Origin of the sequence: Streptomyces sp. NPDC093065 (assembly GCF_044754585.1) — a bacterium.
Lineage (GTDB): Bacteria > Actinomycetota > Actinomycetes > Streptomycetales > Streptomycetaceae > Streptomyces.
In genome coordinates, this window is the sequence record NZ_JBIVPJ010000002.1 from 510,444 (window position 1) to 622,489 (window position 112,046).

A 112,046-nucleotide genomic window follows, 5' to 3' on the forward strand; every position below is an offset into this window, starting at 1 on the left:
CGGCGGGGGGGGGGGGGGGGGGGGGGCCGGGCGGGCCGGGGGCGCCGGGGGGGGGGGGCCCGGGCCCCCCGCCGGGGGGGGGGGGGCCGGGGGCCCGCCGGGGGGGTGTCCGTCCTCGGAACGGCGCGGAATCGGTCGGCCACAGATCTGACCGGCGTTGACGCGCCAACCGCTGCGGGCGGACACCCCCCCGACCCGCCCCCTTCCCGCCGTACGCGACTATCCCGCCGCGTCGCTCCGGCTGCGGTCAGCCGCCGTGCCGCCGTCGCTGCGGGCAGTCGTGCCGCTGGGGCGATGGGGGCCCCGCTCGAGCGAAGCCGAGAGTGGGGGAGGGTGGGCGCAGCGGCACCCCGCAACGCCGGGCCGCGCTCCCCACCCCCGCGCCGGGCACCGCGTGCGGCGCCGGGTCACGCGACCCACCCCCGCGGCCAGATCCGCGCCGGGTGCCAAGCCCACGCCGGACCACTGGGCCTCGGCTACAGCCGGCCCAGCACCTGCGTCAGCAGCGTCCCCATGCGCGCAGCCGAGTCGCGGCCCGCCTGGAGGACCTCCTCGTGGTTGAGGGGCTCGCCCGTCATGCCCGCGGCGAGGTTGGTGACCAGGGAGATGCCCAGCACCTCCGCCCCGGCCTCGCGGGCCGCGATCGCCTCCAGAACCGTGGACATGCCCACCAGGTCGGCGCCGATCACCCGGGCCATGCGGATCTCGGCCGGAGTCTCGTAGTGCGGGCCGGGGAACTGGGCGTAGACACCCTCCTCCAGCGTGGCGTCGACCTCCTTGCACAGCGCCCGCAGACGGGGCGAGTAGAGGTCGGTGAGGTCGACGAAGTTGGCGCCGACGACGGGGGAGGTGGCGGTGAGGTTGATGTGGTCGCTGATCAGGACCGGCTGGCCGGGGCGCATGCCCTCGCGCAGGCCGCCGCAGCCGTTGGTCAGGATGATCGTCTTGGCGCCCGCGGCGACGGCGGTGCGGACGCCGTGGGAGACGGCGGCCACGCCGTGGCCCTCGTAGTAGTGGGTGCGGCCCAGGAAGACCAGTGCGCGCTTGTCGCCGATGGAGTACGAGCGGACCTTGCCGCCGTGCCCCTCCACCGCCGGCTTGGGGAAGCCCGGCAGGTCGGTGACCTGGAGATCGGCCTCGGGGGCGCCCAGGGCGTCCACGGCCGGTGCCCAGCCGGAGCCCATGACCAGGGCGACGTCGTGGGTCTCGGCGCCGGTGAGTTCGCGCAGGCGGGCCGCGGCGGCGTCGGCGGCGGCGTAGGGGTCGCCCTGGATGTCGTCCGGAAGAAGAGATGCGTTCACGCCGAAGAGGGTAGCCGGTTTGCGGCTACGCGCGTAGATGGCGGAGGTCACGGGATGGTGGTTTTTGGGTTGGAGGTTTTGACGGGGGTGCCCTCAGCAGGGGCGCTTGCGGAGTTCCATCACGTAGTCGTGGGGCGCGCCGGCCGACTCGGCGGCGTCCGCGATCTCGCCCAGGTAGCGGGCGGAGGGCAGACCTCCCTCGTAGGCGTTCAGGACGTAGGTCCAGGCGCCCTCCTCGCCGTCGAGGGTGTGGGCGCGGACGCGGGTGCGGCGGTAGATGTCCAGACCCACGCCCTCCCAGCGGTCGAGGGAGTCCTCGTCCATCGGGGCGACGTCGTAGAGGGCGACGAAGACCTGGGAGAGCGGGTCCTCGACGAGGGTCGCGAGCGCGCCCTCCCAGCCCATGTGCTCGCCCGCGAAGGTCAGCCGCCACCCGTTCAGCCAGCCGGTGGCGCGCAGCGGCGAGTGCGGGGCGCGGCGGGTCATCAGCCGCGCGTCGAGGTTGCCGGCGTAGGCGGCGTAGAGCGACATGGGGGAAGGGTACGCGCCGCTCTTGTAACGGTGGTGGCCCCGGGCGGCCGGTCGTTGAAGGGTGCGGGACAATGGAGTACGTGACTCGGATCGTGATCATTGGCGGCGGACCCGGCGGATACGAAGCGGCGCTGGTGGCCGCTCAGCTCGGCGCGGAGGTGACCGTCGTCGACTGCGACGGCCTGGGCGGGGCGTCGGTGCTGACCGACTGCGTGCCGTCCAAGACCCTCATCGCCACGGCTGAGGTGATGACCACCTTCGACTCCTCCTACGAGGAGCTGGGGATCATCGTCGCCGACGACACCCCGCCCATGGAGCAGGCCGCCCGGGTGGTGGGGGTCGACCTGGGCAAGGTCAACCGCCGGGTGAAGCGGCTGGCGCTGGCGCAGTCGCACGACATCACCGCCTCCGTGACCCGCGCGGGTGCGCGGGTCATGCGGGGGCGCGGGCGGCTGGAGGGCATGCAGGGACTGGACGGCTCCCGCAAGGTCGTGGTGCGGGCCGCCGACGGGAGCGAGGAGACGCTGACCGCGGACGCGGTGCTCGTCGCCACCGGCGGGCATCCGCGGGAGCTGCCGGACGCGCGGCCCGACGGGGAGCGGATCCTGAACTGGACCCAGGTCTACGACCTGGAGGAGCTGCCCGAAGAGCTGATCGTGGTCGGGTCCGGTGTGACCGGTGCCGAGTTCGCCGGTGCCTATCAGGCCCTCGGGTCGCGGGTCACGCTCGTGTCGTCGCGCGACCGGGTGCTGCCCGGCGAGGACCCGGACGCCGCGGCCGTGCTGGAGGACGTCTTCCGGCGGCGCGGGATGAACGTCATGTCGCGCTCCCGGGCCCAGTCCGCCAAGCGGGTGGGCGACCGGGTGGAAGTGACGCTGTCGGACGGGCGGGTCATCACCGGGTCGCACTGCCTGATGGCCGTCGGCGCCATTCCCAACACCGAGGGGATGGGGCTGGAGGAGGCCGGGGTCCGGCTCAAGGACTCCGGGCACATCAAGACCGACCGGGTCTCGCGGACCTCGGCCCCCGGCGTGTACGCCGCCGGTGACGTCACCGGCGTCTTCGCGCTCGCCTCGGTGGCGGCGATGCAGGGGCGGATCGCCATGTACCACTTCCTCGGCGACGCCGTGACCCCGCTGAACCTGAAGACCGTGTCCGCCAACGTCTTCACCGACCCCGAGATCGCCACCGTCGGCTACTCGCAGGCCGATGTGGACGCGGGCAAGATCGACGCCCGCGTGGTGAAGCTGCCGCTGCTGCGCAACCCGCGCGCCAAGATGCAGGGCATCCGGGACGGCTTCGTCAAGATCTTCTGCCGGCCCGGTACCGAGATCGTGGTGGGGGGCGTCGTGGTGGCGCCGCGTGCCTCGGAGCTCATTCACCCGATCTCGATCGCGGTCGACAACAACCTGACGGTCGAGCAGATCGCCAACGCCTTCACCGTGTACCCCTCGCTCTCGGGGTCGATCGCGGAGGTGGCGCGGCAGTTGCACACCCGGAAGGCCGGCGGGGAGGGCTAGCCCGGCGGCCCGCGGCCGGAAATGACTCCCCGCTGGTCACGGGGAGTTGCGGCCCTTGCGTACGGCATAGGCGGCCGGGGTAGGCCCGTATACCACTTCGCGTGGTGGCATGCGAACAACTTCTGTTATTCGGCGCATACTGCTGAAAGCAGACGGTCGTTGGGGTTACTGTCAGTTTCGTGTTCGCTGCAGAACGTCGCCAATTGATCCTCGAAATGGTGCGAGCGAACGGGGCCGTGTCGCTCCGTGAGCTCGCCCGCGTCGTCCAGACCTCCGAAGTGACCGTACGGCGGGACGTGCGCGCACTGGAGGCAGAAGGACTCCTCGACCGCCGGCACGGCGGTGCGGTACTGCCGGGCGGGTTCACGCGAGAGTCCGGCTTTCCGCAGAAGTCCCATCTCGCGACCGCCGAGAAGACGGCCATCGCCGATCTCGCCGCGGGCCTCGTCGAAGAGGGCGAGGCCATCGTGGTGGGGGCGGGTACCACGACGCAGGAGCTGGCCCGCCGGCTCGCGCGGGTGCCCGGGCTGACGGTCGTCACCAACTCGCTGCTGGTGGCCCAGGCCCTCGCCCACGCCAACCGGGTCGAGGTCGTGATGACCGGCGGCACGCTCCGGGGGTCCAACTACGCCCTGGTGGGGTCCGGCGCCGAGCAGTCCCTGCAGGGGCTGCGGGTCTCCAAGGCCTTCCTGTCCGGGAGCGGGCTGACCGCCGAGCGGGGCCTGTCCACGTCCAACATGCTGTCGGCGTCCGTCGACCGGGCGCTGGTCCAGGCCGCCGCCGAGGTCGTCGTCCTCGCCGACCACTCCAAGCTGGGCACGGACACCATGTTCCAGACCGTGCCCACCGACGTCATCACCCGTCTGGTCACCGACGAGTCGCCGGCCCACGACGACCGCGCCGCCACCGAGCTCCAGGCCCTGGCCGACCAGGGCGTGCAGATCGCCGTGGCCGGGGCGTCGGGGGGTGGTGCGGCGAACGGCAGCGGGACACCGGGGGCCTCGGGGGGTGAATCCGTCGCGCGTCAGCAGCGCCGGGACGTGCCGCTTCCGGGGCCACGCCGACAGGTTCCGGGCGCGGCGACGGGGCTGCGGTCGGCCACCGCCCTGAGTGAGCAGAACGGCGGGACGGAACGGGCGCGCGTCGCCGACATGCGCCGCCGCTAGGCCGGGCTCCGAATCGTCCGGCGGTCCCCGTCCGCAGGACAGCGACGGGGGCGCCCGGCGGACCGTGTGATGCGGTCCGCCGGGCGCCCCCGGCGTGCTGCTGCGGTGCGGGTGTCCCTCAGTCCTTGATCTCGCAGATCGCGGCGCCGGCGGTGACGGAGGCGCCGACCTCCGCGCCCAGGCCCTTGACGGTGCCGGACTTGTGGGCGTTGATCGGCTGTTCCATCTTCATGGCTTCCAGGACGACGATCAGGTCGCCCTCCTGGACCTCCTGGCCCTCTTCCACGGCGAGCTTCACGATCGTGCCCTGCATCGGGGAGGCGAGGGTGTCGCCCGAGGCCGCGGGGCCGGACTTCTTCGCCGCGCGGCGCTTGGGACGGGCGCCGGCCGCCAGGCCGGTGCGGGCCAGGGACATGCCGAGCGAGGAGGGGAGGGAGACCTCCAGGCGCTTGCCGCCGACCTCGACGACGACCGTCTCGCGGCCGCTCTCCTCGTCCGCCTCGGTGTCGGCGGGCGCGGTGAAGGGCTTGATCTCGTTGACGAACTCCGTCTCGATCCAGCGGGTGTGGACCGTGAAGGGGTCGGTGGAGCCGGTGAGCTCGGGCGCGAAGGCCGGGTCGCGGACGACCGTGCGGTGGAAGGGGATGGCGGTGGCCATGCCCTCGACCTGGAACTCGTCCAGGGCGCGGGCCGCACGCTCCAGCGCCTCCTTGCGGGTGCGGCCGGTGACGATCAGCTTCGCCAGCAGGGAGTCCCAGGCCGGGCCGATCACGCTGCCGGACTCGACGCCGGCGTCCAGGCGGACGCCGGGACCGGTGGGCGCCTCGAAGCGGGTGACGGTGCCGGGGGCCGGCAGGAAGCCGCGGCCGGGGTCCTCGCCGTTGATGCGGAACTCGAAGGAGTGGCCGCGCAGCGCGGGGTCGTCGTAGCCGAGTTCCTCGCCGTCGGCGATGCGGAACATCTCGCGGACCAGGTCGATGCCGGCGACTTCCTCGGTGACCGGGTGCTCGACCTGCAGGCGGGTGTTGACCTCCAGGAAGGAGATCGTGCCGTCCATGCCGACGAGGAACTCGACCGTGCCGGCGCCGACGTAGCCGGCCTCCTTGAGGATCGCCTTGGAGGACGAGTACAGCTCCGCCAGCTGGGCGTCCGACAGGAAGGGGGCGGGGGCCTCCTCCACCAGCTTCTGGTGGCGGCGCTGCAGGGAGCAGTCGCGGGTGGAGACGACGACCACGTTGCCGTGCTGGTCGGCCAGGCACTGCGTCTCCACGTGGCGGGGCTTGTCGAGGTAGCGCTCGACGAAGCACTCGCCGCGGCCGAAGGCGGCCACGGCCTCGCGGACGGCGGAGTCGTACAGCTCGGGGACCTCGTCGAGGGTACGGGCGACCTTGAGGCCGCGTCCGCCGCCGCCGAAGGCCGCCTTGATCGCGATGGGCAGGCCGTGCTCCTCGGCGAAGGCGACGACCTCGTCCGCGCCGGAGACGGGGTCCGGGGTGCCGGCGACCAGCGGGGCACCGGCGCGCTGGGCGATGTGACGGGCGGCGACCTTGTCGCCCAGGTCGCGGATGGCCTGCGGGGGCGGGCCGATCCAGATCAGACCGGCGTCCAGGACCGCCTGCGCGAACTCCGCGTTCTCGGAAAGGAATCCGTAGCCGGGATGGATGGCGTCCGCACCCGACTCGCGCGCGGCTTTGAGGACCTTCTCGATGTCCAGATAGCTGGTCGCGGGGGTGTCACCACCCAGGGCGAACGCCTCATCAGCGGCGCGGACATGCAATGCGTCCCGGTCCGGGTCCGCGTAGACGGCCACGCTCGCGATCCCGGCGTCCCGGCAGGCCCGGGCCACGCGGACAGCGATTTCGCCACGGTTGGCGATGAGCACCTTGCGCACGATTGAGGCTCCCTCCTTGAAACAAGCCGAGTTTAGGGACTGCCGACACGGCACTACGACCCGTCCCCAATGGTGAGCTTGCCCACACGGAGCGTGATTCGAGGCTCGCTCGACCCCCGGAAGCCCATGCGGTACCGCGCTACGCAGGACTCCTGGGGGAAACCCTAGCCCTCCCGTGTGGTCAAGGTCTCTGTAAGGGCGTGCTGCGGGCCACTCCGTTTCTTTGTGGAGTCCCTACTAATGGCCCAATGATTCTTTGCTCGTGCCGGAACCCTTGTGGCGAGGTTTACCCGTTAGTAGCGTTCCCCGTGTCTCGAACGTACTTGGGGTAACAGCTGTCCTGTGCGGCAGCGGTCGGAAGTGGGTGGGGACCGGTGTCAGTGCGCAGGCCGGTGGCGTGGATCGTGGCGGTCGTGCTCTTCGTGGAGGCGGTCGGTGTCGCGGCGCTGAACTGGTTCCTGGGGATCGTCGTCGACCGCCAGGACATGTCCCTGGCCGGTCTCGACCCGGACACGATGTCCCTCTCCTCGAAGATCGGCGGGGTCGTCTTCGGGCTGTACTTCGCGCTGTGCGGCCTGGTCGCGCTGCTCGTGGCGCTGCGGGACCGCGCACCCGCGGGGCTCGGCCGGATCCTGCTGATCAGCGCCGCCGTGGTGCACGGGCTGCTCGGCGCGTTCTCCTGGGGGCTGGTGGGGCCCGGCGCCTTCGTCTTCATGATCGTCGTACTGGGCCTCATCGTGCTGCTGCTGATGACGTACGACGCCCGCGAGGAGCCCGCCGCCGGGCCGCGGCCCGAGGGCGACAACGGCGGCAAGGGCGGGGACGGCTCCCCGGTCAGCCCTCCGCCGGCGCCCACAACTCCGTGATACCGGTCCCCAACTCGGCCAGGAGGCGGCGCAGCAGGGGCAGGCTCAGGCCGATGACGTTGCCGTGGTCGCCCTCGATGCCGTCGATGAACGGCGCCGAGCGGCCGTCCAGGGTGAAGGCGCCCGCGACGTACAGGGGTTCACCGGAGGCCACGTAGGCGGCGATCTCGGCGTCGGTCGGCTCGCCGAAGCGGACGACGGTGGAAGCGGTCGCCGAGACGTGGCGGCCGGAGGCGGTGTCCCAGACGCAGTGGCCGGTCTGCAGCGTGCCCGCCCGACCGCGCATCGCCTTCCAGCGGGCGGTGGCCTCCTCGGCGTCCGCCGGCTTGCCGAGCGCCTGGCCGTCCAGGTCGAGCACCGAGTCGCAGCCGATCACCAGGGCGCCGTGCACCTCGGGCTTCGCGGCCACCACGGACGCCTTGGCCTCGGCCAGGGCGAGGGCCAGCTCGGCGGGGGTGGGGGCGGTGACGGCTTCCTCGTCGACGCCGCTCACGAGGACCTCGGGGGCGAGTCCGGCCTGGCGCAGCAGGCCGAGCCGGGCCGGGGACTGGGAGGCGAGGACGAGGCGGCGGCGGGGCTGCTGCTGGTCGGTCATGGGGCCAGGGTATCGGCGCTGCCGGGGAGCGAGACGTCTCAGCGCAGGCCGAGCACGATCATCGCCAGGACCATGGCCAGCGCCAGAAAGAGGCTCAGCCGCCGCAGCATGACCTGCATGTCGCGCAGTTCCTCGGGCGGCTCGTTCTCGGGGTCGGACCACAGCATGCCACCAGCGTGGGGCTTGGCCGGGGGGCGCGCTTGAGTATGAGTACCTATATCGGGGCGCGGGGTTGCAGTGCTGTGCGCGGTTCCCCGCGCCCCTGGAAGGTTGGCCTCGGTTCTCAGCTCGGCCAGTAGGTGCGGCCCCATGCCGTCGGGCCGGGGTGTGGCAGGCGGTGGGTCGCGATGCGGGACGGGTCGGACCAGGCGTCGCGCGGGCGGTCGGTGGTGGACGGCTCCGAGGCTGCCGTCGCCGCGCGGGCCCTGACCACCGTCAGGGCGGCGGCCAGTTCTTCCGGGGTGGGGTTGCCCCGTACGACCTTGATGGTCACAGCGGCTCCTTCCGGGGGGATCAGAGGGGGATGTTGCCGTGCTTCTTCGGGGGCAGGTTCTCCCGCTTGGTGCGCAGCTGGCGCAGACCGCGGACGATGTGGCGGCGGGTGTCGGAGGGCATGATCACCGCGTCGACGTAGCCGCGCTCGGCCGCCGTGTAGGGGTTGAGGAGGGCGTCCTCGTACTCCTGGATCAGGCGGGCGCGGACCGCTTCGACGTCCTCGCCGCTCGCCCCGGCCTCGGCGATGGTGCGGCGGTGCAGGATGTTGACCGCGCCCTGGGCGCCCATGACGGCGATCTGGGCGGTGGGCCAGGCCAGGTTGAGGTCGGCCCCCAGGTGCTTGGAGCCCATGACGTCGTAGGCGCCGCCGAAGGCCTTGCGGGTGATGACCGTGATGAGCGGCACCGTGGCCTCGGCGTAGGCGAAGATCAGCTTGGCGCCGCGGCGGATGATGCCGTCGTGCTCCTGGTCGACGCCGGGCAGGAAGCCGGGGACGTCCACGAAGGTGATCACGGGGACGTTGAAGGCGTCGCAGGTGCGCACGAACCGGGCGGCCTTCTCGGATGCGGTGATGTCCAGGCACCCGGCGAACTGCATGGGCTGGTTGGCGACGATGCCGACCGGGCGGCCCTCGACCCGGCCGAAGCCGGTGAGGATGTTCGGCGCGAACAGCGGCTGCGTCTCGAAGAACTCGGCGTCGTCCAGGACGTGCTCGATGACGGAGTGCATGTCGTAGGGCTGGTTCGCCGAGTCCGGGACGATCGTGTCCAGCTCGGCGTCCTCGTCCGTGACCGAGAGGTCGGCCTCCTCGGGGAAGGCCGGGGCCTCGGAGAGGTTGTTGGACGGCAGGTACGACAGGAGCTGCTTGACGAACTCGACGGCGTCCTTCTCGTCGCCGGCCATGTGGTGGGCCACGCCCGAGGCGGAGTTGTGGGTGCGAGCGCCGCCCAGCTCCTCGAAGCCGACGTCCTCGCCGGTGACCGTCTTGATGACGTCGGGGCCGGTGATGAACATGTGGCTGGTCTGGTCGACCATGACCGTGAAGTCGGTGATCGCGGGGGAGTAGACCGCGCCGCCCGCGCAGGGCCCGACGACCAGGCTGATCTGCGGGATGACGCCCGAGGCGTGGGTGTTGCGGCGGAAGATCTCGCCGTACGCCCCGAGCGAGGCCACGCCCTCCTGGATGCGGGCGCCGCCGGAGTCGTTGATGCCGACGACCGGGCAGCCGGTCTTCAGCGCGAAGTCCATGACCTTGACGATCTTCTGGCCGTAGACCTCGCCCAGCGCGCCGCCGAAGACGGTGAAGTCCTGGGAGAAGACCGCGACCGGGCGGCCGTCGACGGTGCCGTAGCCGGTGACGACGCCGTCGCCGTAGGGGCGGTTGGCGTCCAGGCCGAAGTTGGTGGAGCGGTGCCGGGCGAACTCGTCCAGCTCGACGAAGGAACCCTCGTCGAGGAGGAGGTCGATGCGCTCACGAGCCGTCAGCTTGCCCTTGGCGTGCTGTTTCTCGACGGCGCGTGCGGATCCGGCGTGCGTCGCTTCCTCGATACGGCGCCTGAGATCCGCGAGCTTGCCCGCGGTCGTGTGGATGTCGGGCTGCTGCTCTTCCGGCTCGGACATCGGGATGCGGCTCCCTGCCTGCTCAAAAGGGGGGGACGGTTACTCGTTCGTAGAGTAGTAGGGGGCCTTCCGATCGGCAGTGCGGTGTTTCCCACACCTAGGGTGGGTTGCATGACGCCCCGAGACTCCTCCGACTCCTCCGACTCCCCCGGTTCCGCGCACAGCCGGTGGTCCGACCTGGACCGGCCGCCCCTCAGCCGTATGTCGCTGCGCCGGGGACTGGTGCGCGAGGGAGGGCTGTGGCGGGAGGTGGACGTGGTGCAGCGCACCGGCTCCACCAACTCCGACCTCGTGGCCCGGGCCGCCGAGGGGGACCTGGCGGAGGGCGTCGTCCTCGTCGCCGAGGAGCAGAGCGCCGCGCGCGGACGGCTGGACCGGCAGTGGACGGCACCGGCCCGCTCCGGGCTGTTCTTCTCCGTCCTGCTGCGCCCCGCCGAGGTCCCGGTGACCCGCTGGGGCTGGCTGCCGCTGCTCACCGGCGTCGCCGTGGCGACCGGGCTGTCCCGCGTCGCGGGCGTCGACACCGCCCTGAAGTGGCCCAACGACCTGCTGGTGACCGTCGGCGACGAGGAACGCAAGGCCGGCGGCATCCTCGCCGAGCGGGCCGGGGACGACGGCGTCGTCATCGGCGTCGGCATCAACGTCTCGCTCCGCGCCGACGAACTGCCGGTCCCGCGGGCCGGGTCGCTCGCGCTGGCCGGTGCCGTGAACACCGACCGGGACCCGCTGCTGCGCGGGGTGCTGCGGTCGCTGGAGGACTGGTACGGGCGCTGGCGCGAGGCCGGGGGCGACCCGGCGGCCAGCGGGCTCCAGGAGACGTACGCGGCGGGCTGCGCGACGCTCGGGCGCATGGTGCGCGCGGAGCTGCCGGGGGACCGGTCGCTGGTGGGGGAGGCGGTGGCCGTGGACGGCGACGGGCGGCTGGTGCTGGCGACGGAGGAGGGGGTGCAGGAGCCGGTGGGAGCGGGTGACATCGTGCATCTGCGGTTGGCGTGAGCGCGGTCCCGGGGCACTCTCGGAGTGCGGGACGCACCGGAGTGAGCTGGGGCACACCTGACGTAAAGTTGGGGCCGGTCGAACCTGACCGCGGCAGATCGGAAAGGCAACAGGCGTGACCGTCGACGACACCGGCTCCGGCGCGGACGGGGACGGCCGGGTGGACCCCGAGCCCGCCCCGGACTCCGCCGACCCCGGCGAGGACCCGCTCGCGCTGCGCCTCGAGGGGCTCATCCTGGGCGCCGAGCGCCGCTACACCCCCTTCCAGGCCGCCCGCAGCGCGGGTGTCTCCATGGAACTGGCCTCCCGTTTCTGGCGGGCCATGGGCTTCGCCGACATCGGCCAGGCCAAGGCGCTCACCGAGGCCGACGTCCTCGCCCTGCGGCGACTGGCCGGTCTGGTGGAGGCCGGGCTGCTCAGCGAGGCGATGGCCGTCCAGGTCGCCCGGTCCACGGGACAGACCACCGCCCGGTTGGCCGAGTGGCAGATCGACTCGTTCCTGGAGGGCCTCACCGAGCCCCCCGAGCCGGGGATGACGCGCACCGAGGTGACGTATCCCATCGTCGAACTGCTCCTGCCCGAGCTGCAGGAGTTCCTCGTCTACGTCTGGCGGCGCCAGCTCGCCGCCTCGGCCGGCCGGGTCATCCAGGCCGGGGACGACGAGGAGATGGTGGACCGGCGGCTCGCGGTGGGCTTCGCGGACCTGGTCGGCTTCACGCGGCTGACCCGGCGGATGGAGGAGGAGGAGCTCGGCGAACTGGTCGAGGCCTTCGAGACCACCTCCGCCGACCTGGTGGCCGCGCGCGGTGGACGGCTGGTCAAGACCCTCGGCGACGAGGTGCTCTACGCCGCGGACGACGCCGGTACGGCCGCCGAGATCGCGCTGCTCCTCGTCGAGACGATGGCCAACGACGAGACCATGCCGGAGCTGCGCGTCGGCATCGCCTTCGGCACGGTCACCACCCGGATGGGCGACGTCTTCGGCACGACCGTCAACCTGGCCTCCCGGCTCACCTCGATAGCCCCCAAGGACGCCGTGCTCGTCGACTCCGCCTTCGCGGAGGAGCTGATCCGCACCGGGGACGCCCCCGCCTCGGAGTCGGCGGCGGCCGAGGAGGCGGCCGCCGCGGAGAAGGAGGGCGAGGAGCCGCCGGTGTACCGCTTCGCGCTCCAGCCGATGTGGCAGCGTCCGGTACGCGGTCTCGGCGTGGTCGAGCCGTGGCTGCTCACTCGGCGGGGAGAGGGCGGCCGGGAGTCGTAGGGCGCCCCCGGGGGTCGCGGAGCGCCGGGAGCCCAGTTGTTCATCCGCCGGGCAGGTCGACGCAGAGCCCGATGACGGGCACACACAGGCCCGGATCGTCGGGCTCCGGCGCCGGATCGGACGCCGGTGGCGTGCTGCGGACCGGTGGCGGGGTCGGTGTGGGACGGGGCGCGGGGCCGTCGGACCGCGACGGCCGCGGAGTGTCCGGGGCCGCGGTCCGAGCCGGGTCGCCGGCGCCGTCCTCCCGCCCCCTCTCCCCTTCCCCTTCGTGGCCGTCTCCCCCTGTTCCCGGTCTCCGCCCGTCGGAGGTGTCCGGTCCTGCCGGGTCGCCGGGCGCGGGTGCGGTGGTGGCCGTGAGGAGCGGGCCCGGGGGACCGCTCGCGGACGGGCCCGGCACGAGGCCGGGTATGAGCCCCGGTCCGGGCGAGCCGCTCAGTCCGCCCATGGCGGACGTCGCCGAAGGGCTCGCTCCGGGTGCTCCGCCCGCGTCCGCGGCGGCGGCCCCCGTCGCCCGGTCCGAGGCCGTGCCCCCGCCCTCCACGCGCGGCCCCGCCCCGGCGCCGAAGCCGCCGCCCGCGTCGGCGCCGGGCTCGGGCAGCAGCCGTACGAGGCTCAGCGCGCCGGCCGCCAGGGCGAGGCCGCCGGCCATCAGCAGCACCTTGCGGGGACGGGGCCTGCGGTGCCGGCCGCGGCGGCACCACGCGTACCGCGGCTCCGTCGCCGCGTCGGTTGTCGTGCCGGTGGTCGGTCCGCCGGTCGTCGGTGTGCCGGTCGTCGTCATGGTCCCTCCCCGGTGCGCACGCGCCCCCGCTGCGCCGTGGCGGAGCGAGGCTACGGTCTGCCGTCGGCCGGAGTGGGGCGGTCGGCCGTATGTCACTCGAACGGGTGGGCGGGGTCGGCGTGCGGAGCGGGCGCGTCCGGGCTTCCCCCGCGCGGGCCCGCCTGCGATGATCGGGCGGTCGACTTGTTAACACGCGTTAACCGGAGGGTGTCATGAGCGAGGAGCGGTTCGGAGAGTTCGTCCTGGTGCGGCGGCACGGGGACGGGCATGTCGCGGAGCTCGCGCTCGACCGGCCGAAGGCCATGAACGCCGTCTCGACCGCCATGGCCCAGTCCCTGAGCGCGGCCTGCGCGGCGCTGGGGGAGGACCGGAGCGTCCGGGTGGTGGTGCTGACCTCGACCCACGAGCGGGCGTTCTGCGTCGGGGCGGACCTGAAGGAGCGCAACTCCTTCTCCGACGCCGACCTGCTGCGCCAGCGGCCGGTGACGCGGGGGGCCTACACGGCGGTGCTCGAGCTGCCGCAGCCCACGGTCGCGGCCGTGCACGGCTTCGCGCTGGGCGGCGGGTTCGAGCTGGCGCTGGCGTGCGACGTGATCGTGGCCGACCGTACGGCCGTGGTGGGGCTGCCCGAGGTGTCGGTGGGCGTGATCCCGGGCGGCGGCGGTACGCAGCTGCTGCCGCGCCGGGTGGGGGCGGCGCGAGCGGCCGAGCTGGTGTTCACGGCACGGCGGGTGGCGGCCGAGGAGGCGCGCGAGCTCGGGCTCGTGGACCAGCTGGTGGGCGAGGGACGGGACCGGGAGGACGCGCTGGAGCTGGCCTCCCGGATGGCCGCGAACTCGCCCGTGGGCCTGCGGGCGGCCAAGCGGGCGCTGCGCCTCGGGCACGGTCTCGACCTGCGGGCGGGCCTTGAGGTCGAGGACGCCGCGTGGCGGTCGGTGGCCTTCTCGGGGGACCGGGCGGAGGGCGTGGCGGCGTTCAACGAGAAGAGGGCACCGCGCTGGCCGGGCGAGTAGGTGGACCGAGGGGACACCGCCGCCGTCCGGCGTGTGACCGGGTGAGCCCCGGCCGTACGCCCTGCGTGGCCCGCCGTGGTCGGGCGCGGCGTGGCGACCCGTCGGCGGTGGTCCGGCATGGCGGACTCCGGTGTCGGTGCCCGGTGCGGTCCGGTGCCTCGGCCGTGGTCGGCGACCCTCGTCGCCGTGCGGCGTGAGCGGTCGTTCGCAGGCCCTGTGCCTGCCCTTGACGGGACGCCGGCCGGCCGGACGGGGCCGCCGTCCGGCACGTGGCCGGGTGAGCCGTCGGCCGTCCGGTGCCGCCCGCTGTGGTCGGGGGCGGTGGGGGAGCTGTCGGTCGTTGTCCGGCGTGGTCGGCTTCGGCGGGGTTTCCGGTGCGGGGTGCCGGGTCCGGACGACACTCGCCCGGTTCGCCCTGCTTGAGTAACGTTTCTTCAGGAATCTCCCTAGCCTGGAGTGATGGGTGACGACAGGCGGCTCGCGGCCGTGGTGGCGCTTGCGCAGGGGATGGCCGCCGCGCACAGCGCGCGTGAGGCGTGGCGGGCGGCGGCCGTCGGGGGATGTCTGGCGCTGGGCGGCAGCTTCGCCGCGCTGTCGGTGTGGGAGCGGGAGCTGGGACGGCTGCGGGTGCTCGTGAACGTCGGGCGGCGGGCCGAGGACGAGGAGGAGTTCCCGGAGAACGAGTCCTACCCGGTGCACCAGTTCGCGGAGATCACCGAGTTCCTGCACGAGCGCTGGGCCGGCGGCGGCGAGCCCGACGCCTGGGTCGAGACGGCCGAGGGCCCCGCCGCCGGACGCCCCGGGTACGTCCATCAGCGCGTCGCCGCCCTGCGCCGCCGGGGTCGCGGCTGCTGCGTGGTCGCGCCGATCGTGCTGCACGGGCGCGCGTGGGGCGAGCTGTACGTGGCCCGTCCGGTGGGGGAGCGGGTCTTCGAGCGGGGCGACGCCGACTTCGCCACCGTGCTGGCCTCCGTCGTCGCCGCCGGGATCGCGCAGACCGAGCGGCTGGAAGAGGTCCGGCGTCTCGCGTACACGGACGCGCTCACCGGGCTCGCCAACCGCCGCGCCGTCGACTCCGCGCTGGACGAGGCCGTCGAGCGGCACCGCGAGGAGGGGATCGTCGTCAGCCTCGTCGTGTGCGACCTGAACGGCCTCAAGCGGGTGAACGACACGCACGGTCACGCCGTCGGGGACCGGCTCCTGGAGCGGTTCGGGTCGGTGCTGTCGCTGTGCGGGGCGATGCTGCCGGGGGCGCTCGCGGCGCGGCTCGGCGGGGACGAGTTCTGCCTGCTCGCGGTCGGGCCGCCCGCCGACGCCGTGGTCAAGGCGGCCGAGGAGCTGTGCCGCCGGGCGGCCGAGCTGGAGCTGGGGGACGGCGTGGCCTGCGGGGTCGCGTCCACCGAGGACCCCGTCGGGCCGGTGCGCTCCGCGCGGCGGCTGTTCCGGCTCGCCGACGCCGCCCAGTACCGGGCCAAGGCCGAGCGGGCGGTCGGGCCGGTCGTCGCGGGACGCGAGGGGCCCGACGACCCCGTCGTGCGGCTCGCGGACGAGCCCTCCCGGGAGGAGGACGGGGAGCGGAGGAGGTTCCGCGGGCGGCACTCGCCGTGACGCCGAGCCGGTAAGGGGTGCAGCCCGTGCGCATCCGTGACGCATCCCCTCGTGACATCATCGAATTCACTGCGTACGCTCCTGAATATGGATATGCACACTGTGGTGGTGGGGACGTCCGGGGCCACCGCCTCCGACGTTCTCGCCGTGGCGCGCGGCGGCGCCCGGATCGAGCTCTCCGACGACGCGGTCGCTGCCCTGGCCGCGGCCCGCGGCATCGTGGACGCGCTGGCCGCGAAGCCGGACCCCGTGTACGGCGTGAGCACCGGCTTCGGCGCCCTGGCGACCCGGCACATCAGCCCCGACCTGCGCGCCCAGTTGCAGCGCAACATCGTCCGCTCGCACGCCGCCGGGATGGGCCCGCGCGTCGAGCGCGAGGTGGTGCGCGCGCTGATGTTCCTGCGGCTGAAGACCGTCTGCTCCGGCCACACCGGTGTCCGCCCCGAGGTCGCCCAGACCATGGCCGACGTGCTCAACGCCGGGATCACCCCGGTCGTGCACGAGTACGGCTCCCTGGGCTGCTCCGGCGACCTGGCCCCGCTGTCGCACTGCGCGCTGACCCTCATGGGCGAGGGCGACGCCGAGGGCCCCGACGGCACCGTACGGCCGGCCGGTGAGCTGCTCGCCGCGCACGGGATCGCCCCGGTCGAGCTGCGCGAGAAGGAGGGCCTCGCCCTCCTCAACGGCACCGACGGCATGCTCGGCATGCTGGTCATGGCCCTCGCCGACCTCGACACCCTCTACAAGTCGGCCGACATCACCGCCGCGCTGACCATGGAGGCCCTGCTCGGCACCGACAAGGTGCTCGCCCCCGAGCTGCACGCCATCCGCCCGCACCCGGGACAGGCCGCGAGCGCCGCCAACATGGCCGCCGTGCTCAAGGGCTCCGGCCTGACCGGGCACCACCAGGACGACGCCCCCCGCGTCCAGGACGCCTACTCGGTGCGCTGCGCGCCGCAGGTGGCCGGCGCCGGACGCGACACCATGGCCCACGCCGGGCTCGTCGCCGAGCGCGAGCTGGCCGCGGCCGTCGACAACCCGGTCGTCCTGCCCGACGGGCGCGTGGAGTCCAACGGCAACTTCCACGGCGCCCCGGTCGCCTACGTCCTGGACTTCCTCGCCGTCGCCGTGGCCGACCTCGGTTCCATCGCCGAGCGGCGCACCGACCGGCTCCTGGACAAGAACCGCAGCCACGGACTGCCGCCGTTCCTCGCCGACGACGCGGGCGTCGACTCCGGGCTGATGATCGCCCAGTACACCCAGGCCGCCCTGGTCGGTGAGCTGAAGCGGCTCGCCGTACCGGCCTCCGCCGACTCCATCCCGTCCTCCGCCATGCAGGAGGACCACGTGTCGATGGGCTGGTCGGCGGCGCGCAAGCTGCGCACGGCGGTCGACAACCTCGCGCGCGTGATCGCCGTCGAGCTGTACGCCGCCACGCGTGCGATCCAGCTCCGCGAGGGCCTGACCCCGGCGCCCGCGTCGCAGGCCGTCATCGACGCCGTACGGGCGGCCGGGGTCGAGGGCCCCGGCCCGGACCGCTTCCTGGCGCCCGACCTCGCCGCGGCGGACGCGTTCGTGCGCGCCGGGCACCTGGTCGCGGCGGCGGAGACGGTCACGGGGCCGCTGCGCTAGCGGACGGCGACGTGTCCGAGGGGCCCCGGCTGGATGACGCCGGGGCCCCTCGTGCTGCTCCCGGACGCTCCGGACGCTCCCAACGGCCGGGGATGCCCCGGACCGTCAAGAAAGCCAAAAGAACGTCAAGTTCTCTCAAAAGCCGAGGCGTTCCCGGCGGACCGAGTAGCCCACGAACCCGGCGCCGAGGCCGAGGCAGAGGGCGCCGCCGACGACGTACGGCGTGCTGTCGAAGCTGCCGGTGTCGGCCAGCCGGGTCGTGCCCTCGCCGGACGCCGCGGTGTCCGTGGACGCGGCGGCGGCCGTGTCCGCGGATGCGGCTCTCGCCTGGGCCGTGACCTGCGCAGACGGTGTCGCGGCCGCGGACTCGAGCACCGGTGTCTCGGTGGTCGCGTTGGCCGACGGGACGAACCACAGGGCACACAGCAGGCCGCCCGCGGCGGCGGCGGTCAGCAAGGAACGGCGAGCGGATGACACGGAATATCGATCCCCTTGTGGCGCTGGCGAATTGGCCGTGTGGGCAGATGTTAGTGAAAGGCGCGGGTCACAGGAAAGTCACGGGAGGGGTCGGCCTTACGCTCCGGGCATGAGCACTCCAGAGACATCACGGTTTGTACGGATTCGCGTCGAGCTGGTTCTCGAGGTCGACGACGAGGAGGCGGTCACCGGAGCCGCGCTGCAGGCCCTCGCCGGCGACGCCGACCTCTCCGAAGCGGAACGGGCCGACTCCGAGCGCGCTGTGACGGAGGACACCGCCGAGGCCCTGGCCCACCTGGTGGACCCGTTCGACCTGGTCGGCGCCGTGCCCGGGGTCGAGCTCCGGCAGGCCTCCTGGAGCAGTGAGCAGATCGACTACGACCCCGACTCGCCCGAGTGGGACCTCGACGAGGATGATGGCGACGAGAACGACCCGGAAGACGATGAAATGACGGTCGGCTGACGCGGTGTGAGGAAATTCCTGACCCCGGACGGCAACCGCCGTCCGGGGTTTCGTCGTCTCACGGTGCGCACTGACCGACACCTCTCCGCATGGCGTCCGCCCCCTGGGGCAAACGTGGTATGCCCCACACCCGTGAGCGATGTGGAACGGGACGAACCGGTCGTAGCGTTGAAAGTTATTGACGGGGTATCTCGGGGTTTCGGGAATCGGCAACGATGGAGAAGCGTGTGATGACGGACGGTAAGCGGCGCAAGGGCCTGGCGGCCGCGTCCGCACTGCTCGGCGGTGTGCTGGTGCTCTCGGCATGTTCCAGTAGCGACGCCGACACCTCCGGGGGTGGGGACAACAAGACCTCGCAGGCCGAGGTCGACGAAGCGGCGGCCAAGAAGACGTCCGAGGCCCAGATCAAGATCACGCCCAAGGGCGGCTCGGACAACGCCTCCATCAACAACTCCGCCGGCGTCACCGTGAGCAAGGGCACGCTCACCGAGGTGAAGATGACCGCCTCGGACGGCACCGAGGTCAAGGGCGAGATATCCGCCGACAAGACCAGCTGGAAGCCCGGCGGTCAGCTGGAGCGCGCCACCAAGTACCAGATCACCGCGACCGCGCAGGACTCCGAGGGCCGCGCCGCCCACGAGAACGCCTCGTTCACCACGGTCTCCCCGCAGAACAGCTTCATCGGGACCTTCACCCCGGACGACGGCAAGACCGTCGGCGTCGGGATGCCCGTGTCGATCAGCTTCGACAAGGAGATCACCGACAAGGCCGCCGTCCAGAAGGGCATCACGGTCAACAGCAGCAGCGGCCAGGAGGTCGCCTGCCACTGGTTCTCCACCCAGCGCATGGACTGCCGCCCCAAGGACTACTGGCAGGAGGGTTCGACCGTCACCCTCAAGCTGGCGCTCGACGGGGTCGAGGGCGCCGACGGCGTCTACGGCGTCCAGCAGAAGTCGGTCACCTTCAAGATCGGCCGCAACCAGGTCTCCTACGTCGACGCGAAGACCAAGCAGATGAAGGTCACGCAGGACGGCAAGACCGTCAAGACCATCCCGATCTCCGCCGGCTCCCCCGACAACAAGACCTACGAAGGCCAGATGGTGATCTCCGAGAAGTACAAGGAGACCCGGATGGACGGCTCGACCGTCGGCTTCACCGACGACGACGGCAAGGGCGAGTACGACATCAAGGACGTGCCGCACGCCATGCGCCTGAGCACCTCCGGCACCTTCATCCACGGCAACTACTGGGGCAAGGGCATCTTCGGCAGCGTCAACACCAGCCACGGCTGCGTGGGCCTGGAGGACGCCAAGGGCGCGGGCGACCCGAACACGCCGGGCGCCTGGTTCTACAACAACTCGATCGTCGGTGACGTGGTCGTCGTCCAGAACACCGGTGACAAGACCATCGCTCCGGACAACGGCCTCAACGGCTGGAACATGGACTGGGCCCAGTGGAAGGCGGGTTCGGCGGTCTGACGCCCCCGGCCCTCACCCCCTCGGCACGCACAGCGCCTGCCGCCCCGCAGCGGGGCGGCAGGCGCTGTCCCGTGTCCGGTGCGCGGACCTCGACGGCGGGTCGGCCGGTCGTCCCGTCAGTCGGTGTAGTTCTTCCCCGGGGGCCGACCGGGCACCGGCTTGGCGACCAGGGCGACCGGCACGAACAGGCTGAAGTGGCCCAGGGCCATGGTGAGATGCCAGATCTCGTCGGTGGCGTAGTGACGGGACAGCCTGGCGAACAGGTCGTCACCCACCCGGTCCCCGAAGGGGTTCGGGGTGAGGACGGCCTCCGCGAGTTCCAGCGCGGCACGCTCCGGCTCGGTGAAGCAGGGGGCGCTCTGCCACGTTGCCACGGCCGTGATGCGCCGCTCCTCCTCACCGGCCTTGCGCAGGGCCCCGGTCGCCGCGACGCCGTGGTAGGTGCTGCCGATCAGCTGTGCGCTGCGCAGGCGCATCAGGGTGAGGGTGGTCTGCGGGACCGGGCCGTTGCGGACGGCCTTCTGCACGGCCCCGGAGAGGGCCGTCAACTCCGGGTAGAGCCCGGTGGGGTCGGGCAGGCGCGACCGTGTCCCGTCCTGCCGTGCGGTGGTGGTCGTGTCCTCGGTGGTGGTCATGGCGGAGAGGCTCCTTCGAGTCGGCCGGACGTCGTTCCACCTCTCCGACACCGTGGCGCCCCCAAGTGTGAGCCCGCGCCCGGAGCGGGCCCCGGCCCGCATGTCACACATGGCCGCGCTGTCGCGTCGTAAGGGAGTGAGGACACGTGCGCAAGCGGCCGAAGGAGCGTCGGAAGCCATGACCACCCGATCAGCGCCGGTCACCGGCGAGCGGCGGCAATTGATCAACGTGGCCTACCGGATGCTCGGATCGCTGGCCGACGCGGAGGACGCCGTCCAGGAGGCGTACGCCCGCTGGTACGCGATGCCCGCGGGTCGGCAAGAGGCCGTCGGGTCCCCGGGGGCCTGGCTGACGACGGTCGTCAGCCGGGTCTGCCTCAACCACCTGCGCTCCGCCCGGGTACGGCGGGAGCACTACGTGGGTCAGTGGCTCCCCGAGCCGCTGGCCGACCCCGCCGAGCGGAACGCCGCACGGGCACCCGGTGTCGCCTCCGACCCGGCCGATCTGATCACCCTCGACGAGTCGGTCGGCATGGCCTTTCTGGTCGTCCTGGACTCGATGTCCCCGGCCCAGCGGGTCGCCTTCGTCCTCCACGACGTCTTCCGCTATCCGTTCCCCGAGGTGGCCAGGATCGTCGGCCGTACGCCGGCCGCCTGCCGTCGGCTCGCGTCCACGGCACGCCGGGGGATCCGCACCGCGCACGAGTCCGGCGCCACGTCGACGGCGCAGGACGCGGCCGTCGTTCGCGATCTCAAGCGGGCCTGGGAGACCAACGACGTCGATGCGCTCATCCGGCTCCTCGACCCCGAGGTGACGGCGGTCGGCGACGGGGGCGGCGTGGTGCGCACCCTGGAGCACCCGCTGCGGGGCAGCGAGCGGATCGTGCGGGGCATGCTCCGCTTCGGCCCGCGGCAGTCCGGGCAGACGCTGCTCGAACGCACGGTCAACGGGCGGCCCGGCCTGGTCGGCTGCCAGGACGGCGCCGTCGTGACGGTGTACTCCTTCGGCGTCTCGGGCCACCGCGTCCGCCACCTGTGGGCGATGCGCAACCCCGAGAAGCTGCGCTCCTGGGCGACGGCCTCCGGGGTCAGGCGCGCAGGGCGGCCGTCGCCTCCGTCCCCCAGCTCGCCAGCAGACGCAGCGCCTCCGCCGACGGTGAGCCCGGCTCGGCGTGGTACGTGACGAAGGCCTGTTCGTCGTCGTCGACCAGGCGGAACGTCTCGAAGGACAGGGTGAGGTCGCCGACCAGCGGATGCCGCATCCGCTTGACGCCGTAGCTCTTCTCCTTGACGTCGTGCGTGGCCCACAGGCGGCGGAACTCCTCGCTCTTCACGGAGAGTTCGCCGACCAGCGCGGACAGCCGCGGGTCGTCCGGGTGCCGGCCCGCGTCCATGCGCAGGAAGCTGACCATGTCGTAGGCCTTCTGGTCCCAGTCGACGAACAGCTCGCGGTAGTCCGGGTTCAGGAAGACCATCCGCGCCCAGTTCCGCTCGGCGGCCGGCAGCTTGCCCCAGTCGCCGAAGAGGGCCGCGGCCATCCGGTTCCAGGCGAGGATCTCCGAGCGGCGGCCCGTCACGTACGCGGGCACCGCGTCGATCGACTCCAGGAGCTGGAGCAGCGCCACCCGCACCGGCTGCTTGCCCCGCGGGGCCCCGGCCCGCCTGCGCTGCTGCTTCGGCTTCGCCAGGTGGGTCAGGTGGGCCTGCTCGGCGTCGGTCAGGCGCAGCGCCCGTGCGATCGCGTCGAGGACCTCCGCCGACACGTTCTGGCCGTTGCCCTGTTCAAGGCGCGTGTAGTACGCCACCGACACCCCGGCCAGCTGCGCCAGCTCCTCGCGCCGCAGCCCGGGGACCCTGCGCTGCCGTCCGTACGACTCCAGACCCACGTCCTCCGGCTTCAGCCGCGCCCGCCGGGTGCGCAGGAACTCGCTCAGTTCGGCCCGCCGGTCAAGCTGTCCATCCATGCTCCCAGTATCGCCGCACGTATTCCCGGTCGTACGCACACGAGCCTGTCCCCGCCGGTGGTACGCACGCCGGGCGTACGCAAAGCCGTGGTCTGGGTGGATCCGCAGGTCGCAGGCAGGGTGGAGGCATCCCCAGTCACGCCAAGAGAAACCCGGAGAACCCGGCATGACCACTGTCGCCGCGTACGCAGCACCCGCCGCCAAGGCCCCGCTGGAGCGCACCACCATCGAGCGGCGCGAGGTGCGTGAGCACGACATCCTGATCGACATCAAGTTCGCCGGCATCTGCCACTCCGACATCCACCAGGTCCGTGAGGGCTGGGGCGAGGCCATCTTCCCGATGGTCCCCGGCCACGAGATCGCGGGCGTCGTCTCCGAGGTCGGCCCCGGCGTCACCAGGTTCGCCGTCGGCGACCGGGTGGGCGTCGGCTGCATGGTCGACTCCTGCCGCGAGTGCGACAACTGCAGGGCCGGCCGGGAGCAGTACTGCACGGGCGGCAACGTGATGACGTACAACGGCATCGGCAAGGACGGCGAGCCCACCCACGGCGGCTACTCCGAGAAGGTCGTCGTCGACGAGAACTTCGTCCTCGGCATCCCCGAGGGCGTCTCCCTGGACGAGGCCGCGCCCCTGCTGTGCGCCGGCATCACCACGTACTCCCCGCTCAGGCGCTGGAACGCGGGTCCCGGCAAGAAGGTCGCCGTCGTCGGCCTGGGCGGCCTCGGCCACATGGCCGTCAAGCTCGCGCACGCCCTGGGCGCCGAGGTGACCGTGCTGTCGCAGTCCCTGCGCAAGAAGGACGACGGCCTGAAGCTGGGCGCCGACCACTACTACGCCACCAGCGACCCGGCCACCTTCGAGGAGCTGGCCGGCACCTTCGACCTGATCGTCTCCACGGTCTCGGCCCCGCTCGACCTCGGCGCCTACCTGGGACTGCTGAAGACGGAAGGCACGCTGGCCAACGTCGGCGCCCCCGAGGAGCCGGTATCGCTCAACCTGTTCGCGCTGCTCGGCGGCGGCAAGACCCTCTCCGGGTCCATGATCGGCGGCATCGCCGAGACCCAGGAGATGCTGGACTTCTGCGCGGAGCACGGCATCGGCGCCGAGATCGAGCTGATCGCCGCCTCCGAGGTCAACGAGGCCTACGAGCGCGTCCTGGCCAGCGACGTGCGCTACCGCTTCGTGATCGATACCGCGACGATCTGACCCACTCGGGAAAGAATCCCGGGATTCTTTCCCCTTCCCTGTCACACGGCCGCCCCGCCCCGGGTCATACCGCCACGACACACCGGCGGACGCCGGGGCGGGGCGGCCGTGCACCGGCACCGGCCCCGCTCCCCGGACGCCACGGACACCGGGAGCAGCAGCCATGACACACCCCTCGACCCCCTCCACCTCGCACACGCCCCTCCTGGTCACCGGCGGCACAGGGACCCTCGGCGGCCATGCGGGCGGCCGGCCGGGACGTACGCGTCCTCAGCCGGCACCCGCACCCCGACGCGGACTGCGTCGCGTACGTCACCGGCGACCTGAGCACCGGCGAGGGCGTCGAGCCGGCCGTCGACGGCGTGCACACCGTGCTGCACCTGGCGGGCGGTCCCAAGGGCGACGACGAGGCGACCCGCACCCTGGTGCGCGCCGCCGCCCGCGCGGACGTACGGCACCTCGTGTACATCTCGGTCGTCGGCGCCGACCGCGTCCCCCTCGCCTGGCTGCGCACCAAGCTGGAGTCGGAGCGGGCGATCGCCGACTCGGGCATCGGCTGGACGGTGCTGCGCGCGGCCCAGTTCCACGAGCTGACCCTGACGACGGTCGAGAAGCTGACCCGGCTGCCGTTCCTCCCGGTGCCGGGCGGGCTGCGGCTGCAACCGGTCGCCGCCCGCGAGGTCGCCGCACGCCTGGCCGAACTGACCCTCGCCGAGCCGTCCGGCCGGGTGCCCGACATGACCGGCCCCGAGGTCCTCGATCTGGCCACGCTGGCCCGTGCCTGTCTCGACCTGCGCGGCGGACGCCGGCGCCCGAAGCTGCCGGTGCGCATTCCCGGCAAAGCGGGTCGCGCTTACCGCTCTGGCGAGAACCTCACCCTGGAAGGCGCACTGGTCGGCAAGCTGACATGGGCCGAATTCCTGGCGGAGAGGGCGGCCGTATGAGTTCTCCCTCCTCCGCAAAGGCCGCAGGAATACCGTTTCTGCTGCACTTTGCGGCGAGATGCCGAATGCGGCACACGGCATGCCCGCCGTATCCCGGCGGGCATTGCTCCGGCCCGTTCGCAATTCGCCCACCCGTGTTCGCCATCCGTTGACCCGAGGTGTCCTCGTCGAGATGTACCGGGACGCCGGACCTACGCGGTGCGCCCGTACGTCGTCCCACCGCTTCCGGGGGCGTGGGGAGGCGGGGACGGGCCGGCCGGTGCGCCGACCGCTCAGCGGGTCGCCGGGCGGCGGCGTCGCAGCGACGGGTCGAGCAGCGCGGGCGTGGTGTCGAACTTCTCGTGCGCGGCCAGGTCGGTGCCCGGCGGGACGATCGCGTCGATCGCGTCCAGGACGTCGTCCGAGAGCACGGTGTCGGCGGCGGCGAGCTGGGAGCGCAGGTGGTCCAGGGTGCGGGGCCCGATAAGCGCGCCGGTGACGCCCGGGTGCGCGGTCACGAAGCCGAGCGCGAGCTGGATCAGGGTGAGCCCGGCCTCGTCGGCGACCGCGGCCAGCTTCTCGACGGCGTCGAGCCGGGCCCGGTTGGCGGGCAGCGCGGTGTCGAAGCGCTCGGGCAGGATCGCGGACCGGTGGGTGGCGACGTCCCGTCCCGCGCGTACCGCGCCCGACAGCCAGCCCGAGGCCAGCGGACTCCACACCAGCACGCCGAGCCCGTACCGCTCGGTCACGGGCAGCACGTGGCTCTCGATCCCGCGCTGGAGGAGGGAGTAGCTGGGCTGCTCGGTGACGTACCGGCTCAGCCGGTGCTCGCGGGCGGCCCACTGGGCCTCGACGATGCGGTAGGCGGGGAAGGCCGAGGAACCGAAGTACCGGATCTTCCCGGCGCGCTGCAGATCGGTGAGGGCGGACAGCGTCTCCTCGTCGCTCGTGTTCGGGTCCCAGCGGTGGATCTGGTAGAGATCGACGTGGTCGACCCCGAGCCGGCGCAGGCTGTTGTCCAGCTCGGTGACCAGCCAGCGGCGCGAGGCGCCCTGGTGGTTGGGCTCGTCGCTCATCGGCATGTACGCCTTGGTGGCCAGCACGATGTCGTCGCGGCGGCCGGCGATCGCCTTGCCGACCATCTCCTCCGACTCGCCGCCGCTGTACCAGTCGGCGGTGTCGATGAGGTTGATCCCGCCCTCCAGGGCGGCGTCGACGACGGCGGTGGCCTCGTCCTGGGTGGTGCGCCCGATGCTGCCGAAGTTCATGGCGCCGAGCGCGAGCGAGCTGACCTGCACTCCGGTGCGGCCCAAGGTGCGGTACTGCATGACGGTTCCTCCGCTGGGGTGGGCTGGGGGTGGATCGAGACATGACTTGGTGGCGGGCTCGCGGCTCTGGCATCATGAGGAGACCAAGCGGAACGCCGTCCCGTTTACTTGCCCAACGATACGGAACGACGTCCCGTTTATCAACCGGTGAAGGGAACAGCACGGTGAAGGACGGCGAAGCGGCGACGGGACAGGCGGCCTCCCGGCCCAAACGCGCGGACGCCCGGCGCAACGAGAAGACCCTGCTCGACGCGGCCGCCGCGGTGTTCGTCAGGTCGGGCGTGGAGGCCCCCGTACGCGACATCGCGGCCGAGGCCGGTGTCGGCACGGCCACGATCTACCGCCACTTCCCGACCCGGGCCGACCTCATCATCGGCGTCTACCGGCACCAGGTGGAGGCCTGCGCCGAGGCCGGCCCCGCCCTGCTGGCCGGCGGCCCGACCCCGTACGCCGCGCTCGCGAACTGGATCGACCTGTTCGTCGACTTCCTGGTCACCAAACACGGACTCGCCGCGGTCCTCCAGTCCGACAACGCCGGCTTCGAGACCCTCCACGCGTACTTCCTCGACCGCCTCGTCCCCGTCTGCACCGACCTCCTCACCGCAGCGACCGCCTCCGGCGAGATCGACACCGACGTCCGGGCCCTCGCCCTCATGCGCGGCGTCGGCAACCTCTGCATCGGCGCGGAAACCCCCGACCCGCGCTACGACGCGAGGCAGTTGGTGCGCATCCTGATCGCCGGGCTGCGCGTGGCGGGCTGATCACCCCTCTCGGCGAGAGGCGGCGAGTGGATGTGCGCCGCGACGATTGCTGGATAGAGTCGTCCCGCTACAACTGGTTGTGGGGACAACCAGATTGCTTGGGGGGAGGGTTGACAGCCCATGAGCCGTCGCACCACAGGTCATGTCGGAGTCTGGGCCGAGATGCAGCGGCAGCAGCAGCGCCAGCGGGAGACCGAGGCGCGGCAGCGCAGGCAGGAGGCCCAGCAGGCGCGGGCCCATGAGCGGCGCGCGGCACAGAGCCGCCGCGAGTACAAGCAGGCGGAGGCGGTCCGGCTGACGGAGGAGCTGGACGCGCAGGTCGCCGTGGTCCAGGGGCTGCTGGCCGCGGGGTGCCAGGCCCCGCCCTTCCGGTCCTCCTCCCTCATGCGTGCCGAAGAGGTCCAGCCCTTCGCGCCGGGGCCGCTCGCGCATCCCGTGACCATGCCGGACCCCGGGCGCTACCAGGCGCAGGGCGGCTGGACCGCCGGCCGGCGGGCACAGGTCCAGGAAGAGGCACGGGCACGGTTCGAACGGGACTGGCAGGCGGCCCAGGCCGCGGAGACCCGCCGCCGGGAACAACTCGCTTCGTACGAACGTGAGTACCGGCAGCGCTCCGAGGCGCAGCTGGCCGGCATACGCCGCCACAACGCCGGCGTGGCCGCGGCGGCCGAAGGGGTCGCGCGCAGGAACCCCGATTCCGTGGTCGAGTACTTCTCGGCCGCTCTCTACACCTCGGCGGCGTGGCCCGAGGGCTTCCCGCGCCGGGTCGCGATGGCCTACGACCCCGCAGCACGGCAACTGGTGCTCGACTGGGAGCTGCCCGCCGACGACGTCGTCCCCCGGTCCAAGTACGTCCGGTACATGTACGCGGCCGACCAGTACAAGGAAACCCCCCGCCCCGTGGGCCAGCGCAGGACGCTCTACAAGGACGTCCTCGCGCAGTGCGTGCTGCTCGTACTGCACGAACTGTTCGCCGCCGACGAGACCGGGGCGCTGGAGTCGGTCGCCCTGAACGGGTTCGTCGACGCACACGACCCCACGACCGGCCGGCGGGACCACATCTTCCTGGCCACCGTCATGGCCGAGCGCTCCGCGTTCCGCGCACTGCACCTGGCCCAGGTGGACGCGGGAAGCTGCCTGGCCGACGCGCTGCGCGGGCAGCTGTCGGCCCGCCCGGACCAACTCGCCCCGGTCAGGCCGGGCCGACGCCCCGAGGAGGTCGGCCAGCGCGTCGCCGCCCACGGCAGTGACGAGGAACCCGACCTGTACGAGATGGACCCGATCGCCTTCGAGGGCCTGGTGGCCGAGCTGTTCGAGGCCATGGGGATGCAGGCGGTGACCACGCAGCGCTCCAACGACGGCGGTGTGGACGTCCACGCGCTGGACCCGACGCCGATCCGGGGCGGGCAGATCGTCGTCCAGGTGAAGCGGTACCGCAACACCGTGCCGCCCACCGCCGTCCGCGACCTGTACGGGACCGTGCAGGACGCCGGGGCGAACAAGGGCGTCCTCGTCACCACGTCCGGGTTCGGCCCCGGCTCCCACACCTTCGCCAACGGCAAGCCGCTGGAACTCGTCGCCGGACCCGAACTCGTCGACCTGCTGCGCCGCCACGGCCTGCGCGGCCGGCTGGGTGGAGGCGGTCGCCGGAACGCCGCCCCGCCGGTCCCCTCACCCGCACCGGAACCGTCGTTGCCCGACGACTACAACGTCCTCGGCATGTCCTGGACGGGGAGCGTCGCGCTGGACGTGTGCGCCCTCGTGTGCCGGGGGAACCGCGTCCTGAGCGACGACCACTTCGTCTTCTACAACAACCCGCGGACCCCGGACGGCTCGGTACGGGCGCTGCCCGCCACGGCACCCGACAAGGCCGCGATCTGCGCCTCCTTCGACACCCTGCCGGACGACGCCGACCGTCTGGTACTGGTGGCCGCCGTCGACCCGGAGGTCAACCCGGACGCCGATCTGTCCGGTTTCACGGACGCCCGCATCCGCCTGCTCGACCCGGCCCTGACGGAACTGGGCCAACTCGAGGTCTCCGACGGCCGCCCGGCCGAGACCGCCCTGGTCCTCGGCTCCTTCCGTCGCAGATCCAACGGCGACTGGGACTTCGTCCTGGGCGGGAAGGGCTACTCGGGCGGCCTGGAGGAGCTGGTGCGCGACTTCGGCATCGAGGTGGACTGACCCGCCCGCAGGCCGCTCAGCAGTTCTTCCGCGGCAGGGTACGGCTGCTCCCGCGGCAGCAGGCTCCGGGCCGCGTCGAGGGCGCCGTCCCGTACGAGGGCGTGGATCTCGTGCGCGAGCGGGGTCACGTCGCGGACGGTGACCGTCCACTCGTCGGCGTACCGGCGGGCGGCCTCGCCGGACAGTCCCAGTTGCAGGGAACGGTACGGCAGGGGCCGGAGACCCAGGTCGCGCTCGGGGTCCCACTGGACGCGGGTGGGCGAGCGCTTCAACTCGCGCTGCCAGGCGGCCCGGTCGGTGTGCAGTCCGCGCACGTAGCTCGACAGGCACGCGTTGCGCAGGGCCCACTCGAAGCCCTCGCGACTGATCTCGACGGCCAGGACGATCTCCTGGCCCGCCTTGGCGGCCCACCCGCAGCGGTACATCATCCAGAGGAACGACGGCTTGATCCACGTCATCCTGTCCCGCTTCCAGGCCGCGGGAAAGCGTCCCTCGCGGGCGGCGGGGAGGCCGATCTCCGGGGAGTACGCCTGGTAGACGGTGACGGTGGACGGTGTGTGGGCCGCCCGGATCTCGTGCTGGGGCCGGGGCATGGCGTCCAGCCTGGGGCAACCCCGCTTCGCCCGGCCAGTGGTTTTCGTGGCCCGGGCCGGGTGAAGCGGGTCCCGTATCGGGGGCTTCGGACCTCCTAGAGGAAGCCGTTGAGGCCCCACCACTCGCCGTGCGTCGGCGTGCCGGACGTCAGGGAACCGTTGCCGCGGCCCCGGTAGGTGACCAGCCAGCCGAGGTTGCCCGGGTAACCGTCCAGCACGTACTTCTCGTTGGTCACGGTGGCCAGGTCGGGAACCCCGTCGCCGGAGAAGTCGCCGACCGGGAGGAAGTGCGCCATCGCGTTCCAGCCGCCGTTCCCGATGAGCGTGCGGGAGCCGAGCTTGCCGGCGGGGGCGCCCGGGTAGAGCCACAGCTTGCCGGTGGAGGCCTCACGCGCGTAGAGGTCGGGGCGGCCGTCGCCGTTCACGTCGCCCATGCCGACGAGCGCGTTCATGGCGTTCCAGCCGCCGGTGCCGATCAGTTTGCGCGCGCCGAGGCCGGCGGAGGCGCCCGGGTAGAGCCACAGCTTGCCCGTGGCCTTCTCGACGGCGACCAGGTCGGAGTGGCCGTCCCCGGTCAGGTCGCCGAACGCGGTGATCCGGCTCATGCCGTTCCAGCCGCCCGTGCCGATCAGCTTGCGGGAACCCAGGGCTCCGGTGCCCGTACCGGGGTACAGCCACAGCTTTCCGGTCGAGGCCTCGCGGGCGATCACGTCCTCGCGGCCGTCGCGGCTGAAGTCGCCGTGCCTGGTGAGGGCGCTCATGGCGTTCCAGCCGCCGGTGCCGATGAGCCGGCCGGTCGTGTCGCCCGGCGAGAACCAGAGCCGTCCGGCATCGTCCCGGGTGACGACGTCGGCCCTCCGGTCGCCGTTCAGGTCCCCGAAGCCCAGGGCCTTCGGCGAGGTCTCGGAGGACCATTCGGGGTAGGCGGGCTGACTGCACTCGCGCTCGGTCCGGACGAACTTGACCGAGCTGGTGGTCGCCACCGGGTACCCGCTGTACTCGCCGGGCCCGTCCGGCTTCTGGGCCCAGTAACCGCCCCACGGCGTGAAGTTCTTGTCCTCGTAGACGCAGGCGAAGCGTGTCGTGCGGTTGACGTACGAGCGGATCTTGTTGTCCCAGCCGCCCAGATCGGCGACGTCCTTGTTCGTCTTCCACATCGAGCCGCCCGCGCTCTCGCCCGTCCAGCCGCAGAAGTAGCCCGACGGACAGTCGTACGAGCTCGCGGCCGCCGGAGCGGTGCCCACGGCTGCCAGGCCCCCGCCGGCGAGCGCGAGGCCGACGAGCGTCGCCACCCCTCGGGTGAAACCATTCCTCACTGATGTACTCCCCTCCCTGTGCGCGGTGATCATATGGCCCGCCGGGAGGATGCGGAATCGCCGGGAGTCCTCATGCGTTGACGCAGGTGGGCGTGGAAGGCCGGTGATGCGCGGGCCGAGCAAGCCCGACCGACCGAGCCGTGAGAGATGTGGAGGAGCGCGATGGCTGCGCAGACGCAGAGGGCCGTACTGGCGGGCGGATGTTTCTGGGGGATGGAGGAGCTGATCCGCCGGCTCCCGGGCGTGACCGCGACCCGGGTCGGTTACACCGGGGGTGATGTGCCGAACGCGACGTACCGCGACCACGGCACGCACGCGGAGGCCATCGAGATCCTCTTCGACCCCGAGGTGACCGACTACCGCGCGATCCTGGAGTTCTTCTTCCAGATCCACGACCCGAGCACCCACAACCGCCAGGGCAACGACATCGGCCTCAGCTACCGCTCGGCGATCTACTACGTGGACGACGAGCAGAAGCGGACCGCCGAGGACACCATCGCCGACGTGGACGCCTCCGGACTGTGGCCCGGCAAGGTCGTCACCGAGGTGGAGCCGGCCGGCCCCTTCTGGGAGGCCGAGCCCGAGCACCAGGACTACCTGCAGCGTTACCCGGAGGGGTACACCTGCCACTTCCCGCGCCCCGGCTGGCGGCTGCCCGCCCGTACCCAGGGCTGACGGACACGACGCGGTGAGCGGGACGCGGTCCGGCCGGGTGACCGGCCGGACCGTCCGCACGAGGGCGCCCGGCGCTCAGTGCGGCAGTGTCGCCGGGCTCCCGCCGTTCGCCTCGTACCCCGCCACCGCGAGCGCGCGGTAGACCGCGAACTCCGCCGCCGGGTCGGCCGACAGGGTCCAGGGCAGCGCGCCGACGTGGCCGTCTATGGCCATCAGCTGGTTCATGGCCTCGGCCCAGCGCTCGCCGCGGACCAGGAAGAAGACCAGCAGATGGCGGACGTGCGCCTGCATCGGGTCGTCCGGGCCGGCCGAGTGGACCGCGTACAGCGCGCCGTGGACGGCCTTGGTGACGACCTCGCTCCGGTAGAAGCCGCTGACCAGGTTGACCTCGGGCAGGTGCTCGAAGACCGCGAAGAGCGGCATCGCCGCGAGCAACGAGCCACGCGGGGCGCGGGCGGCGGCCGCCTCGGCGAACGAGTACGCCAGTTCCCTGGAGCCGTGCCACTTCTCGCACCAGTACTGCAGGGCGGCCAGGTGCGCTCCCATGTGATGGGGCGCGCGGTCCAGGATCTTCAGCCAGAGCTGCTCGAACTCCTCGCGCGGGTAGCCGAGGCCCCGGGCCACCGACAGCTCGACGATGTACGGCACCGGGTCGCCGGGGGCGAGCAGCGCCGCCTCGCCGCAGGCCGCCCTCGCCTCCTCCATGATGATCCGGAACTCGTCCGTGCCCGGCGTCGCCGTCCGCCACGCCTGCTGCACCAGGAACTCGGCGTGCACCGCCGCGCCGCCCGCGTCCTTGGGCGCCTCGGCCCGCCACACCCGCAGCCACTGCCCGCCCGGCGTCTCCCCGACACCGCCGGGCCGCTGCCGCAGCTCCAGCGACGCGGCGCCCGCGAAGGCCTGGATCCGCTGCCAGCGCCGCTCGCCCCGCGCCTCCGTGCCGGCCAGCAGCTGCTGCGCCCCCCGGTAGTCCTGGGTGCGCTGCACCAGGTCCAGGACGTCCAGCAGGTCCTGGTCGGGGCCCGGCATGCGGACGTCCAGCTCCTCCTCGCGGGCGAAGCCGTAGTTCGCGGGGTCGGCGGCGTCCGGGTGACCGGGCTCGACCAGGCCGACCGCGCCGCGCCGGCGCCGCGAGACTTGGAGCAGCACGAAGCCGAGCATGACCAGTGCCATCAGGACCCAGAGAATCTCCATGTCTCAAGCGAACCAGACGCCGCCGACAATTGGCCAACCCGTCCCGCGCCCTGTGGAAAACGCGCGAGGCGTTCCGCACGGCTACCCTCGGTGCCCATGAGCGACAGGCACATCAGTCAGCACTTCGAGACGCTCGCGATTCACGCGGGCAACACCGCCGATCCCCTGACGGGCGCGGTCGTCCCGCCGATCTATCAGGTGTCGACCTACAAGCAGGACGGCGTCGGCGGGCTGCGCGGCGGCTACGAGTACAGCCGCAGCGCCAACCCGACGCGCACGGCCCTGGAGGAGAACCTCGCCGCCCTGGAGGGCGGCCGTCGCGGCCTCGCGTTCGCGTCCGGACTGGCGGCCGAGGACTGCCTGTTGCGCACGCTGCTGCGGCCCGGCGACCACGTGGTGATCCCGAACGACGCGTACGGCGGCACCTTCCGCCTCTTCGCCAAGGTCGCCACCCGGTGGGGCGTGGAGTGGTCCGTGGCCGACACGAGCGACGCCGCCGCCGTGCGGGCCGCGCTCACCCCGAAGACCAAGGCGGTGTGGGTCGAGACGCCCTCCAACCCGCTGCTCGGCATCACCGACATCGCCCAGGTCGCCCAGGTGGCCCGGGACGCGGGCGCCCGGCTCGTCGTCGACAACACCTTCGCCACCCCCTACCTCCAGCAGCCGCTGGCGCTCGGCGCCGACGTCGTCGTGCACTCGCTGACCAAGTACATGGGCGGGCACTCCGACGTCGTGGGCGGCGCGCTGATCGTCGACGACCAGGAGTTGGGCGAGGAACTGGCGTTCCACCAGAACGCGATGGGCGCGGTCGCCGGTCCGTTCGACTCCTGGCTGGTGCTGCGCGGCACCAAGACCCTCGCGGTGCGCATGGACCGGCACAGCGAGAACGCGACCAAGGTCGCCGAGATGCTCTCCCGGCACGCGCGCGTGACGAGCGTGCTCTACCCGGGGCTGCCCGAGCACCCGGGGCACGAGGTCGCCGCCAAGCAGATGAAGGCGTTCGGCGGCATGGTCTCCTTCCGCGTCGAGGGCGGCGAGCAGGCCGCCGTCGAGGTGTGCGACCGCGCGAAGGTCTTCACGCTCGGCGAGTCCCTGGGCGGCGTCGAGTCGCTGATCGAGCACCCGGGCCGGATGACGCACGCCTCCACGGCGGGCTCGGCCCTGGAGGTGCCCGCCGACCTGGTGCGCCTGTCGGTCGGCATCGAGAACGCCGACGACCTGCTCGCGGACCTCCAGCAGGCGCTCGGCTAGGGCGCGGCTCACCAGCCCTCCCAGCCGGTCACGGGTGGGGTCGTCTCCGAGGGCGGCTCCACCCACGGCTGCACTGTCAGCGCCCAGACCGCGAACGCCACGGCGGCGGCGCCCAGGACCAGCCACATCAGGCGCCGGGCGGCCCTCCTGCGCCGCAGTATGCGGGCGCCCCTGCGAACGGCCTCCGCGTAGAGGTCGGGCGGCACCCGCGGCGGCGACTGCTCCATGATCTGCCGCACGGCGGCCTCGCGCCCGGGGCGGTTCACCGGCACCTCCCGCCACGCCACGCCTGCGTGGCGGTCGGAGGACCGCTGCCGGCGACGGTCGCGGTGGCGCTGCCCGCGATCTCCGCAGTACCGCTGCCGGTGACGGTCGTAGCACTGCTCGTCGCCCACTTCGCCGTACGCGCGCTCCGGCCGGTCACCTCGCCCGTCATGGCGTCGCCGCCTTCGCCTCCGCTGTTTTCGCCGCCGCCGCCGCCGCCGGCCGGATCGGGGCGGGCCGCGGGTGCAGCACGGTGGCCGTCGCCCGGTCGCAGATCGTCCGGATCCGGTCCACGGGCAGTCCCAGCAGCGCGGACGCCTGTTCCTCGGCGACACCCTCGTACAGCCTGAGCACCAGGATCAGTCGCTCGTGCGGGGCGAGCCCGGCCAAGGGACCCACGGGACGCCGGCGGGCCCGGCCGAGCACGCCGTACCGGTGCCAGATCTCGCGGGCGAACCGGGTGGCCAGGAACTGGCGAGTGCGGTCGTACGGGTCCTCCCCGTGCAACCGGTCCCAGTACGCGTACGTGTGGGCCAGGCTCAGGGCCAGCAGGCGCCGCGCGCGCGGGTTGGCGTCCGGGGGCTCGGCGGTGAGCAGGGTGGCGGCATGCAGCAGCCGCCCTGCCGCGCCCGCGACGAACGCCTCGAACTCGCGGGCCCGGCGGGCACTGTGGGACGCATGCCGGTCTCGCACCGCGCCTCCCGCCCGGACGGCGACGACCCCTGAGGTCTCATATCAGGCCAGGGGCGGGCCGCCGGTCAAGGGTTCGGCGCGAACCACGCTCCCGAAAGCCCCGGAAAGCCTCCGAAGGCTCCGGAAAGCTCCGCGAGACGCGCGGAGGGAGGCTCAGGAGCCCGGCACGGGAGGGTTCAGGAGCCCGACGACGCGTCCGTGGCCGCCACGCCGGACGGGGCCATCCGGGCGGACAGAGCGCCGTTGAAGCGCGACAGGAGCGCGCAGAACGTCTCGCGCTCCTCCGGTGCCCAGTCGCGCGTCAGCTCGGCCATGAGCTGACGCCGGGACGAGCGGACCTCCTCCAGCCGCGCCAGGCCGCGCGGGGACAGCTGGAGGACCACCGCGCGTCCGTCCTCGGGGTGAGAGGTGCGCTTGACGAGTCCGGTGTCGACGAGCGGGGCCACCTGCCGGGTGACCGTCGAGGAGTCGATCCCCATGCTCGCGGCGAGCGCCTTCACACCCATCGGGCCCTCTGTGTCGAGGCGGTTGAGCAGCAGGTAGGCGGCGCGGTCCATGGAGTTGCGCACCTGCCCGACCCCACCGAGCCGGGTCTGTTCGGCACGCCGGGCGAAGAGCGCGACCTCGTGCTGGAGCGTCTCGAGAAGACCGGTGTCACCGGCGGTCGTCATGTCCATCGACATTTCAGGTGTTGTGGGCATGGCCGGGGGCTCACTTCGTGGAGGGCTGCTAATTGGGGGACAGGGTACGCGGCCGGGCGGCAAGGCGTACCTGCGCCGGACAAAGCGGGTCTCGGAGGTTGGTCACAACGGCACCGGGCGTCCGGGAACTGCGATGCTGGAGAGTATGAGCTACAGCACAGCGGCCCTGGTCGGTCCCGTCACCCTCGACGACGTGCGCGGAGCCCAGAAGATGCTCTCGGGCGTGGCGCGGGTGACCGCGATGGAGGGCAGCCGGCACCTTTCGCAGCTGGTCGGCTCGCCGGTGCACTTCAAGTGCGAGAACCTCCAGCGGACCGGTTCCTTCAAGCTGCGCGGCGCCTACGTGCGGATCGCCGGGCTGCTGCCCGAGCAGCGGGCCGCGGGCGTGGTCGCGGCGAGCGCGGGCAACCACGCGCAGGGTGTGGCGCTGGCGTCGTCGCTGCTCGGGGTGCGGTCGACGGTGTTCATGCCGAAGGGGGCGCCGCTGCCGAAGATCAGCGCGACCCGCGAGTACGGCGCAGAGGTGCGGCTGCACGGCCAGGTGGTCGACGAGACCCTGGCCGCCGCCCAGGAGTACGCCGAGCGGACCGGCGCGGTGTTCATCCACCCCTTCGACCACCCCGACGTCATCGCGGGCCAGGGCACGGTCGGGCTGGAGATCCTGGAGCAGTGCCCCGAGGTACGGACCGTCGTGGTCGGCGTCGGCGGGGGCGGACTGGCGGCCGGCATCGCGGTCGCGGTGAAGGCGCTGCGCCCGGACGTGCGGATCGTGGGCGTGCAGGCGGAGGGCGCGGCGGCGTACCCGCCCTCACTGGCCGCGGGGCGCCCGGTGGCCGTGGAGAACCCGGCGACGATGGCCGACGGCATCAAGGTGGGGCGGCCGGGTGACGTGCCGTTCGGGATCGTCGGCGAGCTGGTGGACGAGGTCCGCACGGTCTCCGAGGACGAGTTGTCGACGGCTCTGCTGCTGTGCCTGGAGCGGGCCAAGCTGGTCGTGGAACCGGCCGGGGCGAGCCCGGTGGCGGCGCTGCTGAGCGCGCCCGGCTCCTTCGAGGGGCCGGTGGTGGCGGTCCTGTCCGGCGGCAACGTGGATCCGGTGCTGATGCAGGGCGTGCTGCGGCACGGCATGGCCGCGCAGGGCCGCTACCTGGCGGTCCGGCTGCGGCTGACGGACCGGCCCGGCGCCCTGGCCACGCTTCTCGGGGTGCTGTCCGTGGTCGACGCCAACGTCCTCGACGTGAGCCACGTCCGGACCCACCCGCGGCTCGGACTCACGGAGGCAGAGGTCGAACTGCACCTGGAGACGAAGGGCCCGGAGCACTGCGCCGAGGTCGGCCGGGCGCTGCGGGAGGCGGGCTACACCGTCATCGCCTGACCCCCGGGCAGGGGGCGGCAGCCGCTTCACCACTCGTCCGTCGCCTACTCGTCCGCCGCCTACTCGTCCGTCACTCGTTCGGGCAAATCCGTTGTCGGACGCGATACATCGCGTTATGGTGTGTCGTAAATCGCTCGCTGAGCGCGGCGAAACGTACAAATCTAGGCTTTCCGAAGAATCCCCGACGACGTGGAGACTCATATGCCAGGCGCCATCTACGCCGAAGGTCTGGTGAAGACCTTCGGTGACGTAAGGGCTCTGGACGGCGTCGACCTCGACGTGCCGGAGGGCACCGTCCTCGGCCTGCTCGGGCCGAACGGCGCGGGCAAGACCACCGCCGTCCGCTGCCTCACGACCCTGCTGCGCCCCGACAGCGGCAAGGCGGTCGTCGCGGGCATCGACGTCCTCAGGCAGCCCAACGAGGTACGCCGTTCCATCGGCCTCTCCGGCCAGTTCGCCGCGGTCGACGAATACCTGACCGGCCGGGAGAACCTGCAGATGGTCGGCCAGCTCTACCAGATGAAGGGCAGGGCCGCGAAGGCCCGGGCCGGCGAGCTGCTCGACCAGTTCCACCTCTCGGACGCCGCCGACCGCCCGACGAAGACCTACTCGGGAGGCATGCGCCGCCGGCTCGACCTGGCGGCCGCCCTGGTCGTCTCCCCGCCCGTCATGTTCATGGACGAACCCACCACCGGCCTCGACCCCCGCAACCGGCAGGAGCTGTGGGAGGTCATCAAGCAGCTGGTGGCCGGCGGTACGACCCTCCTGCTGACCACGCAGTACCTGGAGGAGGCCGACCACCTCGCGCACGACATCGCGGTCGTCGACCACGGCCGTGTGATCGCCCGCGGCACCTCCGACCAGCTCAAGGCCCGCACCGGGGGAGAGCGCGTCGAGGTCGTGGTCCACGAGCGCGACCACATGGCGACGGCCTCGGAAGTGCTCGCCGGATTCGGCAAGGGATCCACCACCGTCGAGGAGCACACCCGCAAGCTGACCGTCCCCGTCACCGGCGGCGCGAAGCTGCTCGCCGAGGTCATCCGCGAGCTCGACACCCGCGGCATCGAGATCGACGACATCGGTCTGCGCCGCCCCACCCTCGACGACGTCTTCCTCTCCCTCACCGGCCACCTGGCCGAGGCGAAGGACGAGGCCAACGGCTCGGCGGACGACGCCGGCCACGACCAGGAGAAGGAGACCGCGAAGTGAGCGCCGCCACCGACGCCGCGCCGGTCACGGCGTCCGCCAACCCCATCGGCCAGTCCGTCCGGGACTCGCTGGTCATCGCCCGCAGGAACCTGATCCGGATGACCAGGATTCCTGAGATGGTCCTTTTCGGGATCATTCAGCCGGTCATGTTCGTCATCCTGTTCACCTATGTCTTCGGCGGTTCCATCAAGGTCGGCAGCACCACCGATTCGGGTGTCTACAAAGACTTCCTGATGGCGGGCATCTTCGCGCAGACCGTCACCTTCGCCACTGCCGGATCGGCGGCCGGCATCGCCGACGACATGCAGAAGGGGCTCGTCGATCGCTTCCGGTCCCTCCCCATGGCGCGGGGCGCGGTGCTGACCGGCCGGACGGTCGCGGACCTGGTGCAGACGTCGATCACCCTGCTCGTCCTGGCGATCGTCGCCCTGATCGTGGGATGGCGTACGGGGTCGGCGGAGCCGACCAACATCGGGAGGGTGCTCGCGGGCTTCGGCCTGCTCCTGCTCCTGGGGTACGCCTTCACCTGGATCGGCGCCCTGATCGGACTGTCCGTCAGGACGCCGGAGGCCGCGACCTCCGGAGGGATCATCTGGCTGTTCCCCGTCACCTTCGTGTCCAACGCCTTCGTCGACCCCACCCAGATGACGCCATGGCTCCGGCACGTCGCCGAGTGGAACCCGTTCAGCGCGGTCGTCCAGGCGTGTCGCGAGCTGTTCGGCAATCCGGGCGTCGTGCAGTCGGACGCCTGGCCCATGCAGCACCCGGTCTGGGCGACGCTCACCTACTCGATCGTGATCGTCCTGATCTTCAGGACGCTGGCGGTGCGCAAGTACCGCTCGGCGGCCGGCTGACGGCGGGGACGACCGGACGGTGAGGCGGCGAGACGACGACGAGCCCCCGGTGTCACGGGGACACCGGGGGCTCGTCGGCGGTGGGCGGCGCGTCAGCCGTTGTACGGCTCCGCCTTGAGGATCTTCACCGAGGCCGGCTTGCCGTTGGGCAGCTCGTACTGCGCCTCGTCGCCGACCTTGTGGCCGATGACGCCCGAGCCCAGCGGGGACTGGGGAGAGTACGTCTCGATGTCCGAGCTCGCGTACTCGCGCGAGGCGAGCAGGAAGGTCAGCGTGTCGTCCTCGTCACCGTCGAAGGCGATCGTGACGACCATGCCGGGCGCCACCTCGCCGCCGGCGGCCGGGGCCTCGCCCACCTTGGCGCTCTCGAGCAGCTGGGTCAGCTGGCGCACGCGGAGCTCCTGCTTGCCCTGCTCTTCCTTCGCCGCGTGGTACCCGCCGTTCTCGCGCAGGTCCCCCTCCTCGCGGGCCGCGGCGATCTTGGCAGAGATCTCGGTGCGCGCAGGACCAGTAAGGTATTCAAGCTCCTCCTTGAGCTTGTTGTACGCCTCCTGGGTCAGCCAGGTGACGTTCTCGCTGGTCTGGGTCACGGGTGCTCCTCGTTGGTACTGGGAATACAAATCAACGCCCTACCCAGAAGGATGTTCCTTCACGGAAGGGCGAAACCACGAGCCTAACAATTCAGTGGCCAAAGGGGGAGGACATAAGCCACCAGATTCATGTCGCCGCAGGTCAGGCGACGTGTATTGGCGTCAGCGGGCCTCGCTGGATCACTCCGGATGGCAGCCGAGCAGCTCGGCCGACGTCCCCGCGGCCTTGGTCCGGAGCGTGACGACCCTGTCGATGCGGGTGTCGTCCCCGTCGAAGCGGAAGTCGGCCCGGCCCACCTCGTCGCCGTCCTCCGCCTGGGAGCGGACCGTGCAGTAGCCGGTGACACCGGCGTCCTTGCGGACCTCCAGGTGCACCTGCACCGAGTCCTCGGCGAGTTCGAACCCGATCAGCTCACCGCTGATCTTGTTCTGGCCGACGTAGTGGTAGCCGAACCAGCCGATCAGCGCGAGCAGGAGAGCGCCGAGCACGGCACCGACGACCTTGAGCGTGCGGTCGGCCTGCTCGTCCGAGGAGCGGCCGTAGCGGCCCTGAGGCGTCCGCGTACTCGCCGTACTCATGATCGTCCTCTCCGCGGGAGCCGGTCTTCCGGGCCCCGGAATTATTCCGCTCCCGATTCGGTCACTATAGAAGCCCGCGATTGCGCCGCTGCATGCCGGGGCGCCGACTGACCGAGGATTGAGTCTTGACTGACCAGCTGCGACTGATGGCCGTCCACGCCCACCCCGACGACGAGTCGAGCAAGGGCGCGGCCACCATGGCGAAGTACGTGTCCGAGGGGGTGGACGTGCTGGTGGTGACCTGCACGGGCGGGGAACGCGGCTCCATCCTCAACCCGAAGCTCCAGGGCGACGCGTACATCGAGGAGAACATCCACGAGGTGCGCAGGAAGGAGATGGACGAGGCCCGGGAGATCCTGGGCGTGGGGCAGGAGTGGCTCGGCTTCGTCGACTCCGGCCTGCCCGAGGGCGACCCGCTGCCGCCGCTGCCGGAGGGCTGCTTCGCCCTGGAGGACGTCGACAAGGCGGCCGGCGAGCTGGTGCGGAAGATCCGCTCCTTCCGGCCCCAGGTGATCACCACCTACGACGAGAACGGCGGCTACCCGCACCCCGACCACATCATGACCCACAAGATCACGATGGTGGCGTTCGAGGGCGCGGCCGACACCGAGAAGTACCCGGAGGGCGAGTACGGACCGGCGTACCAGCCGCTGAAGGTCTACTACAACCAGGGCTTCAACCGACCCCGCACCGAGGCCCTGCACAACGCGCTGCTCGAGCGCGGCCTGGAGTCGCCCTACGGGGACTGGCTCAAGCGCTGGGCGGAGTTCGAGCGCAAGGAGCGCACCCTCACCACCCACGTGCCCTGCGCGGACTTCTTCGAGACCCGGGACAAGGCCCTGATCGCGCACGCCACGCAGATCGACCCCGAGGGGGGCTGGTTCCGGGTGCCGATGGAGATCCAGAAGGAGGTCTGGCCCACCGAGGAGTACGAGCTGGCCAAGTCCCTCGTGGAAACCTCCCTCCCCGAGGACGACCTCTTCGCGGGCATCCGGGACAATGCCTGACATGAGTGCAAGCGCAAGCCTGGCAATGACGCACCTCGTCACTCTCGCCGAGCTCGACGAGGACAAGGTCACCCCCGGCGTCCTCGGCTTCATCGTGTTCGCGGTGATGGCTCTGGCGGTGTGGGGACTGATGAAGTCCATGAACCGGCACATGGGCAAGGTGGACTTCAGGGAGGCGGCCGAGCAGGACGCCTCCGGTGGCGGTGAGGCGAAGCCCCAGCAGGGCTAGGGCCTGTCTCAGGCCGTCACCGCCACGCCCATCACCTCCCTGGCCTGGCGGCCCGGGACCATGCCCAGGCGCCAGGCCTGCCAGCCCGCCTCGAGCTGCACGCCGCGCTCCAGGAGAAGCCGGTAGGCGTCCACGTAGTCGTCCAGCTTGGCGTCGCGGGCACCGTGCCGGGCGCGGGACAGCTGGGCCAGCTCCTCCTGCGCCACCGCCGTGCCGATCTCCACCCCGCCGGGGGCGGCGTAGGGCAGCAGTGTGCAGCGCAGGAAGCGGGCCCAGTCCTCGCCCCGCCGGTCGCCGTACCCCGCGAAGAGGGCGGCGGCCTCGTCGCACAGGGCCAGCGCCTGCGGCGTACGGGCGTTGCCCGCGTCCACGACCGCCAGCTCCAGGCACGTCCACGCCTCGCCGTGCCCGACGCCGATGCGCTGGAAGTCGGCGCGCGCGTCGACCAGGAGCTGCCGGGCGAAGCCGGAGTTGCGCAGCGAGCCCGTCTGGGCGGCCCGCTGGTCGCGGGTCACGCGCGCCGAGTGGTGCCGGGCGCAGGCCAGGCCGTACACGTCCCGCATCCGGGAGAACATCGTGCGGGAGCGTTCCAGCTCGCGCACCGACTGGTCCAGGTTGCCGGTCTCCTCCAGCGCCTGGCCCAGGTAGTACACCGTCCAGGCCTCGCCGCGGGCGTCCTCGTTCTCGCGGTGCCGGGCCGCCGCCCGCCGCAGCTCGTCCACCGCCTCCGAGGCGTCGCCGTCCACCAGGCGGGCCCGGGCAAGCTGCGTCAGCGCCCACGCCTCCCCGCGGACGTCCTGGGTGCGGCCGTACAGGTCGAGGGCCGCCCGCAGGTCCGACTCCGCACCCGGCACGTCGCCCATGCGCAGGTGCAGCTGGCCGAGCTGGAAGTGGGCCCACGCCTGGCCGTGCACCGACTCGCCCGCGCGGTGCAGCACCAGCGACTCGGTGAGCAGTTCCATGGCCTCGGCGAGCCGGGCCCGGTCGCGCTGCACCGCCGCCAGCGCGTGCAGCGTCCACGCCCGGTCGGTCGCCAGCTCCGGCGGGGCCTGGAGGTCCAGCGCCTCCTGGAGCTTGGCCGCCGCGTCGGTCAGGTTGCCCTGGTGGTGCAGCGTGATCCCCAGCGAGCACAGGGCGCGCGCCGCACCGGCGTCGTGGTGGGCGTCCCGGTACAGGTCGACCACGGAGGCCAGCGTCGTACGCGCCTTGTCCAGTTCGCCCAGCTGCCGGGCCGCGATGCCGGTGCGCCACTGCACCGAGCGCACCAGCAGCCCCTGGTCCACGGACTGCGCCAGCTCGCTGATCTCACCGAGCCGGTACAGGTCGCCGCGCAGCAGGCAGTAGTCGCACAGCGCGCCCAGCAGATTGAGCACCGCGCCCTGGTCGACGCCCTCCGCGTGCCTGAGCGCCGCCGTGATGAAGCTCGACTCGTCGTCCAGCCAGCGCAGCGCCTCGTCCAGGGACGTGAAGCCGTACTGCCCGAACTGGTTCGAGCGGGTCGACATGTTCCCGTCCACCAGGCGCAGCACGGAGTCGGCCAGGTCGGCGTAGTTCGCGATGAGCCGTTCCTGCGCGGCGGTCCGCTCGCCGGGCTCCTCCTCGTCGGCGAGCCGGGCGCGGGCGAAGGCGCGCACCACGTCGTGCAGGCGGTAACGGCTGCCCCGGACGTGGTCGATCAGACCCGCCCGCGACAGCGCCGCCAGCTGCCGGGTCGCCTCCGTCTCGTCCGTGGCCAGCAGCGCGGCGGCGGCAGCGGCACCCAGCGAGGTGCGCCCCGCGAGCGCCAGCCGGCGCAGCAGCCGCCGGGCGGGCTCCGACTGGTCGGTGTAGCGCAGCCACAGTGCCCGCTCGACCGGCTCCACCGGACCGTAGGCGCCCAGGTCGGACGCCAGTACGCGCGGGGAGCGCGGGCCCAGCGCCGACCCGGCGATCCTCAGCGCCAGCGGCAGCCCGCCGCACAGCTGCCGGATCAGCTCGCTCGACTCGGCGTCGTACGGCCCCGACGCGTCCTCGGCGGCGGCGCCCAGCAGCTCCTCCGCACCCGCCGCGTCCAGCGCCTCGACGGGCAGGTCGTAGACCCGCGCCGGCAGGTCGGACGGCAGCCGGAGCGCCTGGCGCGCGGTGACCAGCACCAGGCTGTCCGAGCGCTCCGGCACCAGCGCCCGCACCTGCTCGGGGTCCGAGGCGTCGTCGAGGACGACGGTGACCGGTACGCCCGTCAGATGCTGGTGGTACAGCTCGCCGAGCCGCTTGACCTGCTGGTCGGCGGAGGACCGCTCCCGGAACAGCAGTTGCTCGCGCGGCGCCCCGAGCCGGTTCAGCAGGTGCAGCAGGGCGTCCCGGGTGCTCAGCGGCGAGTCACCGCCCGTCCCCGAGCCGCCCGCCGCCGGGCCTGCGCCCGAGGTACCCGTCCCCGGACCGCCCGCCGAGGACCCGTCACCGCGCAGGTCGACCAGGCACGCCCCGCGGAAGTAGTCCCGCAGCTCGTGGACGGCCCGCACCGCCAGCGTCGTACGGCCGCTGCCCGGCGGCCCGTGCAGCACCACCACCGTCGGCTTCGTCTCCGTACTGGCGCGGGCCGCCTGCACCCACTGCCGCAGCTTTGCCATCTCCTGCCGCCGGCCCGCGAACGGGCCGTCCGCCACGGGAAGCTGCCCGAACGACTGCTCCAGCGCGCTGCGCCCCCGAGCGGCCGCGCTCTTGTCGGCGCCCCGCAGCTTCGGCCCGGTCTTGGCCGGCCCGGTGGACGCGGCGAGCATCCGCTGCTGGTCCAGGAACGGCCGGATGCCGCGCACCTCCAGCGCGGTGAGCCACTGCAGCCGCAATTGCTCGGGGCCGCCGGGCTGGCTCACCGCTCCGGCACGGTGGTGGGCGGCCGGCACATGGGCCCCGACCACCTTCACCACGGTCGCCGCCGCGCCGACGACCCCGACCGTCACACCCGCGCCCACCGCGGTACCCGTACCGGTGCCGAGCGCCACGTCGGCCACCACCGCGGCGACCGCCGCCACGGCGGCCACCAGCAGAGGCGTACCCGCTCCCTCCCGGGCGTAGCGCTGGCGGAAGGTGAGCTGTCCGGCGGCGGCCTCGTCGAGGGCGTGGATGTAGGCCGCGTACTCCTCGCCGGCCGTCCCCGCCATCGCGTCCAGCGCCGCTCGGGCCCGGGAGAGCAGTACGTTCCCGTCCGTGCGTCCGCCCGAGCGCCGTACCTCCTCCTCCACGGCCCGCCTGAGCAGCCCTTCGGCCTCCGCCCGATGACTGTCCCGCATGTCGCGCCCCCTCCGGCGGCATCGGTGTCCTGCCGGGTCGCCCCGGACGCCCCGGTGGCCCCGGGCGTCCCAGAGCCCTCCCGGCCCGTGCCCGGGTCCTTCCCCGGTTGTGCGTGGGTCAAGTGTCCTGCGCCGAGGAGACCCTGGGGAGAGGCGGCCGTCACCGGCTTCGCGTCCGCACCTCTTCGGCCGGGGAAATTCGACGAATTCCGCTCTTGACCCCGGTGGGCGATGCCACTAATTTGCCAAGGAAGCAGACCCATGACTACCGACAGGAGGCGACCGGCGGATGTACACGAACTCCGATCTGAGCCTCCTCGCCCGCCGCACCGTGTGGGTTTCGGGTCGGGTCGCGCACGGCTGCTGACGCGCCGTACCACTGTGCCCCGACGCGGCACGTCCCCTGTGTCCCCGCCCTGACGGGGAACGTCTCGGGTTTTCCCTTCACCACTTCACCACTTCACGGCATGCCCCTGTCGCGTGCCGATCTGCGCTCGCTTTTTCCACGCGGCGCGTCCGAACACAGAAAGCTGCCTGAAATTGGCGAACATGATGAATCGACGTGTCCCGAGTCGAAATGAAGGTCGGTCATGGTAGCGGCACGGATCACCGTCAACGGAAAAGAAGCGCCGATCGCACCGGCAGCGCCCCACACCACGGTCCTCGACTTCCTGCGCGAGCGCGGCCTGACCGGCACCAAGGAGGGCTGTGCCGAGGGCGAGTGCGGCGCCTGTTCGGTCCTGGTGGCCCGCCCCGGGGTGAACAAGCCCACCGACTGGGTGCCCGTCAACGCCTGTCTGGTCCCGGTCGCCGCGCTCGACGGCCAGGAGGTCGTCACCTCGGAGGGCCTGGCCACCGTCGAGGCGCCGGGCACCCCGCCCGTCCTGCACCCGGTGCAGGAGGAGATGGCGGTCCGCGGCGGCTCCCAGTGCGGCTACTGCACGCCGGGCTTCATCTGCAGCATGGCGGGCGAGTACTACCGGCCCGACCGCTGCGCCCACGCGGACCGGGTCCCGGACGCGGCCGAAGGCGCCGCCGACGGCGAAGGCGCCGACGCCGAGCACGGTCCGAACGGCTTCGACCTGCACGCGCTCAGCGGCAACCTGTGCCGCTGCACCGGCTACCGGCCGATCCGCGACGCCGCCTACGCCGTCGGCGCGCCCGCCGACGAGGACCCGCTGGCCCGGCGCCGCGAGCAGGCCCCGCCCGCCCCGGTCGCCACCGAGTACCGCCAGGACGACAGCGCCTTCGTGCGCAGGGACACCCTGGCCGAGACGCTGCGGCTGCTGCGCGAGCGGCCCGACGCCGTGGTGGTCGCCGGAAGCACCGACTGGGGCGTCGAGGTCAACATCCGCTCCCGCCGCGCCGATTGCGTCGTCGCCGTCGACCGGCTGCCCGAACTGCGGGAACTGCGCGTCGAGTCCGACCACGTCGAGATCGGAGCGGCGCTGACGCTCACCGAGATCGAACGCCGCCTCGACGGCACCGTGCCGCTGCTGGCGCAGCTGTTCCCGCAGTTCGCGTCCCGGCTCATCCGCAACGGCGCGACCCTCGGCGGCAACCTGGGTACCGGCTCGCCCATCGGCGACAGTCCGCCGGTGCTGCTCGCGCTGGAGGCCTCGCTCGTGCTCGCCGACGCCGACGGCGAGCGCGCGGTCCCGCTGGCCGAGTACTTCACCGGCTACCGGCAGAGCGTGCGCCGGCCCGGCGAGCTGATCCGCGCGGTGCGCCTCCCGCTGCCGCTGTCGCCGGTCGCGGCTTTCCACAAGATCGCGAAGCGGCGCTTCGACGACATCTCCAGCGTGGCGGTCGCCTTCGCGCTCGACGTCGAGGGCGGCACCGTCCGCAAGGCGCGCATCGGGCTCGGCGGCGTGGCCGCCACCCCGGTCCGCGCGCTCGCCACCGAGGCCGCCCTGGAGGGCCGGGCCTGGACCACCGAGACCGCCGAGGCCGCGGCCGAGGTGCTGCGGGGCGAGGGCACACCGATGAGCGACCACCGCGCCAGCGCCGGCTACCGCGCCGCGATGCTCGGCCAGAGCCTGCTGAAGCTGTACGCACAGACCACCGAGGCGGTGCCGTCATGAGTCAACTGTCCGAACGTCCCGAGAAGCCCGTCGTCGGCGTCTCGATGCCGCACGAGAGTGCCGTCCAGCACGTCACCGGCACCGCGCTGTACACCGACGACCTGGTCCAGCGCACCAAGGACGTCCTGCACGCCCACCCGGTCCAGGTCATGAAGGCCCGCGGCAGGGTCACGGCGGTGCGCACCGAGGCCGCCCTCGCGGTGCCGGGCGTCGTACGGGTGCTGACCGGCGCCGACGTGCCCGGTGTCAACGACGCCGGTATGAAGCACGACGAGCCGCTCTTCCCCGACGAGGTCATGTTCCACGGCCACGCGGTCGCCTGGGTGCTCGGCGAGACGCTGGAGGCGGCCAGGATCGGCGCGGCGGCCGTGGAGGTGGACATCGAGGAGCTGCCGTCCCTGATCACGCTGCCGGAGGCCATCGCGGCGGGCAGCTACCACGGTGCCCGGCCCGTCATGACACACGGCGACGTCGACGCGGGCTTCGCCGAGTCCGCGCACGTGTTCACCGGCGAGTTCCAGTTCTCCGGGCAGGAGCACTTCTACCTGGAGACGCACGCGGCGCTGGCCCAGGTCGACGAGAACGGGCAGGTGTTCATCCAGAGCAGCACCCAGCACCCGTCCGAGACCCAGGAGATCGTCTCGCACGTGCTCGGGGTGCCCGCCCACGAGGTGACCGTGCAGTGCCTGCGGATGGGCGGCGGCTTCGGCGGCAAGGAGATGCAGCCGCACGGGTTCGCGGCCGTCGCCGCGCTCGGCGCCAAGCTGACCGGCAGGCCCGTCCGGTTCCGGCTCAACCGGACCCAGGACCTGACCATGTCCGGCAAGCGGCACGGTTTCCACGCCACCTGGAAGATCGGCTTCGACGCCGAGGGCCGCATCCAGGCCCTGGACGCCACGCTGACCGCGGACGGCGGCTGGAGCCTGGACCTGTCCGAGCCGGTGCTCGCCCGGGCGCTGTGCCACATCGACAACACGTACTGGATCCCCAACGCGCGGGTCGCCGGCCGCATCGCCAAGACCAACACGGTCTCCAACACCGCCTTCCGCGGCTTCGGCGGACCGCAGGGCATGCTGGTGATCGAGGACATCCTCGGCCGCTGCGCACCGCGGCTCGGCCTCGACCCCCGCCGGCTGCGGGAACGCAACTTCTACCGGCCGGGCCAGGGCCAGACGACGCCGTACGGGCAGCCCGTCACGCAGCCCGAGCGGATCTCCGCCGCCTGGCAGCAGGTCCTGGACGAGGCGGGCTTCGCCGACCGCGAGCGCGAGATCGCCGCGTTCAACGCCGCGCACCCGCACACCAAGCGGGCCCTCGCGATCACCGGCGTGAAGTTCGGCATCTCGTTCAACCTCACCGCCTTCAACCAGGGCGGCGCGCTGGTGCTGATCTACAAGGACGGCTCCGTCCTGATCAACCACGGCGGCACCGAGATGGGCCAGGGCCTGCACACCAAGATGCTGCAGGTGGCGGCGACCACGCTGGGCATCCCGCTGCACAGGGTGCGCCTCGCCCCGACGCGCACCGACAAGGTGCCCAACACCTCTGCCACGGCGGCCAGTTCCGGAGCCGACCTCAACGGCGGAGCGGTCAAGAACGCCTGCGAGCAGCTTTGCGAACGGCTCCTCCGGGTGGCCGCGAGCCAGTTGGGGTCCAACGCCTCGGACGTGCGCATCGTCGAGGGCGTCGCCCGCGCCCTGGGCAGCGACAAGGAGCTGGCCTGGGACGACCTCGTGCACACCGCGTACTTCCAGCGGGTCCAGCTGTCCGCGGCCGGCTACTACCGGACCGAGGGGCTGCACTGGGACGCCAAGACGTTCCAGGGGTCGCCGTTCAAGTACTTCGCCATCGGCGCCGCCGCGACCGAGGTGGAGGTGGACGGCTTCACCGGCGCCTACCGCATCCGGCGGGTCGACATCGTGCACGACGTCGGCGACAGCCTGTCCCCGATGATCGACATCGGTCAGATCGAGGGCGGCTTCGTCCAGGGCGCGGGCTGGCTGACGCTGGAGGACCTGCGCTGGGACACCGGCGACGGCCCGAACCGCGGCCGGCTCCTCACCCAGGCCGCCAGTACCTACAAGCTGCCGAGCTTCTCGGAGATGCCCGAGGAGTTCAACGTCACCCTCCTGGAGAACGCCACGGAGGAGGGAGCCGTGTTCGGGTCCAAGGCGGTGGGCGAGCCCCCGCTGATGCTCGCGTTCTCGGTGCGCGAGGCGCTGCGGCAGGCGGCCGCCGCGTTCGGACCGAAGGGGGCCGGTGTGGAGCTGGCCTCGCCCGCGACGCCGGAGGCGGTGTACTGGGCGATCGAGTCGGCCCGGCAGGCCGGAACCGCCGGGAGCGGCCGTGCCCGCGGCGAAGCCGCCTCCGACGGCGGCCGGGTCCGCGGCGGTGCGAAAGCGCTGAGCGGTGCCTGACATGACGTGGGTCGCCGCGGTCGCGCGGTTGCGGGCACGCCGGGAGTCCGGCGTGCTGGTGACCGTCGCGACCGTGCGCGGCCACGCCCCGCGCGACGCCGGGGCGAAGCTCGTCGTGGGGCACACCGAGACGTGGGGCTCGATCGGCGGCGGCAACGTCGAGGCCGTGGCGATCGACCGGGCCCGGGAGATGATCACCGCGGCCAAGGCGGAACCGGAACTGCTCGACTTCGCCCTGAACGACAAGGTGACCAACCAGCACGGCGTGCAGTGCTGCGGCGGCACCGTGTCGGTGCTGCTCGAACCGCTGCCGGTGGTCCGGGCGGTGGCGATCTTCGGCGTCGGCCACGTCGGTCTGGAACTGGCGCGCATCCTGGCCCGCCAGGACCTCGACCTCCACCTGGTCGACAACCGCTCCGACATGCTCGGCGAGGAGCGCCTCGGCGTGCTGGCGGACGCGGTGGCACAGGTGCACACGCACCACACGCCCCTGCTGCCCGAGGAAGTGCTGGCGCGGCTGCCGCGCGGCACCCACGTGCTGATCATGACCCACGACCACGCCGAGGACGCGGCCCTGTGCGACGCGGCCCTGCGCACGGACCATCTCGGGTCCATCGGGCTGATCGGTTCGGCGGCCAAGTGGGCGCGGTTCCGCAAGCGCCTCGCCACCGAGGGCGGCCACGACGACACCGTCATCGACCGGATCAAGACGCCGATCGGGCTGGCCGACATCACCGGCAAGGAGCCCGCGACGATCGCCGTGAGCGTCTCGGCGGACCTGCTGCGCACCTTCGAGGCGGCGGGGGACTGAGCCGGTCACCGGCCCCGCCGGGGCCGCCACGGCCTTTGTAGGAGTCTACGAAGCGCCGGGCGCAGCCTGTCCGTAGTTCATGTTTTCGGCCCCTGGCCGGGTGTCGTCCGCGAGCTGTGTACTGCTCCTACGCATCCTCCCCCGCGAAACGCACAGGCCCGCACGCCGTACTCCCGCACGCCGCATGCCCAAGAAGGAGCACGCATGACGACCGACACCCTCGAAACCGGCATCCGCGAGTTCGAGCGCGCCTGGATGGACAAGGCCATCGAGCTGGCCACCACCAGCGTCCACAACGGCGGCGGCCCCTTCGGAGCCCTCATCGCCAAGGGCGGCGACATCGTCGCCCTCGGCCACAACCAGGTCACCTCCAGCCTCGACCCCACCGCGCACGCCGAGGTCAGCGCCATCCGCGCCGCCTGCAAGACGCTCGACACCTTCAGCCTGGAAGGCTGCACCCTCGTCACGTCCTGCGAGCCCTGCCCGATGTGTCTGTCCTCGGCCCTGTGGGCGCGCGTCGACCGTCTCGTCTTCTGCGCCGACCGCCACGACGCCGCCGTGGCCGGCTTCGACGACCGCAAGTTCTACGACCTGTTCGAGAAGCGGCCCCAGGAGCTGTGGCCCATGACCGTGGAACACCTCGACCTGCCCCACCGCACCCAGCCGTTCGACGCCTGGATCGCCAAGACCGACCGCGTCGACTACTGAGCAGAAGCCTCGCCGGGGCCCAGGCCGCACCGTCCGTACGCCCCTGCCACCGTGGCGTACGGACGGTGCGGCGGCGCGTGCGCGAGGATGGAGGCATGCCGAACCGACTTGCGCAGGCGACGTCCCCCTACCTCCTCCAGCACGCGGACAACCCGGTCGACTGGTGGCCGTGGGAGGCCGACGCGTTCGAAGAAGCCCGGCGGCGCGACGTGCCCGTCCTGCTGAGCGTCGGCTACAGCGCGTGCCACTGGTGCCACGTCATGGCGCACGAGTCGTTCGAGGACGGGCCCACCGCCGAGTACCTCAACTCGCACTTCGTGAGCGTCAAGGTCGACCGCGAGGAGCGTCCCGACGTGGACGCCGTCTACATGGAGGCCGTGCAGGCGGCCACCGGTCAGGGCGGCTGGCCCATGACCGTGTTCCTCACGCCGGACGCCGAACCCTTCTACTTCGGCACCTACTTCCCGCCCGAGCCCCGGCACGGCATGCCCTCCTTCCGCCAAGTGCTCCAGGGCGTCCAGCAGGCCTGGGCGGAGCGGCGCGACGAGGTCGGCGAGGTCGCCGGGAAGATCGTGCGGGACCTCGCCGGACGGGAGATCTCCTACGGCGACGCCGAGGCGCCCGGCGAGGAGCAGCTCGGTCAGGCGCTGCTCGGCCTGACCCGGGAGTACGACGCGCAGCGCGGCGGGTTCGGCGGGGCGCCGAAGTTCCCGCCGTCCATGGCGATCGAGTTCCTGCTGCGCCACCACGCCCGCACCGGCGCCGAGGGCGCGCTCCAGATGGCGGCCGACACCTGCGAGCGGATGGCCCGCGGCGGCATCTACGACCAGCTGGGCGGCGGCTTCGCCCGCTACTCCGTGGACCGCGACTGGATCGTGCCGCACTTCGAGAAGATGCTGTACGACAACGCCCTGCTGTGCCGGGTCTACGCCCACCTCTGGCGCGCCACCGGCTCGGACCTGGCCCGGCGGGTCGCCCTGGAGACCGCCGACTTCATGGTCCGGGAACTGCGCACCGCCGAGGGCGGGTTCGCCTCCGCGCTGGACGCCGACAGCGACGACGGCACGGGCCGGCACGTCGAGGGCGCCCACTACGTGTGGACGCCCGCCCAGCTCACCGAGATCCTCGGGGCCGAGGACGCGGAACTGGCCGCGCAGTACTTCGGCGTGACCCAGGAGGGCACCTTCGAGCACGGTGCCTCCGTGCTGCAACTTCCGCAGCAGGAGGGCGTCTTCGACGCCGCGCGTGTCGAGTCGGTCCGGGAGCGGCTGCTGGCCGCGCGCGAGGGACGCCCCGCCCCGGGCCGGGACGACAAGGTGGTGGCCGCCTGGAACGGCCTGGCGATCGCCGCGCTCGCCGAGACCGGCGCCTACTTCGAACGCCCCGACCTGGTCGAGGCCGCCGTCGCCGCCGCCGACCTGCTGGTGCGGCTGCACCTCGACGAGCAGGTCCGGCTCACCCGCACCAGCAAGGACGGCAGGGCCGGTGCCAACGCCGGGGTGCTGGAGGACTACGCCGACGTGGCCGAGGGCTTCCTCGCGCTGGCGTCGGTCACCGGGGAGGGCGTCTGGCTGGACTTCGCCGGGTTCCTGCTCGACCACGTCCTCACCCGCTTCACGGACGAGTCCGGCTCCCTCTACGACACCGCCTCCGACGCCGAGCGGTTGATCCGCCGCCCGCAGGACCCCACCGACAACGCCACCCCGTCCGGCTGGAGCGCCGCCGCGGCCGCCCTGCTGTCGTACGCCGCGCACACCGGCTCCGAGCCCCACCGCACCGCGGCCGAGCACGCCCTCGGCGTGGTGAAGGCGCTCGGCCCGCGCGTCCCGCGCTTCGTCGGCTGGGGTCTGGCGGCCGCCGAAGCGCTGCTCGACGGCCCACGGGAAGTCGCCGTCGTCGCGGCGGAACCGGCCGACGCCGCCGGACGCGGGCTGCACCGCACGGCACTGCTGGGTACCGCGCCCGGGGCGGTCGTCGCCTTCGGCACCGAGGGGAGCGACGAGTTCCCGCTGCTCGCCGACCGGCCCCTGGTGGACGGGGCGGCGGCCGCGTACGTCTGCCGGAACTTCACCTGCGACGCGCCGACCACCGACCCGGAGCGGCTGCGCGCCGCGCTGGGCACCGCCCCGGGCAGCTGAGGCGGCGCGCACCGCCCCGGACCGCGGGGGGCGTCAGGCGCCGGCGAGGATCAGCGCGCCCAGCGTGAGCTGTGTGCCCCACTGCAGGACGACGGCCGCGCACCTGGCGGGCGCCCACCGCGTGCGGGGCCGGACCAGGGCCAGGACGCCCAGCGCGGCCGAGGCCCAGAAGCAGGCCCACAGGGCGTCGCCGGGTACCTGCGAGCACTGCTCGCCGTACGTCAGGCAGCGGCTGCCGCGGTCGGAGGCGAGCACGACGATCCACGCGAGGACGACGGTCGGCAGCAGCAGGACGAGTCCGGTCACGGCGCCCGTGGTCAGGGCACGGGCGGAGAGCCGTGCGGGGGAGGGCCGGCCGGCCGCGGGACGGGACGAGGCGGTCATGCCGCCCATCACACCGCGCCGCCCGGCCCCGGTGATCGGCCGAAGTGCTCAACCGCCCTGAGTACTCCTGCTCACGGCACGCTCCACGATCGCCGCCAGCTGTTCGTGGTGGGCGCCCCGCCAGTAGGCGCGTCCGCACGCGGTGCACTGGGCGAAGACGTCGTACGACCGCTGCGTTCCGCCCTCGAGCTGGTCCGCCACCTCTTCCTTGGTGGCGGACCGGAGCAGTCCGTTGCAGGCGGTGCACCGCGTCCACGGGTCCAGCTCGGGCCGGAAGCGGTCCAGGACCTCCTGGAGCTGTTCGTCGGGGCGGGTGCTGTAGACGTAGGCGCCCGCCCACAGCTCGCGGCGGCGCAGCAGACCGCGGTCGCGGCTGAGCATCACCCGCTTCCCGGCCGCCGACAGCGCGGCGAGCGCCGGGTCGCCGAGGTCCGTCGACTCGTACGCCGTGTCCACACCGAGCAGCCGCAGCCGGCGGGCCAGGGTGCCCAGGTGCACGTCGAGCAGGAACCGCAGGGGAGCGCCAGGGACGCGCTGGGGGTGCCGGACGGGCCGTACGCGCACCGACTCGCCGCCCGCCGGGACGTGTCCGGGCGGGACCTCGCGGCCGTCGACGAGGAGGGCGCCGACCTCGGTGAGCGGAACGCCGAGGGACTCGACGAGGTGGCCGAGGGTGGAGACGCCGTCGGTGGCCGTGCGGGCGGTGCCGGCGGGGCGGGCGCGCGGGACGAACAGCCGCAGTTCGGGGGCGAACTCGACGTGGATCTCGGGACCGTTCACCCGGTCAGGATGCCACGGGGGCCCGGCCCGGGCCCCGGACTTTTCGTGCGGGTGCCCGGCTAGTAGGCGACCAGCGAGATCCCCACGTAGTGCGCGATGAAGGCGGCCAGTGTGAAGGAGTGGAAGACCTCGTGGAAGCCGAACCAGCGCGGTGAGGGGTTGGGGCGCTTGAGGCCGTAGATCACGCCGCCCGCGCTGTAGAGCAAGCCGCCGACGATCACCAGGACCAGGACGGCGATGCCGCCGGTCCGCATGAACTCGGGCAGGTAGAAGACGGCCGCCCAGCCCATGGCGAGGTAGCAGGGGGTGTAGAGCCAGCGTGGGGCGCCGACCCAGAAGACCCGGAAGACGATGCCGGCCGCGGCAGCCGCCCAGATGCCCCACAGCAGCCACTCGCCCTTGGCGCCGGGCAGCAGCAGCATCGTGAGCGGGGTGTAGGTGCCCGCGATGATCAGGAAGATGTTGGCATGGTCGAGACGGCGCAGTACGCCGTCCATGCGTGGGCTCCAGTCGCCCCGGTGGTAGAGCGCGCTGACGCCGAACAGCAGGCAGGCCGTCAGGACGTAGATCCCGCAGGCTATGCGGGCCTCGGGCGACTCGGCCAGGGCGGTGAGCACCAGACCGGCGACGAGGACGGCCGGGAACATGCCGAGATGCAGCCAACCGCGCAGCTTCGGCTTGACCGGGTGCGGAAGAGAGAGCGCTACAGGGCCGCGGCCGCCGGCCGGCGAGTCCTTGCGCGCGTCGGGGACGGACGCAGTCATGGGCGCATCGTACCTACGGTTCCGTAAGTTACGTGTCAGTAAAGGCGTCTGCCGCAAGGCGAGTGGTCATCGTCTCACGGGCGGACCGGGGGTGCATCCCCGGTCCGGGCACGTGGCGATCCTCACGCCGCTCAGTTGTGACGCCCTCTGGACAGATGGGCGCTCGCGTCGGATGATCAAATGAGTGCGGTCGACACCGGATGAGCGCCCACGAGGCAAACGTCACGCATCCGGGTCGCAGCCCCCACGGGGCCTCCCAACAAAAAACCCCTCATTTAGGAGCAATCGTGGCGCGCGACATCGCGGCTCCCCCCGTCCCCACCAACCACCAGGAACTGATCTCGTGGGTCAACGAGATCGCCGAACTGACCCAGCCGGACTCCGTGGTCTGGTGCGACGGATCCGAGGCGGAGTACGAGCGACTGTGCGGGGAGCTCGTCGAGAAGGGCACCTTCCGCAAACTCGACCCGATCAAGCGCCCCAACTCCTACTACGCGGCCTCCGACCCCTCCGACGTCGCGCGCGTCGAGGACCGGACGTTCATCTGCTCCGCGAAGGAGGAGGACGCCGGCCCGACCAACCACTGGAAGGACCCCGCCGAGATGCGGGAGATCTTCACGGGCACCGGGGGCGAGGGCGGTCTCTTCCGCGGCGCGATGCGCGGCCGGACCATGTACGTCGTGCCCTTCTGCATGGGCCCCCTCGGCTCCCCGCTCTCCGCGCTCGGCGTCGAGATCACCGACTCCGCGTACGTCGCCGCCTCGATGCGCACCATGACCCGCATGGGACAGCCGGTCCTGGACGAGCTGGGCGAGACGGGCTTCTTCGTCAAGGCCGTGCACTCCGTCGGCGCCCCGCTCGCCGACGGCGAGGCGGACGTCCCGTGGCCGTGCAACAGCACCAAGTACATCTCGCACTTCCCCGAGGACCGGGAGATCTGGTCCTACGGCTCCGGCTACGGCGGCAACGCCCTGCTCGGCAAGAAGTGCTACGCCCTGCGCATCGCCTCCGTCATGGCCCGCGACGAGGGCTGGCTCGCCGAGCACATGCTGGTGCTCAAGCTGACCCCGCCCACCGGCGAGCCCAAGTACGTCGCCGCCGCCTTCCCCTCGGCCTGCGGCAAGACCAACCTCGCCATGCTGGAGCCCACCATCTCCGGCTGGACCGTCGAGACCATCGGCGACGACATCGCCTGGATGCGCTTCGGTGAGGACGGCCGCCTGTACGCCATCAACCCCGAGGCCGGCTTCTTCGGCGTCGCGCCCGGCACCGGTGAGCACACCAACGCCAACGCGATGAAGACCCTGTGGGGCAACTCCGTCTTCACCAACGTCGCCCTCACCGACGACGGCGACGTGTGGTGGGAGGGCATGACCGAGGAGATCCCGGCCCACCTGACCGACTGGAAGGGCAACGACTGGACGCCCGAGTCCGCCCGCGAAGCAAATGGATACCGTCCCGCCGCGCACCCCAACGCCCGCTTCACCACCCCCGCCGCGCAGTGCCCGATCATCGCGCCGGAGTGGGAGGACCCGAAGGGCGTGCCGATCTCCGCGATCCTCTTCGGCGGGCGCCGCGCCACCGCCGTACCGCTGGTCACCGAGTCCTTCGACTGGAACCACGGCGTCTTCCTCGGCGCCAACGTGGCCTCCGAGAAGACCGCCGCCGCCGAGGGCAAGGTCGGCGAGCTGCGCCGCGACCCCTTCGCCATGCTGCCGTTCTGCGGCTACAACATGGGCGACTACATGGGGCACTGGATCGACGTGGCCAAGGACAAGGACCAGTCCAGGCTGCCGAAGATCTACTACGTCAACTGGTTCCGCAAGGACGACGAGGGCCGGTTCGTCTGGCCCGGCTTCGGCGAGAACGGCCGCGTCCTGAAGTGGATCGTGGAGCGCCTGGAGGGCAGGGCGGAGGGCGTCGAGACCCCGATCGGCGTGCTGCCGACCAAGGAGTCCCTCGACACCGACGGCCTCGACCTCGCCGACGCCGACCTGGAGTTCCTGCTCGGCGTCGACAGGGAGGTCTGGCGCGAGGAGGCGGCACTTGTTCCCGAGCACCTGAACACCTTCGGCGACCACACGCCCACCGAGCTGTGGGACCAGTACCGGGCCCTGGTGGAGCGCCTGGGCTGAGCGGCACCGCACCCCTCATCTCCGCGGCCGGTCCGGCTAGCCCTGACCCGCGAAGTCGTCACGAAGGCCGGCCGCGAGGGGGTCCCACCGCGTCCCAGTAGCTCAGCAGTACCCCGGGACGCGGGAGGACCCCGCTCGGGCCGGGTCCTCCGCACAACGGCGTGCGGAGGACCCGGCCCTTCGGCGTATCGCGCCCCAAAGGGGCGCGGGGAACTGCGCGAGCAACCACATGAGACGGAAAGCCGCCACCCGGCAAGCAGCCCCACGGCGCCGCAGCGACCCCGCCGAAGCCAACGCGGTGCATGGCACCCGGCCCGCGCGTCGCTGCGGGTGCGCGCGGGCCGGGGCCGTCCGGGGGAGCCCCGAGGGCTCGGGGCCTGTCCTAGCGGGACGCGAGTTCGCGTGGCCCCAGCGCCGCGGAGTGCGCGTCCATGCGCTCGGCGGTCAGGATCGCGACCGCCGTGTCGGCGCGGGAGGCCGCGACCACCAGGGCGCGGGCCGCCAGCGTGTGCGCCCGCCGGTGCAGGGCCGCCGGACGCGGCTCCGGGCGGGCGGCGGCCACCTGCAGCCGGACCGGCGCCTGACCTCCCCGCAGCCGGGTCACCTGCTCGGCGAGCCGGTCGGCGGCGGTGTCCAGGTCGGTGTCGGGCGCCAGTGCGCGCAGCTCGTCCGTGACGGCGAGCAGTGCCGCGAGATGGCCCGCGAGCTGGATGTCCAGCTCTTCGTCCCGGGACCGGTGGGGGAAGTCCGTGGTGCTGCCGGCCATCGTGCTGTGGACCGACTTGCTGCGGATCGGCTCGTACATGGGATGGCCTCCAGAGTGTTTCAGGAAGCCATCCTACATTAGATCCAATCTAAAGTTGATGCCGTTCGGGTATACCCCGGAATCCGGGGTGCGGCGCGGGGCAGGCGGCGGCCGCTCAGGGCTGGCCGTACCCGTCCAGGAAGTTCCCGATCCGGTCCACCGCCTCGCGCAGGTCCGCGGCCGTCGGCAGGGTCACCACCCGGAAGTGGTCGGGCTCGGGCCAGTTGAAGCCGGTGCCCTGGACGACCATGATCTTCTCCTGGCGCAGCAGGTCCAGGACCATCCGCCGGTCGTCCTTGATCTTGAAGACCTTGGGGTCGAGCCGCGGGAAGAGGTACAGCGCGCCCTTCGGCTTCACGCAGGTCACGCCCGGGATGCCGGTCAGCGCCTCGTGGGCGGCGTCCCGCTGCTCGCGCAGCCGTCCGCCGGGCAGCACCAGCTCGTTGATGGTCTGGCGTCCGCTGAGCGCCGCGACCACGCCGTGCTGGCCCGGCATGTTGGCGCACAGCCGCATGTTCGCCAGGACCGTCAGGCCCTCGATGTAGGACTCGGCGTGCGCGCGCGGTCCGGAGATCGACATCCAGCCGACCCGGTAGCCGGCCACCCGGTACGCCTTCGACATGCCGTTGAAGGTGAGGGTGAGCAGGTCCGGGGCGATCGCGGCGGTCGGGGTGTGGGTGGCGTCGTCGTAGAGGATCTTGTCGTAGATCTCGTCGGAGCAGACCAGCAGGTTGTGCCGGCGCGCGATGTCCGTCAGCCCGCGCAGCATCGCGTCGTCGTAGACCGCGCCCGTCGGGTTGTTCGGGTTGATGATCACCAGCGCCTTGGTGCGGTCGGTGATCTTCCGCTCCACGTCCGCGAGGTCGGGCATCCAGTCGGACTGCTCGTCGCAGCGGTAGTGCACCGCCGTGCCGCCGGAGAGCGAGACGGCGGCCGTCCACAGGGGGTAGTCCGGGGCCGGGACGAGGACCTCGTCGCCGTCGTCGAGCAGGCCCTGCATCGCCATCACGATCAGCTCGGAGACGCCGTTGCCGATGAAGACGTGCTCGACGTCCGTCTCGATGCCGAGGGTCTGGTTGTGCATGACGACCGCCCGGCGCGCCGCCAGCAGGCCCTTCGCGTCGCCGTAGCCGTGTGCCGTGGAGACGTTGCGGAGGATGTCCTCCAGGATCTCCGGCGGGCATTCGAAGCCGAAGGCTGCCGGGTTGCCCGTGTTCAGTTTCAGGATGCGGTGTCCGGCCGCCTCCAGCCGCATCGCCTCCTCGAGCACCGGGCCCCGGATCTCGTAACAGACGTTGGCGAGCTTGGTCGACTGGATCACCTGCATGTCCGCGAGCTTACGACCCGGTTACGACCCATGGGCCGTGTTTTCCACCACGTGAGACGCGTCCGTCCGGCTGGTCGCCGCCGCCTCCGTCCGTGCCCGACGGCCCGATCGCGCCAACTGGCGGCCGGTTACCGGCCCTTGTCCGCACCCCTCTGCGTCATGAGAATGCCCATGACAATACGGCGCCGTCCGGAAGACCTCCGGCCGGTGCCCTCCATAGAGGGGACCCCCACATGAACAAGCCTCTCCTTGCCGCGCTCGCCACCCTGGCCGTCACCGGGGTCGGCGTGGCACCGGCGGCCGCGTCACCCGCGGCTCCCGCCGCCCGCGCCGTGTCCTTCGCCGGCACGGTCGCGCTCAGCAACTGCTCCGGCTCGGTCGTCCGCCTGCCCGCCTCCGAGGACGACGACCCGGCGCTGGTCATGTCCAACGGCCACTGCCTGGAGACCGGCTTCCCGGCGGCCGGCGAGGTCGTCGTCGACCAGCCCTCCAGCCGCACCTTCGGGCTGCTCAACGCCTCCGGCACCCGCGTCGGCACCCTGCGGGCCGGCAGGATCGCCTACGCGACGATGACCGACACGGACGTCTCGCTCTACCGGCTCACCAGCACGTACGCCCAGATCCGCAGCACCTACGGGATCAGCCCGCTGACCCTCAACGACACCCGTCCCGCGGCCGGCACCGCGATCACCGTCGTCTCCGGCTACTGGAAGCGCACCTACGCCTGCAACGTCGACGGGTTCGCCTACCGCCTCAAAGAGGGGGAGTGGACCTGGAAGGACTCGGTCCGCTACACCTCCGCCTGCCAGACCATCGGCGGCACCTCCGGATCGCCCGTCGTCGACAACGCCACCGGCAAGGTCGTCGCCGTCAACAACACGGGCAACGAGGACGGTGGGCGCTGCACCGACAACAACCCCTGCGAGGTCGCCGAGGACGGCACGGTCACGGTCCGCAAGGGCATCAACTACGCCCAGGAGACCTACCGGATCCCGGCCTGCTTCGGCCCCGACAGCAAGCTCGACCTCTCCCGCAGCGGCTGCGTCCTGCCCAAGCCGTAGCGGCCGGCCCGACGGGTCGTGCCGGACCGGCCACGGCTCAGCGCGGGACCCGGCGCACCGACCGCCCGGCCAGCACGTCGGTGCGCCGACCGTCCTCCATCACGAACCGCCCGTCGACCAGCACGTGGGGTACGCCCGTCGGCAGCACACGCGGCTCCTCGAAGGTGCTGCCCGCCGCGACCGTCGCAGGGTCGAAGAGCACCAGGTCGGCCCGGTACCCCTCGCGCACCAGGCCCCGGTCCGGCAGCCGCAGCCGGGCCGCCGGGCGCGAGGTGAGGTGGGCGACGCACTCCTCCAGCGAGAGCACGCCCAGCTCGCGCACGTAGTGGCCCAGGTAGTGCGGGAAGGTGCCGTAGGCGCGCGGGTGCGGCTTGGCGCCCTGGAGGATGCCGTCCGAGCCGCCGGTGTGCACCCGGTGCCGCATGATCGCGCGCACGTTCTCCTCGTGGCCGACGTGCTGGAGGATCGTCGGCGCCAGCCGGTCGGCGAGCAGCAGATGCCGGGCGACCTGCCACGGGCTCTCGCCGCGCAGCCGCGCCGACTCCAGCACCGTACGGCCGACGTACTCCGCGAGCGCGGGGTCGCCCGTGCCGGAGATCTCGATCGTCTCCCACTCCATGGGCACGCCGTGGGAGCCGTCGGAGCCGATCTCCTCCATGTGGTGCCGGATCCGCTCGGCGGTGTCGTCGTCCGCCAGCCGCTTCAGGATCTGCTCCGGGCCGCCCTCGCTCGCCCAGCTCGGCAGCAGTGCCACGAGGGTGGTGCAGCCGGGGGTGTACGGGTACGTGTCGAGCGTGATGTCGGCGCCGCCGGCCAGCGCCTCGTCGAGCAGCGTCAGCAGCTCGGGCGCCTTGCCCTTGTTCACCCCGAAGTTCATCGTGGCGTGGGCCAGGTGGAGGGGGCAGTCCGCCTCCCGGGTCAGCTCCACCATCTCCTCGTACGCCTTGAGGGCCCCGGCGCCGTACGAGCGGTGGTGCGGGCAGTAGTAGCCGCCGTACTCCGCGACCACCCTGCACAGCTCGGTCAGCTCGGCGTCCTTGGCGTACATGCCCGGCGTGTACGTCAGCCCGGACGACATGCCGACCGCGCCCTGCTCCAGGCCCTCGGCGACCAGGCGCCGCATGTGCTCCAGCTCCGCCCCGGTCGCCTCCCGGTCGTCCCAGCCCACGGCGAGGGCGCGCACCGTGCCCTGCGGGATCAGGTACGCGGCGTTCACGGCGATGCCCCGGTCGAGCCGGTCCAGGTACTCGCCGACCGACCGCCAGTCGAAGTCGACGTCGTCACCGGGGCCGTTCCACCCGGCGATCGCCCGGCGCACCTCGCCGAGGGTGCGGTCGTCGACCGGCGCGTACGACAGCCCGTCCTGGCCGACGACCTCCAGGGTGACGCCCTGCGCGGCCTTGGCGCTGTGGTCGGGGTCCCGCAGCAGCGCCAGGTCGCTGTGGGCGTGCATGTCGATGAAGCCGGGGGAGAGGACCAGTCCCTCGGCGTCCAGCTCGCGGCGCGCCTTGGGGCGCTGGCAGCCGGCGGCCGCCGCCTCCTTGACGATCGAGACGATCCGGCCGCCGTCCACCACGACGTCGGCGCGGTAGGAGTCGCCGCCGGAGCCGTCCACGACGTCCGCGTCCCGGATGACCAGCTCTTCCATGCTTCTTCTCCCTCAGATCCCTCAGAAGAACGTGCGGATGCAGTCGACGACCGTCCCGTCCGCCTCCGCGACGGGGATGAGCTGCCATTTGTCGAAGGACGTGCAGGGGTGGGACAGGCCGAGACCGACCCAGTCGCCGACCTCCAGCTCCGCCTCGGGACCGGTGCGCAGCCAGGCGTGCTGGTCGGACAGGCCGCTCACGGCGATGCCGGCCGCCGGACGCTCGGGGCCGCCGCCGGCCGGGCGGACCGCCTGGGCGAAGGGCAGGTCCAGGTCGTAGGCCGCGTCCCGCTTGCCGGCGTTGGCGAAGGCCTGCTCGGGGGAGGGACGGGAGACCACCTGCGTCCACAGCCGGAACGCGGGCTCAAGGGCGCCCTCGGAGGGGACGCGGTTGAAGGGGGTCACCTCCCGGTAGTGCCCGTCGTCGTGGGAGACGTAGGCACCGGAGCGCAGCAGCTTGAGCACGGGCCGGGACAGGCCGGGGACCTCGGCGAACACGTCGGCCACCGCGTCGAACCAGGCGCTGCCGCCCGCGCTCAGCACGATCTCCTCCAGGCCCTCGAACCGCCCGGCCCTGTCGAAGTCGGCCGCCAGCGCGACCAGCCGCCGCAGCCACGCGTGCACGCGCTCCGGGTCGGCCTCCGGCACCTCGCCCTCGTACCCGGCGACCCCCGCCAGCCGCAGCGTCCGCGTCCCGGCCACCGCGTCGGCGACCGCCGCGCAGTCCGCCTCCGTCCGGGCCCCGGTCCGGGCGCCGGCACCGGCGCCGAGCTCCACCACGACGTCCACCGGGCGGGCGGCCCCCGCCGCGGTCAGGGCCGCGTCCATCAGCTCGACGCCGCGCACGGAGTCGACGTAGCAGACGAAGCGGAAGTCCGGGTCGGCGTCCAGTTCGGCCGCGAGCCTGTGCAGGGCGGCGGCGTCGACCAGTTCGTTGGCCAGGAAGATCCGCCCGATGCCGAAGGCCCGCGCCACCCAGACCTGGTGCGGCACGGCGAGGGTGATGCCCCAGGCGCCGTGCTCGATCTGGCGGTGGAAGAGCTGCGGGGCCATGGAGGTCTTGCCGTGCGGCGCGAAGGCGAGGCCGTGCCGGGCGGCGTACGTCTCCATGAGCTTCAGGTTGTGCTCCAGCCGCTCGGCGGACAGCGCGAGGACGGGGGTGGCGAAGCCGCCGGTGAAGAGGTTGCGGCGCTGTCCGGCCAGCTCGGCGAGGGTCAGACCGTACGCGCTTGGCGGGAGGCCCTTGAAGCGGTGGTCGACGCGCTCCGCGGCCAGCTCGTCGAGGGCTTCGCGGCCGTTGACAGGGCCGATGTCGAGGGCCATGGAGCCTCCCTGATCTGATCCGTTGCAAATCCTGCAACGATCGTTGCGTATATCGCTTACTGCTGTCTAACATCTCGGCGAACGCGGGGTCAACGGAGCCGCCGCCCGCGAGACGCGCAGAGGAGCCACGACCATCGTGACCGTTGACGGACCCCGCAGCACCACCCCCGACGTCGTGGACGTCGTCGCGCTCGGCGAGTCCATGGTCACCTTCCTGCCCTCCCGCCCCGGGCGCCTCGCCGACGTCCCCTCCTTCGAGCGGGCCATCGGCGGCGCCGAGTCCAACGTGGCCTGCGTGCTCGCCGCCGCCGGACACTCCGCGCGCTGGGTCGGCCGGGTCGGCGCCGACGGCTTCGGCGACCACCTCGTCGCGGCCATCGGCGCCTACGGCGTGGACGTCTCCGCCGTGCGCCGCGATCCCGCCCGCCCGACCGGCATCTACTTCCGCACCGCCGGCGACCGGGCCACCGACGCCCACGAGGTCGCGTACTACCGGGCGGGCTCGGCCGCCTCCGCGATGTCCGTCGACACCATGGACCTCGACGCCATCCGCTCCGGCCGCGTCCTGCACCTGTCCGGCATCACGCCCGCGCTCTCCGCCGACTGCCTCGCCCTGATGCGCGAGCTGACCGCCCGCCGCCCCGGCCGGCCCCTCGTCTCCTTCGACGTCAACCACCGGCCCGGCCTGTGGCGCGACGCCGGCGACGGCCCCGAGGTGCTCCTCGAACTGGCCCGCGGCGCCGACCTCGTCTTCGTCGGCGAGGACGAGGCCTGGGGCCTCGGCGGACCCGAGGCCGTACGCGCCGCGCTGCCCGAGCCGGAGCTGCTCGTCGTCAAGCAGGGCGCGACCGGCGCCACCGCCTTCCACGGCACCGACGTCACCTCCGTGCCCGCCCTGCACGTCGACGTCGTCGCCGCCGTCGGCGCGGGCGACGCCTTCGCCGCCGGGTTCCTCTCCGCCACCCTGCGCGACCTGCCCGTACGCGAGCGCCTGCGCCACGGCCACCTCATGGCAGCCGCCGCCCTCACCGTCCCCGGCGACCTCGCCACGCCCCCGCCCGCCCGTCACCCGGCCACCGCCCCTCACGGAGCCGCTTCGCGGCGCCCCTCCTGGATCGGCCACGCCGACCGCCTGGCCGCCCTCGACGACGCGGCGTGGGGGAGACTGCGACTCGGCCCCGGCTGGACACAGGACGGCGAACGGCCCGGCGACAGGACGGGCGAAGGGGCCGACGAGGAGGTACGCACACCATGAGCCAGACCGTCGACCGCGCGCTCGGCATCCTGCCGCTGCTCGCCGAGGGCCCCGCCGACCTGGGCCGGGTCGCCGACCGCCTCGGCGTGCACAAGTCCACGGCCCTGCGCCTGCTGCGCACCCTCCACGACCACGGCTTCGTCTACCGCCAGGCCGACCAGCGCTACCGCCTCGGCGCCCGGCTCATCTCCCTCGCCCAGGAGGCGATGGAGAACCTCGACGTCCGCGAGATCGCCCACCCCCACCTCGTACGCCTCAACGAACAGGTCGGACACACCGTCCACCTCGCCGTGCACGAGGAGGACGAGGTCCTCTACATCGACAAGGTCGAGAGCCGCTACCCGGTGCGCATGTACTCCCGGATCGGCAAGCCCGTCGCCATCACCGTCGCCGCCGTCGCCAAGCTGCTGCTGGCCGACCTCCCCGAGAACGAGCGGCGGGCCGTGGCCGAGCAGCTCGACTACCCCATGTACACGGCCCGTTCGACACCGAACGCCGACGGGTTCCTCAAGGAACTCGCCAAGGTGCGCGAACAGGGCTGGGCCACCGACCTCGGTGGCCACGAGGAGTCCATCAACTGCGTCGCGGCGCCCATCAGGGGCGCCGACGGCCGGGTGGTCGCCGCCATGTCGGTCTCCGCGCCGAACGTGGTCGTCACCGCCGACGAACTCCTCACCCTGCTCCCGCTGGTGCGCCGTACGGCGGACGCCATCAGCGGCGAGTACTCCGGCAGGACCCCAGCCAAGGAAGTCACCGCATGACCGACAAGATCGCTCTCGTCCCCGCGACCCACACCGTCCCCCCGGCGAAGTTCAGCCACGGCGTGAAGAAGGGCAACATCCTCCAGGTCGCCGGCCAGGTCGGCTTCCTCCCCCACGAGGACGGCAAGGCCCCCACCCCGGCCGGCCCGACCCTGCGCGAGCAGACCCTCCAGACCCTCGCCAACGTCAAGGCGATCCTGGAGGAGGGCGGCGCCTCCTGGGACGACGTGATGATGCTCCGCGTCTACCTCACGGACGTCGGCCACTTCGCCGAGATGAACGAGATCTACAACGCCTACTTCGAGGAGCAGGGCCTCACCCAGCCGCCCGCCGCACGCACGACCGTCTACGTCGGTCTGCCCGCCGGGCTGCTCATCGAGATCGACGCGCTGGCCGTCCTCGGCTGACCGTCCCTTCCGCTCCGCCCGCCTGACTGTCTGTGAACGGCACGGCGTCCCCCACCCTCGGGGCGCCGTGCCGCGCTCCTCCCTGCCCGAAAGCTCCATGTTCTTATCCAGAGGACCCCCGCATGTCCTACTCCTTGCTCCCCCTTGCCGCCGCCTCCGAGGCGCCACCCCACACCGGCGGTCTGCTCACCCTGATCGACGGCACCGCCGGCCTGCTGACCGTCGCCGCCATCGGCATCGCGCTCCTGCTCTTCCTCATCATCAAGGTGCGGCTGCAGCCCTTCGTCGCGCTGCTCGCCGTGTCCATAGCCGTCGGCCTGCTCGCCGGCCTGTCGGTCACCGAACTCTTCGGCACCGTCCAGAAGTCGGACGCCGTCTCGACCATCGAGTCCGGCATGGGCGGCATCCTCGGCCACGTCGCCATCATCATCGGCCTGGGCACCATGCTCGGCGCGATCCTCGAAGTCAGCGGCGGCGCCCAGGTGCTGGCCTCACGGCTCCTCGGCCTCTTCGGGGAGAAGCGCGCCCCGCTCGCCATGGGCCTCACCGGTCTGATCTTCGGCATCCCCGTCTTCTTCGACGTGGGCATCTTCGTCCTCGCGCCCATCGTCTACGCCGCCGCCAAGCGCTCCGGCAAGTCGATCCTGCTCTACTGCCTGCCGCTGCTGGCCGGTCTGTCGATGACCCACGCCTTCCTGCCGCCGCACCCCGGCCCGGTGGCCGCCGCGGGGCTGCTGAACGTCAAGCTCGGCTGGATCATCCTCATGGGCATCGTCTGCGGCATCCCCGCCGTCCTCGCCGCCTGGGTGTTCTCCGCCTGGATCGGCCGCCGCATCTTCGTGCCCGTGCCGCAGGACATGGTCGAGGCCGCCGAGGAGGCCAAGCAGGCCGTCGTCGAGGAGCAGCGCAAGGCCGGCGTCGCGCCGAACGAGAACCCCGTCGCGCTCGGCACGGTCCTCGGCATCATCGGCACCCCGCTGGTCCTGATCCTCGCCGCGACCTTCTCCTCCATCGCCCTGGACCCGTCCACCCTCCGCTCGGTGGTCGAGTTCTTCGGCAACCCGTTCGTCGCCCTGACCATCGCCCTGCTCCTCGCCTACTACCTCCTCGGCATCCGGCGCGGCTGGTCCCGCAAGTCCCTGGAGACCGTCTCGACGGCCTCGCTGAAGCCGGTCGGCAACATCCTGCTGGTCGTCGGCGCGGGCGGGGTCTTCGGCGCCGTCCTCAAGGCCAGCGGCGTCGCCCAGGCACTCTCCGACACCTTCAACGACGTCGGCCTGCCGGTGATCGTCCTCGCCTACCTGATCTCCGTGGTGCTGCGGGTCGCCCAGGGCTCGGCGACCGTGGCCATCGTGACGACGGCGGGCATCGTGGCGCCGCTGCTCGCCGAGGGTGACCACTCGCAGGCCTTCGTCGCGCTGGTCATCATGGCCATCTCGGCGGGCTCCATCTTCGCCTCGCACGTCAACGACGGCGGCTTCTGGATGGTCGCCAAGTACTTCGGCATCAGCGAGCGGGACACGCTCAAGACGTGGACCGTGCTGGAGAGCGTCCTGTCGGTCGCCGGGTTCGTGGTGGCCGCGGTGGTGAGCCTGTTCGTGTAGGCGGCTCGTGCGGGCCGCCCGCTACGACTCCTGCGGGCGGCTCGTGTAGGCGTCTGATAACGAAGTTGGGGCCGACTGTGTCCGGCACAGGATCGTCGACCATACTGCCCGCGTGGAGCAGCGCAGAGGATCGACGAGCCAGCCCCTGGAAGGCGCCGGATTCGACCCGGCATTCATCCCCGGGCTCACCGCGCCCGTGTCCGGTGAGCCCGAGGACGTGAGACGCGAGGAGGCGGAGGCCGGGAAGGACGCCGACGCGGAGACCGGAAAGACCCCGGGTTCCCCGCAGTCCCCGGCAGCCGGCGAAGCGTCCGCGCAGGACGCCGCGGAACAGGAGGACGAGGCCCCCGTGGACGGCCCGGTCTTCGAGGCGTCCGACCGCCGCGCCAGGATCGTCGCCGACCACAAGGGCGTACGTCTCTCCCTCGACGACCAGAGCTGCGAGTTCCGCTGGGACGAGGTCGGGGCCGTCGAGACGGAGACGGGACGCTTCGGCAAGCGGTTCACGGTGACGGTGCACACGCCGGACCGCCGCTGGTACCCCATCGAGATCGAGGCCGCCTCCCGAAGCAGCTTCCCGGAGTGGGAGTCGGCCCTGGACGAGGTCCTCGACGCGTACTTCGAGGACGGCGAGTCGGAGGCCGCGGCCGAAACGGAGCCGGAGGCGGAGGCGGGGACGGAGACCGAGGCCGAGGCCGAAGCCGAGGACGTCTCTCAGGAGGAGAAGAAGGGCGCCGAGGAGGCGGAGGCCACCAACCGCGCCGACTAAGCACATCGGGTGAAGATCCGTGCACGCCCCCTTGTCGCACCGGCGGGCGTGGGCTTTCTTGACCCCCATGGCGGACACCACGGGCAACACCTCAGACGCAGGCGTAACGGGTGGGTCGGACTCGGTTCCCCGTAAGTCCAGTTGGCGCTACATCGGCCCCGGCATCGTCGTCGCGGCGACCGGCGTGGGCGCCGGCGACCTCGTGGCCACCCTCATCGCGGGCAGCAACTTCGGCTACACCCTGCTGTGGGCGGCCGTCATCGGCTGCCTCGTGAAGATCTCCCTCGCCGAGGCGTGCGGCCGCTGGCATCTGGCCACCGGCCGCACGCTCTTCGACGGCTGGGCCAGCATCGGCCCCTGGACCACGTGGTTCTTCGCGGTATACGCCGTGATCTGGGGCTTCGTCTACGGCGCCGCGGCGATGTCCTCCAGCGCCCTGCCCCTGCAGGCCCTCTTCCCCGACGTGATGGACCTCGAATGGTGGGGCATCGCCTGCGGCCTGGTGGGCCTGGTCTTCGTCTGGTTCAACAAGTACAACGTCTTCGAGAAGGTCATGACCGTCCTGGTGGGCGTCATGTTCGTGGTCACGGTGTACCTGGCGATCCGCGTCACGCCCCACCTGGGCGACGCCTTCGCCGGCCTCCTCCCGGTCGTCCCGGACGAGAAGGACTCGGTCCTCAACACGCTGGGCCTGATCGGCGGCGTGGGCGGCACCATCACGCTGGCCGCGTACGGCTACTGGGTCAACGCCAAGGGGTGGACCAACGCCGGGTGGATGAAGGTCATGCGCCTGGACAACCGGGTCGCCTACGGCACGACCGGCATCTTCGTCGTCGCGATGCTCTTCGTCGGCGCCGAGCTGCTCCACTCGGCGAACATCGCGATCGCCGGCGGCGACAAGGGCCTGATCCAGCTCGGCGACATCCTGGAGCAGGAGTACGGCACGGCGACCGGCAAGCTCTTCCTGATCGGCTTCTTCGCCACCTCCTTCACCTCGCTGATCGGCGTCTGGCACGGCGTGAGCCTGATGTTCGCCGACTTCCTCGCCCGCCGTCGCGGCGAACGGGAGGCACGGAGCGACGAGTTGGCCTCGGGCCGCCGCGAACGCTCCTGGGCCTTCCGCGCCTATCTGCTCTGGCTCACCTTCCCGCCCATCGTCCTGCTCTTCCAGGGCGAGCCCTTCCGCCTCATCATCATCTACGGCGTCCTGGGCGCCGCCTTCATGCCCTTCCTCGCCCTCACCCTGATGTGGCTCCTCAACTCCTCCCGCACCCCGCGCGAATGGCGCAACGGCGGCCTCAGCAACGGCATGCTGGCCGTCGCGGGCCTGCTGTTCCTGATCCTGTGCGTGAAGCAGATCTGGGACCAGCCGTGGTCGGAGTTCTTTCAGTAGAATCGCCCCTCTTTGTGGTGATCGTGCGAATAGGGGTGCTTATTCACCCGCGTGATTCCGCCATCGCCGGAAACCCTCTTGCGGTGAACGATCTTGCACGGCATCCTTCCGGGTGCAGATCGTGTATCCAGAAGGAAAAAAGAGGGGGACATTATGGGTTTGAGAAAGAGAATCGCGGCGGCATCCGTCGTCCTGGCGACCGCCGGCGCGACCGTCGGCCTTGTCGCTCCTTCGGCGCAGGCGGAGACCCGCTGCAGCACGCTCTATCTCTGCCTGTACTACAACTCGAACCAGCAGGGTTCGTTCCGGGTGTTCGTCTCGAACACCCCGAACTTCGCCGGATACACCTTCACGGGTGACGGGGCGGGATACGGCCAGGCCGTGAAGAACAACGCCGCCTCAGCGTCCAACGGATTCCCGACGAGCAGTGGCCGCAGCGCGCGCATCTTCTACAACTCGAACTACGCCGGCGCCTACGACAACGTCGGCCCGTCCAGCGCCAGGAACCTGAGTAACACGTACAACGAGAACGCGTCGTTCCTCTGGAAGACTTCCTGATTCAGTACATCAGTGAAATGCCGCCGGCCCGGTTCCTGTAAAGGAGTCGGGTCGGCGACACGTTATGGGATTCGGGTCGGGAGCAATGGGTTTCGGTCTGCTGAGTGACAAGCTTCCGCGCTGTCGGCCGTTGGGTGTGGGGGCGGTACTTCTCGCCGCTGTCGGTTGTTCCTCGCAGCACTCGGAGCCGGAGGGCGGGCCGACCCCCGCCGCCCCGCGGCCCTCGACCCTGCTGGCCTCGGTCGATCTCCGGCTGCCCATCGAGGACTACCTGTTCTCCGACGCCGAGATGGGCAGAGTCCGTCAGGCCCAGCAGACGTTGATCGAGCGCTGCGCACGCCGCTTCGGCCTCACCTACGAGCCCGTCTCCGCGGGCCCGCCCGTCGGCCCTCGCAGCGTGATGGACCGGCGTTACGGGCTCACCGACGCGAAGCTGGCGCGCGCGGACGGTTACCACCTGGGCGACCGGGATCCGCGGATCCACGAAATGGAGGAGTTCGAGGCCCCCGAGGGGAAGATGCTGACCGTGCTGACCGGGAAACCCGGCGATTCCGGTGGCGACAAGGTCAACGGGGTCGAAGTACCGGCCGGGGGCTGTGCCGGTGAGGCCGGACGTGAGTTGTCCAAGGACGAAACCCTCGGATCGAGCGATCTCGCCCAGGACCTCAACGGGAGGAGTTTCTCCGCCACCAAGGAAGACCCGCAGGTGCTCGCGGTGTTCAAGTCCTGGTCGCAGTGCATGAAGGGCAAGGGGTTTTCCTACCCGGACCCGCTGACGGTGATGAACGACAACCGTTTCCAGGGGCAGAAGTCCACTCCGCTCGAAATCAGGACAGCCGTCGCCGATGTGGCCTGCAAGGGGCAGGTCAATCTCGTCGGCATCTGGTTTGCCGTCGAAGTAGAACACCAGAAGTCACTGATCGTGCAGGAGAAGAAGAACCTGACTCCGGTGCTCCAGGACAAGCGGCACCAGCTGAAGGCAGCAGACGCCGTCAATTCCCCCGGCTGACGCCCGGCCGCCCCGTCCAGGCCCGAGGCCACTGCGGGCCTGGAGTTCTCCGACCCCGCACTTCGACTGGCCGTCTCACAATCTTTCGAAGGCGAAGGCCTTCCGGTCGATGAGATCCCCGGTTGGTTCGCCGCAGTACAGCCCTGAAGCGCGGCGGCAGGCCCCCGCCCGCGTGGCGGCGGACGGGGGCCCGGTCGGGAAGGCGCAGCCTGTCGGCAGTGAGTTACGGCAGTGCGTGCACGTGTGCTCCCACCGCGCTCGACCACGCGTTGCCCGCCGTCGCGTCCCAGTTGGTGGACCAGGTCATCGCGCCGCGCAGCTCGGGGTAGGTCCTCGACGGCTTGAAGGAGCCGCAGCCGGTCGCCTTGGTGAGGCAGTCCAGGGCGGCGTTGACCACCGACGGGGAGACGTAGCCGCCGCCCGCCGCGCGGGTGGAGGCCGGCAGGCCGAGGCCCACCTGGGACGGGGCGAGGCCGCCCTCGAGCTGGATGCAGGCCAGGGCGGTGAGGAAGTCGACCGTGCCCTGGGCGTACACCTTGCCGTCGCAGCCCAGCATCGTGCCGCTGTTGTAGTACTGCATGTTGACGACCGTGAGGATGTCCTTCACGTTCAGCGCCGTCTGGAAGTAGCCGCCCTGCGTCGACTGCATGTCGATCGTCTGCGGGGCCATGGTGAGGATCATGTCCGGGCCGGCCTTCGCGGACAGGGCGCGCAGGGCCTGGGTCATGTAGGTCGGGTTGAGACCGTTCTCCAGGTCGATGTCGACGCCGTCGAAGCCGTACTCCTGCATGACCGAGTAGACGGAGTTCGCGAAGTTCGTCGCGGAGGCGGAGCTGTTCACCGAGACGGTGCCCTTCTCGCCGCCCACCGAGATGATGACCTTCTTGCCCGCGGCCTGCTTGGCCCGTACGTCCGCCTTGAACTGGTCGGCCGTGTAGCCGCCGAGCCCGGCGGAGTCCAGGTTGAAGGTGACGGCGCCCGGCGTCGTGGTCGCGTCGGCGAAGGCCACCGCGATGATGTCGTACGCGGACGGCACGTCGGAGATCTTCTGGACCGTCGCCCCGTTGTTGAAGTTCTGCCAGTAGCCGGTCACCGCGTGCTTGGGCAGGTCGCCGCCGTTCCCGCCGTCGTCCGGCGCCGTGGTGCGGGCCGTGACCGCCGCCGACTTCGCCGACTCACCGGCCGCGTTGGTCGCCGTGACCTGGAAGGAGTACGACGTCGAGGCCGCGAGGCCGGTCACCGTCGCCGACGTGCCGGCCACCGCGGTCACCTTGGTGCCGTCGCGGTAGACGTTGTAGCCGGTGGCGCCCGAGACCGTGTTCCAGGCGAGCGAGGCGGAGTTCGGCGTCGTACCGGAGACGCTCAGGCCGGCCGGGGCCGAGGGGACCGTGGGGTCGGGGTCGCCGTCGTCGCCGCCACCGCCACCGTCCGGGCCGAAGACGGACAGGTCGTCGACGTAGTACGCCGACTGCCCGTACCAGCCGTGCGTGTACACCGTCACGGACGTCGTCGAGGAGCCCGTGCTGAAGGTGGTGCTGAGCTGCTTCCAGGAGGCCGAGTCCGGGGTCCAGGTCGACACGTCGGTCGTTCCGGTGCCCGTCACGCCCAGGTAGGCGTAGCCGCCCTGCACCCACGCGCTCAGCGTGTACGTCGAGTTGGGCTTCACCGCGACGCTCTGCGAACACCGCGCGTTGTCCTGCCCCGCCGGGGTGGCCTTCAGCGCGGCGGAGCCCGCGTGCGCCGGGGAGGAGACGGTGGTGCCGCTGTTCGCCGAGCAGGTCCAGTTGCTCAGACCGGACTCGAAGCCGGCGTTCTTCGCGTTGTTGACGTCGGCGGCCGACGCCGGGCCGACGGCCGTGATCGCGAGGGCCAGGGCGGCGGTGACGGCGCCCGCCAAGGAGCCGAGACGTCTTCCGCGCCGTCTGCGTACGGGGTCCACTGCTGCCTCCGGGGGTGGGGTGGGGCGGGACGGGGGGACGGTGGCCACCGTTGAAGTACAAGGTGGTCCAGACCAATTGAAGGTGTCAAGAGGTAGGTGCGGACCAAGTTCCCGGCCGGGCCGTGGTGATCGACGGGTCCTCGAAAATGCTCAACCTGCCCCGTTTTGGAGCAACTTGTGCGACACAAGATGTTCGGCAGCTGCAGAAACGCTGTTCTCCGGTCACAGGCGCGTGGATACAGTGCTCAGGTAGTCACGCAGTGAAGTCATCCGGGTGTGCCGGAGTAACACCGGCGGACCGACGGGCATGGGAGACGGGGAGCCGCGCGTGCCAACTGCCATTGCCGTGACCAGTGCCGACATGGCACTGCCGCCGCAGGACGAACGGACGCTGCCCGCGGCCGTCCTCCAGGACGCCGGCCGGCGTCCCCTGGAGCACGTCCTGGCCGAGCTGCAGACGCTGGTCGACCAGTGCGGACACGTGATCGTGGTGTGCTCCCAGGCCGCCCCGGCGAGCGTGGAGCGACGGCTCCACACCGTCCGCGCCCTCCTGGAGACCGACCGCATCGCCCTCTTCAGGCCGCCCCTCCCGCCGCTCGGCATCGCCGTACTGGCCCGCCAGTTGCGCCAGCTGGCCTCCTGCGACCTCGGCCCCGGCGTCCTAGCCTCCGCCGGCCGCCTGCTCACCCACTACATCCACGCCGGCGCGCTCCTCGGCTCCGTCGCCCGGCTCGACCGCGTCCCGGTGGACCTGAAGGCGCACGCCAGGTCCTGGGTGCCCGGCAGCCAGTTCGGCGTCGTGGCCCACCCCGAGCCGCAACTGGTACGCATCGGCCCCGAAGCCACCCTGTCCGGGCCCGAGTTCGGCACCTCGCTGCTGGTCGCCAAGGGCCAGCTCACCTCCGACTGGGTCACCGGCACCCTCGCCCCGTCCTGGCGTGTACAGGGGCTGCGCGAGGCGGCGCTGCCCGCGGAGTCCCCGGACTGGTGGGGGACGGGTCGGCTGACCGAGTTCTGCGCGTACCTCCCCGACCTGTCGGTCCTCTACCAACTGGTCACGTCCGTTCGGCAGAGCGCCTGCCACTGGTGCGGCATCGACGTCATCGGCGACCGCTGCGTGTTCTGCTCCGCGACACCGCCCGTGTACGACGCCGACGGCGGACGGGGGAGCGGCGACGGGACCGGCCGGGACCGTGCGCTGGGGCACCGCCGTGATCCCGCCCTCGGCCGCCGCCGTGAGAGACGAGCCCTGACTGGGTAGGCCCGTAGCGCCCCGTCCGCCACCGCCCGACCCGGCCCCCGCCCGTCCGTCCGTCCGGACATCCGACCCCCCAATGAGGTTGCACGGCCCATGAACTCCCGTCAGCGCCGCGGCATCATCCTGCTGATCCTGTCGGTCCTGTGCGCCCTCGGCGCCTTCGCCGGCGTGCTGTCCGTCATCGACGACGTGAAGTCCAAGGTCGGCCCCGAGGTGACCGCGTACCGGCTGAAGTCCGACATCGAGCCCTACACGGAGCTCGACGCGGCGCAGTTCGAGAAGTCCGAGATGCCCGAGCGCTGGCTGTCCGAGAACGCCGTCACCGACCTGTCCCAGGTCCGCGGAAAGACAGCCGTGACCCGGCTGAAGGCGGGCTCGCTGCTCCAGACCGACATGATCGTCGACACGCCCGCCCTGCGGCCCGGGCAGCAGGAGGTCGCCATCATGATCGATGCGGCGACCGGCGTCGCCGGCAAGATCACCCCCGGCTCCAGCGTCAACGTGTACGCCACCTTCGAGGGACAGCGCGAGGGCGACCCCGACCAGTCCAAGATCATCGTGACCAACGCCAAGGTCATCGACGTCGGCGAACTCACCTCGCTCGAGCCCGACGAGGAGAGCCGCGACCGGGAACCCACCGACGCCGTCCCCATCACCTTCGCCCTGTCCACCATCGACGCCCAGCGCATCACCTACGCCGAGTCGTTCGCGCGGCGCGTCCGGCTCGCACTGGTGGCTCCCGGCGGCGACACCACGGTCCCCGACAAGGACCGGACGTACGAACTCGCGAAGGACAAGTGAGAGCCGTATGGCCACGAGGATCCTCCCGGCAGTCGGCGACCCGGACGCCGTACGGTCCCTCACGTCGCTGCTCAGTCAGCTGCCGGACGCCGAACCGGTCGCGCCGGTCGCCGACTCCACCCAGCTCGTCGACACCCTGGCCCGCCTCGCCGCCGAGTCGGTCGACGAACTGCCCGAGGTCGTCGTCGTCCACGAGCGCATCGGCCCGGTCCCGGCCCTGGAGCTGATCCGCGAGGTCGCCCTGCGCTTCCCGGCCGTCGGCGTCATCCTCGTCACCTCCGACCCAGGACCCGGCCTCTTCCAGGCCGCCATGGACTACGGCGCCCGCGGCCTGGTCGCCCTCCCGCTCGGCTACGAGGAACTCGCCAGCCGCGTCCAGGCGGTGGCCCAGTGGTCGGTGGGTGTACGCCGGCACCTCGGCAGCGCCGTCGACGTGTTCACCGGAAGCGGCGGCACCGTCGTCACCGTCAGCGGCGCGAAGGGCGGTGTCGGCGCCACGCTGACCGCCATCCAACTCGCCCTGGCGGCACAGGCGTCGGGCCGGTCCACCGCACTGCTCGACATGGACCTCCAGACCGGCGACGTCGCCTCCTACCTGGACGTCCAGTTCCGCCGATCCGTGGCCGACCTGGCCACCATCACCGACCTCTCCCCGCGCGTCCTGGCCGACGCCGTCTTCCGCCACGACAGCGGGCTCGCCCTGCTGCTCGCCCCCGGCGACGGCGAACGCGGCGAGGAGGTCACCGACCGCGCCGCCCGCCAGATCGTCGGTGCCCTGCGCTCCCGGTACGAGGTCGTCGTCATCGACTGCGGCGCCCAGCTCGGCGGGGCGGGCGCGGCCGCCGTGGAGACGGCCGACACGGCGCTGCTGGTCACCACCCCGGACGTGGTCGCCGTACGGGGCGCCAAGCGGGCGGTGCGGATGTGGGACCGGCTGCAGATCCGCAAGGCGGAGGAGACGACCGTGGTCGTCAACCGGCACACGCGGGGCACGGAGATCCAGCCCCCGCTGATCCAGCGCATCACCGGCACGGCGATGGCCGCCACCACGGTCCCGGCCAACTTCAAGGAACTCCAGGGCGCCGTGGACGCGGGCCGCGTCCACGAACTGGACGCCAAGAGCACCGTGAAGCAGGCCCTTTGGACCCTCGCGGGCGAACTCGGCCTGGCCGGCGTGCCCGACGGCGGCCGCAAGGGCCACGGGCGCCTGCGGCCGGACCGGGGCGCGACCGGTTTCCGGCGCCGGAAGGAGGGGGCGGGGTGAGCGTGTTACGCGGCCGGACACCGGCCCGGGACGGCGAAAGCGGCCAGGTCACCGTCGAGTTCCTCGGCATGACCCCGGTGATCGTGGCGACGCTGGTGGTGCTGTGGCAGCTCGTGCTCGTGGGATACACGTACACGCTCGCGGGGAATGCTGCCGACGAGGCGGTACGGGCGGCGACGGCGGCCGAGCGCGGGGCCCGGGACGGTGCGTGCCGGGAGGCGGGCCTGGACAAGCTGCCGGGCTCCTGGGAGGGAGGCGCCGAGGTGAACTGCGGCACCGCGGGCGGATACGTCACCGCCGACGTGCGCATCAAGGTCCCCATCCTCTTCCCGGGCACCGTCAGCGTCCCCTTCACCGTGCACGGACACGCGGGGGCCGTGGAAGAGGAGGACGACTGAGATGCCGCACTCCCACCGGGGACGCGCGAGGGACCGGGGCCAGGCGGCCATCGAGTACCTCGGCTTCCTCCCGGTCCTGGTCCTCGTCGGCATGGCCGTCGTACAGCTCGGCCTGATCGCGTACACCGCCCAGCAGGCCGGTACGGCGGCCCGCGCGGGGGCGCGCAACGCCTCGCTGGGGGAGAGCGCGGACGCGGCGTGTGCGGCGGCCGTCAGCAGCTGGCTGGCGGACCGTACCGACTGCCCGTCGCCGGGCGGCGGGAACGAGGTGACGGTCACCGCCACCGTCCACATCCCCTCGATCGTCCCCGGCTGGGACTTCGGGGACGCCACCCGGACGGCCACCATGCCGCTGGACCACTGACCGAGGAGCCGAGGACGCATGAGCCTGCGCGCACGCATCCACTCCCCCGAGGAGCACGGCAGCCGGGGCGAGGACGGACACCTGGTCGCGTCCTACCGGGCCAAACTCCTGGAGGAGATCGACCTCGCCGAGATGAGCTCGCTCGCCACGGCCGAGCGCCGGGCCCGCCTGGAACGGGTCCTCGGGCACATCATCAGCCGCGAGGGCCCGGTCCTGTCGACCGTCGAACGCTCCCAGCTGATCCGCCGGGTCGTGGACGAGGCACTGGGCCTCGGCATCCTGGAACCCTTGCTGGAAGACGCCTCGATCACGGAGATCATGGTCAACGGACCCGACGCGATCTTCGTGGAACGCGCCGGCCGCGTCGAGCAGTTGCCCCTCCGCTTCGCCTCCCACGACCAGCTGATGCAGACCATCGAGCGCATCGTCTCGACGGTCAACCGCCGCGTGGACGAGTCGAACCCGATGGTCGACGCCCGCCTCCCCTCCGGCGAGCGGGTGAACGTCATCATCCCCCCGCTCTCCCTCACCGGCGCCACACTCACCATCCGCCGCTTCCCGCGCTCCTTCACCCTCCAGGAGCTGATCGGCCTCGGCTCGCTCGACGAGAACATGCTCTACCTGCTGGCCGGCCTGGTGCAGGCCCGCTTCAACATCATCGTCTCGGGCGCGACCGGCACCGGAAAGACGACCCTCCTCAACGCCCTCTCCGGCCTCATCCCGGAGTCGGACCGGATCATCACCATCGAGGACTCGGCGGAACTCCAGCTCCAGCAGGCCCATGTGATCCGCCTGGAGTCCCGCCCGCCGAACGTGGAGGGCCAGGGCCGGGTGACCATCCGCGACCTGGTCCGCAACTCACTGCGCATGCGCCCCGACCGCATCGTCGTCGGCGAGGTGCGCGGCGGCGAGTCCCTGGACATGCTCCAGGCCATGTCCACGGGCCACGACGGCTCGCTGGCCACCGTCCACGCCAACAGCGCGGAGGACGCCCTGATGCGCCTGCAGACCCTGGCCTCGATGTCGGACGTGGAAATCCCCTTCGTCGCCCTGCACGACCAGATCAACAGCTCCGTCGACGTCCTGATCCAGCTCACCCGCTTCGCCGACGGCGCCCGCCGCATCACCGAGATCGCCCTGCTGGCCAGCCACGGCGGCGAGCCCTACCGCTTGGCCACGGTCGCCCGCTTCAAGGCCCGCCCGACGACCCCCGACGGCCGCGTCCTCGGCGCGTACGAGTACCACCCCCTCCCGCACCGTGCCGCCGAGCGCCTCTACATGGCGGGCCAGCCCGTCCCGCAGGTCTTCGGCGTGGCCCGCACACCGGAACAGCTCACCACCCGAGAAGCCAGGTAGGACCGCCCGATGGAACTGGACACGCTCGTCACGCTCACCACCGGCATCACGCTGCTGACCTGCGTCCTGGCGGTCATCGGTCTGCACTCCTACGCCGCCGGCAAGGCCCAGCGCGCGGCCCTGGTGGACCGTCTCACCGCGGCCGGCCGGACACCGGCGGCCGGACGCCGACGCCGCTTCCCGGGTCTGGACCGCCGCCTGCGCCGCACCGGGCTCGGCCGGAACCTGGAACGGCGTCTGTCGGCGACCGGCCTGGACGTGACCCCCGGCGAGTTCTTCGCATACATGCTGGCGACGGTCGCCGGCCTGTGGCTGATCGGCCAGGCGGCGCTGGCCCCCTTCTTCGGCCCGCTGGCAGGCGTCCTCGGCATCGGCGCAGCGATCCAGTTCCTCAACTGGCAACGCCAGAAACGCATCGAGAAGTTCATCAACCAGCTCCCCGAACTCGCCCGCATCCTCGCCAACGCCACCCAGGCCGGCCTCGCCCTGCGCACCGCGATCGGCATGGCGGCGGAGGAACTGGAGGCCCCGGCCGGCGAGGAACTGGGCAAGGTCGCCGACCAACTGGCCATCGGCGCCTCCATGGACGACGCCCTCGGCGAACTCGCCGGCCGACTCCCCTCCCGCGAGCTGGTGGTCCTGGTCACCACCCTCGTCCTGTCCAACCGCGCCGGCGGCCAGGTCGTCAGCGCGCTGCGCAACCTGACCCAGACCCTGGAGGAACGCAAGGAGACCCGGCGCGAGGTCCGCACCCAGCTGTCCCAGGTCACGATGACGTCATACGCCGTCCCCGTCCTGGGCATCGGCTCGTTGTTCCTGATGAACGGGGTGAAGGACGGTGCCCTGGAACGCATGACGGGCTCCCCGGCCGGCCAGATCGCGGTGATCACGGCCTTCGCGCTGTACGCCGTCGGCTTCGTCCTCATCCGCCGCCTGTCCCGCATCGACGTCTGAGAGGAGGCGAGCCACCCACATGGGACTCCCACTGCCCGCGATACTCCTGGCCCTCCTCATGGCCATGGGCGTCTGGGGCGCCTTCGCCGGCATCCGCATGTACCGTGCGGACGCCAGACTCCCCGACGACCTCGCCCTCGCCCTGGAGGTCGGCGCCACCCGCACCGGCGCGGCGCACTCCCTCATCGACCGCATGGGCATGCGCTACGCCCCCGCCGTGCTGCGCCTGATGGGCCCGGCCCTGGTCGCCAGGTACCGCCGCAGGATCGACCTGGCCGGCAACCCCGGCGGCCTCACCATCGACCGCTACGCCGCCCGCCGCGCGGTCTACGGCTTCCTGGGCGCGCTGGGCTTCCTCGTCTTCCTCCTCCGGGGCCAGTACCTGGTCGCCCTGCTCCTCCTCGCCTTCGGCGCCTTCTGGACGGAGGTGGGCATCTGGTCGGCCATCCGCATCCGCAGGGACGTCATCGAACGCACGCTCCCCGACTTCCTGGACGTCCTCGCGGTGGTGGTCAGCGCGGGCCTCGGCTTCCGCCAGGCCCTGGACCGGGTGTCGACGCGGTACGAGGGGCCCTGGGCCGACGAACTGCGCATCACGCTGCGCCAGATGGACCTCGGCATGAGCCGCCGGGAGGCCTTCGCGGAACTGCGCCGGCGCAACGACTCGGAACAGGTGGCGATGTTCGTGACGGCACTTCAGCAGGGCGAGGAACTGGGCGCCCCCATCGTCGAGACCCTGGTCTCCCTGGCCAAGGACATGCGCCGCACCGACGCCCAGAACGCCCGCCGCAAGGCCGCCCGCGCGGTCCCCAAGGCCACGCTGATGATCACGACGTTCATGGTCCCGGCCACGATGATCCTCCTCGGCGCGGGCCTGATCCTGGGGTCGGGGACGGACTTCGGCACGATCACGGGCGAGTAGGGGAGGAGGGACGGCGACATGGCGGTCAGACACCCGGGAGGGGAGGGGCACGTAAACAATCACAGTGCGATCGCACACGCAACGCTGACATCAACAACCATGGATTCTGGCCTCAGTAGCGCCCTTTCCGCACAAAACCTTTCGCACTTGCAATCGCCTGTGGGACAGTCGTTGTCTGGTACTCCCGACAGGCCGAGGTCCCAACCGAGCGCAAGGGGGGTGGAGATCGTGGACGCCACGACGTCCGGCACGACCAGCCAGCCGATCCCCGCCGCCCACCCGTACGTTCCGCACGAGGAACGCGGCTTCGCCCACCCTGGAGGGGAACACCATGACCAACTGGCTCCGCACCACCGCCGCACACCTGCACACCCACACCACCGACCGCCACAGGGACAGGGGCCAGACGGCGGTGGAGTACCTGGGAATCATCGCGGTGGTGGTGGCAATCGTACTGGCCATCACGGGGACGGACATCGGCGAGACGATCTACAACGCAATCACGGACAAGATCGACGAGTTGATCGGCTGACGCCGCACTTCAGTCGAGGGGATGCAGGGCAGGCCTTCCCCATCTACATCACAGTGGTGGCAGGCCTGCTCTTTCTCGCGCTTGCGTACCTCGCGGTCGGGCAAGCTGCCGCGAACCGTAGCGGGGCGCAGACGGCAGCCGATGCGGCCGCGCTCGCTGCGGCGCAGGAAGCCCGCGATCAGCTCGCTGGGGAATGGGTGGAGAACGTAGGCGATCCGGCCTCTTGGGAGCGCATTTTCAACGGGCTAGGTGCGGATCTCGATGACACGTGCTGGCGTGCTGCTCAACTTGCTTCGCGGAACGACGCCCATGTCGATGCCTGTGCACCAGACGGTCGACTCGGATACAGGGTGGAGGTCACGGCAGACGATCCGGTCGGGAAGTCGATCGTCCCAGGTACGGAGAACAAGCGCGCGCACGCCTCTGCTCTTGCGGTGATCGAACCCATTTGTGAGGTCGAGCCTCCCGATGGGGACGGGAAGGACGACGTTCCTCCCAGACTTACCTGTGAGGATCAGGAATGGGAACTGGATCCGGAGAAAAGTCCGGAGTTGCCGAAGCCCCAGGACTTGTTCGACGTACATCTGGCCGACAGCTAGTCGGGACGAAGAGCGAAAAAGGGAGCGGAGTGATGAGCATTTGGTGGGCCGGGAGGGGCCGCAGAGAACTGACTGCGTTGACTATTGCGGTCGGGCTGGCACTCGGCGTGAGCGGCTGCAGTGGTGGGGGCAGCGACGACAAGCGGCCTGAGGCATCAGCGTCCGCCACCGCAGAGAGTCAGTCGGACCCCACTGCTCAAGAGGGGACCGATTCGTCGCTGGCCGAACTCAGAGGCGAGAACGGACTACTGCTCACCATCGATTCCGCCCAACGTGACGCGGGGGGATTCGTGACGGTGAGTGGCGAGATCAAGAACGACGGTGCTGAGGCGGCGCGTGTCCCGATCCAAACAAGGGGCGACGAAACAGAGATCATGCGCCACGGTGGATCACTCGGCGGCGCCACGCTCGTGGACCCCGCCAAGAAGAAGCGCTATTACGTGCTTCGTGACACCGATGGCCGCCCCTTGACGACTACAGACATGCCGAGGATCAAGCCGGGAGTATCAATCCCTGTCTTCATGCAGTTCCCGGCGCCTCCTACAGACACGGTCAAGGTCACGTTTCAACTGCCTACGTTCGCTTCTGCGCCCATTGAGATCTCCGGATGAGGCGAACAATGACGTATATCCGCGTCACGGCGCTTCTCACCACGTCAGTGCTGACAGCCGCAAGTGTAGGCACGATCCAGTCCCACGCAGCTGACGACCCCCCGGGCACCGAACCCTCCGCCTCCGCCCCCGTGAAGGTCGACCCCAACGACCCCGACCTGAAGCTCCCCGACGGTGCCACGCTCGCGCAGGCGAAGGTGCTGGACATCAAGTCGGTGGTCGAAGAGCAGAGCGGTGACGAACGCCGCGAGGACACCAACACGAGCGTGACCCTCGCACTCCAGGCCGAGGTGCTGTTCGGCAAGGACAGCTCGAAACTCGGCGCGGAGGCGAAGTCCCGCATCAGAGGCATCGCCGAAGAGATCCGCAACCAGAACGCCACAAGGGTCCGCGTCTTCGGCTTCACCGACAACCTCGGCTCCTCCGCCCACGGCGACGTACTCTCCAAGCGCCGCGCCAACGCCGTACACGACGTCCTGTCCCAGTCCCTCGACGACGCCGGAATCACCTACGAGGTCCGCGGCTACGGCGAGCAGTACCCCATCGCCGACAACGCGACGGAGGCCGGCCGCAAGAAGAACCGCAGGGTGGAGGTCTCCTTCCCGCGCTCGGAGCCCTGACGCCCCATGAACAGGCGAACGCGCTCCCGCACCGGCGGCCTGACGACCCTCGCGGCCCAGACGGTGCTCACGACGGCCGCATGCAGCAACACATCGGCACCGGGCGACGCACCCCCACACCCTCCCCGCCCGCAACGCACGCCACCGACGTCAGTGTCTGCACAGACGGCGACTGCGAGATCACGGTGACCAAACCCGTGACCCTCCGCTTCCCGGTCCAGGGCTGCCTCACGTACCTCCCCGGCCGGCACGGCACTCCTCCACATCGTCTCGCCCTGACGCACGGGTGCTGCCGCGTCCGAGCGTGCTTCGGCGGCCGTCGAGCGTCTCACGCAACACCGGGCTGAGTATGTTGACGTGTTCGACGGTCAGCCCACCGGAGGAACGAGAGTGACGAGCATGAGCGGCGCCGCGGACCCGGACGGCACAGCGGGCGAGAGACGTGCACGGCGTCCGGTCCTGCCGGCGGTCGGCATCAGTTGCTACGTGCTCGCCGTCATCGCGGGAATGTACCTGCTGGAGGACGAGGTGGGAGCTGCCCTCCAGACCCTCCTGTTCATCGTCCACGGGTTTCTTCTCATGGCGCTGATCGAGAAGTTGGGGGCAACGGAGTCGAGTCCCGGTGCGGCCCTCTTCGTCGTGCTCGCTTCTGTGATGTGCGTGTATGTCGCCGCCGGGGCCCGCGACGACCTCACCCTGCAGCAGCGGGGCAATCGGGTCACTGCGACGGTCGTGAAGGAGTGGCTCGATCCGGCACAGGGACGCAAGGCGCGTGACCACAACTACGAGCTGGAGCACCAGGACGGCACGAGCGTCCCCGGCAGCGCCCTGAAGTCCATGTCCGACTCGTACGACGTCGGCCAGACCGTCACCGTGATCGAGGACCCCGAAGGCGAACTGCGCCCCCAGACACCGGGACAGGCGGACGCGACCGGCGACCTCGTCGGCGCGGGGGCGTTCGGCTTGGCCGCGCTCTGCGCGGTCGCCTGGATGGCATGGAGGGGGTCGGACACCGCGAAGCGGCGAGACGCGCGCGAGCCGACAGCCCGCCTGCGCAAGGCGTACCAGGCCGTCACCCGCAATCACACCACCCCCGTGCAGCAAGAGGAGAACCTGCGGCAGGCTCTACGGACCTGCCCTTCCGACAGACGTGGGTACATCAAGGCCAACCCCGAGGACTATCCCGACGTGTCCCACCGGCGAGCCGCCCGAATCGCCTGGGAGATGGGCCTGCGGGCGGAGGCAGCCGGCAACCGCGGCTCGTGGCGCTTCGCGGAGACCGTGGTCGAGGAAGTCCCGCACAGCTAGAAGCCCGACGAGAACACGAGCTGCGCCCCGACGGACGTCGTGCCGCCGTTCCCTGCTTACCTCTCCTCCTCGACCGCGATCCGCGTCCCCACCCGCACCCCCCACCCGGCCATGGCCCCGGCCTCCGCCTCCAGCACGTGCCGCGCACGCAGCCGGGGCAGCCCCAGCCTGCCGGGACGCATCGTACGTACGGCGATGACCTCGAGCCGACGGTCGAGGTAGGCGACATCGATGGGCATCCGCATCCGGAACGTGTGCACGCTGCCGGCGGGAGTCAGAAGCATCGCCCCGTCGACGGAGTCGCGGCCCAGCAGCCCTTTGGTGCGAGCGCGATAGGAACCCGCGATCTGCAGAGGAACGCGGACGGCCCCGCCACCGGCCTGCCCCTCCACGATCAGCGTGCCCACTCCGTCCACCCAGCGCCGCCGCCCCATGCCGTTGCCCTTCACGTTTGCCCTTCACCATTGCCCACCGGGTCCGCTCCCGAGTTGAAGGTATCCGCCCTTGAGCAGACCTGACATGGGGCCAGAGAGCCTCCGGGCAGAGGACAACCCCCGTCCAAGTCAGTAGCTGATCGTGATTCGCCGCCGTTCCACCCTGCTCGCAGCGCTCACGCTGACCGCCACTGCGGCCCTGACGTTGTCAGAAAGGACGAGAGCACGACGGCGAAGGCACGCAGCGAACCGTCGGAATCGCCAGGTGAGTCCCCCTCGTCTACGGAGGCAGCCGGCCGAGCCGACGTGGAGCGTCTGACGGACTTGAAGCCGATCTTCGAGAGTGCCGGGACCGGAGATCCGGTAAAGGATGCTGTTCTCGCCGACAATGCGGAGCGAATGCGTGCCGCCGACGCCGCGATAGCCGGGACAGACCCTGAGAGGGAGTAGGGACAAGGAGACCGGCAAGGTCGCCAAGACGCCCGCCCCCAAGGACAGCTACGTCCGGTGCAACACCAGGCTCGACAAGAATGCCGACGGTGGCTGGCAGACGTCTCAGATCATCTCTGCGGGAGTGGCGGCCCGGCGCCGGACGTAGTGAGGGTGTCGCGCAGGTTGGGATTCACTCTGGTGTCCCTCAACACCTGTGGATAGCGTTGCCTCGCTGAGGAGATGCCCCGTCCCACCCAGGAGCTGACCGTGATTCGCCGCCGACCCACCCTGCTCGCAGCGCTCACGCTGACCGCCACTGCGGCCTTGACGCTGTCCGCGTGCGGCAGCGACGACAGCCCCGGCAAGGGGGAGGACGAGATCGCGGGAGCGGACACGAGTAGTGAGCCGTCGACGCCATCGAGCGAAGCCGCTCCGGCTCAACCGGAGCGGCCGAAGATCACATTGCCGGCCGACGTGACGTACAAGTTCGAGTGGGGCAAGACTGGCGATCCAGTCAAGGATGCGGTGCTACGTGATGCCGAACAACGCATCAGGGCCGTGGACATGGCCATCGCGGAGCAGGACCCGCTGCACAAGGCCTACCGCTTCTACTCCGAAGGTGAGGCCGCCGCCGGGAGTGAAAAGTATATTCAGGACTTTGTCGATCACAAGGCTCGTACGACCGGATTGACTCGCTACTACAGCGAAAGCGTGAACGTCAAGGATGACGGTACCGCCGCACTTGTCTACTGCGAGGACCAGAGTAAATCGTTCAACAAGTTCCTCAAGACAGGGAAGACTGACGTCACGCAGGTGACGAAGGACAGTTACGTCGTGTATGCCAGCACGCTGCGCAAGAACAGCAAGGGCGTCTGGGTGACGGAGCGACTGGCTTCGGAACGGGGGAGTGCAAAGTGCCAGCCATGAATCGCCGAAGTTCCTTGGCACTGCCCTTGGGGCTTGCGGCCCTACTCCTCTCTGCGGTTGGTCCTGCTCACGCAGAGAAGGGATTTGGCGGCGGAACGGACGGACAGACCGAACAGCACGCCGACACGGGAGACGATGGCTCCGTCTCGGTCACGGTCGGCGGTGTCGTCTTTGACCGTTCGAAGAACGGCAGTGGTGATTCCGTAGGTGCGGTGACGTCCTCCACGTCGTGGTCGCCGCCGGCGTGCTGGTATGCCCCGAAGTACACGCCCCAGGAACTGCAGGACTACCTGGAGCCCATCTGGGAGGCCGAGTCCACGGGTTACCAGTGGGACGCCGAGCAGCGGAAGAAGTACAACGCGAAGGACGAGAAGAAGGGCTTCCACAAGGACAAGACGGGCAAGGGCTTCTGGTGGGGCTCGTACGTGAACGAGAGCTTCCCGCCGGGCTGGGACAAGTGCGACACGGACTACTTCTGGGTGGACAAGGGTGACCCTCCGCCCGCGGACAAGGAGAACGCCGTCACGCCCGAAGTCCTCGCCGAGCTCGCCTACGCGGAGATCCGCGTTCCCGGTACGGAAGTGACGCTCGCGCCCGCCGAGGCGACCAAGGTGAACCTTCCGACGTGGGCGTGGCTGGACGGTGCCGAGTTCAAACCGGTGTCGGTCACCGCCTCCGTGCAGGAGATCGGCATCAGTGCGACGGCCACGGCGGAGCCGGTCTCGATGCGGATCAAGGCGGGCACCCCGGACGCCGTGACCTACCCGGCATCCGGAGTCTGCGAAATCAAGGGCGGCCGTATCGGGGCGCCGTACGAGAAGGGCAAGGCGGACGACACGCCGCAGTGCGGGGTGAAGTACCTGCGGTCCTCCGGCGACGGAACATTCCCGCTCCAGGCGACGGTCACCTGGAAGATCCACTGGACGGGCACCGGCGGCGCGGGCGGCGACCTGCCCGACGGCACGTTCGGCGCCACCCAGGACGTCGTCGTTCAGGAGATTCAGGCTGTCAACCGCTGAGCGGTCCCGCCAGTCCTCAGGGCGGTGGCGAGCGTTTGGGCGTCACGAAAACCGGAAGTCATCGTTCCTCTCATCGGTGCAGTGGACCGGTGAGAGGGGCGGGCGGGTGGCTGAGCGGCTTGCCGTTGACGGGGACGAACTCGGGCGGTTCATGAAGTCGCTGACGCGGTCGTCGACTTCGCTCAAGGGCGTGCGGAAGGCGCTGTCGGACGCGACGATCGTCGGGCTGGGCACGGATGAGCTCGACTCGGCGTGCGAGGCGTTCCAGGAGGACTGGAAGTACGGCTCCGAGGAGATCGGCAAGCAGACGGAGGACCTTGCCGACATCATCGGCAAGAGCAAGGACAGCTACCTCGAGGTCGATCAGGCGCTCGAGGCGGCGATGCGGCGGTCCCGCGAGGCCGAGGGCGGCGGCGAGAAGTGACCGTCGCCGCCGGTGAGGACCAGTACGGTGCCGCGCTCGACCCGCAGTCGCGGGCGGACCTGGGCAAGCCCCAGGGGCTCAAGTCCGCGCCGCCCATTCCGAACCCGGAGTACCCGCACCTCGGTTTCAATCCGGTGCCGGGGGACACGGAGTGCGTGCGCGGGCTGGAGAAGAAGCTCAGCGGGTGCGCGAAGGTACTGCAGGAGGCGTACGACCTCGTCACGAAGCTTCTCGACGGCAGCTACTGGAAGGGCGACGCCGCAGTCGCCTTCCGCGAGCAGCTGGATGGCGGGCCGTTGCCGCTGAACCTCAAGAACGCGGCGCACTCGGTCCGCAAGGCGGCCAAACAGCTGGACCGCTGGGAGGGAGAACTCGACGACTTCCAGCGGCGGGCCAGGAAGCTGGAGGGCGACGCGAAGGACGCCCAGGCCGTGGTGGACCGTGCACGGGGGCGGGTGGAGCGGGCGGGCGGGGGTGACGGGGACACCGCGCGCAAGGCTCTGACGCGGGCGAACGGCGACCTCGACGACGCCGAGGCCGAGCTTCGGAAGATCATCGGCAGGGCGGAACGGCTGGCCGAGGAACATGAGGAGAAGGCCGGGTACCGGGCGCGGAAGATCCGGGACGCGACGCGGAAGCTGGTGCCGCACGAGCCGGGTTGGTTCGACGAGGTACTCGACTGGCTGGGCGACAACCTGCCGGACATCCTCAGTTTCGTGGCGGGGTCGATCGGGGTTGTGGCGCTCCTTCTTTCTGGACCGTTGGGATGGGGCATCGCGACGGTTGCTGCCTTGATGCTCACGGCTTCCGGGCTGAGCCTTGCGGCGCTTGGGCTGCGGCTCGCAGATCCAGAAGTGCGGGCGTCTTTGTGGGACGGCATGACGAAGGGAGAGCTTGATGCCGACTTCTGGAGCAATGCCGTTTCCGTGGGAGCAGATGCTGCCGGTGCTCTGCCCGGTATCGCGGCGGTGGCCAAGGGTTCCTTCGAAGCTACGCGAGCCGTTCGGCGGAGCGGGCAGGTTCTGGATTTCTGGCAACGGGCCGGTACCTACGGTTCGAGGATTGTCGACGAGGCTGGAGCAATCACTACCCTGGAGAACTCAATGGTCGCCCGAGCGGTACGAGGATTCAGTGATCCCGGCAGAGCAGCCAGTGTTGTTTCTGGCACTTCGGCGATTGTTGGCGTCGGAACAGGCGGGTTTGGCCTGTACAACAAGGTCGTGGACGCAGAAGACGACGGGATCAAAGACGGCACCGTTGCCGGCATTGACGGCTCACGCCTCGTTCTTGACGGTGGCGGCCTCGTGGACATTGCACGGTACGTGATCTGTCATTGATTATGAGGAAGGGAACCATGGAGCCTGTCGCCTGTACGACTGCATGGGATCATCCGCCGACTCGTCGAGCTTGGCTCAAACACATGGCGATGAACGTGGTCGGTCTATTTGGCTGGGTAGGCGGCTGGGTGCTCCTGTTCGGCGTCTCGGTGTACTCGGCCGACTGGATCGTCTGGGTTTTTCTCCCGTACTTCATCTATGCGCCCTACCGCGCACTGACGCAGCTGCGTTATTTCCCGGCAGCTCTGTCGATGCTGCGCGTCTTGCGAACCTCCAGATGGCAGCTCATGCGAGGGGTTCCGTACGGGCTGACTGATCGACCGGATGTCGCCGTTAGGCACTACGGCTGGTTCGAGTTTCCCAATCCTGCTGACCCAGAACAGTGGCTGCCGATGGTTTTTACCCGGCACCTGCGCCTGGAATGGTGGTCGAGGCGTATGGCTCCTCGAGCCAAGCCTCATCTGAAGGCCCAGATTGAGGATATCTGGTTCGCCGGAGATTCCCGCTTCATCGGAGTAGTCGCAGCGTCCTCACGGGGCGCGAAGGCTCCTCGGCGCATGCACGTAATTGAACAGCATATGAACTTCCCTCATTATGGTAAGCGCCCTAATGGTTGGGAAGTCGGTCCCGATGGCATCTCCCGTGGACGCCGTGCGGCTGGCGACTCCATTGCCCCCTAAGACGTGCAGGAAGTACCGTGGTCACTTCGCACATTTACATGCATGAATCAGTGGACGCCGCACAGTCGGAATTATGGTTTGCTGAACCAGCTGGCTTTATGCCTGTTCCGCTGAATTCCCTCCTGGCCCGTCCCGGATCACCAGAAGCCGAAGCGATGTGCGGAGCCGTCGCCCCGTTGCTCGATGCGGCGCCCAGTGAATTGGTGCGCCAGCGGTTCGTTGCGCAGTGTGCGCTGGGGCAGCGGATGCTCGGAGCTCTGTGCGGTGTCGGCATGGTGCACTGCTCGATCGGCCTGCATCGCGACGACATCGACCCGGCGGGTACGCCCCTGCTCTCCCTCTTCACCATCTCCTGGCAGGACACGAACGTCGCCCCAAGAGGAGTAACGGCAGCCCGCGTCGCCACGACGGACAAGGGGCACACACGCATCGCTTTTGAGGAGTTCGCCTGCGGCCCCGGCGTCCTCAGCGAGACCACGTCGCGGTGCGCCGCTGAGAGTGGGCTCCCCCAGCTCCCCCTCCTGCAGGTCCACGCCCATCTCCCCCACCCCGACTGCCGGCGGCTGGCCGTGTTGACGGTCAGTACCGTCGCGGTCGCGCGGCGGGAGGAGTACCGGGCGGTGTTGCGGCGGATCGTCGGGACCGTTCGTTTCGAGGACCCTCTGGGGGCCGCGTCGTAATGGTGTTGTCCGGTGGTCGAAGGCGAGGGTAGGAAGAGTCCATGACTGGACTCGGTGCCGTACTCCGCCCTCAGCTCGCCCCCGAGCGGCTGCGTGCCGTGGCGCATGTTGCCGATGAGGTGGGGCTCGAGGAGCTGTGGCTGTGGGAGGACTGCTTCCGTGAAGGCGGGATCTCCGCGGCCGCCGCTGCCCTCGCGTGGACCGAGCGGGTGCGGGTCGGCGTCGGACTGCTGCCCGTGCCGTTGCGGAACGTGGCCCTCACCGCGATGGAGGCCGCCACGCTGCACCGGATGTTCCCCGGCCGTGCCGTCCTCGGCGTGGGGCACGGGGTGCAGGACTGGATGGCGCAGGTCGGGGCGCGGGCCGAGTCGCCCGTTGGGCTGCTGCGGGAGTACCTCCTCGCGCTGCGGGCCTTGTTGAGGGGCGAGCGGGTGACGGTCGAGGGGCGTTACGTCCGGCTGGACGACGTCGCGCTCGACTGGCCGCCGGAGCAGGCCGTCAAGGTGTTCGCCGGTGCCACCGGGCCCCGTTCGCTGCGGCTGACGGGGGAGGCCGCCGACGGGACCGTGCTCACCGCGAACACGCCGCCCGACGGCGTGCGCCGCGCCCGGCGGCTCATCGACGAAGGGCGTGCGGCGGCCGGACGCGGCGACGACCCGCACCGGGTCGTCGTCTATCTTCTCGCCGCCACCGGGACCGACGCCCGCGAACGGCTCCGCGCCGAACTGGTCGCCGAAGGCGTCGCGGACGTGCCGGACCTCGGCGCCGCGGGGGACGCGGAGGCGGTCGCCGACGCCGTGCGGCGGTTGGCCGAGGCCGGGGCCGACACCGTCGTCCTCCAGCCGACCGGCGACGAGCCCGACCCGGAGGGGTTCGTGCGGTTCGCCGCGGAGCGGGTCCGGCCCCTCGTGGCCGGATAGCCGTGCCTCACATGCGTTCCTTCGACGAACTCGTGGCCGAGGCCGCCGCCGTTCCCACCGAGGGGTGGGACTTCTCCTGGTTCGAAGGCCGGGCCACCGAGGCGCGGCCGTCCTGGGGGTACGCGCGGTCCCTGGCCGGGCGGCTGGCCGGGGCCACCGCAGTGCTGGACGTGCAGACCGGGGGAGGGGAGGTGCTGGACTTCGCCCTCCGAGCCGCCGGTTCCGACCGGGCGCCGCTCGTCGTCGCCACCGAGGGCTGGGCGCCCAACGTCGTAGCGGCCACCCGGCTGCTGCGCCCGCGCGGTGTCCCGGTGGTGGCCTCGGCCGACGACGCGTCCCTGCCCTTCGCGGACGGCGCCTTCGACCTGGTCGTGAGCAGGCATCCCGTCGAGCCGCACTGGGACGAGGTCGCCCGCGTGCTCGCGCCGGGCGGTACCTACTTCGCCCAGCACGTCGGGCCTGCCAGCGTCTTCGAGCTCATCGAGTACTTCCTCGGGCCGTTGCCGGAAGCCGCCCGTCTGCACCGTCGTCCCGAGCGTGAGCGTGCCGACGCCGAGGCGGCCGGGCTGGAGGTCGTGGACCTGCGGGCGGAGCGGCTGCGGATGGAGTTCCTCGACGTCGGTGCCGTGGTCCACTTCCTGCGCAAGGTCGTGTGGATGGTCCCCGGGTTCACCGTCGAGGAGTACCGCGACCGGCTGCGCGAGCTGCACGAGCGCATCGAGGCCGACGGGCCCTTCGTCGCCCACAGCTCCCGTCACCTCTTCGACGCGCGCAAGCCGGAGGGCACCGGGCCGGCGGCCACGCCCTGAGCGGTGCGCTCGCGGCGGCCACGCCGGGCGCTCACCTGGTGGACCTTCCGGGCGTAAGCAGCGCACCTTCGCAAATATCCGCGTGCCGGGAGGCAGGGTGCGAAATCAGCCGCCGATCCTCACAGGGTTTCCACATCGTTATTCATCGTTGTCCTTCTCGGGTCGAATCCGAGCCGTCCGGTCACGTAGGTTCGGACCAGGTAATTCGCGTGAGCAAAGCTGCGCGTGCGGCACCGCGCAGTGGAGGGGGCTGCGCGGTGCCGGGTCAAGCCGGCGGACGGCGTCGGTGTCACCCGGACGGGGGAAGGAAGCGGGCTCCGGCCCGGGGTGCGCGGTCGCTCCGGGGTGGCCGAGATTCCGGCCCGTTCGACGGGTTCACTGTGATTTGGCCATGATTCAGGGCGGAATGAGGGCTTCCGTGGCTGTCCGGGCGTCGCCGGGTGACTCCGGAGAGTAGTTGTGGCACGCCGATGCGCGCGGCATCACTTACGAAGGGTTATGGTGGAAACCCCCCCTCGGGCCGGTCCGTATCCCCCCCCACGGACCGGCCCGTTTTTTGTGCCCTCCCGGGCAGGCCCGCGCAGCGGTACGCCCGTAACGAGGAGTTCACCGGTGCGTCGTCCTGTGCCGTGGCATGGCGGCGCGTGTTCGAGGGCATAACCCAAGCAGGTCGACGCCCGAACCACGGGTGTCGGATCTCAGCGGACGGCACGGAGCCGTCCGCCCGGGAGGCCCTTTGCACCAGCCCCACCGTGCGGTCACGGCACGGAAGACGCGGCGGAGGGCCGGTCCACGGCCCGCGCCAGTGCAGGGCGGCCCCGAGGGCTCGGCTGGCGGATCCCGTCAGACGGTCCCCGGACCGGTCGGCTCGTTCCCGCCCTTCCGGCCCAGCGTCCACTCCGTCGCTCCCCGACCTCTTCCGAGGGGGTACGTCCTTCCGTGGTGACCAGCACAAAGCGCCACAAGCCCGACAGGCGCACCTATGTTCTCGACACCAGCGTCCTGCTGGCCGACCCCAACGCCCTGAACCGCTTCGACGAGCACGAGGTCGTGCTCCCCATCGTCGTGGTGACGGAGCTGGAGGCCAAACGGCACCATCCCGAACTCGGCTACTTCGCCCGGCAGGCCCTGCGCCTGCTCGACGAGTTCCGGGTGCGGCACGGTCGCCTCGACGCCCCCATCCCGATCGGGGACCTGGGCGGCACCGTCCGCGTCGAGCTCAACCACTCGGACCCCAGCGTGCTGCCCACCGGCTACCGCCTGGGGGACAACGACTCCCGCATCCTCGCGGTCGCCCGCAATCTGCAGGCGGAGGGGTTCGACGTCACCGTCGTGTCGAAGGACCTCCCGCTCAGGATCAAGGCGTCCTCCGTCGGCCTCCTCGCCGAGGAGTACCGCGCCGAGCTGGCCATCACGGACGCCTCCGGCTGGACCGGAATGTCCGAGCTCACCCTGCCGGGTGAACAGGTGGACGTGCTCTTCGAGGAGGGCCGGATCTACGTCCCCGAGGCCGCCGGGCTGCCCGTGCACACCGGCCTGACCATCCAGTCGGAGCGCGGCAAGGCCCTCGGCCGGGTCGCGCCCGACGGCAACGTCCGGCTGGTGCGCGGCGACCGGGAGGCGTTCGGGATCAAGGGCCGCAGTGCCGAGCAGCGGATCGCGCTCGACCTGCTCCTCGACCCGGACGTCGGGATCGTGTCGATGGGCGGCCGGGCCGGCACCGGCAAGTCGGCGCTCGCGCTGTGCGCGGGCCTGGAGGCGGTCCTGGAGCGCCGGCAGCACCAGAAGGTGATGGTCTTCCGCCCGCTGTACGCGGTGGGCGGGCAGGAGCTCGGCTATCTGCCCGGCTCCGAGGCCGAGAAGATGAGCCCCTGGGCGCAGGCGGTCTTCGACACGCTGTCGGCCGTCACCAGCCGGGAGGTCATCGAGGAGGTGACCGCGCGCGGGATGCTGGAGGTGCTGCCGCTGACCCACATCCGGGGGCGCTCGCTGCACGACGCGTTCGTGATCGTCGACGAGGCGCAGTCGCTCGAGCGGAACGTGCTGCTGACCGTGCTGTCCCGGATCGGGGCCAACTCGCGGGTCGTACTCACCCACGACGTGGCACAACGGGACAATCTGCGGGTGGGCCGGTACGACGGAGTGGTCGCCGTCGTCGAGAAGCTGAAGGGGCATCCGCTCTTCGCGCACGTCACGCTGACCCGCTCCGAGAGGTCCCAGATCGCGGCACTGGTGACCGAAATGCTGGAGGACGGTCACATCTGACCCGTCCGAGAACTCCGACCCGACAAGGGCCGGTTACCCGTCAGTCGGCGCCGTCCGGAAAGGCCCAGAGCCTAGCCGGGCGGCGCCTCGGCGTGTGCGGATTTCCGTGAATCCCCTGGGCCAAACGGGATGTGAGCTTTCACACGCAACACGGAATTGCCTCACCCCGCCGGGTTACGGCAGAGTCTCATTCCTGTCAGGCCCCGCATACGACACAGCTGTACCCCCAGCGGTATGGCGCCACAGAAGCACCAGAGCCAACTCCATAGCCGAGTCGTATGCCGCCCGAGCACCACGCGGCGCTCCCCGCAGGGGGGTTGTCCACCGGGCCCGTGCCTCCCGTGACCCGTAGTTGGGGAGGCCAGCGCCAGGGGCACGATTGCGTCCGCGAGGGTCACCGGAGCGGGCGATGCTGGAAGGAAACCGTGTGAGCCGGATCTCGGTCCGGGGATTCGCAGTGGCCTCGGCCACGGCGGTCACCGCCGTCGGAAGCGTCGTCGGAGTTGCCTCGGGCAGCGTCGCGCAGAACAACGACGACGCTGAGGCGACGGCAGCAGGCACGACGCTGCTTGCCGACATCCCCATGGGTGAGCAGGCGCAGGTGCAGACCGCGTCCCTGACGCATCAGGCCGATGTGCAGGCCATCGCCGCGGACGCGAGCGCCAAGAAGGACGCCGAGGCGGCGGCCCGCAAGGCAGCCGCCGAGACCGCCGTGGCCAAGCAGGAGAAGGCCAAGAAGGCGGCCGAGGAGGCCAAGAAGCGCGAGGCGGAGAAGGAAGCGGCCAGCCGCGACGCCCAGCGCGAGTCCACCAGCTTCGCGGTCCAGAGTTCCTACAGCACCAGCCAGATCCAGGCGATGGCCCGTCAGATGGTGCCCAGCGGCCAGTTCCAGTGCTTCAGCAACATCGTGGACCACGAGTCCAGCTGGAACTACCGGGCCGTCAACGCCTCCTCCGGTGCCTACGGCCTCTTCCAGGCCCTCCCGGCGGGCAAGTACGCCTCCGCGGGCGCCGACTGGCAGACCAACCCGGCCACCCAGATCAAGTGGGGCCTCAGCTACATGAACAACCGCTACGGCAGCCCCTGTGAGGCCTGGGGCTTCTGGCAGGCCAACCACTGGTACTGAGCCGGGCAGTCGGGCCTCGCGGCCCACGCTCAACCTCGCGCAGCCCCTCACCGTCCTACGGTGAGGGGCTTTCGTGCTCCCGCCATGTACGGTCGGACCGGAACGACTCCAGGGGGGAGTGGTGGGGAAAGACGGGGGAAGAGGACGGATCATGTCACGAGTGCCAGGGTGGCTCGGTCGGCTCGGCGCCGGACTGACGCAGATGAGCGAGCGGTTGGAGCAGCGCCGGGAAGAGGCGCGTCGGCACGACGCCGGCCACGGACCGGTACCGGACCACGACCACGTGCCGCAGTCCGCAGACGACCCGGTCGAGGAAGCGGCGGCGGAGCACCTCGCCGCACACCGTACGGTCGCCGTCCACGACCGGCCCGACCCGGCGCAGGCCGTGCCGTGGGGAGTGCGGGTGGCCGCGGAGGCCGGATGGCGGCTGCTGGTACTGGCGGGCACCGTGTGGGTGCTGATGCGGATCATCAGCGCCGTGCAGCTGGTCGTGCTGGCGTTCGTGGCCGCGCTGCTGATCACCGCGCTGCTGCAGCCGACCGTGGCCTGGCTGCGCCGGCACGGGGTGCCCCGCGGGCCGGCCACCGCGCTGACCGCGATTCTTGGCTTCGTGGTGATGGGACTGATCGGCTGGTTCGTCACCTGGCAGGTCATGGAGAACATCGACAACCTCTCCGACCAGGTCCAGAACGGCATCGACGAGCTGCGCAACTGGCTGCTGAACAGCCCCTTCCACGTCACCGACAAGCAGATCAACGAGATCGCCAAGAACCTGCGGGAAGCGGTCGGCGCCAACACCGACCAGATAACGTCGGCCGGACTCGAGGGCGTCACGGTCGTCGTCGAGGCGCTCACCGGCATCCTGCTGGCCGCCTTCTCGACGCTCTTCCTGCTCTACGACGGCAAGCGCATCTGGCAGTGGACGCTGAAGCTGGTGCCCGCGGCCGCCCGGCCGGGCGTGGCCGGGGCGGGTCCGCGCGCGTGGCGGACGCTGACCGCCTACGTGCGCGGCACGGTGATCGTCGCGCTGATCGACGCGATCTTCATTGGTCTCGGCATCTACTTCCTGGATGTGCCGATGGCCGTACCGCTGGCCGTGTTCATCTTCCTGTTCGCCTTCATCCCGCTCGTCGGAGCCGTGGTGTCCGGCGCGCTCGCGGTCGTCGTGGCGCTGGTGACGCAGGGCGTGTTCGCGGCGGTCATGACGCTCGTGGTGGTGCTGGCGGTGCAGCAGATCGAGGGGCACATCCTGCAGCCGTTCATCCTCGGACGCGCGGTGCGGGTCCATCCGCTGGCGGTGGTGCTGTCGGTGGCCGCCGGCGGCATGGTGGCCGGCATCGGCGGCGCCGTGGTCGCCGTACCCCTGGTGGCGGTGACCAACACCGTCGTGGGCTATCTGCGCGCGTACTCCCGTGAGGCCGCGCTGCGGCAGCGGCCGAAGCCGCACGGTGCCACGTCGACCGACGCCGCCCCGGCGATCGACCGGGCACAGGAGCGCCCGGAGACCCAGGAGCCCCCGGAGACCGGTCCGCCGTCGGACGCCTCCCCGGCCTAGCGGTCGGCGGCACTGAGGCGCCGGCACGCGAACGGGCCCCGCCCACCTTCCGGTGAGCGGGGCCCGTGCCGTACGTGCCGTGCGAAGCGGGACTACTCGGCGGCGAGGACCGCCTCGGCGTCAAGCGTGACGCCGACCGCCTCGACGACGGCGGCGATCTTGAACGCCTCCTGGATCGTCTCGCGGTCCACGCCGGCCTTGCGGAGCACCTGCTCGTGCGAGTCCAGGCACATGCCGCAGCCGTTGATGGCGGACACCGCGAAGGACCACAGCTCGAAGTCGACCTTGTCGACGCCCGGGTTGCCGATGACGTTCATCCGCAGACCGGCGCGCAGCGTGCCGTACTCGTGGTCCGACAGCAGGTGCCGGGTGCGGTAGAAGACGTTGTTCATCGCCATGACGGCGGCGGCCGACTTGGCGGCCGAGTACGCCTCGGGCGTCAGGTTCGCCTTCGCCTCCGGCTCCAGCTCACGCAGGACGATGGGGGAGCGCGAGGCGATGGCGGTCGCCAGCACGGTGCCCCACAGCTGCTGCGCCGGGAGGTCGGAGTTGCCGATGACCGAACCCAGGTTGAGCTTCAGGTCCTTGGCGTAGTCCGGTACGGCGGACTTCAGGGAGTCGAGGGACATGTCGGCTCACTCCCCCGACAGCAGCGCGACCGGGTCCAGGGTCTCGTCGCCCTTGCTCCAGTTGCACGGGCAGAGCTCGTCGGTCTGCAGGGCGTCGAGGACCCGCAGAACCTCCTTGGGGTTACGGCCGACGGAGCCGGCGGTGACCATCGTGAACTGGATCTCGTTGTTCTGGTCCACGATGAAGACCGCGCGCTGCGCGAAGCCGTCCTCGCCCTCGATGCCGAGGTCGCGCATGAGCTCGTGCTTCGAGTCGGCCAGCATCGGGAACGGCAGGTCGGTCAGGTCCGGGTGGTCCTTGCGCCAGGCGTGGTGCACGAACTCGGAGTCGCCGGAGAAGCCGAGGACCTGGGCGTCACGGTCGGCGAACTCGTCGTTCAGCTTGCCGAAGGCGGCGATCTCGGTCGGGCACACGAAGGTGAAGTCCTTGGGCCACGCGAAGACGACCTTCCACTGACCCTCGTAGGTCTTGTGGTTGATCTGCTGGAACTCCTTGCCCTTCTCCAGCGAGACGCAGGCGGTCAGATCGAACTCGGGGAACTTGTCACCGACAGTGAGCACGCGCTCTCCAATAGTGCAGCGAAGAAACACCCGCTTTGCGAGCGTTTCCCATGGGTTGGACGTTGTTGATGTTGGCACAGGGTGCATTGATTAGGGAAATAGCTACACTCGGTCCAGTTGATCGGAGGTGGCTATTAGTGTCCGGTAAGAAGAGGCAGCCCAGCCTCGCCCAGCTGCGGGCTTTCGACGCGGTCGCCGAGCACCTGCATTTCCGCGACGCCGCAGCCGCGATCGGCATGAGTCAGCCGGCGCTCTCGGGAGCCGTCTCCGCCCTGGAGGAGGCACTGGGTGTCACACTCCTGGAGCGAACGACGCGCAAGGTGCTGCTCTCGCCGGCCGGCGAGCGGCTCGCGGTGCGGACCAAGGCCGTACTGGCGGAGGTCGGCGCGCTCCTCGAGGAGGCGGAGGCGGTACGGGCGCCCTTCACCGGCGCGCTGCGGCTCGGTGTCATCCCGACCGTGGCGCCGTACCTGCTGCCGACGGTGCTGCGCCTGGTCCACGAGCGCTATCCCGACCTCGATCTCCAGGTCCACGAGGAGCAGACGGCGAGTCTCCTGGAGGGCCTGACGACCGGCCGGCTCGACCTGCTGCTGCTCGCGGTGCCGCTGGGCGTCCCCGGCGTCACCGAACTCCCGCTCTTCGACGAGGACTTCGTCCTGGTCACCCCGCTCGACCACCGGCTCGGCGGCCGGGAGGGCCTGGAGCGCTCGGTATTGCGCGAGCTGAAGCTGCTGCTGCTCGACGAGGGCCACTGCCTGCGCGACCAGGCGCTCGACATCTGCCGGGAGGCGGGCCGCGCGGGTGTCCCGGCGACGACCACGGCCGCCGGACTGTCGACGCTGGTGCAGCTGGTGGCGGGCGGCCTCGGGGTGACGCTGCTGCCGCGCACCGCCGTCCGCGTGGAGACCTCCCGCTCCAGCCAGCTCCTCACCGCCTCCTTCACCGACCCGGCCCCCACCCGCCGTATCGCCCTCGCCATGCGCACGGGCGCGGCCCGCTCGGCGGAGTACGAGGAACTGGCGGCGGCCCTGCGGGAGGCGATGGCGGTCCTGCCGGTCCGGCCGGTGCACGACTGAGCGACCGCCCGGCCGGGCGGTCGCTCAGTCGTGCACGTGCGGGGTCTACTCCGTCCGGAGCCCCTCCGGCCGCATCAGCCGCAGCAGCGGCGGCAGGCTGCACAGCGTCACCACCAGGACGACCGCCGCACCGATGCCGGTCATGGACAGGACGCCGGTCCAGTCGACACGGACCGGGGTGCCCGTCATCTTCAGCAGCACCGTACCCAGGGTCAGGCCCACCGCGGAGGCGAGCAGCAGGCCGAGCACGATGGGGATCGCCGTCTGCCACAGCACCGACAGGCTGAGCGTGCGGCGCCGGGTGCCGAAGGCGACCAGGGCCGACAGCAGCTTCTTCCGCTCGCGCAACTGCTCCAGCTGCGAGACCAGCAGACTGGCGCCGATCAGCGCCAGCACACACGCCGCTCCCACGAACAGGCCGGTGCGGATGGCGTCGAACCGGTCGGTCCGCTCGGTCGCCGCCCAGGTCATGGAGTCCGCCAGCGGGTCGACGGCCGCCGTGGTGTTCCGCACCAGGTCGTGCACGTCCGGCACCGACGCGTCCAGCCGGAGGTAGGCGTGCCCGTCCAGCGCCGGCACGAACGCGTCCGGCATCGCCTTCCGAGTGATCAGGAAGCCGCCCCGGTCGGTCCCGGCCAGCAGACCGGTACGCGGTTTCGCCGTCTTGACGCCCTCCGGCACCGTCCAGGGGATCTCGTGGCTCTTCGGGCCGCCCTCGTAGGACGGGTCCACGTAGAGCTTCCGGCCCGCAGCGGCCAGCTTCGACACGTCCTCCTCGCCGTCCCACTCGGCGCCGTGGACGGCGAACACGTCCCCTTCGGCACACGAGGGCAGTCTGGCGATCTCCCGCAGCGACGCGCATTCGCCCACGGTCACCGTCGTGCCGTGCTCCGGGTCCTGGGCACGGTCGCCCAGCCAGCCCTCGGAGTAGCCGAAGACCGCCTTCACACCCTTCGTGTCGCGGAACTTGTCGGCCGCCGAAGCCATGTCGACCCCGCTCGGGATGATCGCCTCCATCTGGGCCCACGACACGTCCTGGCCGGTCGACTTGGTGTAGTCGTCGTCCACGCCGGCGAACAGCATCTGCAGCGCGATCGCCCCGGCGACGGCCACCGCGATGCCGTTGACCATCCGGGCCGCCGTACCGCTGCTCAGCTGCAGCCTGCGCACGGCCAGCTGCCAGGCCACGCCGCCCGAGCCGAGCCGGGCGACGACGCTCTCCACGATCCACGGCAGCAGGGCGGTCACGCCCACCAGGAGCAGAACCACACCGCCGGTCACCAGGTACTGGTTGAAGTCGCCGTTGTCGCGGCCGTTGCCGATCATCGGGTAGAGCATCGCCAGCCCGGCCAGCGGCAGCAGCAGCCGCCACCACAGCCGGCGCCGGGCAGGACGGCCCGCGCGGACCACCCCGAGCGGCTCGATGACCACCCCGCGCAGCGCGAACAGCGTCACCAGCACCGCCGCGGCCGGCACCGCCACCGCGACCAGCAGGGCCAGCAGCGGCGAGGGGTTGAGATAGCTGGGGAACACGCTGATGCGGAACACCTCGGCGTTGCCCGCGAGTTGTCGTCCGACCATGAAGAACCCGGCGCCGAAGACCAGCCCGAGGACCGCGCCGGCCAGGGCCTCACCGGCGGCGATGCGCCGGGTCATGCGGCTGTCGGAGCCCACCAGACGCAGCGCCGCGAGCCGCCGGTCCCGCCGCTCGCCGCCGAACCGCACGGCGGCGGCGATGAACACCGCGACCGGCATCAGCAGCACCACGAAGACGACGAGGATCAGCAGGAGCAGCACCGGGTCGGACTGCTCCTCGCCCGGCTGCGGGTCGCCGAAGCGGTCGATGCGCTCGATCCGGCCCGAGGTGATGTGCTCCGCGAGCCCTTCCGCGCCCCGGTAGTAGGCGAGCTCGGCCGAGCCGATCAGCCCTTCCTCCGCGATCGTGCCGACGATCCGCTCCGGCAGCCGCTCGCGCAGCAGAGCTCCGGAGTCCGAGGCCAGCAGCTTCTTCAGCGCGGGGGAGACCACCATCTCGCCCACCGCCGGGAACTTCGCCACCCCGGGCGGCAGCGGCGCCCGCGGGCCCTCGGGCTCCAGGGCCCGGCCCCGGACGTCGTCGTCGCGGAAGCTCTCGTCGACGTCGGCGACCACGAGCGTGTCGTTCGCCTTCGGCATCGTGTCGGTGGCGTAGGTGATGTCCGAGCGCGCCGCCTCCCGTTCGTGCCGGACGGTGAGCGCGTTGGGCAGCGCCGTCGTCAGCAGCAGCAGCGCCACGCCGAGCCCGACGCCGACGGCCGTCAGCACGGCCCGGGTCCAGCCCTCGCGGCCCCCGGTGAAGGCGAAGCGCACCCCCAGCATCAGGTCCGCGGACCACTGGCGCACGCTCATACGACCCGCTCCATGTCCCGCGACTTGCCGTCCCGTACGACGATCTCGCGGTCGGAGTAGGCCGCCACCCGCGCCTCGTGCGTGACCAGCACGACGGCCGCGTTGGTGGACCGGGCGGCGTCCGTGAGCAGCTCCATCACGCGCTCACCGTTGAGGGAGTCCAGCGCTCCGGTCGGCTCGTCGGCGAAGAGCACGCGCGGGTTGGTGACCAGCGAGCGCGCCACCGCGACCCGCTGCCCCTGGCCGCCGGAGACCTCGCCGGGCCGCTTCTTGCCGAGGCCGTCCACCTCCAGCCGCTCCATCCAGGTCAGCGCGGCCCGCTCGGCCTCCTTGCGGGAGGTGCCGTTCAGGCGCAGCGGGAGGGCGACGTTCTCGACACAGGTCAGCTCCGGCACCAGCTGGCCGAACTGGAACACGAACCCGAAGTCCGAGCGGCGCAGCGCACTGCGCTGGGCGTCGGACATGGCCGACAGTTCGCGCCCGTTGTACATGATCGTCCCCGAGTCGGGCGTCACGATGCCGGCGAGGCAGTGCAGCAGAGTCGACTTGCCGGACCCGGAGGGGCCCATGACGGCGACGACCTCGCCGGGGTGGATGGAGAACTCGGCGCCGTCGAGGGCGAGGGTGGGGCCGTAGGCCTTGCGGAGCTGGTCCGCCGAGAGCAGGGAACCTGCGGGGGGAGTCATCGGGCTACCGCCTCACGGAGCTTGTCGAGGCGCGCGGCGGTCAGTTCCAGCCAGCGCAGGTCGGCCTCGAGATGGAAGAGTGCGTGGTCGCAGATGAGCTGGTCCGCGAGGTCGCCCTTGCGTTTGCGGTCGGTCAGGATGCGCATGCTGCGCAGGTGCTCCGAACGCTGGGTGTCGAGGATGTCGGCGGCGTCGCGGTGGGTGAGCAGCGCGAGGACGACCTTGGTGTACAGCGTCGACTGGAGGTACGGCTCGGGCTTCTCCGGCGTGGCGAGCCACCGCTGTACGTCGGTGATCCCCTCGTCGGTGATCGCGTACCGCTTGCGCTCGGGACCGCCGCCCGCCTCGATGCCGTCGACCACGACGAGGCCGTTCTTCAGCAGACGGGACATCGTCGAGTAGACCTGGCCGTAGTGCAGCGGCCGGTCGTGACCGAACTTCTCGTCGAAGGCGCGCTTGAGGTCGTAACCGTGGCGCGGCCCGGACTCCAGGAGTCCCAGGAGGGTGTGACCGATGGACATGCGGAGCACTCTACACACGGTGTATACGCACTATGTATACGCACGGTGCAGAGATCGTGGCGGCGGGTGGGGGACGACCAGGGGAGCGCAGGTCGGAGGCGATTGTCACGGTTCCGCTACGGCGGAGGGCCCGCCTGCGTCCGGACGGTCAGGACGGAGGTGCGGCCCCCGGGCGGCCGCCTCCCGGCGGGCGGCCCCGGCGCGGCAGCGGCCCGGTGTCGCCGGGCAGCCGGCCGGCCTCGGCCAGCGCCCTGCGCAGCAGGAACTCGATCTGGGCGTTGGCCGAGCGCAGTTCGTCGCCCGCCCAGCGGGCCAGCGCCTCGTACACCTGCGGGTCCAGCCGCAGCAGCACCTGCTTGCGCTGCTGCGGCCGACGCCGCGGAGCCGGGCCCTCGGGCGCCGCGGAATCCTCGGACGGGGTCGTCACTGGTAGAGCGTCCCCGTGTTCAGGACCGGCTGGGCGGCGCGGTCCCCGCAGAGCACGACCATCAGGTTGGACACCATCGCCGCCTTGCGTTCGTCGTCCATTTCGACGATGCCCTGCTCGCTGATCCGGGCGAGCGCGGCCTCGACCATGCCGACCGCGCCGTCCACGATCTGCCGCCGCGCGGCGACCACCGCACCGGCCTGCTGGCGCTGGAGCATCGCCGAGGCGATCTCCGGGGCGTAGGCGAGGTGTGTGAAGCGGGACTCGATGATCTGTACGCCGGCCGCCTCCACGCGCGCGTGGAGCTCGACGGCGAGCTTCTCGGTGATCTCCTCGGCGTTGCCGCGCAGCGAGAGGCCGTCCTCGTCGTGGGCGTCGTAGGGGTACTCGATGGCGATGTGCCGCACGGCCGCCTCGGTCTGGGTGGAGACGAACTCGACGTAGTCGTCCACCTCGAAGGTGGCCTGCGCGGTGTCCTCCACCCGCCACACCACGACCGCCGCCAGCTCGATGGGGTTGCCGTAGGCGTCGTTGACCTTCAGGACGGCCGTCTCGTGGTTGCGCACCCGCGTCGAGATCTTGGTGCGCGAGGTGAAGGGGTTGACCCAGCGCAGGCCGTCCTGCCGGATCGTCCCCCGGTACCGCCCGAAGAGCTGCACCACGCGGGCCTCGCCCGGCGCCACCATGTTCAGCCCGCACATCGCGAGGAAGGCGGCCAGGGCGACCAGGATGCCCCCGATGATCAGCACGGCCTTCCCGCCGGTCGCGTCGACCGCCGTGGCGGTCGCGATCAGGCCGGCGCCGACGAGCAGTCCGACCAGTCCGAGCAGCAGCGCGAAACCGCCGCCGATGCTGTGTGCCTGGTTCTCGCGCACCCGCGGCGCGGGCATCTCGGGCACATCGGCGGTGACCTGCGGGGCATCGTGCGTGGACATGGGTGGGTTCCCCGTTCTCTCAATGCTTGCTAAGTGATATCACTTTACCCCCGAATCACAACCTCGAACCCCTCTCGTACGTCGGTTCCTATGGAGCGGGTGCTGATTCTCACGTCCGTACAAGGCCGGATCAGTTGCCGTTTGTCATATCTCCCGGTGTTAGCTTTCTGAGCTGACCTGAGCGACGAACCTGTGTGACACGTGAGCGAGACGTGCCCACAGATGACCGAAGCGGAGCGGATCGGACCCATGGGGCGAGCGGAAGAGAGAAGAGCGCGACAGCGCGGTGGACGCCGCGCGGCGCCGAAACGCCGCCGTTCGTCGGGCGCGGGCGGGGCCGCGGGCGGCAAGGGCCGCATACGCCGGCTGTTCACCTGGAAGAAGGTCGTCGGCACGGTCTTCGGCCTCTGCCTGCTCGGCATGGGCGCCTTCATCGTGCTGTACATGATGATCGACATCCCCGAGGGCAACCCCGAGGCCGATCTGCAGAGCAACGTCTACAAGTACAGCGACGGCAGCATCATGGCCCGCACCGGCGAACGCAACCGCGAGATCGTGGACCTCGCCAAGATCCCCAAGGAGGTCCAGCGGACCTTCGTCGCCGCCGAGAACAAGACCTTCTACAACGACGCCGGCGTCGACCTCAGGGGCACCGCGCGCGGTGTGCTCAACACCCTCTCCGGCAAGGGCGCGCAGGGCGGTTCGACGATCACCCAGCAGTACGTCAAGAACTACTACCTGACCCAGGAACAGACGGTCTCGCGCAAGCTGAAGGAACTGGTCATCTCCCTGAAGCTGGACCGGGAGAAGTCCAAGGACTACATCCTCGCCGGCTACATCAACACCAGCTACTACGGCCGCGGCGCCTACGGCATCCAGGCCGCCGCCCAGGCCTACTACCGCGTCGACGCCGAGGACCTGACGGTCGAACAGGGCGCCTACCTCGCGGCCCTGCTCCAGGCGCCGAACCAGTACGACTGGGCGATCGCCAGCGAGACCGGCAGGAAGCTCGTCCAGGAGCGCTGGAACTACGTCCTCGACAACATGGTCGGCCAGAAGTGGCTGAACGCGGGCGACCGCCAGGGCATGAAGTTCCCGGAGCCCGAGGAGCCCAAGGCCGCCGCGGGCAAGGAGGGCCAGATCGGCTACCTGGTGGACGCGGCCGACTACGCCCTCAAGAAGCAGCTCGTCGCCCAGGGCGCCGCCGAGGACATGGAGCAGGCCAAGGCCCTGGTGGACCTCGGCGGCTACACCGTCACCCTCAACATCGACAAGAAGAAGCAGGCCGCGCTGGAGGAGGCGGTCAAGAAGCAGCTCACCAGCAAGCTGGACCCCGACCAGCGCAAGGTCGACGCCGACGTCCAGGCCGGAGCCGTCTCCGTGGATCCCAAGACGGGCTCCGTCGTGGCGATGTACGGCGGGGTGAACTACCTGAAGCACTACACCAACAACGCCACCCGCGACGACTACCAGCCCGCCTCCACCTTCAAGCCGGTGATCCTCGCCGCCGCCGTGGACCACGACGCCGAGACCCAGGACGGCACGCCGATCACGGCCAACACCCTCTACGACGGCGACAGCGAGCGCCCCGTGATGGACGGCGACCAGGAGGTCGGCTTCGCCCCGCCCAACGAGGACGACCACGACTACGGCGAGATCGAGGTCCAGGACGCGATGAACAAGTCCGTCAACTCCGTCTTCGCGCAGATGGGTACGGACGTGGGCATGAGCGAGGTCATGAAGGTCGCCTCCGACCTCGGCATGGACACCGAGGGCGAGCAGGCCGTACCCGCGCAGACCCTCGGCAGTATGGGCGCCAGCCCCCTGGAGATGGCGGGCGTCTACGCCACCTTCGACAACCACGGCAAGAAGGTCACCCCGGCGATCGTGAAGGCGGTCGAGCACAAGGACCGCACGATCGAGATGCCCGACCCCATCGGCGAGGAGGTCATCAGCCGGGAGGCCGCCGACACCGTGACCTCGGTGCTCACCGGCGTGGTCGACGACGGTACGGCCAAGACGTCCGTGCGGGAGAACCCGCTGCGCGACGGTCAGCAGGTGGCCGGCAAGACCGGTACGTCCGACAACAACAAGTCGGCCTGGTTCACCGGCTTCACCCCCAACCTGGTCACCTCGGTCGGACTGTTCGGCGAGGACGACGAACCGCCGCACAAGCAGGTCCCGATGTACGAGGCGGCCGGCGTCGACTACCGCGTCAACGGCGGTGGCCCCCCGGCGGAGATCTGGGCCGCGTACACCTTCGGCGTCATGGAGAAGGTCACCAAGTTCGACCTGGACACCAAGCAGGGCGCCGCGGTGAAGTCCAGCACGTCGCCGACGACCCCCCAGTCGCCGAGCCAGTCGCCGTCCCAGGAGGAGTCGAGCGAGGCACCGCCGCCGTCGAAGGACCCGACGAGCGAGGCACCCCCGTCGAACGACCCGACGACCGAGGAACCGCCGGAGCCGCCGACGCAGTCGCCGTCGAACAGCGCGTCCAGCGGTGAGACACCGCCGGACGGCGGCGGGTCCACCGAGTCGGGGGACCCGGAGTTCCCCGGCGGGGACTGGGAGCCGTAGGCCGTCGGCGATCGCGAACATGCGAAGGGGCGCCCGGTGAACACCGGGCGCCCCTTCGCACGCTCCCGCCCGCGGCCGCGGATCAGCCGCGGTTCAGCTCGAACCACACCACCTTGCCGGTGCTCAGCCGCGTCGCGCCCCAGCGGCGGGCCAGCCGGTTCACCAGGTACAGCCCGCGTCCGCCCTCGTCGGTCGCCCGTGCCTGCCGCAGCCGGGGCAGCTGCGGCACGTCGTCGCCGACCTCGCAGCGCAGCACGTCGGTGCGCAGCAGGCGCAGGGTGACCGGCTTCGAGGCGTAGCGCACCGCGTTGGTCACGACCTCGCTGACGAGCAGCTCCACGGCGTCCGTGAGGTCCTCCATGCCCCAGCGGGCGAGCGCGCGCCGGGCCAGGCGGCGGGCCTTGCCGGGGGCCGCGTCCTCCGGCTCCAGGAACCAGTACGCCACGTCGCTGGGCGCGATGCCGTCGAAGCGGGCGGCGAGGAGCGCGATGTCGTCGTCCCGGTCGCCCGGGCCGAGCATGTCGAGCACCTCGTCGCACAGGGCTTCCAGGGGCGGCGGATGGTCGGGGCCGGTGAGCTGCGCGGTCGCCGCCAGCCGCTCCCGCAGCTGCTCTATGCCGGTCCACACGTCCCGCAGCCGGGACTCGACCAGCCCGTCCGTGTACAGGAGCAGGGTCGCGCCGGCCGGGGCGTCCAGCTCCACGGCCTCGAAGTCCACGCCGCCCACGCCGATCGGGGCGCCGGCCGGCACCCGCAGCACCTCGGCGTGGCCGCCCAGGTGCAGCAGGACGGGCGGCGGGTGGCCGGCGTTGGCGACGGTGATGCGGTGCGTGACCGGGTCGTACACGGCGTACAGGCAGGTCGCCATGCGGTCGGTGCCGAGCCGCTGGGCCTGCTCGTCCAGGTGGTGCAGCACCTCCTGCGGCGGCAGGTCGAGCCCGGCCAGGGTCTGCGCCGTGGTCCGCAACTGGCCCATGATGGCCGCCGACGTCATGGAGTGGCCCATCACGTCCCCGACGACCAGCGCGACCCGGCTGCCCGGCAGCGGGATGGCGTCGTACCAGTCGCCGCCGACCCGTGCGGTCTCGGCGGCCGGGAGATAGCGGGAGGCCAGCCGCACGCCAGTGCAGCGCGGCAGGTTCTCCGGGAGCATCGTGCGCTGCAGCTCGTCGGCGATGTACGCCTCCCGCCCGTACAGCACCGCCTTGTCGATGCCCAGCGCGCTGTGCGTGGCGAGCTGCGCGGCCACCAGCAGGTCGTCGGCCTCGAAGGCGACGCGCTCCGGGCCGCGCAGGAACAGCGCGGCGCCGATCACCCGGCGCCGGCCGCGCAACGGCGCGAGGATCGCCCTGCGGCCGTCGGGCAGGGGGAAGTCGCGCTCCTCGCCCAGCAGTTCCGGCAGCGCGGCGCGGGCGGCCGGGGTGTCCGTGAAGACCGGACGCACCCCACGCAGCACCTCGGCCAGCGCGCTGCCCGGCCGCACCTCGCACAGCTCGGCGCCGACCGTCTCCAGTTCGGACGGCTCCGGCTGGGCCGCGGGCGCGAAGCCGCCCTCGGTGTCCCGCTCGGCCGGTATGCGGTCGGTGCGCCGCAGCCGCAGCACCAGGGGCCCGGTGGGCCGCTCGTCGCCGACCGGCAGCGGCTCGCGCAGATAGACGAGGATGGCGTCCGCGAACGTGGGCACGGTGGCCCGGCACAGCCCCATCACGATCTCGTCCAGGTCCATGCCCCGGGCGATCCGCCGGGTCGCGGCGCCCACGAAGCGCAGCCGGTCCCCGTCCCGCCGCATCGGCGTGGGCTGTCCGGGCGCGGTGAGCTGCCCGGTGCGCCGGTCCGGCTCCGGCACCGCCGCACGCCGGTCCGCGGCGCCGGCCGGCGCCCCGGACCCCGGCTGCACCAGACCGGCCCGCCCGCCGTCCGGGGTCACGTCACCCGCGGTCACGTCACCCGACGCCGTGCCCGACGAAGGCACGTCGGCCGACCGCGTACCGGTCGGCTGGGCGGCGCCCGGCTGTCCGCCGTCCGGCTGGACCGGAACGCCCTCGGACCCGGGCCGCGGACGGTGCGCGTCGGGCTCGGCGGCCTCCTCGGCGCCCGGCTGGGAGTGCTCGAAGGTGCCCGGGGAGCCAGCGCCCGCCCCGGGCGGTGTCTGGCCGGCGCGGCCCTGGGCCGGTAACGACGACCCGGAGGCGCCCGGCGGCACGGGGGTACGCAGGAGCGCCCCGCGGGGATCCGTGGGGTCGGCGCCCGTCGAGGGGCGGTCGAAGGATGTCGGGTGCTCCGTCACGCGTGTCGAATCCATCCGTCCGGGACTGCGCGCGGCGCGTGCAGTTCGTCCCGCAGAAATCCCGATACCCGCAATCCGTGCCCAAGGAACGGGATTCCCGCGTGGTCAGAGGCAGTTCCTGTGTCACCGGCGGACCGTCTGCGGCCCGCCCGCGTGTTGCCCTCGTACCTCTCGCTCACGTCCTGCCGCCCCTCGGTGACGATCGGTCAGGCACAGTGCACACTGTGCCGGTTGCCGCTGCCGCGCTCATTGCGGAGGACGATCCTACGTTTGTTGCCGGGGGGCACATCAAGGGTCTCATGAGGACACGTGCGCGGGCGTGCGATCCCAGTCCCCCGGCAGGGAGGGCACCGGCCACGCCGGATCGGGCCGCCAGTCCTCCCAGCCGTCGGCGAACGGGGACCCCCAGGCGCGGATCTCCGCGACGGCGGCCCGGCCCGCCCGCCGCACCCGCTCGGCGAGCGCCGGGTCCACCAGCCGGTCCCGCTGGGCCTGCGCGAACTCGTCCTCGTCCCGCCAGTGCCAGGAGCGGTCCGGGTGCACGGAGATGTCCAGGAAGTGGTCCTCGGAGTCGACGCCGCCCTCCCAACGGGTCAGGGGCTGCTCCAGGTTGACGTACCAGTTCTTGAACCGCCAGCCCGGGTCCCAGAACAGCCACACCGACCAGGCCTCGCCGGGCCGCGCCAGCTTCAGCACCCCCGTGCCGAACCACCGGTCGCGCTGCACGGTGCGCGGCTTGGTGTAGCGCGAGGCCAGCGGTTCCAGGTGCACGGGCGTACCGTCCGCGAGGACCGGCTTCACGCACTCGGTGCCGGGCGCCAGCCACACGGCGAGCAGGTCGGCGTCGTCCCGTACGACGGTGACGGGGCGCGCGATGTGCACGTGCGGCCCGCCGTTCTCCCGGTACCGCCACAGGATCCGACTGCCGGGCGCCCAGTGGGCCACCGGGCCCGCCGGGCCGTCCGCTCCCGGCACCGTCGCCGCGCTCACCGCTTCACCGTCTGCCATGGACAGATATTAGGTGCCATGGCCAATCGACGCGCCGAAGATCGCCGGAGCGTACCCCCGGCGTACGCCCCCGCGATCGCCGGGACGCCTCACGGACGGGTCATCCGCAGCACGTCGAGCGCCTCGTCAAGCTGCTCGCCGGTCAGGTCGCCGCGTTCGACGTACCCGCCCTCCAGCACCACCTGACGGATCGTCTTCCGCTCCGCCAGCGCCTTCTTGGCGACCTTGGCGGCCTCCTCGTACCCGATGTACTTGTTGAGCGGCGTGACGACGGAGGGGGACGACTCGGCGTACTCGCGGGCCCGCTCCCGGTGCGCGACGATCCCGTCCACGGTCCGGTCGGCGAGCAGCCGGGAGACGTTGGCGAGCAGGCGCACGGATTCCAGTACGTTCTTGGCGATCACCGGCAGCATGACGTTCAGCTCGAAGTTGCCGGCCGCTCCGGCGGCGGCGACCGTCGCGTCGTTGCCGGTGACCTGGGCGGCGACCATGAGGACCGCCTCGGGGATCACCGGGTTGACCTTGCCGGGCATGATGGACGACCCGGGCTGGAGGTCGGGGAGCGCGATCTCCGCGAGCCCGGTGCGCGGCCCGGACGCCATCCACCTCAGGTCGTTGGCGATCTTCGTCAGCCCGACGCCGATGGTCCGCAGCTGCCCGCTGGTCTCGACGATGCCGTCCCGGGCGCCCTGCGCCTCGAAGTGGTCGCGCGCCTCGGTCAGCGGCAGCCCGGTTGCGCGGGCCACCTCCTCGATGACGGCGGCGGAGAAGCCGGGCGGGGTGTTGATGCCGGTGCCCACGGCGGTGCCGCCCAGCGGCAGCTCGGCGAGGCGGGGGAGCGACGCCTCGAGCCGCTCGATGCCGTACCGCACCTGGGCGGCGTACCCCCCGAACTCCTGGCCCAGGGTGACGGGCGTGGCGTCCATGAGGTGCGTACGCCCGGACTTCACCACGTCGGCGAACTCCTGCGCCTTGCGCTCCAGGGCGCCGGCGAGGTGGTCGAGGGCCGGGATCAGGTCCCGCGTGACGGCGGCGGTGGCGGCGATGTGGATCGAGGAGGGGAACACGTCGTTGGACGACTGGGAGGCGTTGACGTGGTCGTTGGGGTGCACGTCGCGGCCGAGCCGCTCGGTGGCCAGGGTGGCGAGGACCTCGTTGGTGTTCATGTTCGACGAGGTCCCGGACCCGGTCTGGAACACGTCCACGGGGAAGTGCTCGTCCCACTTCCCCTCGGCCACCTCGGCGGCCGCCTCCCGGATCGCACCGGCGACGTCCTCGTCGAGCACGCCCAGATCGGCGTTGACCTTGGCCGCCGCGCCCTTGATCCGCGCGAGCGCCTCGATGTGCGCGCGCTCGATGCGCTGCCCGGAGACGGGGAAGTTCTCGACGGCACGCTGCGTCTGCGCCCGCCACTTGGCGTGGGCGGGGACGTGGACCTCGCCCATGGAGTCGTGCTCGATGCGGTAGTCGCTCATACCGGGTACAGCGTGCGGGGCGGTGCGGATGTTCCGGGGCACCGGGTGTGTTCTGCGTCCCCGCCGCCCCTTCCCGTCCCCGGGGCTCCGCCCGGACCCCGCTCCTCAAACACCGGAGGGGCTGACATGTCAGCCCCTCCGGCCTTTGCCCCCGCCCCACCGGACGCGCTACGCCAGCCCCGGCCCCCGCACCGGGATCGTCGTGAACGTCGGCGCGGGCGCCGGGTCCTGGAAGAAGTCGTTGCCCTTGTCGTCCACCACGACGAACGCCGGGAAGTCCTCGACCTCGATCTTCCAGACCGCCTCCATGCCGAGCTCCTCGTACTCGACGACCTCGACCTTCTTGATGCAGTCCTGCGCGAGCCGCGCCGCGGGACCGCCGATCGAGCCCAGGTAGAAACCGCCGTGCGCGTCGCACGCGTCGGTGACCTGCCTGCTCCGGTTGCCCTTGGCCAGCATCACCTTCGAGCCGCCCGCCGCCTGGAACTGCTCCACGTAGGAGTCCATCCGCCCGGCCGTGGTCGGACCGAAGGACCCGGAGGCGTAACCCTCGGGCGTCTTGGCCGGGCCCGCGTAGTACACCGGGTGGTCCTTGAGGTACTGCGGCATCTCCTCGCCCGCGTCCAGCCGCTCCTTGATCTTGGCGTGCGCGATGTCGCGGGCCACGACCAGCGGACCGGTCAGCGACAGCCGGGTCTTGACCGGGTGCTTGGTCAGCTCGGCGAGGATGTCGTCCATGGGCTGGTTGAGGTCGACCCTGACGACGTTCCCGTCGGCTTCGAGGTGCTCGTCCGTCGTCTCCGGCAGGAACCGCGCCGGGTCCGTCTCCAGCTGCTCCAGGAAGACGCCCTCGGCGGTGATCTTCGCGACCGCCTGCCGGTCGGCGGAGCAGGACACGGCGATGGCGACCGGGCAGGACGCCCCGTGCCGGGGCAGCCGCACCACGCGCACGTCGTGGCAGAAGTACTTGCCGCCGAACTGCGCGCCGATGCCGATCCTCTGGGTCAGCTCGAAGACCTTCTCCTCCAGCTCCTTGTCCCGGAAGCCGTGCCCGAGCGCCGAACCCTCGGCCGGGATCTCGTCCAGGTAGTGCGCGGAGGCGTACTTCGCGGTCTTCAGCGCGTACTCGGCCGACGTGCCGCCGACGACGATCGCCAGGTGGTACGGCGGGCAGGCGGCCGTGCCGAGCGAGCGGATCTTCTCCTCCAGGAACTTCATCATGGAGGACTCGTTCAGGACGGCCTTCGTCTCCTGGTAGAGGAAGGACTTGTTGGCCGAGCCGCCGCCCTTCGCCATGAACAGGAAC

103 protein-coding genes and 1 pseudogene (1 of these 104 only partly in view) are annotated in these 112,046 nt (G+C 71.3%); 63 read left to right on the forward strand and 41 right to left on the reverse strand.

The window, feature by feature from the left end:
* Positions 1–476 precede the first annotated feature (476 nt).
* Both ACIQFU_RS05240 and ACIQFU_RS05245 read right to left on the reverse strand, forming a co-directional pair.
* On the reverse strand, positions 477–1,301 hold the full coding sequence (locus tag ACIQFU_RS05240) for a purine-nucleoside phosphorylase (protein ID WP_402549072.1): 825 nt from the start codon (positions 1,299–1,301) through the stop codon (positions 477–479).
* A gap of 93 nt (positions 1,302–1,394) precedes the next feature.
* The gene (locus ACIQFU_RS05245; protein WP_402549074.1) at positions 1,395–1,832 is read right to left on the reverse strand and encodes a gamma-glutamylcyclotransferase; all 438 of its coding nucleotides are present in this window, start codon (positions 1,830–1,832) and stop codon (positions 1,395–1,397) included.
* Positions 1,833–1,903: 71 nt separating this feature from the next.
* Here ACIQFU_RS05245 and ACIQFU_RS05250 point away from each other — a divergent pair, with 71 nt between their 5' ends.
* Positions 1,904–3,352, forward strand: a complete 1,449-nt coding sequence (locus tag ACIQFU_RS05250; RefSeq protein WP_402549075.1) for an NAD(P)H-quinone dehydrogenase — start codon at positions 1,904–1,906, stop codon at positions 3,350–3,352.
* A gap of 179 nt (positions 3,353–3,531) precedes the next feature.
* Entirely contained in the window at positions 3,532–4,518 is a 987-nt protein-coding gene (locus ACIQFU_RS05255; protein ID WP_402549077.1) for a DeoR/GlpR family DNA-binding transcription regulator, read from the forward strand.
* Between the two features lie 118 nt (positions 4,519–4,636).
* Here ACIQFU_RS05255 and ACIQFU_RS05260 read toward each other — a convergent pair whose 3' ends face one another.
* Positions 4,637–6,409 (reverse strand): acetyl/propionyl/methylcrotonyl-CoA carboxylase subunit alpha, encoded by a 1,773-nt coding sequence (locus tag ACIQFU_RS05260; protein WP_402549078.1) that lies wholly within the window; start codon positions 6,407–6,409, stop codon positions 4,637–4,639.
* Between the two features lie 374 nt (positions 6,410–6,783).
* Here ACIQFU_RS05260 and ACIQFU_RS05265 point away from each other — a divergent pair, with 374 nt between their 5' ends.
* Complete coding sequence (locus ACIQFU_RS05265; protein WP_402549079.1) at positions 6,784–7,275, forward strand: hypothetical protein; 492 nt, start codon at positions 6,784–6,786, stop codon at positions 7,273–7,275.
* Here ACIQFU_RS05265 and ACIQFU_RS05270 read toward each other — a convergent pair.
* The 4 genes from ACIQFU_RS05270 to ACIQFU_RS05285 all read right to left on the reverse strand — a co-directional run bounded on the left by ACIQFU_RS05270 (position 7,244) and on the right by ACIQFU_RS05285 (position 9,985).
* The gene (locus ACIQFU_RS05270; protein WP_402549080.1) at positions 7,244–7,870 is read right to left on the reverse strand and encodes a nucleoside triphosphate pyrophosphatase; all 627 of its coding nucleotides are present in this window, start codon (positions 7,868–7,870) and stop codon (positions 7,244–7,246) included. The genes ACIQFU_RS05265 and ACIQFU_RS05270 overlap by 32 nt on opposite strands.
* 38 nt (positions 7,871–7,908) lie before the next feature.
* A complete protein-coding gene (gene mmpB, locus ACIQFU_RS05275; RefSeq protein WP_402549081.1) occupies positions 7,909–8,037 on the reverse strand; it encodes a morphogenic membrane protein MmpB in 129 nt (42 codons plus the stop codon).
* 116 nt (positions 8,038–8,153) lie between these two features.
* Positions 8,154–8,363 (reverse strand): acyl-CoA carboxylase subunit epsilon, encoded by a 210-nt coding sequence (locus tag ACIQFU_RS05280; protein WP_402549082.1) that lies wholly within the window; start codon positions 8,361–8,363, stop codon positions 8,154–8,156.
* A 20-nt stretch (positions 8,364–8,383) separates the two neighbouring features.
* On the reverse strand, positions 8,384–9,985 hold the full coding sequence (locus ACIQFU_RS05285; protein ID WP_402549083.1) for an acyl-CoA carboxylase subunit beta: 1,602 nt from the start codon (positions 9,983–9,985) through the stop codon (positions 8,384–8,386).
* A 111-nt stretch (positions 9,986–10,096) separates the two neighbouring features.
* Here ACIQFU_RS05285 and ACIQFU_RS05290 point away from each other — a divergent pair, with 111 nt between their 5' ends.
* Complete coding sequence (locus ACIQFU_RS05290) at positions 10,097–10,981, forward strand: biotin--[acetyl-CoA-carboxylase] ligase (RefSeq protein ID WP_402549084.1); 885 nt, start codon at positions 10,097–10,099, stop codon at positions 10,979–10,981.
* Between the two features lie 115 nt (positions 10,982–11,096).
* Complete coding sequence (locus ACIQFU_RS05295) at positions 11,097–12,242, forward strand: adenylate/guanylate cyclase domain-containing protein (protein WP_402549086.1); 1,146 nt, start codon at positions 11,097–11,099, stop codon at positions 12,240–12,242.
* Positions 12,243–12,282: 40 nt separating this feature from the next.
* Here the strand turns inward: ACIQFU_RS05295 and ACIQFU_RS05300 are convergent, their stop codons facing one another.
* Entirely contained in the window at positions 12,283–13,023 is a 741-nt protein-coding gene (locus ACIQFU_RS05300) for a hypothetical protein (RefSeq protein WP_402549087.1), read from the reverse strand.
* Positions 13,024–13,235: 212 nt separating this feature from the next.
* On the opposite strand from ACIQFU_RS05300, the gene ACIQFU_RS05305 reads away from it, so the two are divergent.
* From ACIQFU_RS05305 to hutH, 3 genes are all read left to right on the forward strand, one after another.
* Positions 13,236–14,036, forward strand: coding sequence for an enoyl-CoA hydratase/isomerase family protein (locus tag ACIQFU_RS05305; RefSeq protein WP_402549089.1), 801 nt, complete (start codon positions 13,236–13,238; stop codon positions 14,034–14,036).
* A gap of 459 nt (positions 14,037–14,495) precedes the next feature.
* Complete coding sequence (locus ACIQFU_RS05310; RefSeq protein ID WP_402549091.1) at positions 14,496–15,644, forward strand: diguanylate cyclase domain-containing protein; 1,149 nt, start codon at positions 14,496–14,498, stop codon at positions 15,642–15,644.
* 93 nt (positions 15,645–15,737) lie between these two features.
* Positions 15,738–17,276, forward strand: coding sequence for a histidine ammonia-lyase (gene hutH, locus ACIQFU_RS05315; RefSeq protein WP_402549265.1), 1,539 nt, complete (start codon positions 15,738–15,740; stop codon positions 17,274–17,276).
* Between the two features lie 135 nt (positions 17,277–17,411).
* On the opposite strand, the gene ACIQFU_RS05320 is transcribed toward hutH, so the two are convergent.
* Entirely contained in the window at positions 17,412–17,753 is a 342-nt protein-coding gene (locus tag ACIQFU_RS05320) for a hypothetical protein (protein ID WP_402549092.1), read from the reverse strand.
* 109 nt (positions 17,754–17,862) lie between these two features.
* On the opposite strand from ACIQFU_RS05320, the gene ACIQFU_RS05325 reads away from it, so the two are divergent.
* Both ACIQFU_RS05325 and ACIQFU_RS05330 read left to right on the forward strand, forming a co-directional pair.
* Positions 17,863–18,216 (forward strand): hypothetical protein, encoded by a 354-nt coding sequence (locus ACIQFU_RS05325; protein WP_402549093.1) that lies wholly within the window; start codon positions 17,863–17,865, stop codon positions 18,214–18,216.
* Between the two features lie 230 nt (positions 18,217–18,446).
* On the forward strand, positions 18,447–19,694 hold the full coding sequence (locus ACIQFU_RS05330) for an Ig-like domain-containing protein (protein ID WP_402549095.1): 1,248 nt from the start codon (positions 18,447–18,449) through the stop codon (positions 19,692–19,694).
* 116 nt (positions 19,695–19,810) lie between these two features.
* Here ACIQFU_RS05330 and ACIQFU_RS05335 read toward each other — a convergent pair whose 3' ends face one another.
* Positions 19,811–20,329 carry a carboxymuconolactone decarboxylase family protein gene (locus tag ACIQFU_RS05335; RefSeq protein ID WP_402549096.1) on the reverse strand — a complete coding sequence of 173 codons (519 nt, stop codon included), beginning with the start codon at positions 20,327–20,329 and terminating at the stop codon, positions 19,811–19,813.
* 178 nt (positions 20,330–20,507) lie between these two features.
* Here ACIQFU_RS05335 and sigJ point away from each other — a divergent pair, with 178 nt between their 5' ends.
* Entirely contained in the window at positions 20,508–21,512 is a 1,005-nt protein-coding gene (sigJ, locus tag ACIQFU_RS05340) for an RNA polymerase sigma factor SigJ (protein ID WP_402549097.1), read from the forward strand.
* On the opposite strand, the gene ACIQFU_RS05345 is transcribed toward sigJ, so the two are convergent.
* A complete protein-coding gene (locus ACIQFU_RS05345) occupies positions 21,418–22,293 on the reverse strand; it encodes a helix-turn-helix domain-containing protein (RefSeq protein ID WP_402549099.1) in 876 nt (291 codons plus the stop codon). The genes sigJ and ACIQFU_RS05345 overlap by 95 nt on opposite strands.
* 166 nt (positions 22,294–22,459) lie before the next feature.
* Here ACIQFU_RS05345 and ACIQFU_RS05350 point away from each other — a divergent pair, with 166 nt between their 5' ends.
* Together ACIQFU_RS05350 and ACIQFU_RS05355 are read left to right on the forward strand one after the other, a co-directional pair.
* The gene (locus ACIQFU_RS05350; RefSeq protein ID WP_402549100.1) at positions 22,460–23,500 is read left to right on the forward strand and encodes an NAD(P)-dependent alcohol dehydrogenase; all 1,041 of its coding nucleotides are present in this window, start codon (positions 22,460–22,462) and stop codon (positions 23,498–23,500) included.
* A gap of 163 nt (positions 23,501–23,663) precedes the next feature.
* Positions 23,664–24,444 (forward strand): annotated as a pseudogene (locus ACIQFU_RS05355) (SDR family oxidoreductase).
* Between the two features lie 272 nt (positions 24,445–24,716).
* Here the strand turns inward: ACIQFU_RS05355 and ACIQFU_RS05360 are convergent.
* A complete protein-coding gene (locus ACIQFU_RS05360) occupies positions 24,717–25,751 on the reverse strand; it encodes an aldo/keto reductase (protein WP_402549101.1) in 1,035 nt (344 codons plus the stop codon).
* 164 nt (positions 25,752–25,915) lie between these two features.
* Between ACIQFU_RS05360 and ACIQFU_RS05365 the strand changes: the two genes are divergently transcribed.
* Positions 25,916–26,512 carry a TetR/AcrR family transcriptional regulator gene (locus ACIQFU_RS05365; protein WP_402549102.1) on the forward strand — a complete coding sequence of 199 codons (597 nt, stop codon included), beginning with the start codon at positions 25,916–25,918 and terminating at the stop codon, positions 26,510–26,512.
* 120 nt (positions 26,513–26,632) lie between these two features.
* A complete protein-coding gene (locus ACIQFU_RS05370; protein ID WP_402549103.1) occupies positions 26,633–28,696 on the forward strand; it encodes a restriction endonuclease in 2,064 nt (687 codons plus the stop codon).
* On the opposite strand, the gene ACIQFU_RS05375 is transcribed toward ACIQFU_RS05370, so the two are convergent.
* Both ACIQFU_RS05375 and ACIQFU_RS05380 read right to left on the reverse strand, forming a co-directional pair.
* Positions 28,642–29,289: a DUF4291 domain-containing protein gene (locus ACIQFU_RS05375; RefSeq protein WP_402549104.1), complete on the reverse strand. Its 648-nt coding sequence runs from the start codon at positions 29,287–29,289 to the stop codon at positions 28,642–28,644. The two genes, ACIQFU_RS05370 and ACIQFU_RS05375, sit on opposite strands and share 55 nt — an antisense overlap.
* A 95-nt stretch (positions 29,290–29,384) precedes the next feature.
* Positions 29,385–30,638, reverse strand: coding sequence for an FG-GAP-like repeat-containing protein (locus ACIQFU_RS05380; protein WP_402549105.1), 1,254 nt, complete (start codon positions 30,636–30,638; stop codon positions 29,385–29,387).
* Positions 30,639–30,767: 129 nt separating this feature from the next.
* On the opposite strand from ACIQFU_RS05380, the gene msrA reads away from it, so the two are divergent.
* Positions 30,768–31,280: a peptide-methionine (S)-S-oxide reductase MsrA gene (gene msrA / locus ACIQFU_RS05385; RefSeq protein WP_402549107.1), complete on the forward strand. Its 513-nt coding sequence runs from the start codon at positions 30,768–30,770 to the stop codon at positions 31,278–31,280.
* Positions 31,281–31,355: 75 nt separating this feature from the next.
* Here the strand turns inward: msrA and ACIQFU_RS05390 are convergent, their stop codons facing one another.
* The gene (locus ACIQFU_RS05390) at positions 31,356–32,474 is read right to left on the reverse strand and encodes a hypothetical protein (protein WP_402549109.1); all 1,119 of its coding nucleotides are present in this window, start codon (positions 32,472–32,474) and stop codon (positions 31,356–31,358) included.
* A 96-nt stretch (positions 32,475–32,570) separates the two neighbouring features.
* On the opposite strand from ACIQFU_RS05390, the gene ACIQFU_RS05395 reads away from it, so the two are divergent.
* A complete protein-coding gene (locus ACIQFU_RS05395; RefSeq protein WP_402549110.1) occupies positions 32,571–33,725 on the forward strand; it encodes a cystathionine gamma-synthase in 1,155 nt (384 codons plus the stop codon).
* 8 nt (positions 33,726–33,733) lie between these two features.
* Here ACIQFU_RS05395 and ACIQFU_RS05400 read toward each other — a convergent pair whose 3' ends face one another.
* The 3 genes from ACIQFU_RS05400 to ACIQFU_RS05410 all read right to left on the reverse strand — a co-directional run bounded on the left by ACIQFU_RS05400 (position 33,734) and on the right by ACIQFU_RS05410 (position 35,359).
* On the reverse strand, positions 33,734–33,991 hold the full coding sequence (locus tag ACIQFU_RS05400; RefSeq protein ID WP_402549111.1) for a hypothetical protein: 258 nt from the start codon (positions 33,989–33,991) through the stop codon (positions 33,734–33,736).
* A gap of 166 nt (positions 33,992–34,157) precedes the next feature.
* Positions 34,158–34,682, reverse strand: a complete 525-nt coding sequence (locus ACIQFU_RS05405; protein ID WP_402549112.1) for an RNA polymerase subunit sigma-70 — start codon at positions 34,680–34,682, stop codon at positions 34,158–34,160.
* Positions 34,683–34,858: 176 nt separating this feature from the next.
* A complete protein-coding gene (locus ACIQFU_RS05410; RefSeq protein ID WP_402549266.1) occupies positions 34,859–35,359 on the reverse strand; it encodes a MarR family winged helix-turn-helix transcriptional regulator in 501 nt (166 codons plus the stop codon).
* Between the two features lie 169 nt (positions 35,360–35,528).
* On the opposite strand from ACIQFU_RS05410, the gene ilvA reads away from it, so the two are divergent.
* From ilvA to ACIQFU_RS05425, 3 genes are all read left to right on the forward strand, one after another.
* Positions 35,529–36,758: a threonine ammonia-lyase gene (gene ilvA, locus ACIQFU_RS05415; RefSeq protein ID WP_402549113.1), complete on the forward strand. Its 1,230-nt coding sequence runs from the start codon at positions 35,529–35,531 to the stop codon at positions 36,756–36,758.
* 201 nt (positions 36,759–36,959) lie between these two features.
* Positions 36,960–37,967, forward strand: a complete 1,008-nt coding sequence (locus ACIQFU_RS05420; RefSeq protein WP_402549114.1) for an ATP-binding cassette domain-containing protein — start codon at positions 36,960–36,962, stop codon at positions 37,965–37,967.
* Positions 37,964–38,821 (forward strand): ABC transporter permease, encoded by an 858-nt coding sequence (locus ACIQFU_RS05425; protein ID WP_402549115.1) that lies wholly within the window; start codon positions 37,964–37,966, stop codon positions 38,819–38,821. The genes ACIQFU_RS05420 and ACIQFU_RS05425 overlap by 4 nt, the downstream gene beginning before the upstream one ends.
* A gap of 92 nt (positions 38,822–38,913) precedes the next feature.
* Here the strand turns inward: ACIQFU_RS05425 and greA are convergent, their stop codons facing one another.
* Positions 38,914–39,411, reverse strand: coding sequence for a transcription elongation factor GreA (gene greA / locus ACIQFU_RS05430; RefSeq protein ID WP_402549117.1), 498 nt, complete (start codon positions 39,409–39,411; stop codon positions 38,914–38,916).
* Positions 39,412–39,591: 180 nt separating this feature from the next.
* Positions 39,592–39,990, reverse strand: a complete 399-nt coding sequence (locus ACIQFU_RS05435) for a DUF4307 domain-containing protein (RefSeq protein WP_402549118.1) — start codon at positions 39,988–39,990, stop codon at positions 39,592–39,594.
* Between the two features lie 125 nt (positions 39,991–40,115).
* Between ACIQFU_RS05435 and mca the strand changes: the two genes are divergently transcribed.
* Together mca and ACIQFU_RS05445 are read left to right on the forward strand one after the other, a co-directional pair.
* The gene (gene mca, locus ACIQFU_RS05440) at positions 40,116–40,997 is read left to right on the forward strand and encodes a mycothiol conjugate amidase Mca (protein ID WP_402549119.1); all 882 of its coding nucleotides are present in this window, start codon (positions 40,116–40,118) and stop codon (positions 40,995–40,997) included.
* Entirely contained in the window at positions 40,990–41,226 is a 237-nt protein-coding gene (locus ACIQFU_RS05445; protein ID WP_402549121.1) for a hypothetical protein, read from the forward strand. The genes mca and ACIQFU_RS05445 overlap by 8 nt, the downstream gene beginning before the upstream one ends.
* An 8-nt stretch (positions 41,227–41,234) precedes the next feature.
* Here the strand turns inward: ACIQFU_RS05445 and ACIQFU_RS05450 are convergent, their stop codons facing one another.
* A complete protein-coding gene (locus ACIQFU_RS05450; RefSeq protein WP_402549123.1) occupies positions 41,235–44,495 on the reverse strand; it encodes a tetratricopeptide repeat protein in 3,261 nt (1,086 codons plus the stop codon).
* A gap of 590 nt (positions 44,496–45,085) precedes the next feature.
* Here ACIQFU_RS05450 and ACIQFU_RS05455 point away from each other — a divergent pair.
* The 5 genes from ACIQFU_RS05455 to ACIQFU_RS05475 all read left to right on the forward strand — a co-directional run bounded on the left by ACIQFU_RS05455 (position 45,086) and on the right by ACIQFU_RS05475 (position 52,653).
* A complete protein-coding gene (locus ACIQFU_RS05455; RefSeq protein ID WP_402549124.1) occupies positions 45,086–46,579 on the forward strand; it encodes a xanthine dehydrogenase small subunit in 1,494 nt (497 codons plus the stop codon).
* Positions 46,576–48,996, forward strand: a complete 2,421-nt coding sequence (xdhB, locus tag ACIQFU_RS05460) for a xanthine dehydrogenase molybdopterin binding subunit (RefSeq protein ID WP_402549126.1) — start codon at positions 46,576–46,578, stop codon at positions 48,994–48,996. Before ACIQFU_RS05455 ends, xdhB begins: the two co-directional genes overlap by 4 nt.
* Position 48,997: 1 nt before the next feature.
* The gene (xdhC, locus tag ACIQFU_RS05465) at positions 48,998–49,807 is read left to right on the forward strand and encodes a xanthine dehydrogenase accessory protein XdhC (protein ID WP_402549128.1); all 810 of its coding nucleotides are present in this window, start codon (positions 48,998–49,000) and stop codon (positions 49,805–49,807) included.
* 204 nt (positions 49,808–50,011) lie between these two features.
* A complete protein-coding gene (locus tag ACIQFU_RS05470; protein ID WP_402549129.1) occupies positions 50,012–50,515 on the forward strand; it encodes a nucleoside deaminase in 504 nt (167 codons plus the stop codon).
* A 95-nt stretch (positions 50,516–50,610) separates the two neighbouring features.
* Positions 50,611–52,653 (forward strand): thioredoxin domain-containing protein, encoded by a 2,043-nt coding sequence (locus tag ACIQFU_RS05475; RefSeq protein ID WP_402549130.1) that lies wholly within the window; start codon positions 50,611–50,613, stop codon positions 52,651–52,653.
* A 33-nt stretch (positions 52,654–52,686) separates the two neighbouring features.
* On the opposite strand, the gene ACIQFU_RS05480 is transcribed toward ACIQFU_RS05475, so the two are convergent.
* Genes ACIQFU_RS05480 through ACIQFU_RS05490 form a run of 3 tightly spaced genes read right to left on the reverse strand, consistent with a single transcriptional unit; the run spans position 52,687 to position 54,581 of the window.
* A complete protein-coding gene (locus ACIQFU_RS05480) occupies positions 52,687–53,037 on the reverse strand; it encodes a hypothetical protein (RefSeq protein WP_402549132.1) in 351 nt (116 codons plus the stop codon).
* 48 nt (positions 53,038–53,085) lie between these two features.
* Positions 53,086–53,817, reverse strand: a complete 732-nt coding sequence (locus ACIQFU_RS05485) for a Mut7-C RNAse domain-containing protein (protein WP_402549134.1) — start codon at positions 53,815–53,817, stop codon at positions 53,086–53,088.
* Positions 53,818–53,876: 59 nt separating this feature from the next.
* Entirely contained in the window at positions 53,877–54,581 is a 705-nt protein-coding gene (locus tag ACIQFU_RS05490) for a hemolysin III family protein (protein ID WP_402549135.1), read from the reverse strand.
* 287 nt (positions 54,582–54,868) lie between these two features.
* On the opposite strand from ACIQFU_RS05490, the gene ACIQFU_RS05495 reads away from it, so the two are divergent.
* The gene (locus tag ACIQFU_RS05495) at positions 54,869–56,716 is read left to right on the forward strand and encodes a phosphoenolpyruvate carboxykinase (GTP) (protein WP_402549136.1); all 1,848 of its coding nucleotides are present in this window, start codon (positions 54,869–54,871) and stop codon (positions 56,714–56,716) included.
* A 382-nt stretch (positions 56,717–57,098) separates the two neighbouring features.
* On the opposite strand, the gene ACIQFU_RS05500 is transcribed toward ACIQFU_RS05495, so the two are convergent.
* Both ACIQFU_RS05500 and ACIQFU_RS05505 read right to left on the reverse strand, forming a co-directional pair.
* The gene (locus tag ACIQFU_RS05500) at positions 57,099–57,521 is read right to left on the reverse strand and encodes a hypothetical protein (RefSeq protein WP_402549138.1); all 423 of its coding nucleotides are present in this window, start codon (positions 57,519–57,521) and stop codon (positions 57,099–57,101) included.
* 115 nt (positions 57,522–57,636) lie between these two features.
* On the reverse strand, positions 57,637–58,848 hold the full coding sequence (locus ACIQFU_RS05505) for a pyridoxal phosphate-dependent aminotransferase (protein WP_402549141.1): 1,212 nt from the start codon (positions 58,846–58,848) through the stop codon (positions 57,637–57,639).
* A gap of 233 nt (positions 58,849–59,081) precedes the next feature.
* On the opposite strand from ACIQFU_RS05505, the gene ACIQFU_RS05510 reads away from it, so the two are divergent.
* Positions 59,082–59,909, forward strand: coding sequence for a serine protease (locus ACIQFU_RS05510; protein ID WP_402549142.1), 828 nt, complete (start codon positions 59,082–59,084; stop codon positions 59,907–59,909).
* 37 nt (positions 59,910–59,946) lie between these two features.
* Here ACIQFU_RS05510 and ACIQFU_RS05515 read toward each other — a convergent pair whose 3' ends face one another.
* Positions 59,947–61,557: an amidohydrolase family protein gene (locus ACIQFU_RS05515; protein WP_402549144.1), complete on the reverse strand. Its 1,611-nt coding sequence runs from the start codon at positions 61,555–61,557 to the stop codon at positions 59,947–59,949.
* A gap of 21 nt (positions 61,558–61,578) precedes the next feature.
* Positions 61,579–62,880: an alanine racemase gene (locus ACIQFU_RS05520; RefSeq protein ID WP_402549145.1), complete on the reverse strand. Its 1,302-nt coding sequence runs from the start codon at positions 62,878–62,880 to the stop codon at positions 61,579–61,581.
* Between the two features lie 136 nt (positions 62,881–63,016).
* Here ACIQFU_RS05520 and ACIQFU_RS05525 point away from each other — a divergent pair, with 136 nt between their 5' ends.
* From ACIQFU_RS05525 to ACIQFU_RS05560, 8 genes are all read left to right on the forward strand, one after another.
* On the forward strand, positions 63,017–64,135 hold the full coding sequence (locus ACIQFU_RS05525; protein WP_402549147.1) for a sugar kinase: 1,119 nt from the start codon (positions 63,017–63,019) through the stop codon (positions 64,133–64,135).
* A complete protein-coding gene (locus ACIQFU_RS05530) occupies positions 64,132–64,896 on the forward strand; it encodes an IclR family transcriptional regulator (protein ID WP_402549148.1) in 765 nt (254 codons plus the stop codon). Before ACIQFU_RS05525 ends, ACIQFU_RS05530 begins: the two co-directional genes overlap by 4 nt.
* Positions 64,893–65,303 carry a RidA family protein gene (locus ACIQFU_RS05535; protein WP_402549150.1) on the forward strand — a complete coding sequence of 137 codons (411 nt, stop codon included), beginning with the start codon at positions 64,893–64,895 and terminating at the stop codon, positions 65,301–65,303. The genes ACIQFU_RS05530 and ACIQFU_RS05535 overlap by 4 nt, the downstream gene beginning before the upstream one ends.
* A 122-nt stretch (positions 65,304–65,425) precedes the next feature.
* Entirely contained in the window at positions 65,426–66,907 is a 1,482-nt protein-coding gene (locus ACIQFU_RS05540; RefSeq protein WP_402549151.1) for a GntP family permease, read from the forward strand.
* Between the two features lie 112 nt (positions 66,908–67,019).
* The gene (locus ACIQFU_RS05545; protein ID WP_402549152.1) at positions 67,020–67,676 is read left to right on the forward strand and encodes a hypothetical protein; all 657 of its coding nucleotides are present in this window, start codon (positions 67,020–67,022) and stop codon (positions 67,674–67,676) included.
* Positions 67,677–67,743: 67 nt separating this feature from the next.
* Positions 67,744–69,069: an Nramp family divalent metal transporter gene (locus ACIQFU_RS05550; protein WP_402549154.1), complete on the forward strand. Its 1,326-nt coding sequence runs from the start codon at positions 67,744–67,746 to the stop codon at positions 69,067–69,069.
* 159 nt (positions 69,070–69,228) lie between these two features.
* Positions 69,229–69,627: a peptidase inhibitor family I36 protein gene (locus ACIQFU_RS05555; RefSeq protein WP_402549156.1), complete on the forward strand. Its 399-nt coding sequence runs from the start codon at positions 69,229–69,231 to the stop codon at positions 69,625–69,627.
* Between the two features lie 85 nt (positions 69,628–69,712).
* Positions 69,713–70,636, forward strand: coding sequence for a hypothetical protein (locus ACIQFU_RS05560; protein WP_402549157.1), 924 nt, complete (start codon positions 69,713–69,715; stop codon positions 70,634–70,636).
* A 223-nt stretch (positions 70,637–70,859) separates the two neighbouring features.
* Here the strand turns inward: ACIQFU_RS05560 and ACIQFU_RS05565 are convergent, their stop codons facing one another.
* Complete coding sequence (locus tag ACIQFU_RS05565; protein WP_402549268.1) at positions 70,860–72,575, reverse strand: chitinase; 1,716 nt, start codon at positions 72,573–72,575, stop codon at positions 70,860–70,862.
* Between the two features lie 307 nt (positions 72,576–72,882).
* On the opposite strand from ACIQFU_RS05565, the gene ACIQFU_RS05570 reads away from it, so the two are divergent.
* The 13 genes from ACIQFU_RS05570 to ACIQFU_RS05630 all read left to right on the forward strand — a co-directional run bounded on the left by ACIQFU_RS05570 (position 72,883) and on the right by ACIQFU_RS05630 (position 83,562).
* A complete protein-coding gene (locus ACIQFU_RS05570) occupies positions 72,883–73,836 on the forward strand; it encodes a hypothetical protein (protein ID WP_402549160.1) in 954 nt (317 codons plus the stop codon).
* Between the two features lie 90 nt (positions 73,837–73,926).
* The gene (cpaB, locus tag ACIQFU_RS05575) at positions 73,927–74,634 is read left to right on the forward strand and encodes a Flp pilus assembly protein CpaB (protein ID WP_402549161.1); all 708 of its coding nucleotides are present in this window, start codon (positions 73,927–73,929) and stop codon (positions 74,632–74,634) included.
* Positions 74,635–74,641: 7 nt separating this feature from the next.
* Positions 74,642–75,898, forward strand: coding sequence for a CpaE family protein (locus tag ACIQFU_RS05580; protein ID WP_402549162.1), 1,257 nt, complete (start codon positions 74,642–74,644; stop codon positions 75,896–75,898).
* A complete protein-coding gene (locus tag ACIQFU_RS05585) occupies positions 75,895–76,296 on the forward strand; it encodes a TadE/TadG family type IV pilus assembly protein (RefSeq protein WP_402549164.1) in 402 nt (133 codons plus the stop codon). The genes ACIQFU_RS05580 and ACIQFU_RS05585 overlap by 4 nt, the downstream gene beginning before the upstream one ends.
* 1 nt (position 76,297) lies before the next feature.
* Positions 76,298–76,660: a TadE/TadG family type IV pilus assembly protein gene (locus ACIQFU_RS05590; protein ID WP_402549166.1), complete on the forward strand. Its 363-nt coding sequence runs from the start codon at positions 76,298–76,300 to the stop codon at positions 76,658–76,660.
* An 18-nt stretch (positions 76,661–76,678) separates the two neighbouring features.
* Complete coding sequence (locus tag ACIQFU_RS05595; RefSeq protein WP_402549167.1) at positions 76,679–78,016, forward strand: CpaF family protein; 1,338 nt, start codon at positions 76,679–76,681, stop codon at positions 78,014–78,016.
* Between the two features lie 9 nt (positions 78,017–78,025).
* Positions 78,026–78,970 carry a type II secretion system F family protein gene (locus ACIQFU_RS05600; protein WP_402549169.1) on the forward strand — a complete coding sequence of 315 codons (945 nt, stop codon included), beginning with the start codon at positions 78,026–78,028 and terminating at the stop codon, positions 78,968–78,970.
* A gap of 19 nt (positions 78,971–78,989) precedes the next feature.
* A complete protein-coding gene (locus ACIQFU_RS05605; protein WP_402549170.1) occupies positions 78,990–79,892 on the forward strand; it encodes a DUF5936 domain-containing protein in 903 nt (300 codons plus the stop codon).
* A gap of 331 nt (positions 79,893–80,223) precedes the next feature.
* Complete coding sequence (locus ACIQFU_RS05610; protein ID WP_402549171.1) at positions 80,224–80,424, forward strand: Flp family type IVb pilin; 201 nt, start codon at positions 80,224–80,226, stop codon at positions 80,422–80,424.
* Positions 80,421–81,023 carry a pilus assembly protein TadG-related protein gene (locus tag ACIQFU_RS05615; RefSeq protein ID WP_402549270.1) on the forward strand — a complete coding sequence of 201 codons (603 nt, stop codon included), beginning with the start codon at positions 80,421–80,423 and terminating at the stop codon, positions 81,021–81,023. The genes ACIQFU_RS05610 and ACIQFU_RS05615 overlap by 4 nt, the downstream gene beginning before the upstream one ends.
* Positions 81,024–81,055: 32 nt before the next feature.
* The gene (locus ACIQFU_RS05620) at positions 81,056–81,634 is read left to right on the forward strand and encodes a hypothetical protein (RefSeq protein ID WP_402549173.1); all 579 of its coding nucleotides are present in this window, start codon (positions 81,056–81,058) and stop codon (positions 81,632–81,634) included.
* Positions 81,631–82,254: an OmpA family protein gene (locus ACIQFU_RS05625; protein ID WP_402549174.1), complete on the forward strand. Its 624-nt coding sequence runs from the start codon at positions 81,631–81,633 to the stop codon at positions 82,252–82,254. The genes ACIQFU_RS05620 and ACIQFU_RS05625 overlap by 4 nt, the downstream gene beginning before the upstream one ends.
* Before the next feature lie 399 nt (positions 82,255–82,653).
* Positions 82,654–83,562: a hypothetical protein gene (locus tag ACIQFU_RS05630; RefSeq protein WP_402549175.1), complete on the forward strand. Its 909-nt coding sequence runs from the start codon at positions 82,654–82,656 to the stop codon at positions 83,560–83,562.
* A gap of 56 nt (positions 83,563–83,618) precedes the next feature.
* On the opposite strand, the gene ACIQFU_RS05635 is transcribed toward ACIQFU_RS05630, so the two are convergent.
* Complete coding sequence (locus tag ACIQFU_RS05635) at positions 83,619–83,996, reverse strand: DUF192 domain-containing protein (protein WP_402549272.1); 378 nt, start codon at positions 83,994–83,996, stop codon at positions 83,619–83,621.
* A gap of 672 nt (positions 83,997–84,668) precedes the next feature.
* Between ACIQFU_RS05635 and ACIQFU_RS05640 the strand changes: the two genes are divergently transcribed.
* The 11 genes from ACIQFU_RS05640 (at position 84,669) to ACIQFU_RS05690 (ending at position 96,170) form a co-directional block, all read left to right on the forward strand.
* Positions 84,669–85,355: a hypothetical protein gene (locus tag ACIQFU_RS05640; RefSeq protein ID WP_402549176.1), complete on the forward strand. Its 687-nt coding sequence runs from the start codon at positions 84,669–84,671 to the stop codon at positions 85,353–85,355.
* Positions 85,352–86,374 (forward strand): hypothetical protein, encoded by a 1,023-nt coding sequence (locus ACIQFU_RS05645; protein ID WP_402549177.1) that lies wholly within the window; start codon positions 85,352–85,354, stop codon positions 86,372–86,374. Before ACIQFU_RS05640 ends, ACIQFU_RS05645 begins: the two co-directional genes overlap by 4 nt.
* A gap of 106 nt (positions 86,375–86,480) precedes the next feature.
* The gene (locus ACIQFU_RS05650; RefSeq protein WP_402549179.1) at positions 86,481–86,798 is read left to right on the forward strand and encodes a hypothetical protein; all 318 of its coding nucleotides are present in this window, start codon (positions 86,481–86,483) and stop codon (positions 86,796–86,798) included.
* On the forward strand, positions 86,795–88,135 hold the full coding sequence (locus ACIQFU_RS05655) for a hypothetical protein (protein ID WP_402549181.1): 1,341 nt from the start codon (positions 86,795–86,797) through the stop codon (positions 88,133–88,135). The genes ACIQFU_RS05650 and ACIQFU_RS05655 overlap by 4 nt, the downstream gene beginning before the upstream one ends.
* 83 nt (positions 88,136–88,218) lie before the next feature.
* A complete protein-coding gene (locus tag ACIQFU_RS05660; protein ID WP_402549182.1) occupies positions 88,219–88,815 on the forward strand; it encodes a hypothetical protein in 597 nt (198 codons plus the stop codon).
* 245 nt (positions 88,816–89,060) lie between these two features.
* Positions 89,061–89,495: a hypothetical protein gene (locus tag ACIQFU_RS05665; protein WP_402549184.1), complete on the forward strand. Its 435-nt coding sequence runs from the start codon at positions 89,061–89,063 to the stop codon at positions 89,493–89,495.
* Positions 89,496–89,536: 41 nt separating this feature from the next.
* A complete protein-coding gene (locus tag ACIQFU_RS05670) occupies positions 89,537–90,415 on the forward strand; it encodes an LLM class flavin-dependent oxidoreductase (protein ID WP_402549186.1) in 879 nt (292 codons plus the stop codon).
* 11 nt (positions 90,416–90,426) lie between these two features.
* A complete protein-coding gene (locus ACIQFU_RS05675) occupies positions 90,427–91,224 on the forward strand; it encodes a class I SAM-dependent methyltransferase (RefSeq protein WP_402549187.1) in 798 nt (265 codons plus the stop codon).
* A gap of 939 nt (positions 91,225–92,163) precedes the next feature.
* Entirely contained in the window at positions 92,164–93,489 is a 1,326-nt protein-coding gene (locus ACIQFU_RS05680) for a PhoH family protein (RefSeq protein ID WP_402549188.1), read from the forward strand.
* Positions 93,490–93,916: 427 nt separating this feature from the next.
* Complete coding sequence (locus ACIQFU_RS05685) at positions 93,917–94,615, forward strand: transglycosylase SLT domain-containing protein (RefSeq protein WP_402549189.1); 699 nt, start codon at positions 93,917–93,919, stop codon at positions 94,613–94,615.
* Positions 94,616–94,766: 151 nt separating this feature from the next.
* On the forward strand, positions 94,767–96,170 hold the full coding sequence (locus ACIQFU_RS05690) for an AI-2E family transporter (RefSeq protein WP_402549191.1): 1,404 nt from the start codon (positions 94,767–94,769) through the stop codon (positions 96,168–96,170).
* Between the two features lie 92 nt (positions 96,171–96,262).
* On the opposite strand, the gene ACIQFU_RS05695 is transcribed toward ACIQFU_RS05690, so the two are convergent.
* Together ACIQFU_RS05695 and ACIQFU_RS05700 are read right to left on the reverse strand one after the other, a co-directional pair.
* Entirely contained in the window at positions 96,263–96,799 is a 537-nt protein-coding gene (locus ACIQFU_RS05695) for an alkyl hydroperoxide reductase (RefSeq protein ID WP_052840909.1), read from the reverse strand.
* Positions 96,800–96,805: 6 nt separating this feature from the next.
* A complete protein-coding gene (locus ACIQFU_RS05700; RefSeq protein ID WP_007444367.1) occupies positions 96,806–97,360 on the reverse strand; it encodes a peroxiredoxin in 555 nt (184 codons plus the stop codon).
* A gap of 137 nt (positions 97,361–97,497) precedes the next feature.
* On the opposite strand from ACIQFU_RS05700, the gene ACIQFU_RS05705 reads away from it, so the two are divergent.
* Entirely contained in the window at positions 97,498–98,436 is a 939-nt protein-coding gene (locus tag ACIQFU_RS05705) for a LysR substrate-binding domain-containing protein (RefSeq protein WP_402549192.1), read from the forward strand.
* 45 nt (positions 98,437–98,481) lie between these two features.
* On the opposite strand, the gene ACIQFU_RS05710 is transcribed toward ACIQFU_RS05705, so the two are convergent.
* The 5 genes from ACIQFU_RS05710 to ACIQFU_RS05730 all read right to left on the reverse strand — a co-directional run bounded on the left by ACIQFU_RS05710 (position 98,482) and on the right by ACIQFU_RS05730 (position 103,393).
* Positions 98,482–100,824, reverse strand: a complete 2,343-nt coding sequence (locus ACIQFU_RS05710; RefSeq protein ID WP_402549193.1) for an ABC transporter permease — start codon at positions 100,822–100,824, stop codon at positions 98,482–98,484.
* Positions 100,821–101,510 carry an ABC transporter ATP-binding protein gene (locus ACIQFU_RS05715; RefSeq protein ID WP_402549194.1) on the reverse strand — a complete coding sequence of 230 codons (690 nt, stop codon included), beginning with the start codon at positions 101,508–101,510 and terminating at the stop codon, positions 100,821–100,823. The genes ACIQFU_RS05710 and ACIQFU_RS05715 overlap by 4 nt, the downstream gene beginning before the upstream one ends.
* Positions 101,507–102,031, reverse strand: a complete 525-nt coding sequence (locus tag ACIQFU_RS05720; RefSeq protein WP_373902669.1) for a PadR family transcriptional regulator — start codon at positions 102,029–102,031, stop codon at positions 101,507–101,509. The genes ACIQFU_RS05715 and ACIQFU_RS05720 overlap by 4 nt, the downstream gene beginning before the upstream one ends.
* Before the next feature lie 148 nt (positions 102,032–102,179).
* Positions 102,180–102,458 (reverse strand): hypothetical protein, encoded by a 279-nt coding sequence (locus ACIQFU_RS05725; RefSeq protein ID WP_402549196.1) that lies wholly within the window; start codon positions 102,456–102,458, stop codon positions 102,180–102,182.
* Positions 102,455–103,393 carry an SPFH domain-containing protein gene (locus tag ACIQFU_RS05730; protein WP_402549197.1) on the reverse strand — a complete coding sequence of 313 codons (939 nt, stop codon included), beginning with the start codon at positions 103,391–103,393 and terminating at the stop codon, positions 102,455–102,457. Before ACIQFU_RS05730 ends, ACIQFU_RS05725 begins: the two co-directional genes overlap by 4 nt.
* Positions 103,394–103,642: 249 nt before the next feature.
* Here ACIQFU_RS05730 and ACIQFU_RS05735 point away from each other — a divergent pair, with 249 nt between their 5' ends.
* Positions 103,643–105,970 (forward strand): transglycosylase domain-containing protein, encoded by a 2,328-nt coding sequence (locus tag ACIQFU_RS05735; protein ID WP_402549199.1) that lies wholly within the window; start codon positions 103,643–103,645, stop codon positions 105,968–105,970.
* A gap of 82 nt (positions 105,971–106,052) precedes the next feature.
* On the opposite strand, the gene ACIQFU_RS05740 is transcribed toward ACIQFU_RS05735, so the two are convergent.
* From ACIQFU_RS05740 to ACIQFU_RS05755, 4 genes are all read right to left on the reverse strand, one after another.
* The gene (locus ACIQFU_RS05740; RefSeq protein WP_402549201.1) at positions 106,053–108,272 is read right to left on the reverse strand and encodes a SpoIIE family protein phosphatase; all 2,220 of its coding nucleotides are present in this window, start codon (positions 108,270–108,272) and stop codon (positions 106,053–106,055) included.
* 282 nt (positions 108,273–108,554) lie between these two features.
* Complete coding sequence (locus ACIQFU_RS05745) at positions 108,555–109,265, reverse strand: DUF402 domain-containing protein (protein WP_402549203.1); 711 nt, start codon at positions 109,263–109,265, stop codon at positions 108,555–108,557.
* A gap of 89 nt (positions 109,266–109,354) precedes the next feature.
* Positions 109,355–110,740 (reverse strand): class II fumarate hydratase, encoded by a 1,386-nt coding sequence (locus ACIQFU_RS05750; RefSeq protein WP_402549205.1) that lies wholly within the window; start codon positions 110,738–110,740, stop codon positions 109,355–109,357.
* 168 nt (positions 110,741–110,908) lie between these two features.
* On the reverse strand, positions 110,909–112,046 hold the 3' portion of the coding sequence (locus tag ACIQFU_RS05755) for a fumarate hydratase (protein ID WP_402549207.1). The gene runs 530 nt beyond the window's last position; the window shows 1,138 of its 1,668 coding nt (coding positions 531–1,668); its start codon lies off the right edge, out of view; its stop codon occupies positions 110,909–110,911.

Excerpts from the sequence above, each read along its gene's own strand:
- mmpB (WP_402549081.1), bottom strand. The coding sequence starts at position 8,037 with ATGCTGTGGTCCGACCCCGAGAACGAGCCGCCCGAGGAACTGCGCGAC.
- ACIQFU_RS05475 (WP_402549130.1), top strand. The coding sequence starts at position 50,611 with ATGCCGAACCGACTTGCGCAGGCGACGTCCCCCTACCTCCTCCAGCAC.
- ACIQFU_RS05360 (WP_402549101.1), bottom strand. The coding sequence starts at position 25,751 with ATGCAGTACCGCACCTTGGGCCGCACCGGAGTGCAGGTCAGCTCGCTC.
- sigJ (WP_402549097.1), top strand. The coding sequence starts at position 20,508 with ATGACCACCCGATCAGCGCCGGTCACCGGCGAGCGGCGGCAATTGATC.
- ACIQFU_RS05345 (WP_402549099.1), bottom strand. The coding sequence starts at position 22,293 with ATGGATGGACAGCTTGACCGGCGGGCCGAACTGAGCGAGTTCCTGCGC.
- ACIQFU_RS05720 (WP_373902669.1), bottom strand. The coding sequence starts at position 102,031 with ATGTCCATCGGTCACACCCTCCTGGGACTCCTGGAGTCCGGGCCGCGC.
- ACIQFU_RS05510 (WP_402549142.1), top strand. The coding sequence starts at position 59,082 with ATGAACAAGCCTCTCCTTGCCGCGCTCGCCACCCTGGCCGTCACCGGG.
- hutH (WP_402549265.1), top strand. The coding sequence starts at position 15,738 with ATGCACACTGTGGTGGTGGGGACGTCCGGGGCCACCGCCTCCGACGTT.
- ACIQFU_RS05270 (WP_402549080.1), bottom strand. The coding sequence starts at position 7,870 with ATGACCGACCAGCAGCAGCCCCGCCGCCGCCTCGTCCTCGCCTCCCAG.
- ACIQFU_RS05390 (WP_402549109.1), bottom strand. The coding sequence starts at position 32,474 with ATGGAGATTCTCTGGGTCCTGATGGCACTGGTCATGCTCGGCTTCGTG.
- ACIQFU_RS05595 (WP_402549167.1), top strand. The coding sequence starts at position 76,679 with ATGAGCCTGCGCGCACGCATCCACTCCCCCGAGGAGCACGGCAGCCGG.
- ACIQFU_RS05695 (WP_052840909.1), bottom strand. The coding sequence starts at position 96,799 with ATGTCCCTCGACTCCCTGAAGTCCGCCGTACCGGACTACGCCAAGGAC.
- xdhC (WP_402549128.1), top strand. The coding sequence starts at position 48,998 with ATGACGTGGGTCGCCGCGGTCGCGCGGTTGCGGGCACGCCGGGAGTCC.
- ACIQFU_RS05620 (WP_402549173.1), top strand. The coding sequence starts at position 81,056 with ATGAGCATTTGGTGGGCCGGGAGGGGCCGCAGAGAACTGACTGCGTTG.
- ACIQFU_RS05640 (WP_402549176.1), top strand. The coding sequence starts at position 84,669 with ATGCCCCGTCCCACCCAGGAGCTGACCGTGATTCGCCGCCGACCCACC.
- ACIQFU_RS05455 (WP_402549124.1), top strand. The coding sequence starts at position 45,086 with ATGGTAGCGGCACGGATCACCGTCAACGGAAAAGAAGCGCCGATCGCA.
- ACIQFU_RS05730 (WP_402549197.1), bottom strand. The coding sequence starts at position 103,393 with ATGTCCACGCACGATGCCCCGCAGGTCACCGCCGATGTGCCCGAGATG.
- ACIQFU_RS05520 (WP_402549145.1), bottom strand. The coding sequence starts at position 62,880 with ATGGCCCTCGACATCGGCCCTGTCAACGGCCGCGAAGCCCTCGACGAG.
- ACIQFU_RS05570 (WP_402549160.1), top strand. The coding sequence starts at position 72,883 with ATGGGAGACGGGGAGCCGCGCGTGCCAACTGCCATTGCCGTGACCAGT.
- ACIQFU_RS05660 (WP_402549182.1), top strand. The coding sequence starts at position 88,219 with ATGGCGATGAACGTGGTCGGTCTATTTGGCTGGGTAGGCGGCTGGGTG.
- ACIQFU_RS05750 (WP_402549205.1), bottom strand. The coding sequence starts at position 110,740 with ATGAGCGACTACCGCATCGAGCACGACTCCATGGGCGAGGTCCACGTC.
- ACIQFU_RS05370 (WP_402549103.1), top strand. The coding sequence starts at position 26,633 with ATGAGCCGTCGCACCACAGGTCATGTCGGAGTCTGGGCCGAGATGCAG.
- ACIQFU_RS05375 (WP_402549104.1), bottom strand. The coding sequence starts at position 29,289 with ATGCCCCGGCCCCAGCACGAGATCCGGGCGGCCCACACACCGTCCACC.
- ACIQFU_RS05735 (WP_402549199.1), top strand. The coding sequence starts at position 103,643 with ATGGGGCGAGCGGAAGAGAGAAGAGCGCGACAGCGCGGTGGACGCCGC.
- ACIQFU_RS05420 (WP_402549114.1), top strand. The coding sequence starts at position 36,960 with ATGCCAGGCGCCATCTACGCCGAAGGTCTGGTGAAGACCTTCGGTGAC.
- ACIQFU_RS05245 (WP_402549074.1), bottom strand. The coding sequence starts at position 1,832 with ATGTCGCTCTACGCCGCCTACGCCGGCAACCTCGACGCGCGGCTGATG.
- ACIQFU_RS05290 (WP_402549084.1), top strand. The coding sequence starts at position 10,097 with ATGACGCCCCGAGACTCCTCCGACTCCTCCGACTCCCCCGGTTCCGCG.
- ACIQFU_RS05740 (WP_402549201.1), bottom strand. The coding sequence starts at position 108,272 with ATGGATTCGACACGCGTGACGGAGCACCCGACATCCTTCGACCGCCCC.
- ACIQFU_RS05285 (WP_402549083.1), bottom strand. The coding sequence starts at position 9,985 with ATGTCCGAGCCGGAAGAGCAGCAGCCCGACATCCACACGACCGCGGGC.
- ACIQFU_RS05715 (WP_402549194.1), bottom strand. The coding sequence starts at position 101,510 with ATGACTCCCCCCGCAGGTTCCCTGCTCTCGGCGGACCAGCTCCGCAAG.
- ACIQFU_RS05350 (WP_402549100.1), top strand. The coding sequence starts at position 22,460 with ATGACCACTGTCGCCGCGTACGCAGCACCCGCCGCCAAGGCCCCGCTG.
- ACIQFU_RS05540 (WP_402549151.1), top strand. The coding sequence starts at position 65,426 with ATGTCCTACTCCTTGCTCCCCCTTGCCGCCGCCTCCGAGGCGCCACCC.
- ACIQFU_RS05515 (WP_402549144.1), bottom strand. The coding sequence starts at position 61,557 with ATGGAAGAGCTGGTCATCCGGGACGCGGACGTCGTGGACGGCTCCGGC.
- ACIQFU_RS05490 (WP_402549135.1), bottom strand. The coding sequence starts at position 54,581 with ATGACTGCGTCCGTCCCCGACGCGCGCAAGGACTCGCCGGCCGGCGGC.
- xdhB (WP_402549126.1), top strand. The coding sequence starts at position 46,576 with ATGAGTCAACTGTCCGAACGTCCCGAGAAGCCCGTCGTCGGCGTCTCG.
- ACIQFU_RS05605 (WP_402549170.1), top strand. The coding sequence starts at position 78,990 with ATGGGACTCCCACTGCCCGCGATACTCCTGGCCCTCCTCATGGCCATG.
- ACIQFU_RS05745 (WP_402549203.1), bottom strand. The coding sequence starts at position 109,265 with ATGGCAGACGGTGAAGCGGTGAGCGCGGCGACGGTGCCGGGAGCGGAC.
- ACIQFU_RS05435 (WP_402549118.1), bottom strand. The coding sequence starts at position 39,990 with ATGAGTACGGCGAGTACGCGGACGCCTCAGGGCCGCTACGGCCGCTCC.
- ACIQFU_RS05675 (WP_402549187.1), top strand. The coding sequence starts at position 90,427 with ATGCGTTCCTTCGACGAACTCGTGGCCGAGGCCGCCGCCGTTCCCACC.
- ACIQFU_RS05325 (WP_402549093.1), top strand. The coding sequence starts at position 17,863 with ATGAGCACTCCAGAGACATCACGGTTTGTACGGATTCGCGTCGAGCTG.
- ACIQFU_RS05610 (WP_402549171.1), top strand. The coding sequence starts at position 80,224 with ATGACCAACTGGCTCCGCACCACCGCCGCACACCTGCACACCCACACC.
- ACIQFU_RS05530 (WP_402549148.1), top strand. The coding sequence starts at position 64,132 with ATGAGCCAGACCGTCGACCGCGCGCTCGGCATCCTGCCGCTGCTCGCC.
- ACIQFU_RS05535 (WP_402549150.1), top strand. The coding sequence starts at position 64,893 with ATGACCGACAAGATCGCTCTCGTCCCCGCGACCCACACCGTCCCCCCG.
- ACIQFU_RS05310 (WP_402549091.1), top strand. The coding sequence starts at position 14,496 with ATGGGTGACGACAGGCGGCTCGCGGCCGTGGTGGCGCTTGCGCAGGGG.
- ACIQFU_RS05330 (WP_402549095.1), top strand. The coding sequence starts at position 18,447 with ATGACGGACGGTAAGCGGCGCAAGGGCCTGGCGGCCGCGTCCGCACTG.
- ACIQFU_RS05590 (WP_402549166.1), top strand. The coding sequence starts at position 76,298 with ATGCCGCACTCCCACCGGGGACGCGCGAGGGACCGGGGCCAGGCGGCC.
- ACIQFU_RS05335 (WP_402549096.1), bottom strand. The coding sequence starts at position 20,329 with ATGACCACCACCGAGGACACGACCACCACCGCACGGCAGGACGGGACA.
- ACIQFU_RS05300 (WP_402549087.1), bottom strand. The coding sequence starts at position 13,023 with ATGACGACGACCGGCACACCGACGACCGGCGGACCGACCACCGGCACG.
- ACIQFU_RS05480 (WP_402549132.1), bottom strand. The coding sequence starts at position 53,037 with ATGACCGCCTCGTCCCGTCCCGCGGCCGGCCGGCCCTCCCCCGCACGG.
- ACIQFU_RS05710 (WP_402549193.1), bottom strand. The coding sequence starts at position 100,824 with ATGAGCGTGCGCCAGTGGTCCGCGGACCTGATGCTGGGGGTGCGCTTC.
- ACIQFU_RS05635 (WP_402549272.1), bottom strand. The coding sequence starts at position 83,996 with ATGGGGCGGCGGCGCTGGGTGGACGGAGTGGGCACGCTGATCGTGGAG.
- ACIQFU_RS05560 (WP_402549157.1), top strand. The coding sequence starts at position 69,713 with ATGGGTTTCGGTCTGCTGAGTGACAAGCTTCCGCGCTGTCGGCCGTTG.
- ACIQFU_RS05690 (WP_402549191.1), top strand. The coding sequence starts at position 94,767 with ATGTCACGAGTGCCAGGGTGGCTCGGTCGGCTCGGCGCCGGACTGACG.
- ACIQFU_RS05550 (WP_402549154.1), top strand. The coding sequence starts at position 67,744 with ATGGCGGACACCACGGGCAACACCTCAGACGCAGGCGTAACGGGTGGG.
- cpaB (WP_402549161.1), top strand. The coding sequence starts at position 73,927 with ATGAACTCCCGTCAGCGCCGCGGCATCATCCTGCTGATCCTGTCGGTC.
- ACIQFU_RS05625 (WP_402549174.1), top strand. The coding sequence starts at position 81,631 with ATGAGGCGAACAATGACGTATATCCGCGTCACGGCGCTTCTCACCACG.
- ACIQFU_RS05600 (WP_402549169.1), top strand. The coding sequence starts at position 78,026 with ATGGAACTGGACACGCTCGTCACGCTCACCACCGGCATCACGCTGCTG.
- ACIQFU_RS05670 (WP_402549186.1), top strand. The coding sequence starts at position 89,537 with ATGACTGGACTCGGTGCCGTACTCCGCCCTCAGCTCGCCCCCGAGCGG.
- ACIQFU_RS05500 (WP_402549138.1), bottom strand. The coding sequence starts at position 57,521 with ATGTACGAGCCGATCCGCAGCAAGTCGGTCCACAGCACGATGGCCGGC.
- ACIQFU_RS05250 (WP_402549075.1), top strand. The coding sequence starts at position 1,904 with ATGGAGTACGTGACTCGGATCGTGATCATTGGCGGCGGACCCGGCGGA.
- msrA (WP_402549107.1), top strand. The coding sequence starts at position 30,768 with ATGGCTGCGCAGACGCAGAGGGCCGTACTGGCGGGCGGATGTTTCTGG.
- ACIQFU_RS05450 (WP_402549123.1), bottom strand. The coding sequence starts at position 44,495 with ATGCGGGACAGTCATCGGGCGGAGGCCGAAGGGCTGCTCAGGCGGGCC.
- ACIQFU_RS05645 (WP_402549177.1), top strand. The coding sequence starts at position 85,352 with ATGAATCGCCGAAGTTCCTTGGCACTGCCCTTGGGGCTTGCGGCCCTA.
- ACIQFU_RS05505 (WP_402549141.1), bottom strand. The coding sequence starts at position 58,848 with ATGCAGGTGATCCAGTCGACCAAGCTCGCCAACGTCTGTTACGAGATC.
- ACIQFU_RS05630 (WP_402549175.1), top strand. The coding sequence starts at position 82,654 with ATGAGCGGCGCCGCGGACCCGGACGGCACAGCGGGCGAGAGACGTGCA.
- ACIQFU_RS05665 (WP_402549184.1), top strand. The coding sequence starts at position 89,061 with ATGCTCGGAGCTCTGTGCGGTGTCGGCATGGTGCACTGCTCGATCGGC.
- ACIQFU_RS05580 (WP_402549162.1), top strand. The coding sequence starts at position 74,642 with ATGGCCACGAGGATCCTCCCGGCAGTCGGCGACCCGGACGCCGTACGG.
- ACIQFU_RS05380 (WP_402549105.1), bottom strand. The coding sequence starts at position 30,638 with ATGATCACCGCGCACAGGGAGGGGAGTACATCAGTGAGGAATGGTTTC.
- ACIQFU_RS05470 (WP_402549129.1), top strand. The coding sequence starts at position 50,012 with ATGACGACCGACACCCTCGAAACCGGCATCCGCGAGTTCGAGCGCGCC.
- ACIQFU_RS05395 (WP_402549110.1), top strand. The coding sequence starts at position 32,571 with ATGAGCGACAGGCACATCAGTCAGCACTTCGAGACGCTCGCGATTCAC.
- ilvA (WP_402549113.1), top strand. The coding sequence starts at position 35,529 with ATGAGCTACAGCACAGCGGCCCTGGTCGGTCCCGTCACCCTCGACGAC.
- ACIQFU_RS05305 (WP_402549089.1), top strand. The coding sequence starts at position 13,236 with ATGAGCGAGGAGCGGTTCGGAGAGTTCGTCCTGGTGCGGCGGCACGGG.
- ACIQFU_RS05445 (WP_402549121.1), top strand. The coding sequence starts at position 40,990 with ATGCCTGACATGAGTGCAAGCGCAAGCCTGGCAATGACGCACCTCGTC.
- ACIQFU_RS05410 (WP_402549266.1), bottom strand. The coding sequence starts at position 35,359 with ATGGACATGACGACCGCCGGTGACACCGGTCTTCTCGAGACGCTCCAG.